General features: G+C 62.5%; 69 protein-coding genes and 2 tRNA genes (1 of these 71 cut by a window edge). 16 read left to right on the top strand and 55 right to left on the bottom strand.

What is annotated here, in order from left to right; genetic code table 11:
• Positions 1-8, bottom strand: the 5' portion of a protein-coding gene (locus tag BV071_RS06490) for a hypothetical protein (RefSeq protein ID WP_035603625.1). 409 nt of this gene lie to the left of the window's left edge; the window shows 8 of its 417 coding nt (coding positions 1-8); its start codon is at positions 6-8; the stop codon falls past the left edge of the window.
• A 159-nt stretch (positions 9-167) separates the two neighbouring features.
• On the opposite strand from BV071_RS06490, the gene BV071_RS06495 reads away from it, so the two are divergent.
• Both BV071_RS06495 and BV071_RS06500 read left to right on the top strand, forming a co-directional pair.
• On the top strand, positions 168-986 hold the full coding sequence (locus BV071_RS06495; protein WP_075090850.1) for a MotA/TolQ/ExbB proton channel family protein: 819 nt from the start codon (positions 168-170) through the stop codon (positions 984-986).
• An 18-nt stretch (positions 987-1,004) separates the two neighbouring features.
• Positions 1,005-1,421, top strand: a complete 417-nt coding sequence (locus BV071_RS06500) for a biopolymer transporter ExbD (RefSeq protein WP_052572977.1) — start codon at positions 1,005-1,007, stop codon at positions 1,419-1,421.
• A gap of 204 nt (positions 1,422-1,625) precedes the next feature.
• Here BV071_RS06500 and BV071_RS06505 read toward each other — a convergent pair whose 3' ends face one another.
• From BV071_RS06505 to BV071_RS06515, 3 genes are all read right to left on the bottom strand, one after another.
• A complete protein-coding gene (locus BV071_RS06505; RefSeq protein WP_035603630.1) occupies positions 1,626-3,998 on the bottom strand; it encodes a tetratricopeptide repeat protein in 2,373 nt (790 codons plus the stop codon).
• Between the two features lie 66 nt (positions 3,999-4,064).
• Positions 4,065-5,441, bottom strand: coding sequence for a nicotinate-nucleotide adenylyltransferase (locus BV071_RS06510; protein WP_035603632.1), 1,377 nt, complete (start codon positions 5,439-5,441; stop codon positions 4,065-4,067).
• A 12-nt stretch (positions 5,442-5,453) separates the two neighbouring features.
• Positions 5,454-6,512, bottom strand: a complete 1,059-nt coding sequence (locus BV071_RS06515; RefSeq protein WP_265594138.1) for a hypothetical protein — start codon at positions 6,510-6,512, stop codon at positions 5,454-5,456.
• A gap of 184 nt (positions 6,513-6,696) precedes the next feature.
• Here BV071_RS06515 and BV071_RS06520 point away from each other — a divergent pair, with 184 nt between their 5' ends.
• From BV071_RS06520 to BV071_RS06535, 4 genes are all read left to right on the top strand, one after another.
• A complete protein-coding gene (locus tag BV071_RS06520; RefSeq protein ID WP_035603637.1) occupies positions 6,697-8,757 on the top strand; it encodes a sodium-translocating pyrophosphatase in 2,061 nt (686 codons plus the stop codon).
• 144 nt (positions 8,758-8,901) lie between these two features.
• Entirely contained in the window at positions 8,902-9,336 is a 435-nt protein-coding gene (locus BV071_RS06525; protein WP_265594139.1) for a hypothetical protein, read from the top strand.
• Between the two features lie 135 nt (positions 9,337-9,471).
• The gene (locus BV071_RS06530) at positions 9,472-10,341 is read left to right on the top strand and encodes a phosphoenolpyruvate hydrolase family protein (RefSeq protein WP_035603642.1); all 870 of its coding nucleotides are present in this window, start codon (positions 9,472-9,474) and stop codon (positions 10,339-10,341) included.
• Between the two features lie 110 nt (positions 10,342-10,451).
• Positions 10,452-11,657 (top strand): Tm-1-like ATP-binding domain-containing protein, encoded by a 1,206-nt coding sequence (locus tag BV071_RS06535; RefSeq protein WP_035603644.1) that lies wholly within the window; start codon positions 10,452-10,454, stop codon positions 11,655-11,657.
• A 9-nt stretch (positions 11,658-11,666) separates the two neighbouring features.
• Here the strand turns inward: BV071_RS06535 and BV071_RS06540 are convergent, their stop codons facing one another.
• The 3 genes from BV071_RS06540 to BV071_RS06550 form a co-directional block, all read right to left on the bottom strand.
• Complete coding sequence (locus tag BV071_RS06540) at positions 11,667-12,143, bottom strand: hypothetical protein (RefSeq protein WP_052572979.1); 477 nt, start codon at positions 12,141-12,143, stop codon at positions 11,667-11,669.
• 136 nt (positions 12,144-12,279) lie between these two features.
• On the bottom strand, positions 12,280-12,486 hold the full coding sequence (locus BV071_RS06545; protein ID WP_035603649.1) for a hypothetical protein: 207 nt from the start codon (positions 12,484-12,486) through the stop codon (positions 12,280-12,282).
• A 21-nt stretch (positions 12,487-12,507) separates the two neighbouring features.
• Positions 12,508-12,589, bottom strand: a tRNA-Leu gene (locus BV071_RS06550).
• Between the two features lie 215 nt (positions 12,590-12,804).
• On the opposite strand from BV071_RS06550, the gene BV071_RS06555 reads away from it, so the two are divergent.
• Together BV071_RS06555 and BV071_RS06560 are read left to right on the top strand one after the other, a co-directional pair.
• Positions 12,805-13,134 carry a hypothetical protein gene (locus BV071_RS06555; RefSeq protein WP_035603653.1) on the top strand — a complete coding sequence of 110 codons (330 nt, stop codon included), beginning with the start codon at positions 12,805-12,807 and terminating at the stop codon, positions 13,132-13,134.
• 155 nt (positions 13,135-13,289) lie between these two features.
• A complete protein-coding gene (locus tag BV071_RS06560) occupies positions 13,290-13,634 on the top strand; it encodes a hypothetical protein (RefSeq protein WP_035603656.1) in 345 nt (114 codons plus the stop codon).
• Between the two features lie 22 nt (positions 13,635-13,656).
• On the opposite strand, the gene BV071_RS32580 is transcribed toward BV071_RS06560, so the two are convergent.
• Genes BV071_RS32580 through kaiC form a run of 4 tightly spaced genes read right to left on the bottom strand, consistent with a single transcriptional unit; the run spans position 13,657 to position 18,571 of the window.
• Entirely contained in the window at positions 13,657-16,131 is a 2,475-nt protein-coding gene (locus BV071_RS32580) for a PAS domain S-box protein (protein WP_052572980.1), read from the bottom strand.
• A 1-nt stretch (position 16,132) separates the two neighbouring features.
• Complete coding sequence (locus tag BV071_RS06570) at positions 16,133-16,495, bottom strand: circadian clock KaiB family protein (protein ID WP_265594140.1); 363 nt, start codon at positions 16,493-16,495, stop codon at positions 16,133-16,135.
• 10 nt (positions 16,496-16,505) lie between these two features.
• Positions 16,506-16,832: a circadian clock KaiB family protein gene (locus BV071_RS06575; RefSeq protein WP_035603661.1), complete on the bottom strand. Its 327-nt coding sequence runs from the start codon at positions 16,830-16,832 to the stop codon at positions 16,506-16,508.
• Positions 16,829-18,571 carry a circadian clock protein KaiC gene (gene kaiC / locus BV071_RS06580; RefSeq protein WP_035603663.1) on the bottom strand — a complete coding sequence of 581 codons (1,743 nt, stop codon included), beginning with the start codon at positions 18,569-18,571 and terminating at the stop codon, positions 16,829-16,831. The genes BV071_RS06575 and kaiC overlap by 4 nt, the downstream gene beginning before the upstream one ends.
• A gap of 294 nt (positions 18,572-18,865) precedes the next feature.
• Here kaiC and BV071_RS06585 point away from each other — a divergent pair, with 294 nt between their 5' ends.
• Positions 18,866-19,303 carry a DUF2383 domain-containing protein gene (locus BV071_RS06585; protein ID WP_035603665.1) on the top strand — a complete coding sequence of 146 codons (438 nt, stop codon included), beginning with the start codon at positions 18,866-18,868 and terminating at the stop codon, positions 19,301-19,303.
• Between the two features lie 35 nt (positions 19,304-19,338).
• Here BV071_RS06585 and BV071_RS06590 read toward each other — a convergent pair whose 3' ends face one another.
• The 20 genes from BV071_RS06590 to BV071_RS06685 form a co-directional block, all read right to left on the bottom strand.
• On the bottom strand, positions 19,339-20,481 hold the full coding sequence (locus BV071_RS06590) for a HAMP domain-containing sensor histidine kinase (RefSeq protein WP_035603666.1): 1,143 nt from the start codon (positions 20,479-20,481) through the stop codon (positions 19,339-19,341).
• Positions 20,482-20,665: 184 nt separating this feature from the next.
• Entirely contained in the window at positions 20,666-21,109 is a 444-nt protein-coding gene (locus BV071_RS06595) for a hypothetical protein (RefSeq protein WP_265594141.1), read from the bottom strand.
• 232 nt (positions 21,110-21,341) lie between these two features.
• Positions 21,342-22,361 carry a BatD family protein gene (locus tag BV071_RS06600; RefSeq protein ID WP_265594142.1) on the bottom strand — a complete coding sequence of 340 codons (1,020 nt, stop codon included), beginning with the start codon at positions 22,359-22,361 and terminating at the stop codon, positions 21,342-21,344.
• Positions 22,358-22,987, bottom strand: a complete 630-nt coding sequence (locus BV071_RS06605; RefSeq protein ID WP_052572981.1) for a hypothetical protein — start codon at positions 22,985-22,987, stop codon at positions 22,358-22,360. The genes BV071_RS06600 and BV071_RS06605 overlap by 4 nt, the downstream gene beginning before the upstream one ends.
• Positions 22,984-23,904 (bottom strand): VWA domain-containing protein, encoded by a 921-nt coding sequence (locus BV071_RS06610; RefSeq protein ID WP_035603672.1) that lies wholly within the window; start codon positions 23,902-23,904, stop codon positions 22,984-22,986. Before BV071_RS06610 ends, BV071_RS06605 begins: the two co-directional genes overlap by 4 nt.
• Positions 23,904-24,926, bottom strand: a complete 1,023-nt coding sequence (locus BV071_RS06615; RefSeq protein ID WP_035603673.1) for a VWA domain-containing protein — start codon at positions 24,924-24,926, stop codon at positions 23,904-23,906. Before BV071_RS06615 ends, BV071_RS06610 begins: the two co-directional genes overlap by 1 nt.
• The gene (locus tag BV071_RS06620; protein WP_035603677.1) at positions 24,920-25,378 is read right to left on the bottom strand and encodes a DUF4381 domain-containing protein; all 459 of its coding nucleotides are present in this window, start codon (positions 25,376-25,378) and stop codon (positions 24,920-24,922) included. The genes BV071_RS06615 and BV071_RS06620 overlap by 7 nt, the downstream gene beginning before the upstream one ends.
• Positions 25,375-26,343, bottom strand: coding sequence for a DUF58 domain-containing protein (locus BV071_RS06625; RefSeq protein ID WP_265594143.1), 969 nt, complete (start codon positions 26,341-26,343; stop codon positions 25,375-25,377). Before BV071_RS06625 ends, BV071_RS06620 begins: the two co-directional genes overlap by 4 nt.
• A gap of 12 nt (positions 26,344-26,355) precedes the next feature.
• On the bottom strand, positions 26,356-27,324 hold the full coding sequence (locus BV071_RS06630) for an AAA family ATPase (protein ID WP_035603680.1): 969 nt from the start codon (positions 27,322-27,324) through the stop codon (positions 26,356-26,358).
• A 19-nt stretch (positions 27,325-27,343) separates the two neighbouring features.
• Positions 27,344-28,936 (bottom strand): arylsulfatase, encoded by a 1,593-nt coding sequence (locus BV071_RS06635; protein ID WP_265594144.1) that lies wholly within the window; start codon positions 28,934-28,936, stop codon positions 27,344-27,346.
• Between the two features lie 22 nt (positions 28,937-28,958).
• Positions 28,959-29,897, bottom strand: a complete 939-nt coding sequence (locus tag BV071_RS06640) for a transporter (RefSeq protein WP_052572983.1) — start codon at positions 29,895-29,897, stop codon at positions 28,959-28,961.
• 48 nt (positions 29,898-29,945) lie between these two features.
• Entirely contained in the window at positions 29,946-30,962 is a 1,017-nt protein-coding gene (locus BV071_RS06645) for a DUF1254 domain-containing protein (protein ID WP_035603683.1), read from the bottom strand.
• Between the two features lie 17 nt (positions 30,963-30,979).
• Positions 30,980-32,389: a DUF1254 domain-containing protein gene (locus tag BV071_RS06650; protein WP_035603686.1), complete on the bottom strand. Its 1,410-nt coding sequence runs from the start codon at positions 32,387-32,389 to the stop codon at positions 30,980-30,982.
• Between the two features lie 12 nt (positions 32,390-32,401).
• Positions 32,402-33,394 (bottom strand): HAD family hydrolase, encoded by a 993-nt coding sequence (locus BV071_RS06655; protein WP_265594145.1) that lies wholly within the window; start codon positions 33,392-33,394, stop codon positions 32,402-32,404.
• A 69-nt stretch (positions 33,395-33,463) separates the two neighbouring features.
• Positions 33,464-35,071 (bottom strand): arylsulfatase, encoded by a 1,608-nt coding sequence (locus BV071_RS06660; RefSeq protein ID WP_265594146.1) that lies wholly within the window; start codon positions 35,069-35,071, stop codon positions 33,464-33,466.
• Between the two features lie 35 nt (positions 35,072-35,106).
• Positions 35,107-35,895, bottom strand: coding sequence for a DUF4239 domain-containing protein (locus BV071_RS06665; protein WP_052572984.1), 789 nt, complete (start codon positions 35,893-35,895; stop codon positions 35,107-35,109).
• A 38-nt stretch (positions 35,896-35,933) separates the two neighbouring features.
• Positions 35,934-36,350 carry a hypothetical protein gene (locus BV071_RS06670; RefSeq protein ID WP_035603689.1) on the bottom strand — a complete coding sequence of 139 codons (417 nt, stop codon included), beginning with the start codon at positions 36,348-36,350 and terminating at the stop codon, positions 35,934-35,936.
• A 41-nt stretch (positions 36,351-36,391) separates the two neighbouring features.
• Entirely contained in the window at positions 36,392-37,180 is a 789-nt protein-coding gene (locus BV071_RS06675) for a transporter (RefSeq protein ID WP_265594147.1), read from the bottom strand.
• 113 nt (positions 37,181-37,293) lie between these two features.
• Entirely contained in the window at positions 37,294-39,885 is a 2,592-nt protein-coding gene (locus BV071_RS06680; RefSeq protein ID WP_052572985.1) for a hypothetical protein, read from the bottom strand.
• A 649-nt stretch (positions 39,886-40,534) separates the two neighbouring features.
• Positions 40,535-40,607 (bottom strand) — tRNA-Ala (locus BV071_RS06685).
• Positions 40,608-40,780: 173 nt separating this feature from the next.
• Here BV071_RS06685 and BV071_RS32585 point away from each other — a divergent pair.
• A complete protein-coding gene (locus tag BV071_RS32585; RefSeq protein WP_052572986.1) occupies positions 40,781-41,410 on the top strand; it encodes a LysM peptidoglycan-binding domain-containing protein in 630 nt (209 codons plus the stop codon).
• A 188-nt stretch (positions 41,411-41,598) separates the two neighbouring features.
• Here BV071_RS32585 and lgt read toward each other — a convergent pair whose 3' ends face one another.
• A complete protein-coding gene (lgt, locus tag BV071_RS06695) occupies positions 41,599-42,645 on the bottom strand; it encodes a prolipoprotein diacylglyceryl transferase (RefSeq protein WP_035603693.1) in 1,047 nt (348 codons plus the stop codon).
• 132 nt (positions 42,646-42,777) lie between these two features.
• Between lgt and BV071_RS06700 the strand changes: the two genes are divergently transcribed.
• From BV071_RS06700 to BV071_RS06710, 3 genes are all read left to right on the top strand, one after another.
• The gene (locus BV071_RS06700) at positions 42,778-44,061 is read left to right on the top strand and encodes an argininosuccinate synthase (RefSeq protein ID WP_052572993.1); all 1,284 of its coding nucleotides are present in this window, start codon (positions 42,778-42,780) and stop codon (positions 44,059-44,061) included.
• 170 nt (positions 44,062-44,231) lie between these two features.
• The gene (locus BV071_RS06705) at positions 44,232-48,806 is read left to right on the top strand and encodes a hypothetical protein (RefSeq protein ID WP_265594148.1); all 4,575 of its coding nucleotides are present in this window, start codon (positions 44,232-44,234) and stop codon (positions 48,804-48,806) included.
• A gap of 82 nt (positions 48,807-48,888) precedes the next feature.
• A complete protein-coding gene (locus tag BV071_RS06710; RefSeq protein WP_035603701.1) occupies positions 48,889-49,137 on the top strand; it encodes a hypothetical protein in 249 nt (82 codons plus the stop codon).
• On the opposite strand, the gene BV071_RS06715 is transcribed toward BV071_RS06710, so the two are convergent.
• The 12 genes from BV071_RS06715 to BV071_RS06770 all read right to left on the bottom strand — a co-directional run bounded on the left by BV071_RS06715 (position 49,134) and on the right by BV071_RS06770 (position 62,576).
• The gene (locus tag BV071_RS06715) at positions 49,134-49,943 is read right to left on the bottom strand and encodes a hypothetical protein (RefSeq protein WP_265594149.1); all 810 of its coding nucleotides are present in this window, start codon (positions 49,941-49,943) and stop codon (positions 49,134-49,136) included. The genes BV071_RS06710 and BV071_RS06715 overlap by 4 nt on opposite strands.
• Before the next feature lie 178 nt (positions 49,944-50,121).
• Positions 50,122-52,065, bottom strand: a complete 1,944-nt coding sequence (locus BV071_RS06720; RefSeq protein ID WP_265594150.1) for a sialidase family protein — start codon at positions 52,063-52,065, stop codon at positions 50,122-50,124.
• The gene (locus BV071_RS06725; protein WP_265594151.1) at positions 52,062-54,053 is read right to left on the bottom strand and encodes a family 20 glycosylhydrolase; all 1,992 of its coding nucleotides are present in this window, start codon (positions 54,051-54,053) and stop codon (positions 52,062-52,064) included. The genes BV071_RS06720 and BV071_RS06725 overlap by 4 nt, the downstream gene beginning before the upstream one ends.
• A 69-nt stretch (positions 54,054-54,122) precedes the next feature.
• Positions 54,123-54,530 (bottom strand): hypothetical protein, encoded by a 408-nt coding sequence (locus BV071_RS06730; RefSeq protein WP_265594152.1) that lies wholly within the window; start codon positions 54,528-54,530, stop codon positions 54,123-54,125.
• 153 nt (positions 54,531-54,683) lie between these two features.
• Positions 54,684-56,117: a phosphatidylserine/phosphatidylglycerophosphate/cardiolipin synthase family protein gene (locus BV071_RS06735; RefSeq protein ID WP_081885839.1), complete on the bottom strand. Its 1,434-nt coding sequence runs from the start codon at positions 56,115-56,117 to the stop codon at positions 54,684-54,686.
• 200 nt (positions 56,118-56,317) lie between these two features.
• Positions 56,318-56,509, bottom strand: coding sequence for a hypothetical protein (locus BV071_RS06740; RefSeq protein ID WP_035603712.1), 192 nt, complete (start codon positions 56,507-56,509; stop codon positions 56,318-56,320).
• A 224-nt stretch (positions 56,510-56,733) separates the two neighbouring features.
• A complete protein-coding gene (locus BV071_RS06745; protein ID WP_035603715.1) occupies positions 56,734-57,255 on the bottom strand; it encodes a hypothetical protein in 522 nt (173 codons plus the stop codon).
• Complete coding sequence (locus tag BV071_RS06750; protein WP_035603719.1) at positions 57,252-57,734, bottom strand: hypothetical protein; 483 nt, start codon at positions 57,732-57,734, stop codon at positions 57,252-57,254. Before BV071_RS06750 ends, BV071_RS06745 begins: the two co-directional genes overlap by 4 nt.
• Positions 57,731-58,213: a hypothetical protein gene (locus tag BV071_RS06755; RefSeq protein ID WP_035603722.1), complete on the bottom strand. Its 483-nt coding sequence runs from the start codon at positions 58,211-58,213 to the stop codon at positions 57,731-57,733. Before BV071_RS06755 ends, BV071_RS06750 begins: the two co-directional genes overlap by 4 nt.
• Before the next feature lie 132 nt (positions 58,214-58,345).
• Positions 58,346-58,561 (bottom strand): hypothetical protein, encoded by a 216-nt coding sequence (locus BV071_RS06760; RefSeq protein ID WP_035603725.1) that lies wholly within the window; start codon positions 58,559-58,561, stop codon positions 58,346-58,348.
• Between the two features lie 199 nt (positions 58,562-58,760).
• The gene (locus BV071_RS06765) at positions 58,761-61,790 is read right to left on the bottom strand and encodes a hypothetical protein (protein ID WP_265594153.1); all 3,030 of its coding nucleotides are present in this window, start codon (positions 61,788-61,790) and stop codon (positions 58,761-58,763) included.
• 57 nt (positions 61,791-61,847) lie between these two features.
• Positions 61,848-62,576 (bottom strand): 16S rRNA (uracil(1498)-N(3))-methyltransferase, encoded by a 729-nt coding sequence (locus tag BV071_RS06770; RefSeq protein ID WP_052572988.1) that lies wholly within the window; start codon positions 62,574-62,576, stop codon positions 61,848-61,850.
• A gap of 200 nt (positions 62,577-62,776) precedes the next feature.
• On the opposite strand from BV071_RS06770, the gene BV071_RS06775 reads away from it, so the two are divergent.
• Positions 62,777-63,496, top strand: coding sequence for a hypothetical protein (locus tag BV071_RS06775; protein ID WP_265594154.1), 720 nt, complete (start codon positions 62,777-62,779; stop codon positions 63,494-63,496).
• Positions 63,497-63,570: 74 nt separating this feature from the next.
• Here BV071_RS06775 and dnaJ read toward each other — a convergent pair whose 3' ends face one another.
• The 7 genes from dnaJ to BV071_RS06810 form a co-directional block, all read right to left on the bottom strand.
• Entirely contained in the window at positions 63,571-64,704 is a 1,134-nt protein-coding gene (dnaJ, locus tag BV071_RS06780) for a molecular chaperone DnaJ (RefSeq protein WP_035603733.1), read from the bottom strand.
• Positions 64,705-64,709: 5 nt separating this feature from the next.
• A complete protein-coding gene (gene grpE / locus BV071_RS06785; RefSeq protein WP_035603736.1) occupies positions 64,710-65,258 on the bottom strand; it encodes a nucleotide exchange factor GrpE in 549 nt (182 codons plus the stop codon).
• 145 nt (positions 65,259-65,403) lie between these two features.
• Positions 65,404-66,516, bottom strand: coding sequence for a PAS domain-containing sensor histidine kinase (locus tag BV071_RS06790; RefSeq protein WP_035603738.1), 1,113 nt, complete (start codon positions 66,514-66,516; stop codon positions 65,404-65,406).
• Complete coding sequence (locus tag BV071_RS06795; protein ID WP_035603741.1) at positions 66,513-67,304, bottom strand: alpha/beta hydrolase; 792 nt, start codon at positions 67,302-67,304, stop codon at positions 66,513-66,515. Before BV071_RS06795 ends, BV071_RS06790 begins: the two co-directional genes overlap by 4 nt.
• A 162-nt stretch (positions 67,305-67,466) precedes the next feature.
• Complete coding sequence (locus tag BV071_RS32590; protein WP_052572989.1) at positions 67,467-68,900, bottom strand: GAF domain-containing SpoIIE family protein phosphatase; 1,434 nt, start codon at positions 68,898-68,900, stop codon at positions 67,467-67,469.
• Between the two features lie 15 nt (positions 68,901-68,915).
• Entirely contained in the window at positions 68,916-69,452 is a 537-nt protein-coding gene (locus tag BV071_RS06805) for an STAS domain-containing protein (protein ID WP_075090851.1), read from the bottom strand.
• 88 nt (positions 69,453-69,540) lie between these two features.
• Positions 69,541-70,002, bottom strand: coding sequence for a hypothetical protein (locus BV071_RS06810; protein ID WP_035603748.1), 462 nt, complete (start codon positions 70,000-70,002; stop codon positions 69,541-69,543).
• A 135-nt stretch (positions 70,003-70,137) separates the two neighbouring features.
• Between BV071_RS06810 and BV071_RS06815 the strand changes: the two genes are divergently transcribed.
• Together BV071_RS06815 and argH are read left to right on the top strand one after the other, a co-directional pair.
• Positions 70,138-70,641, top strand: a complete 504-nt coding sequence (locus BV071_RS06815) for a Fur family transcriptional regulator (protein WP_035603751.1) — start codon at positions 70,138-70,140, stop codon at positions 70,639-70,641.
• 215 nt (positions 70,642-70,856) lie between these two features.
• On the top strand, positions 70,857-72,209 hold the full coding sequence (gene argH / locus BV071_RS06820) for an argininosuccinate lyase (RefSeq protein ID WP_035603753.1): 1,353 nt from the start codon (positions 70,857-70,859) through the stop codon (positions 72,207-72,209).
• An 86-nt stretch (positions 72,210-72,295) separates the two neighbouring features.
• On the opposite strand, the gene BV071_RS06825 is transcribed toward argH, so the two are convergent.
• From BV071_RS06825 to BV071_RS06840, 4 genes are all read right to left on the bottom strand, one after another.
• A complete protein-coding gene (locus BV071_RS06825; protein ID WP_035603756.1) occupies positions 72,296-79,108 on the bottom strand; it encodes a hypothetical protein in 6,813 nt (2,270 codons plus the stop codon).
• A 208-nt stretch (positions 79,109-79,316) separates the two neighbouring features.
• Positions 79,317-84,329 (bottom strand): von Willebrand factor type A domain-containing protein, encoded by a 5,013-nt coding sequence (locus BV071_RS06830; RefSeq protein ID WP_035603759.1) that lies wholly within the window; start codon positions 84,327-84,329, stop codon positions 79,317-79,319.
• Positions 84,330-84,387: 58 nt separating this feature from the next.
• Complete coding sequence (locus tag BV071_RS06835) at positions 84,388-84,960, bottom strand: sigma-70 family RNA polymerase sigma factor (RefSeq protein WP_081885841.1); 573 nt, start codon at positions 84,958-84,960, stop codon at positions 84,388-84,390.
• Between the two features lie 273 nt (positions 84,961-85,233).
• Positions 85,234-85,867, bottom strand: a 634-nt coding sequence (locus BV071_RS06840) for a serine protease (RefSeq protein ID WP_265594156.1), incomplete at its 5' end; no start/stop codon positions are given.

Here is an 85,867-nt window from a genome sequence, read left to right on the forward strand (position 1 = left end):
GCTTTCATGGGATAGCTGGCATTTTTCCCAAGAAATACCCCGGAATGAAAGAATCGAATCGCTCGCCACGGCGGTTTTTCCAGCATTTCATGGCATCCCGGCGCTTGCCTTGGTGCTTGGGTCCGCTAGACTCCCGGCCTCTCATGATGTGGCGCACGATTTTACCGATGGCGGCAGTTTTCCTGCCGACCCTCGCAGCAGCAGCGGAAGCCGCGCCGGAACCGAAGCAGGAAGTCGACCTGCTTCACATCTATCACCAGGGCGGTTTCAGCATGCCCATCCTGGCGGTGATGTCGGTGCTGACTGTCGTGCTCATCCTGCTCTACCTGCTCCTGCTGCGCCGCAACGCGGTGGTGAGCGACCGCTTCATGAACAACGCGGAGGCCCTGATCCGCCGCAATGATTTCCTCGGCCTGATCGCCTACTGCAGCCGCCGCAATGAGTGCATGGCCCGCATCACCCAGCGCGCGCTGGAGTTCATGACCAAGAACAGCGGTGCCACCTTCTCCGAAGTGCGGGACGTGGCCGAGGCCGAGGGCTCACGCCAGTCCAGTCTGCTGACCACCCGCGTCTCCTATCTCGCCGATATTGGGGCCATCGCGCCGATGGTCGGCCTGCTCGGCACCGTGGTCGGCATGATCAAGTCCTTCTACCACGTTTCGGACGGTGGCTTCCAAGGCGCCCGCCAGATGGCCTTCGCCGGTGGCGTTTCAGAAGCGCTGATCGCAACCGCCGCTGGTCTCTCCATCGCCCTGCCGGCGCTGATTTTCTACGCCTACTTCCGTGGCAAGGTGCAGAAGCTGATCTCCGATCTTGAAGGTGCGGCCACGCACCTGATGGCAATCCTGCGCACTCAGGTGGATCGCCACGCGGCCGCCCAAGCTGCTGCAGCCGCGCCACGCCCTGCCGCGCGCCGCGAGGAATACGCCGCAGTTCCGATCCCGACGCACCTCACCGACGACCGCCCGGATCTCCACGGCATCTGATCGCCCGATTGCACGCCGATGAAATTCCGCAATCACAAGATGGCACCGGCCGAGTTGCAGCTCGCGCCGATGCTCGACGTGGTGTTCCAGCTCCTGATTTTCTTCATTGTCACCTTTGAGTTCCACCGCTCGGAGATGGATCTGAAGGTCTCCGTGCCGCGTGCCCAAGAGGGCGCCGATACCAAGCGCGCCCGCGGCGAGATCATCGTCAATGTCCGCGCCAACGGTGAGGTCGCCGTGGAAGGCCAGACCATGACCCAGGCGCAACTCGGCGAGAAGCTCTCCGCCATCGCCAAGCTGCACGGCACCGACCAACCGATCCGCCTGCGTGGCGATGAGAAGACCGACTTCCAGAAGATCGTGACCGTGGTGGACATCTGCCAGAAGGCCGGGATCTGGAATATCTCCTTCGCGACGCAGCGGCCTTCGCAGTAGTCTCGAAGCTTGCCACTTCGCGCGCAACTGGGGCCTTGAACCGTCCCCTGCGAAGTAGTCCCCACAGACCTCTGTGCGGACGAAGCAGTTCTGGCGGCGGGCTCCTCCCAAGGCCCCCGGGTGAATTCGGGCAATAAGGGTAGCTTCGTCCGCACAGAGGACTGTGCGGACTACTTTTGGCACGGCTCTGCTAGTGCCCCAAGCCTACTTCCCCTTCCACTCCGGATACTTCTCCCTCAGCTCCGTCCGGTACTTAACGGCATCGGCATTCTTGCCCGCGTTCTCGAGGGCCGTCGCCAGCTTCTCCAAGGCGAGCGGACGCAAGTCCCCGGCATTGAGGATCTCGACCACCGTAACGTAGGCGCCGATCGCCTTCTCGGAATCATTCTTCTTAGTATAGATGTCGCCAGTGAGCAGGCGGATCTCGGTATTGATCTGACCCTCGGGCCGCATGTCCTGGCATTCCCCGGCGATTAATAGCGCTTCATCGTCGCGCCCCAGTGCCACCAAGGCCTTGGCCTTGTCGAGCAGGCCCTCGGCTCTTACGCCCGGGTGCTCTTCACCGAGCAAGCCGCGGTTGATCGCCAGCAAGGCCTCCTGCGATTTGCCCACCGCGAGCAACGATTTGCCGAAGAGACGCCATGTTCCCCGTGGGATTTTCTCCGGCTCCTTTTCGTTCGCCACCAGCGGGAAGTAGCGCGCAGCACGGTCCGGCTGCTTCGCCTGCCATGCCTGCGTGCCAGCCCAAGTGATCAGATTCGGCGAAAGCTCCTTGGCGTAGCCCTCCTTGATCGCGACGTCCACCTCGTCGCCAGTCGCCTGGCTGTCCTGCAAGGTCCATTGGCAACCCGCGATCACCAGGCCAGCGGATTTGGCATAGGACTTCGGGTCGAGCTTGCGGGCTTGGTCCGCCGGAGCCAGTGCCTCCTTCGGCTGCTCGGCTTTGATCAGGCCTACAGCGATGGCATAGTTCGCCATCGCCCGGCGATCCTTCGCATCTTCCGGGAACTTGGTTAGATAGGCACGATAGCGCTTGATAGCCTCCGGCCATTTCTCCTGACCAGCGAGGATCCCCGCTGAAGCGAGATAGGAGGAGACCTTGAGGTCGTCCGGTGCCGCGGTATCCACCAGCGCATCATAGTCCGCCAGGGCACCCGCCTTCGAGCCATTCGCCTCGTGGGCCAGCGCGCGATTGTAGAAGGCACGGGCCAGGCGCGGGTCCTTGGGATAGGCAGCGATGAAGTCGCTGTACGCGGTGACGGCGGCCTTGGGGTTGCCAGACTCCTGCAAGCTGCGGGCGCGGTTGTAGAGCATGCCCGGACGGTTCTCCGCGGAGATCTGGTCGGCATTGATCGCCTGATAGGCCTTGGCCGCTTCAGCGGGTTTCTTGGCATCGAGCAAAGCCTCGGCCTGGATCAGCAGCGCGTTCTGGATCTTCGGATCCGCGGCGTGGTCCTTGCGATAGCGGTCGAGAAAGGAACTGACCAGATCGAGGTCGTGCTTGCCGCTGTCGCGGTAGCTTGCGAGCAGGCGCAGATAGGCCGCGTCGTAGGCCCACTCACCGGCATCCGGATGCTTGGCGATCTTCTGGAAAATTTCGTTGGCCGTCTTGTATTGCTTGACCTCGAAGGCGGCACGACCGGCCAGCATCAGACGGCGGGCATCCTGCTCGCCCTTCCCGGTGCCCGGGTCGGCGCGGTAGAGCTCAATCACCTTCTCGTATTCCTTGCGGTCGAACTGCGCCGCCATCAGCGCGAGTCGCGCACTCCCATGCGACTCTTCCATGCCGGGAGTTTTGAGCACCAGCTCGAGATACTTGGCGGCGAGGTCTTGCTTGCCGAGCTTCGCGGCGAGCGCTGCGGCTTGCAGGGCCGCCGGGCCACGCACTTCCGCGGCATTGCTGTCGGAGGCAGCCTGCTCGAAGAAGGGCAACGCCTCCGCGAACTTCTCCGCGGCCACCAGCGAATTCCCCAGCGCGAGCTGGCTGGCGGCACGGAAAGGATTCTCGCCTTCGATCGCGGCCACCTTGCGGTAATTCTCCGCCGCCTTGGCCGCGCCGTTCTTCATCTGCCCGTAGGCGACGGCGGCGAAGTAGAGCCCCTTCAAGCGGTTGTCCGGCGTGTCCGCGGCCTCCGCCATCTTCTCATATAGAGGGGCGGCTTCGGCGAAGTTCTTCGCCTTGTAGTACTCCACCGCCAGCTTGTTGGCGGCCACCATCACGAACTGCGACTTGCCGCCGCGCTTCACGATCGCGCGGTAGCAGCGCCGGGCTTCGTCCATCTTGCCGGTGGCGGCATAGCTTTCGCCCAAGTACCACTGCGCGGCCTCGGCATTCGCGTGCTTGTCGAACTGGGCGAGATAGCCGCTCAGCACCTCGATCGCCCGAGCGTAGATGTCCTTGCGCTGGGCGGCATCCTCGGTCGCCTTGGCGGAGTCGTAGAGATTCTTGCCACGCTCGTACCAATCCTGGCCCGGATCGCCCTGTAGCGCAGGCTGAACCGGCTCGGCCTTCGGCGGGGTTTCCTGGGCAAAGGTAACCCCGGCGGCGGCCAAGCAGAGAAGGTAGCGGAATTTCACAGCGGCGGGATGGTGCGCGGGAATCGTCCGCTCATCAATCTCCCAATCGCGCCGCCCTCTCCTCCGCTACACGTGCATGTGGACCGCCGCGCGGTGGGCCGCCTCCGGCACCAACTCTTTCCAAGCCTCGTCGCCGTGCCCGATCATTTCCCGGATATCGCGGCCGGTGTAGCGCATGAGCTCCTCATTTCCCGCCGGGACCTGTCGGACCCGCCCGGTCTCCAGGAAGTAGCGGTAGAGGCTGCGAGAGTCTTCCGGCGGGATGAAGCTCTTGGCATCCACCACTTCGCCCGTCCTGCGGTTGCGCCACGGATAAACGTAGAGCGTCACCTGATTCTTGAAAAGCCGGCCGAAGGACTCCAGCAGGCCACCCGCAAGGTTCTCCGCCCACTTCGCTTTGAAGAGCTCGTTCAGCAGGCCGATGCTCAGGATGATCCCAATCGGCCGCGCGGTGTAGCGGCTCAGGTAGGCGGCGATGCGGTGGAACTCCGGGTAGCGCGACACCAGCACCGTCTTGCCCAGCGCCTGTAGCGCATCACAGCGGTCGATGAAATCGACGTGGTCCACGGTCTTGCCACGCAGCAGGTTGGCCATGGTCATCTCGCAAAGCTCCATGGTCCGCTCTTGCTCGCCCACCTCCAGTGTTTCGCCGAAGACCCCACGCGCCTGCTCCATCATCTGGAGATGCAGGCGGCTCACCGGATCGAAGCTGCCGCGCAGAAGGAGGATAGGCCGCTTGTAGAGGGCCTCGGCGGCCTGCACAACCTCACCGTCTGGCAGGAACATCGCCGCCTCAGTGAGGCCCGCTTCCACCAGCGCCAGCGAGCACAGGCGGTTGTCGAAGAAACCGTAGCCGTGGCCATGGAACTTCAGCATGTCCACCTCCACGCGGTAGGGCCGCAGGCCCTCGACCAGCGAGGTCACAAACAAGCCGAGGTGACCGCGGTGGCGGAACGCGGAGTGGATCAGGTTCACCCCCACCATGCCGAGAGCCTCAGCCTGCTCGGCATTGGTCGCATCCAGCAGACGGATGTGGACGAAGATGTCGGATGGCGGATCGCCCGGCTTGAGCTGGAAGCGCAGGCCCAGCCAGCCATGGCACTCGCCGGTATCCTGGTAGCCGCGGGCGCGGACGGTATTACAGAAGGAGAAGAAAGTGGTGTTCTCGCCGCGCTGGGGCCCGAGCCGCTCCAGCAGGATGCTGAACTCGTGATCAAGCATCTGCAGCAGGCGCTCACGCGAGACATAGCGCGAGGTCTTGCCGTAAATGGCATCGCTCATCGTCATGTCATAGGCGGAGATCGTCTTGGCGACCATACCCGCAGAGCCGGAGGCACGGAAGAACCAGTTCGCGGTCTCTTGGCCAGCGCCAATCTCCGCAAAAGTCCCGTAGATCCCGGGATCAAGATTGAGTTCCTGGGCCTTGTCGAAAGTCGTGGGCATAGCTTGGCAAAATCAGGGCGGCGGCGCACCGGAAAGATCAACCCAGTTCTCGGAGACCAGATCGACGATCTCCACTTGGTTGTCGGCCGGCGCGGCAGGAGGAAACTTGACGTGCAGCACCATCGGCTTCTTCGCGGCCTTGTCCGTCAGGGAGGCGAGCCGCGCGTTCAGGGGATTGATCCGGCTTACATAGCCGTAGATGCTATGCTCCCCGTCGAGGGATTCCAGCCGGTAGGAACCCCAATCCTTATCTTTGAAACCGAAGTTGTAGTACTTCACCTCGGTAAGCACCGCGCGCACGAGCTTCGGCTCTGTGGGACGCTGCTTCCGCAACTCGGGCCAACTGAGTTCCGACCACGGTGCCCAGCTTTCCCAGTCCGCCAGCCAGCCCTCCTTTTCCCGGACCAGCATAAGCTCGCGCATCTGGTAATCCCCGGTGCGCACCCGCACGGAGACAAGCTCGCGCCCATCTTGCACCATGTATTGAAAATCGCCCACCATGGAGCGGAATCCCGGAGCCTTGTAGCCCTCCGCGGCGTACCATTCGCGCATCTTGGGGCCCACCTGCTCCGGAAGGCGCACCCATTTCATCACCTCATCCAGCGTCTTCGCTTCCAGGAAGCCTTTGCTCACCTTGTCGACAGTCACCGCGAGGTTTTCCGGGGCGACCGCAGGCCGCTTCTCCGCCTTCTCCTGCTCGGCGATCTTTTCCGCCTGCTCCCGCGCCACGGCCGCAGCCCGTTCGCGGTCCGCGGCCTTCGGCATCATCCACCACGCAAAACCCCCAAGCAGCAGCAGCCCCGGAACACTCACTGCCAGCAAGAGGCGCAGGGGATGATCCCCGGATGACTCTTGCACTTCCTCGGTCTCGTCTTCCTCCGGCAGCAACTCCTCCTCCGGGGCCATGACCAAGGGCCCGGGCGGGCAGTCCTCGGTGGGCAGGCGCAGCATCCCCCGGCAAGCCGGGCATACTACCCCCTTGCCGTCATGATCCCGCGCCACCCGGAACACGAAGCGGCAGGCAGGGCAGACGTAGCTATTCCAACGCCGGGCCGATGTCGCAGTCTCCACCACGCGGCGAGAGTGGCTGCGGGAAGCGGCACGCGCAAGGCTTCGATGCCCGCGCAGCCCATTCAAAATTTGTCCGACAAATTTCACCCTCTATCGCGGGTCAAACCTTTTTGTATCCTCCTTTCCGCTTGTCAGTTAGAGTGGATCATTCATGGTCCAAGCTAACGTAACCCAATCTCTTCCTGTGCAGCAGTTCTTGACCGATCATGGCATCGGAACCTCCCTCGCTCTCGGTGCCGTCGGACTCGGTGCCGCCGTCCTTCTGATCCGGTCCGTCCTGGCTTCACCCAGCGGCAACGAGCGCATGGCCCAGATCGCCGGCGCAGTGCAGGAAGGTGCGAAGGCTTATCTTCACCGCCAATTGGTCACGGTCCTGATTATCGCGACCATGTTGTTCGTGGCGATCTTCATGCTGCGCGACAAATGGACCGCGCTCGGTTTCGTTATCGGGGCCGTCTGCTCGCTGGCCGCCGGCTACATCGGCATGATGGTCGCGGTGCGCGCGAACGTCCGCACCGCCCAAGCCGCTTCCGTCGGCCATCACGCTGCGCTCCGGGTGGCCTTCAATGGTGGCGCGGTGACCGGCCTTCTGGTGGTCGCCCTCGGCCTGCTGTCAGTGGGTGCCTTCTATCTCGGAGTCTTGGAATGGAGCGGCAACCAGAAGATGGCGATCGACTCGCTGGTCGGCCTGGCACTGGGCAGCTCGCTGATCAGTGTTTTCGCACGCCTCGGCGGTGGCATTTATACCAAGGCGGCGGACGTCGGCGCTGACCTCGTCGGGAAGATTGAACAGAATCTCCAGGAAGACGATCCGCGCAATCCCGCGACGATCGCCGACAACGTGGGCGACAACGTCGGCGACTGTGCCGGGATGGCGGCCGACGTGTTCGAGACCTACGCGGTGAGCCTGATCGGCGCGGTGCTGGTCGGGTACCTGACGGCGGCCGGGCACGCGGATCAAGCGATCATCTTTCCTTTCGTGATCTGCGGCGTCTCGATCATCGGGGCGATTCTGGGCATTGGCTTCGTGAATTTGGCCCGGATCGAGGCCACGAAGGCCCTGATCGGTGGGGTGATCGTCAGCGGGCTCGTCTCCGCGGGCCTGTTGCACCCGGCGACCCATGCGATGTTCGAAGGCGGGCTCAATTTCATGGGCAAGCCCGTGAGCTCGGGGGCTCTCTACAACTGCGTGCTGATCGGGATCGCGATGACCTTCGCCGCGGTGGCCATCACCAACTATTTCACCTCCACCAAGCACGCCCCGGTGCGGCGCCTGGCGAAAGCCTGCGAAACCGGCCACGCCACGAACATCATTGCCGGCATCAGCACCGGTCACCACGCCACCGTCCTGCCAGTGCTTTGCATCGTCGGCTCGATCTGGTACTGCCACTCGGAGGCCGGGCTCTATGGCATCGCGATCGCGGTGGTCAGTATGCTGAGCTTGTCCGGCATCATCATCTCGCTGGATGCCTTTGGTCCGATTACCGACAATGCCGGCGGGATCGCCGTGATGAGCGGCCTGCCCGAAGAAGTGCGAAAAGTGACCGACGAGCTGGACGCCGTGGGCAACACCATGAAGGCCGTCACCAAGGGCTACGCCATCGCCTCCGCGGGTTTGGCCGCGATGGTCCTCTTCGGCTCCTACGTGGAAGAATTGAAAACGGTGATGAAACAGGACTACCGCTTCGACCTGATGGACCCGCGGGTGATCATCGGTCTCTTCATTGGCGGCTTGCTCCCCTTCTCCTTCACCGCCTTCGCCATGGATGCGGTGGGCAGCGCTGCGGGCGCGGTAGTCAAAGAAGTGCGCCGCCAGATCCAAGCCTTCCCGGGCATCCTCACCGGCACGGAGACACCCGACTACAAGACCTGCGTGGACATCGTGACCAAAGCAGCGCTGCGCAAGATGATCCTGCCCGCCCTGCTGCCGTTGGTTTTTGTGTGCGCGGTCGCTTGGATCCCGGCCCTCGGCCCGGTCGCCCTCGGCGGCGTGCTGGTCGGCACCATCGTTACCGGTCTCTTCATCGGCATCGCCATGACTTCCTCCGGCGGAGCCTGGGACAATGCCAAGAAATATGTCGAAGATGGCAATCACGGGGGCAAGGGCTCCGCCGCCCACCAGGCGGCCGTAACCGGCGACACCGTGGGCGATCCTTACAAGGACACCGCCGGACCAGCCGTGAATCCGATGATCAAGGTGGTGAACATTCTTGCTATTTTGATCATTCCCCTGCTCGCCCGCTGACAGATTTTCCCGCGCGGCAGGCACGCCGATTGCACTCCCTATGCCGCTGGTTTTCAACCGCTTCATAGGAGCATCCTGATCTTGTGATCAAAGCGCCTTGCAGAGGGGGTAAACTTGGCCTTAGTTCGCCCTCCCGAAAGAAAAATGCTGTTCCGTTCCTTGGCGACTGATCCCAACTCGCGCTCCCGCTCTGTACACGACAAGCGACCTTACAACGTCGCGGTAACGTTGACCCTGCTGCACTATCTCTGCGTAGTGGGATTCCTTACCTCGCTGGTTATCTTGTCGCTGAATCCCAAGGTCGATTCAGTGGAGCTTTTGATCGGCTTCGTGGTCGCCACCGGGGTGACGTGGCTGATTGCCTACTTGAAGCGCCGCTCGGCGCGCTGCCCGCTGTGCAAGGGCACGCCGCTGCTGGACACGGGGGCCTCGAAACACGCCAAGGCCTACCGGCTGAGGCCGCTGAACTACGGTAGCACGGCGGTGCTGGGTATCCTTTTCCTTCACCGCTTCCGCTGCATGTATTGCGGCACGCCCTATGATCTGCTGAAGAAGCCTTCGAGCCAGCGGTATCACTAAAGGACCGAAGTACGCCGCCCGCAGTATCTCCCGCCCGGAAAATCAAGGCTCCGCGGCCGCAGGTGCTTTGGCGATAAACGGATGTGGAACCCCGGGAGCTAGACGTTTGGCCCGGAATTCGTCATAGACTACGCCATGCCGAATCCTTGGACCGGAAAAGGAAATCCCTACACCCGCAGCGAAGTTCTCGAACGCCTGCACGATACCCTGTCGAAGGGCCTGCCCATCATCGCGGCGGGCGCAGGCACCGGGATCAGTGCCAAATTCATCGAAAAGGGCGGAGCCGACCTGATCATCATCTACAACTCGGGCCGCTTCCGCATGGCCGGCCACGGCTCAACCGCCGGGCTGATGGCCTACGGCGATGCCAACGCAGTCGCCATGGAAATCGGCGAATACGAGGTGCTGCCGATCGTGGAGGAAACGCCCGTGATCTGCGGCGTGCATGCCACCGACCCCCGCCGCCGGATGTGGCACTGGCTGGGCAAGGTGAAGGACATGGGCTTCAGCGGGGTGAACAACTTCCCCACCCACTGCATCATCGACGGTAAATTCCGCCAGATCCTGGAAGAAACAGGCATGAGCGTGAAGAAAGAGTTCGAGATGGTGGCCCTCGCCCGGAAGATGGACCTCTTCAGCATCGTGTATGTGGATGCGCCGGAAGAAGCGAAGGCGATGGCCGAGGCCGGTGCCGACGTGATCATCGCCCACGTGGGCACGACCGTCGGCGGCTCCGTGGGGGTGGTGGATGCCACCATGTCCCTGCCCGAGGCAGCAAAGCGCACCCAGCTCATCATCGATGCCGGGCGCAGCGTGCGCGAGGACATCATTTACCTGAGCCACGGCGGCCCGATCAACACACCGGAAGATGCCGCCTACATCAATGAGCACACCGACGCGGTGGGCTTCGTGGGTGCCTCCTCCCTGGAACGCATGGCGGTAGAGGAATCGCTCACAAACCTCACCCGCACTTTCAAGGCGATCCCGGTGAAGAGAAAGCACTAGGAAATTCAGAATAACGAATTCCGAATGAAGCGGGGTATGAATCTGTACCCTGCTTTCTTCGACACACTTCATTCGGCATTCGGAAATTCTGAATTCATCATTGGCTGTTTATGAAAACCATCGCGGTTCTCGGCACGCTCGACTCGAAAGGTGAAGAGCATGGCTTCGTGGCGGATCTGATCCGCAAGCGTGGCCATGCAGCACTACTAATCGATGTCGGCAGCGGCGGGCCGCCGCTGATTGTGCCGGACATCACCCGTGAAGACGTCGCGGCTGCCGCCGGGCTAGATCTGGCACCGCTGGTGGCCAAGAAAGACCGCGGCGAGTGCGTGGTGGCCATGTCGCAGGCCGCACCGGTGATGGTCGCAAAGCTGGCGGCGGAAGGGAAGATCGACGGGATCATCTCCCTCGGTGGCGGTGGTGGAACTGCCATCGGCACGGCTGCGATGCGGGCCCTGCCGCTCGGCTTTCCCAAGCTGATGGTGTCAACTCTGGCGAGCGGCAATACCGCCCACTACCTCGGCACGAAAGACATCGTGATGATGCCAAGCATCGCCGACGTGGCGGGACTCAACCGTTTGTCGCGAGTGATCTTCAGCCGCGCCGCGGGAGCCATCTGCGGAATGGTAGAGGCAGAGATCGAGACCGCTGCGGCCAAGCCGCTAGTGGTCGCAAGCATGTTTGGCAATACCACCGCCTGCGTCACCGAGGCGAAGCGGATCATTGAAGAGGCGGGCTACGAGGTCTTGGTCTTCGCTGCTACCGGTGCCGGTGGCCGCTCCATGGAAGCACTGATCGAAAGCGGGATGGTCGCCGGGGTGCTCGACATCACCACCACCGAGTGGGCAGATGAGCTTGCGGGCGGGGTGCTCGGCGCCGGCCCCGAACGCCTCAACGCCGCAGCGAAGGCGAAGGTTCCCGCGGTAATCGCACCCGGCTGCCTGGACATGGTGAACTTCGGCGAGCAGGTCTCCGTTCCCTCGCGCTATGCGGAGCGCCGTTTTTACATTCACAATCCCCAAGTCACGCTGATGCGGACCACTGCGGAGGAATGCGCGGAACTCGGGCGCATCCTCGCCGAGAAGACAAACGCCTATACGGCTCGGGCCGCGATCCTAATCCCCCGCAAGGCGATCAGCGTGATCAGCGCCGCAGGCCAGCCCTTCCATGATGCAGCCGCGGATGAGGCGTTGTTTGGTGCGATCAAAAAGCACTCGAAACTACCTCTGGAGGAGTTCGAACTGGAGATCAACGATCCCGCTTTTGCGCGAGCCTGCGCGGAGAGGCTACTCGCTTGCATGGCGGCGGAGAACTGAGCCCTCGCTTCAGCGAGGCTGGTCATTCTCCAAGCGCTCCCAAGCGGCGCGCGCAGCGTGGCGGGCTTCTTCCCAAGTCAGCCGGGAGCTACCCTTGTGGCGCTCCCATTCGGCAGCGAGTTCGGCTTCGTGAGCCTCATCCCACTTGCGGGATAGCGGCGGCCGCTCGGTGCCTAGGCGGAAAGCTCCCTGGTAGTCGTCGTAGTTGTATTCGGGCCTGTAGAAGGGCTGGCTGCGGTAGTTTTCGCGCCAGTAGTCCTCATTCGCAGCCCACCCGCCGGCGCCAACGACCTTGCCGATCATGCCACCGGCAGCGGCTCCAGCGAGGGCACCGGCAACAGTTCCCGCCGGCCCGGCAAGCGAGCCCGCTACCCCACCGAGGATTGCTCCTCCGGCAGCACCAAAGGCAATTCCCGCCCCATCCGCATCCCGATCCTTGGCCGGGCTCTTGGTGACATCTTCATCCGGTTTGATCACAGCTCTCATGGCTGCTTTGCAGCGCAAGCCGTGCCGGGAACTGGAAGCATGGGTGCGAACGGGTTAAGGGACTGGTCCCCCACCCCTCGCATGCAAATCCCGTTTGCGGAACGTGCATTTTGCCCGTCCCCCCGCGGATTCAGGGTTAATCGAACATGCCTTTGACCTTGTCCAGAATCCCGCCGCCGAGTGCGGAGAGATCGGGAGTCTGGCCGGCCATCAGCGAGTCCACCATGCCTTGGTATTCGGGCGGGAGCTTCGCCTTGACGAAGTCTGCCACGGTCTTGATCGCGCCGTCGACCTGATCGGCAGAGAGGCCGAGGGCGGTGAGTCGTTCTTTGAGTTCGTTCATGGCTGGATTGGGGTTGGGAAGTACCGGGAACAGGACTCGAACCTGCACACCTTGCGGCGCCTGAACCTAAATCAGGTGCGTCTACCAATTCCGCCATCCCGGCATCTCGCGGCGGCCTTTTTAGGCGAGAGAGGCCATGCTGGGAAAGGCATAAATTGATGAACCCGACTTCCCTTCAACTTCTTCGCGGCAGTCCCGCTGTGCGCGGAGGGAAACAAAGATTCAAGCCGCCCATATCCCCGGAAATTACGTAAGGGGCGAACACTTATAATGTAAAAGCCGCTTTCGTCCTCGAAAATGCGTGTTAGAAACCCTGCCATGGCAAGTCGCAAAAAGAACTCACCGAAGGCCCGGCGTTATACGCTCAAGGAGAAGGAGGATATTCTCCGCTATGTCGAGAGCGTGAATGCCAAGCAAGGCCGCGGCGGCCAAACGGCAGCAGTGAAGAAATATGGCATCTCAGCCCTCACCATCTCCACTTGGTTGCGGGGCAATGGCAACGGCGCGGTCGCCCACCTCAACGGCAATACCAAGGGCGTGGGCGGTGTGATCGCCAAGCTCGCCGCGCTGCACTCTGAGATCATCGCCAAGGAGAAGCAACTCGCGGCCATGCAGGCCGAGTTCGCGAAGTTGAAAGCTTCGATATAATATCGTGAATCGCGAGGACCGTGCAGCCCCCACTGCCGGTCCGATCCAGTAGATAGACGAGCGCTGCTGAAGTATCGGAACAAGCAGCCCTACCCAAATTGGGTCGCGGATTGACCGCGTTGCAGGAATCATCTATCGAGTAGCGAGGAGGTGAGATGAACTTCATCGATCAGTATCGCACTCAAACCGTCTTCTCTTTGCTACAGGCTGCCGTGATCATTGGCGGCTCGCTGATGGTCGGCACCATGTTGAAGGCGACCGGCAAGGCGGATCACTTTGAGAATTTGCCCTTCATCCTCCGCTTCGTGCGGAACTGGGGTTTTCTCCTCTGCGTTATCCCGTTCGCATGGGTCGGCGTGACCATCCGCTTGGAACGCCAAGGTCATTTCAACCACCGCTGGACCGTGGCCTCTGGCTTCGCGGTCCTGGGCGCGTTGGCATTTTACATGTGCGGGCTGATCATCCGCGCCGGGATCTCCCCGATTTCCTTGGCGGAGTAATTGCCGCTCCGAAAGATCGCCCTCAGCCGAGATCCTCCAACCAGCGGCGCAGTTGATTGAGGTCCGCAGGCTTCACCAGATGCTCGTTGAAGCCAGCGGCATGTGCGCGCTCGCGGTCTCCGTCGCTGCCGTAGCCGGTCAGGGCGACGAGGAAAGCCTTGGTGAGGGAAGGAATCTGGCGGAGCTGGCGCGCAACCTCGTAGCCATCCATGCCGGGCAGGCCGATGTCGAGTAGCACGACCTCCGGACGGAACTCAGTGGCAGCGACGATTGCATCGGGACCATTGTTTGCAACGCGCGTCTGGTGACCCGAGAGTTCCTGCAGGAGTGCCATGCTGTCGGCGGAGTCGTGGTTGTCATCCACGATCAACATCCGCAGTCCTTTGCGAGAGGCCCGCGGAGCGGTGGCGGATCGAGTCTCCGACACGGGGCAGTCGAAGACCGGCAGGCGAATCGTGAACACGCTGCCATGACCGAGACCGTCGCTGTACGCGCTGATGCTGCCCTGATGCATGGCAACCAGGCGCTGCACGATCGTCAGGCCGATCCCCAAGCCGCCATGCGCGCGATCAAGAGTGCGGCTGGACTGCACAAAGAGATCGAAGATTCGTGGCAAGAGTTCGGGATCGATCCCGGTTCCGTCATCCGCCACGCGGACCAGCACCTGCCGTCCATCGGCACTGAGTTCTGCGGCCAAGGAGATATGGCAGCCTGCGCCACCATATTTGGAGGCATTCCCCAACAGATTGCCGAAGACTTGCTCCAGACGGGTGGGATCGGCATGGAGATGAACCGGTTGAGGCGGCAGGGTCAGAGTCAGCTCCTGGCCCTGCGAGGCGCAGCCCGACCGCACCAGGGAGGCGGCAGAAACCAGCACGCTCTCTAACAAGACAGCCTGCTTGCGGAGCTCGATCTTGCCCTCGGTGATGCGCGAGACATCGAGAAGATCGTCAATCATCCGGCTCATGTTCTCGATCTGCCGACGGATCAGCCGCTGGGCGGTGGCGCGCTCGCGCGGCCCGGTATCATCGATCTGCAGGATCTCCGCGGCATTGCGCAGAGGAGCGAGCGGATTGCGGAGCTCGTGGGCCAGCATCGCGAGGAACTCGTCCTTGCGGCGGTCGGCCTCCTCAAGCGCCTTGGTTTGTGCCATCAAGGCATCCTCCAGCTTGCGCTGTTCAGTGACGTCCTTGAAGTAGCAGACCACCCCGTGTTTGCCGCCAGGCAGAGTGAGACGCTGAACTTCCCATTCGAAAGATTGCATTTCGCCGGTATCCACCCGCTGCTCGGTGAAGCGTGGCGAGATCCAGCGTTTGCCAGTCTCCAGGGTGCGGCGGAAGATCTCCGTCACTTCCGCACCAATCTCCGGCCCCCAGAGAATCTCCATGGTTTCGCAAAGCGGGCGGCCGATCAACGGCTCGGCGGCGGCGAAGATACCCCGCGCGCCGGCATTCACCTGCTGCGTGCGCAATTGGTCATCCACCACGTGCACGCCACCCGGTGCTTGGCGAATAATGTTCACGAAGAGCGCCTCGTTGCGCCGCAGCGCTTCTTCGGCTGCCTTACGGCGGGTGATATCGTTGAAGACGATGGCTACCAGCGGCTCGCCAAGCTCACCGATCTTCATGGCGCAGAGGTCATACCAACGGCCGATCGAAGGGGCTTCCCGCTCGAAGCGCGCGGAGCCGCCCTTGCGCGAGATCTCACCATAGATGCGGTACCATTCGTCTCCTTGTCCGGGAAACACCTCCCGAGAAGTCTTCCCAACAACATCAGACAGGCCGGTCTGGGTCACGAAGGAGGGATTCGTCTCGAGGTATCGATAGTCATACGCCTCGCCTGCTTCATTGAACATCACCTCGACGACGCAGAATCCCTCGTCGATCGAATTGAACAGGGTGCGATAGCGTTCCTCGGAAAGGCGCAGGGCCTCCTCCGCCTTGCGCCGCCCCGTGATGTCGCGGATCACCGCCAACAGGCCGCCCGGTTTGCCATCGCGGTCAACCATGCGGCTGACAGAGGACTCCACGTGGATGCGCGTGCCATCGCGGCGAATGTGGATGTTTTCCCCGCGCCAATGGCCGGTCTCCGAGATCTCCGCATTGGCGAGCGCTTCGTCCTCCGGGCGAATCCATTGGTATGCGTAGAGCTCGGTGAGAGGTCGGCCCAATGCCTCCGTCACCGGCACGCCGTACTGTTCCTCCGCGGCACCATTGAAATAAATAACGCGACCGGCATCGTCCAAGGCGACCACTGCCTCGCTGACTTTGGAAAGGATGTCGCTCCGGAAGCGGTTCGACTCCAGGTCCGAACTTTGCAGGACAAAAACCTGCGGGCCCGGGTCGCCTTCAACGATGAGGGCGTCCACCTCGCCTTGGCGGATCGCCCGAAGAGTATCTTCCGCTTCCTCCAGGCGCGCGCGCAGCTCGGCGTTCTCCGCGCGAAGTTCCTCCTCCGCCGGTGTGGTCAGCACTTCGATAGGGTCTTGCAAAGACATGCTAGCCTGACGCGGATGTGGTGGTTGCAGGAGCGACGCCGAGCCCGGAGAGAAGACGCGGGGTATTCGACATGTCGCCAATGAAACGTCGCAAAGGCAGTGGTAGCAGTTTCACCAAGGCGGGAATTGCGATGATCTCATCCTTTGCCGCCAGTTCCGGATGCATGAAGAGATCGATCACCTCAAGGTGGTGGCGACCGCTGAGATGCTCGTCACAAAGGCGCCGGATATTAGCGATCGCCCGCAACGATTGCTGGCTGGTGCCGGTGACATAGAGGCGCAGCACAATGGTTGCAGCCTCCTTGCGGATAGCTGCGGCTTCCATCTCCCGATGGCCCGGGTCGGCTGACGGGCCTTGTTTCATGAGCAGTCCATTAATCCCGGAGCGGCTGGACATCCAAGCCCACCAAAACCCGCTCTTCATTCGAAAGATCACCGATGATCTTTTTGATAGGCTCGGGAAGGCGACGAACCAAAGTGGGGACCGCCAGGATCTGGTCTCCGGCGGCCAGTTGCGGGGTTTTCAGCAAGTCGATCAACTCGATCTTGTACTGTCCCGCGAGGTGGGTTTCACAAATTCGCTTGAGATTACTGAAGGCGGTCAGCGACTTCTCGGTCTGGCCGGCCACGTAAAGCCTCAGTTGATAAGCTGGCACCGTAGCGCTGGCCGCGGACTTGGTGGGGACTTTGGATTCTTTCATCGCTTTCCTTTTTTGGCGGGTTGGGAAGGACTGGCGGAGCCGCCCCGCAGTGATGCCATGCTCTCCGTGCTTGAGCGTATAATCTCGTTCCGTGTTGCTTCTTCCGCAATCGAGAACTCCAGTTCCGCGGCTTCCGAATCCAATTCCGCCTTAAGCGCGGAAATCTGCGATTCGATGAGCTTCCTCTTGTTGGCGAGCTGGCGCAACTTGCGCGCATGATCCTGGCGCTGAAATTCGGCGGCAGCCCGCTGGCGGGCCTCCTGGGCAACACGCGAGGCTCCCGTTAGCACGCCATCTGAGCCGATGTAGGCATCCACCATGGTGATTCCTTCGTTGCCGAGGATGAATTCGCGGATCTGGTTCGAGTGGGACATCCCGCGCGCCTTGAGGACGAAAATCGTCCGGTTGCGCTCGCCATTCTGCTCGTGGTTGCGCAGCAGCAGCCAGACATCCATCAGCGAGGAGACGCCGACTTGGGATTCCTCGGCGGCAAATTGCTCGCCGCCGCTGGTCAAGCTGGTGAAAACTGCCGTGATCTGCTGCTGCTTGAGATTGTCGATGAGCCGCATCAGCGTCGGCTTCACTTCTTCCTCGTTGCGGCTGAGGGTGAGGTTGCTGATCGGATCGACCGCTACCACGCTGGGTTTGAAGCTGACGATCAGGTCGTGCATGGAGAGCAAGTGCTGTTCCAGTCCCTGCAAGGTCGGCCGCGAGGCATGAATCTGGAGCAAGCCCTTCTTCACCCACGGTGCGAGATCCAAGCCGATTGAGCGCATGTTCCGCACGATCTGGTCCGCCGATTCCTCGTAGGCGAAGAGAATCGCACGCTCACCGCGGCGGCATGCCGCATCGACGAAGCTCGCACCGACGCTGCTCTTGCCGGTGCCGGGTGCCCCCGAAACCAGCACGCTGGCGCCGCGGAAGACACCCTTGCCATCGAGCATCTGATCCAGTCCGGCGATGCCGGTCGGGACGTGCTCGACCGGCGCGCCATGATTGAGACGGAGCGAGGTGATTGGCAGGACCGAGATCCCGCGCTCACCAATCAAAAAAGGATACTCGTTCGTGCCGTGGGCAGAGCCGCGGTACTTCACGACGCGCAGTCGCCGGGTCGAGATCTGGCCGGTGACCCGGTGATCGAGGGCGATCACGCAGTCCGCCACGTATTCCTCCAAGCCGTATCGCGTGAGGGCCGTTTCGCCGGTCTCGCCGGTTACCATGGCGGTGATGCCACGCTCCTTCAGCCAGCGGAAGAGGCGGCGCAACTCGGCCCGCAGGATGGCATGGCTCGGCAAGCCGGCAAAAAGGGCTTCCAGGGTATCCAGCACCACGCGCTTCGCGCCGATGCTGTCGATGGCGTGTCCAAGGCGGATGAAGAGCCCCTCCAGGTCGTATTCGCCCGTTTCCTCAATCTCGCTGCGCTCGACCCGCACGTGGTCGAGGACCAGTTTCTTCTGGGTGACCAGTTTCTTCAGGTCGAAGCCGATCGAGCGGACGTTCGCGGTCAACTCCTCGGAGTTTTCCTCGAACATGATGAACACGCCGTTTTCACCGAATTCGGTGGCCCCACGGACCAGGAATTCGGTCGCTAGCATCGTCTTACCGGCACCGGCGCTGCCGGACACTAAGGTGGGGCGCCCCGCAGGCAGACCGCCGTCGGTGATTTCATCCAAACCGGAAATGCCGGTGGGGGCCTTGGGGATACCGATGGGTTGCAGGGGAGAAGCGTTCTTCGCCATAATCTAACGGAATCAACGTGTACCTGTTTGGAAGGATGCCAAGCACGGATTATAACGCCTTTTCGCGGAATGCGCAAAATTCAGGAAATGATCAGGTGGAACAGTTGGTGATGAAGAGTGGTTGATAATTTCGCCAATCCCCTACGGGCTAACTTTGCAATATGCCGGGTTTAGGGCGCAGCTTGCACACTCTCACGCGCCGGCCCCATGCCGCGGCGAGCCCAAGCAGGCGGTATTGGAATTGCTGGAAAGAAGCTTCCGGCAGATTGCCGGCCACAACCCACAGATAAGGTCATGAATGCTACCGATGAATGCATCGATGTCTGCAACAGACTCCTGCGTGGCGAACTCTCCGCCATCGAGACCTACAGCCAAGCCATTGCCAAATTCGAGAATGACCCGGAGCGCGCAGCGCTGGAGGGCATTCGTGAGGAGCATGAGCACATCGCCGCGCGGCTGCGTGAACACTTGGACGACATGGGTGCCCTACCCTCGGCAAGCTCAGGAGCTTGGGGCAGCTTCGCCAGGGCGGTCGAGGGCACTGCAAAGGCGCTCGGCAAATCCCTGGCGCTCGAAGCACTGCAACAGGGCGAAGAACACGGTATTGATGAATATGAGCGGGCGCTACGCAACCCCGACGTGATGATTGAGATCAAGACGGTCATTCGTGGCAATCTGCTGCCGGCGTGTTCCGAGCATGTCGCTGCCCTGATCCGCTTGCGCAATCAGTAGGCAGCAATCTGTCCCGCGATATCGCGGACGGTAGTTTAAGACGGAGAAATATCGAATAAGAGCTCGAAGCGAGCGCCGCCATCTTTCTGGCTGCGTGCTGCGATCTTGCCTCCATGCATGTCCATGATGCGTCGACAGAACGCGAGGCCGAGGCCGCTACCCGGCGTACTGCCGACATTGCCCCCGCGCACCCCGGACTGGAAGATCTGATCGACATCCGCTTCAGCGATACCACGGCCATTGTCGGTGACCTGCACCCCGACCCGGCCGTCCTGCTGATCCCCTGTGACAGAAATCAACGGTGCCTCCCCGTTGCGATACTTGATCGAGTTCTCGAAGAGGTTGATGAAGAGCTGCACCAGCATGGTGTGGTTGCCGCTCACTGCTGGCAGCGCGGGCACTCCCGTGACCTCGATGCGCGCCTGGGTCTGGCTGATCAGCGGCGCGAGGTGGAGTCGGGCAGCCTCAATCACGCCACCCAGATCAGTCCGCGCGAGTTCCCCGGGGTCCACCCGCACCATGGAGTCGGCGTGGAGTTCGCGGATCAGCGCTTCCATCTGCCGCAGTGAGTGCGTCGCCAGTTCCAAGCGCACGAGGACATCTTCCGGCTTTCCGGAGCTTGTGGCCTCGCGGGCCATCTCGGTGAGCATGAGCGCATTGTTGAGCGGGTTCCGCAGGTCATGGGTTACCAAACCGGTGAATGCGGCCAGATCGCGGTTGCTGCGGGCCAGTGCATCCTCCGCTTGGCGGGTCGCCGTATGCTGGCGCTGCAGCAGGTCATGGGCTCGATGCAGGCCGGGTAGCTCGAGCGCCTTCGGAGCGATCCGGAACAAGGCCACCACTGTGGCCCAAGACACGAGCGCCGTGATCACCTTCATGAGTGCCGAGAATCGGTAAACCGGCGAATAGAAGATCACCGCATCCGTTAGATGCGTGGCACCACAACTAAAGATAAATGCAGAAAACAACCAGAACAACTTCGGGAACACCAGCTCTGATCGCTTCAGCCACCAGTAGGTCGCCAAGGCCAGCGGGATCATCGAATAGGCGGCGGCGATGGCGATATCCGACACGATATGAAACCAGCCGTGCAGCGGGCTCCAGCGCCCGCAATTCCAACGTGCCGGGAAGTCCGAAGTATCGAAGAGATCGGACAGGGAGGCGAGGAAGAGGCTCATGGCGCATGTCTTATCAAGCTTCCTCGCCGGAACAAGACGAAGCCGTGACGCCTGATAATTTTCAGCTTTCCGCTCCACGCTCTGGCTCCCCCATCCCCGGCCCCAATCCAACTCCCCACCCGACGTGAAGATAGCTTATAGATACCGTAACTTTATCAAAATCAACGCTAGCACCACTCGAAATTCAGTGGATTCCCAGGGTCCTCACCGCCAGAAAGCCCACAAGGTGGACCCCGAAGATCAGAAGGGCTCCGAGAAGGGTTCCACGAATCCGGGCCCGCGTGAGGGCCGCCGGATAGGCCCGGGCCTGGAGGCAGATCGACGAAAGGCTGAGAAGAAGGATCCCCGCATAGATCGCCGGAAAGACGAAGGGCCCGCAATCGACCACCAGCTTGCCATAGATTTCGCCCGCCAAGACCCCGCAGAGAATCGCAAGCCCGGCGGTCATGCTGACTTCGGGCAGATAGACACGCCCCAGATCCTTCAGCGATCTAACGGTCCAAGGATCCCGCTCGGAGCGCACCTTGCTCGCATCGAAGGGCACCAGCGTGGGGAGAGCACGGGCGCGACGGGTCTGGTAGGAGCGCGGTGGCGGAATCCGATCATCCCGGCGTCGCCGGCTCGGCACCGCCGCCACAGGCTGTTGCGGGGGTAGCGGACTCGACGACGGGGACGAACTGGCGGGTAGGGAAGGAAGAGTAGGCATGGCAATGACGGAGGAGCGTCAACCGCCCGTCCGGCATTCCCCGTGCCAAGCCACTTTATGGTCCAAAGTCGTTAAGGATGTGGTGAAGCTTCAAAATGCGCAGCGCGCAATTTTTTCCACACCCTGCAAATGATGCAGTGTTAGAACGGGCAGCCTACTTCCTAACAGGCACTACCGATGGAGGATTCAAGGGCGCGAGATGACGCGGGCGAAGGCGCGCGAGGAAACGGACCAGTGCATCCCTGAAGCGATAAGCGAGCAACGCAAGAAGCACGGCGCCACCGAGAATTCCGATCGTGAGCATGCCATAAGCTCGCCACCCGCGGTGCAGTTTAGCCGTCCATGGCACCGGTGGCTCGGGCGGCATCGGGACATCGAACACCCTCGCCTCGAAGTCCTTGTGCTTCATTTCCTTTGCAGCCGGATCCCACCAATGGACCGTGAAGGGAGGAATCACGAAGTGCCCGCCGGTCTTACAGACGTAGGTGACCTTGTCCACGCGCTTGCCTTGGAGTTCGCCACGCTCGCTGCGGTCGTCGACCAAAGGATCTGCCGGGTAGATGCCGAGTCCCGGGATGCTGCCAGCCACGAAGGGCGGAAAAGCCATGCCGGGGATATCGGAGGCAGACCAAGAGATCGTGCGCACAAAAGCGTCGCCGGTCTTCGCCTTACTACCGGGAACCGGCTGCCAGGTCTCAATGACATCGAGGTCATCGGAACTCACCAGCGCCTGCCCGGCCTCCGCTCCGGGTGGCAGCACGGCCTTGAAGCTCACCTCCTGGGTCTTCACCGTTTGCGGGATCGAGTCGTGGTCAAGAGGCTGCCGCTTGAAGTTGATACGGACCTCGCTGGAGGGAATCACGATGGTTCCCGGCCGCTGCGCGAAAACCATCAGCTCATGGCGCTGGACGGTGTAGGCGGCGTCTCCAATCGTTTCGGTCGAGACCACGGGAGATCCCACGGGAGGGAATATCAAAACCCCGGGGACCTTCGGCAGGTCGAATGCCGCCGCACCATCGAAGTAGCCAGGGGCCAGAAGCTCTACAATCAGGGTGCTCTTCTGACCGACCCAGATGTCCCCGGATTCCTTCAGCCTCGTCCGCGCCAGGGCATCCTGACCGTGGGCAAGCTGACAAAAGGCCATGAGAACGGCCAGCCATCCAACAAGCTTCACGGCTGACCTCCTTTCGCAGCCTGCCATGCAAACTTCGCTTTCAGGAAGTCGGCCGGAGTCGTCTTGACCCGCCTTAGCCAGGTGGCCTGCAAGCTTGCATCATCGGCTGGTCCCTGGATCGGCGGCTTCTCCTTGCCGGGGTCACCCTTGCCCTTTTGGTCGAAGACGATCTCGTCCGGCTTGTAGGCCTCCGCGGACTCCTGCTCGCGTTCCTTGTCGGAAACGCCCATGCGATCGCGGCGCGTGATGGCAAGCTGCTTGTTGTCCAAGGCCTCCTGCCAACCGGGACGGAAGCCAAGCGCTTTGTCGTAGCCGGCAATAGCAGCATCATAGGCCCCATGCATGAGCCAAGAATTGGCCGCGTTGTAGGCCCCCGTTGCGCCAGGGACCCGGCCGAAGGTCTTGGCCGCAGCTTCAAACTGGCTGTCGCGATATTGGGCGATACCGATGCGCCACGGGTCGGCGTAGGTCTTGGCGGCATCCGCATAGCGCTTCTTGCGGAGCAGGGCATCACCACGCTGGTCGGGCGTGCTCCAGAAGTCGGGATCGCGGAGCGAGCCGGCTAACAGAAGCACCGCGAGAAGCACCCCAAATGCGAGCCAAGGATTGATTCGTTTCAGGTTCATGCCTTTGCGGCGGTTGGAGCCATCCAGCCCTTGCGGAAGAACGGCAGCATCAACAAGGCAAGCACAGGTGTGAGCCAGTAGCCATTGTCTTGCCAGCGATCCCCTTCCGCGGCTGACACGGGGGTGGCGAATTTCGCAGCGCGCTCGAGAGCCGAGATATCGGAATCATCGGGTGTCAGGCGGATCACATCGGCACCCGCCAGGTCCGCAGATTTTGTTAGAGAAGCCAACTCCGGTGAATCCGGCAAAGGCGCAAGGAGCTTCACCGGCGTTCCGGCTGACTTCCGCCACTGCGACAAGGCTGCATGCTGCTCCGGTGCAATGCCATCGCTGATCCACAGGATCGAGCCTCCACCCGCATCCTTGAGCGAGCGGTCGGCGAGTTTCAGCGCTTCCGCCGCGGCATCGCCCTCGGAGGGCATGATCTTCGGGTCGAGCGAGGCCGCAAAGCTATCGATGATCCCGGCATCGCTGGTCGCGGGCATCACGACATGAGCGCTGCCAGCATAGGCGATAAGTGCCGCCTTGGACGCTCCACGCCGCGCAAGCAGGTCATGGACCTTCTGCACTGAACGCGTGAGCCGATCCGGCGCGATGTCCTCAGTCTTCATTGAGGGTGAAATTTTCATCACCACCGCGAGCGCCGCCACATCATCCGCGAAGGGCGATGGCTCGCGCTTCCATGCCGGCCCTGCCAAGGCCACGCAAGAAACGATCCACCCTGCCAACATCCACAGCACCGGCCCGCTGCGACGCTTCCCCCTCGATCCGGTGACCAGATAGGGCACCAGGTGATCCGCGATGATACCGCGCCACTCCCGGGCGGGATCCGCATGGCGAAGCATGCCCCAAGCGAGCAGCAGAGCCGGGACCACGGCAAGCAGCCACCACGGACGCAGGAAATGAAAGTCACCCATCACGCCACTGCCTCCTTTCCAGGTTCCGCGACTGCCGGCACGACTTCGCGTCGAGTGGCCGCAGCCAGCAAGAGCAGCGCCTGATAGACGAGCGACGCGACCACACCGATGCCAAGCGGCCACTGGAAAACATCGCGTTTGGGACGATGGCTTACGGTCGCGGCCTTGCGTTGCTCAAGGGCATCCAGCTTGTTGTAGATCTCCTCAAGCTGTTTGCGGTCGGAGGCGGCGGAGTAGATGCCACCGGTCTCACTGGCCACCGCCTGGAGAGCAGGCACGTCCAGCGCCTGTTCGCCTGCCACCCGTGGATCGCCGACGGAAACGGTGTGAATCACGATCCCCTTCCCTTTCGCGATCTCGGCCGCCTTTGCCGGAGGAATCTGGCTGGCGGTGTCATTGCCGTCCGTCAAGGCGATCAGCACGCGCTCCTTCATATCGCTGCGGTCGAACATGGTGATGGCCAGACCGATGGCATCGCCGAAGGCCGTCTGGGGTCCTGCCATCTTCGTCTGAGCCTCGTCTAACAATTGGCGGCAAACCGGCAGATCCTCCGTAAAAGGGGCCTGCACGAAAGGCGCGCTGCCAAAGAAGATCAGACCGACGCGATCGCCCTGGCGCTTCGCGAGGAAATCATCGAGCACTTCCTTCACCGCGCTGAGCCGGTCCACCTGCTTGCCAGCCGCATCGGTAAAATCCTGGGTTTCCATCGACCCTGAGAGATCCACGGCCAGCAAGAGATCGCGCATCGGAACCGACTTCGAGACCGGAGGCCCGATCCACTGCGGTCGCGCCAGCGCCAGCACAATGCCGATCCATGCCAAAGGTAACACGACCCAGCGCCACCATACGCCATGCAACACGGAAGCACCTGGTCCCGGCTGCTGTCCGCTGGCCCGTGCCAGCCGCTCCATGAAGGGCACTTGGAGGCCCGGGCGCGGCTCGCGGTGCGGCTGCCACAGGGCTCTCACCACGAAGGGCAGCGCCAGCAGGAGCAAGAGCCAGGGATATGCGAGTGTCAGCATGAGGCACCTTCCTTCCTGTGTCTCATGATCCACTCCCGGGCAGCTTCACGTAGCGAACCCGCATCGTTCGCCCGTGCTCCACCAAAGGCCAATGCTTCCAGCTCCCGACCCGGACCTGCGACGAAGAGATCCATATCCGCGCTGCGGTCGAGAAATTCCAACCATGCCGGTCCTGTGAGCGACGCTACCTCTTCCCGGGGCCAGACGCTGACAGCCACCCGCTTGAGCAGCCCGGAAAGCTGATCAGGTGGAGTCTCCAGCAATAGCGCCAGCGCCTCCCGGCGATAGCGGTTCGCCTGCCAGCGCATGAAGGCCTTCAACAGAAGGGTGAGCAACACGAGTGCGAGCGCACCTAACAGGATATGCCATCCCGGTGTGGGGGGCCACCATGGCTGCGGTGCCGGGACTACGACATCGTGCAAGCGGTCGAGACTGGCGGGGTCGGGATTCATCGTCGTCTCGCTTGGCCCAGGAGGCGGCGCACCTGCTTCGCCACATCCTCATCGGTGCTGATCGGCATGATCGGCACCTCGCGTTGGATCAGGAAGTGCTTGGCCGCTTCCAGACGCTCTTGGAAGTCATCGTGGAAGGTCTCCCGCAGCGACTTCTTGCTGGTGTCCGCCTCCAATTGGAGATCTCCCGCCGCGAAGACCCGCGGACCTGCCTTGGGCAAGTCCATCTCCAGCGGATCGTGGATGAGCACCACCATCACGTCGTTGTGCGCTGCGATGCGGCTGAGAACCGCATTGGTCTCGCCATCGCCGCCGCTGCCATCACTGACCAGAATGACCAGCGTATCGTGCTTCGCCAATTGCTCGGCGCGGTGCAGCGCGACATTGAGCATCTCCGGCGCGGGCCTGATCCCGGCGCTGAAGGACAGCGCGCGGTTATATTCCACGATTTTTCCTAACAGGCGCATCACCGCCCCATTGCTACCACCGGCGGGCAAGGCCTCGAACCCGGCGTCGCCGAAGACGATGCCCGCCACCTCGTCCTTCATCCCTAGGATCGTCCACGCCGCGAGGGCAGCAGCCTCTGCAGCGGTCACCGACTTGAAGTTCGTCTTGCTGCCGAAGAACATGGAAAGCCGCTGATCCACTACCAGCAATGCCGTCCTCCCATGCTCTTCGGTATAGACGCGGGTATGCGGCACCCGGGTGCGGGCGGTGACCTTCCAGTCCATCTGGCGGATGTCATCGCCCGGCAGATAGCGGCGGATCTCCTCGAAGTTCAGCCCGCGACCCCGCAGGCGCGAGGCATGGCGCCCGGCCAGAATCGAGTGCAGCGGCTGCCGCGGCAGGAAGCTCAGGCCACTGCTCCGGTAGCGCAGGCGCATCAGCTCGCCGAGATCCGCATACACCCCCGGTGCCTCCGGAGGAGGCGTGGCGCGCATCGACGGTAGGATCGCCTCGTTCATGGCGGGATATCTTCAGGGAACGGCCACCAGCTTGAGCACCATGCCCATAAGGTCGTCATTGCTCTTGCCCTCCGCCCGGGCCTCGTAGCTTGGAATGATCCGGTGGCGCAGGCAATCGGCCGCGACTGACTGCACATCCGCAGCGGTGACCTGCTTGCGCCCCTGCAACCAGGCATACGCCCGCGAGGCAAGGTCGAGCGCCAAGGTGCCGCGCGGGCTGGCACCGACGTGCAGCCACTTCGCCAGATCCTTGTCATAGCGCCCGGGATTGCGGGTGGCCGAGACGAGATCTACGAAGTAGCGGTCGATGGCATCGCTCGTGGCGACCGCGGCAATCTCCTTGCGGGCATCGAAAACGACTGATTGCGGAATCGGCGTCGCATCAGCGGAAGGACCGCCGGACGACTCCTCACCGCGGCCCAGCCTGAGCACCTTCAGCTCATCCTCATCCCCCGGCTGCTGGATGAAGATGTGCATCAGGAAGCGGTCCATCTGCGCCTCCGGCAAGGGGTAGGTCCCCTCTTGCTCGATTGGGTTCTGCGTAGCCAGCACCATGAAGAGCTCTGGCAGCTTGTGGGTCGTCCCGGCCACCGTCACCTGCCGCTCCTCCATCGCCTCTAACAGTGCGGCCTGGACCTTTGCCGGCGAGCGGTTGATCTCATCCGCCAGCACCAGGTTCCCGAAGATCGGCCCCTCTTGGAACTTGAATTGCCCCTTGCCGCCCTCCTCGTAGTAAATCTCCGATCCCGTCACATCCGCGGGCAAGAGATCGGGTGTGAACTGGATGCGGCTGAACTTGCTTTCCAGGTGCCGCGCCAGCGTCTTGATCGCCCGTGTCTTGGCCAGACCAGGCAAGCCCTCCATCAGGATATTGCCATTCGTCAGCAGCGCGATGATCAAGCGCCCGATCACGGCATCCTGGCCGATGATCGAGGCGCTGATCCGCTGCTTCAGATCCTGGATCTGTTCGAGCGTTGTCATAGACTTGGCGGGTTGCCGCTCACTTACCCTTGCTCCCCGACTCCAGTTTCTCGATGACCTGGTCGATCGAGAAGGACGCCGGCTTCTGGCGCGGCGGGAAGTCCTTGTAGGTTTGCAGATAGGCAGAGACTTTCGCGACCGCAGGCAGAATCAGGAAGGCATGATCCATCAAATAGCCCTTGTAGTAGGCGGAGGCGTCGATGGAGTACTCATAGGGATCGCTCTTGAGGTCGATCATCTGCAGGGTGCGCAGGGTGACGAGTGGATCTACCCAGACTTGCACGCCGATCGCACGCTGCTCCATGAAGATGTATTTATAGCGATCGTCGCGGCAGGCCATCAGGTCGCCATCGTCACTGAAATAGAAGAACTCGTGGCGAGCGCCCTTCTCGGCTTTTCCTGTAAGGTAGTCGAGTTGGTTGTAACCGTCGATATGCACCTTGAAGGTCTTGCTCCCGGCTTGGACCCCCTTGGTCGCGCTCTCGCGCAAATTTGCATCCCCACCCGCGGCAGCAACGAAGGTAGGCAACCAGTCCTCCGCCGAGAAGAGTTCCATGAAATTCGTTCCCGGCTTGATATGCCCGGGCCAACGGATCAAGGCAGGCACCCGGAAGGCACCATCCCAATTGGTGTCCTTCTCGGAGCGGAAGGGTGAAGCGCCGCCATCCGGCCACATGCTCTTCATGGCTCCGTTATCCGAGGAATACACCACGATGGTGTTGTCGGCGATCTTGAGGTCATCGAGCAGCTTGAGCAACTCGCCCACCTGTCCATCGTGCTCCGTCATGCCGTCAGCCTGGATCCCCAGGCCGGTCTTTCCCTTGGATTCCGGCTTGAGGTGGGTAAAGACGTGCATGCGGGTCGAATTGAACCAACAGAAGAAGGGCTTGTTCGCCTTGTGGCTGCGCTCAATGAAGTCCTTCGCAGCCCCCATGAATTCCTCGTCCACGGTCTCCATGCGCTTCATGGTCAGCGGGCCGGTGTCCTCGATCTTGCCATCCGCGGTTGCCTTGAGCACCCCGCGCGGGCCCCATTGCTTCCGGAACGCCGGATCCTTCGGGTAGTCCTCGTTCTCGGGCTCCTGCTCCGCATTGAGGTGATAGAGGTTTCCGAAGAATTCATCGAAGCCGTGATTGGTCGGCAGGAACTCATCGCGGTCTCCCAGATGATTCTTGCCGAATTGCCCGGTCGCATAACCCAGAGGCTTCAAGAACTCCGCAATCGTCGGGTCTTCCTTCTGGATGCCTACCGCCGCCCCCGGCATCCCCACCTTCGTCAAGCCCGTGCGGAACGGACACTGCCCGAGGATGAAGGCCGCACGCCCTGCTGTGCAACTCTGCTGGCCATAGTAGTTCACGAACACCCCACCTTCATTCCCGATGCGGTCGATATTCGGCGTGGTGAAGCCCATCAACCCACGGCTGTAGGCGCTGATGTTCGATTGCCCGATGTCATCCCCGAAGATCACGAGGATATTCGGCTTCTCCTGAGCGTGGGAGACCGCAGTGAAGGCCGCTGCAAGCGCGACCGCGAGCACCGGCAGCCACCGGCGGGATTTGGAGCAGAGACCGTTCTGCGGCTCGTCCCGAAGCATTGTGTCTTTTGTCTTCATATTATGGTGTTCTATCCAAGAATCAAAATTTCAGGCTCAGGTTCAGCATCCCCACATCGCCTTCGAGCAGGTTCTCGTTGTCGAATTCGTGGACCCAGCGCGCATTTACGCTGAAGTCGGATTCACCCAGCTTCGTGGAGTACGCGATGATCGGCCCTACGCCGAAGGCCCTCCCGCTGAAGCCATTCAGGCGGTCCGCCGTCGGGCCGCTATCGTCGTTCAACTGGTCCATCCAGCTCCCCACCAAGCCGATGCCGAAGCCATTCTGGAAGCGCTTGATCGCGGTGAACTCAAGGTCCGAGACAACGCCGTCCTGATAGTCTGTCGCCGGATTCTCCGTGTAGAACTGGAGACTCCACTGCGCGGTGAGTTCGATATTCGGCCCCGGCAGGATCTTGGTGTAGGCGACCGTCGGAATGAAGGTCCAGGTATTCGTGCTCAGGTTCGCAAGCGCACCCTCTTCATATTCGCCGGTCGGTGCCCATACCGTTAGCCCGAGGGACATGTGGTCCGTCTTGCTGAAGTGGTAGCTGGCGATCAGCGGCGTGACCGCGATATCGAAAAGACCGAACTTGTCATCGCTGCGCTGCCCCAAAAAGGGCCCCGCCGTCACCGAGGCCTCGATATCCACATAGGCCAACGGCAAGGTGACCCCAGAGGCAAAATTCCAACACTCCGAGTGGGTATCCCAAATGTACATCAGGGTCAGCGGCGTGAAGGACAAGGTCCCCTCCACATCCAGCGCAAGATTCCCGTGAATCGGGATCGGCCGTGCCGCACCGATGTCCCCGTTGTAGAAGGTCTCCCCCACTCCGACCAACCAGCCCGGATCCGGTGGGATGAGCCCCTGATAGGGCATCACGGAGGCCCCCGAGACCGTGCGGGGCAAGGCGCCTTCCACGGCAAAGGACGAAGACGCTCCCGCGAGGAAGCACAGCAGGGTCAGATATGGGATCTTCATGGAATCTATCAGTTCAAAATGGGGACAGCCTTGGCCCGGACGACCTGTTCACTCCACCGCCACCGGCTCCGGGAACTTCCACTTGCCGTCCAGGATCTCCGCGCGCGGGCGGTACAGCCGCACCGTGTAGTTCCAACCCGGCGTGATCGGGATGTGATTCGAGGCCCCGTCCGGCTCGCCGCCGAACTGCACCTTCACCGATCCATCCTCCGCCTTCTTCGCCGTGATGTCGTTGATTGAGTAAGAGTTCTCCGAGTTCTTCTCGAAGTAGCCCTCCTTGTTGTAGACACTGATCGACCAGAAGGCATCCACCGGCACCTCCTTCACCACTAGCTTGTAGGCCGTCTTGCCATCGTTCTTCGCGGGGGTGAAATTGAGGTAAGTCGCATCCTTGTCGGGATTACCACCCCACCCCGCGGCAGTGCCGAGCAGATGCCGGATCGGATCGACCTCGCCCTTCTTGCCGAAGGCCTTGCTGAAGCCGATCTCCGTCGAAGACAGCACCAGCAGCGCATCACGTACCTTCTTCTGGCTCACCGCATCCCATTTCGGCACCTCGAAGCTCCCGGCGTCCTTCTGGCTCGCCTTGATCGCATCCTGCAGGGTGTGCACCTGCTTGATGTCCTCCGGATCCACTGGATCCACCAGCGTGCGGATCGCAGCCACCACATAGCGCGTGCCTGCGGCCTCGCGGGTGATTACATGCTCGCCGGCATCATAGACCACCGTCACCACATAGTGGTCCTGGTTAATCACTTGCATCGAGCGGAAGCGCTTCCCTGCATCCGGCAGCGTGATCGTCACCGGCCCTGCATCCAGATCGAAGACCGCTGACGAATACAGCGTGTCCCGGTTCAGCCGGATCACCGTCTGCTTGTCGATGTTCGCGGGCTCGCGGCGATGGCTGAATTTCCCGATTCCCCCGCTGTCCTTGATCAAACCCGCCATATAGAGGTCCGACTCGGCGCGGGCGAAATTGTCCACCGTCACAGGCACCATATCCTGCGCGAACACGCCGCCGGTGACGGCCAAGCACAGGGATAGAACTGCAATCTTCGTTTTCATGATTTGTTTTGTCGTTGTTATTCTCCGACCTTCTCCACATTCGGCAGTTTCCACTTCTTCTCGAAGAATTCGGGCTTCGGCCCGTAAACCCGGAACATCAGCTCAAAACCCCGCTCCGGGTCGGTCGGCACCCAGTTCGATTCCTTCCCTACCGGCGCCTTCGCACCGAAGTAGAGATCAGTCGAGCCGTCGCTATTCTTCTGGAGCTCCTTCACGTTCGAAGCCCGGCTCGCGTGGGGCATGCCCTTCATCAGCGCATGCGTCTCCGCATCGTAGACCGTGACCGACCAGTATTGGCTCGTCGGCGCATCCGCCGGGATCCGCAGCCGGTAGTTTCCCTTTCCCTCGAAGGGCTGGTCGCTGCCGTCATGGATCGCCAGCAGATAGAACTGCGCCGGCCCCAGGTGCTTCGGGCTGAAGTAAGCGATCGAATACATCGCCGCCCGTCCCGAGACCGGATAGCTGTCCGCATCGGCAAACATCGAGTTCATCCCCTCGATCGTCTCCTGCGAAATCGGCACCGCCCAGTGCGTGCCCGGATAGAAGGATGGATCGAAGCCGGACTCATAGGTCCGTGTCACTTCCGCGTGCGCCTGCTTCGCCGCCGCCTCAAGGACCTTCTTTGTCTCCCCATCCGGCTGGAAGGGCTTGCCCTTCTCGATCCCGATCGTCTTCAGCATCTCGATCATCACCTTGTCCCGCTCCAGCCACGGCTCGATCTGCACCATCCGGTCCAGTGACTCGAAGAAGCTCGCGTCATAGCGAATGGTCGAGTCGAAGTCCTTCCCATACACATCCACGAAGACCGTCGAATCGGGCGAGTCTCCCAGCGGGTAAAACTTGATCTTCTTCCCGTGCGCCACCGCCGTCGCGATGTCCTCCGGGCTGCGGCTCTTGAAGTTCGAGCGCAGGATCACGAAGCCCTGATAGGTATCCGAGGACAAAACGGTGTAGCCTTCCGGTGCCTTGTCCTTGTAGCCCGGTGGCGTGATCAGGAACTTGCCGCCCTTCCCTTCATCCGCGCCCGCAGGTCCCACATCGATCAAGGCATTCTGCCAGGCGACGTCCACACTGCCCACAATCACGCCATCACCTCCGGCAGGCGGGATCTCCAGCACCACCGGCCCCTTCCGCGTATCGTAGAAGGGATTGAGGTAAATCGTATCCGGATTCGGCGTCAGCGTCTGGTTCTTCGCATTGACCGGCTGGGACCAATATATCACCTGGTTAGCCGCGCCGCCATTCGCGATCGCGGCCTGCAGCATCCGGTCGTAGTTCACGATCGGCATGCCCCAGATCACCGCTTCCACGGCACGGCGCGCTACGGCACCGTTGTTGATGACGTCCCCGCCTTGGGCGCTTGCTTGCCCTGAAAGCGCCAAGCCAGCCACGGCCATGACGCATGAAATTCCTCTGATAGTCTTCATCGATTTCTGAGGCTATTTTTCTGGGAAAATCTTCGCCCAATCGTCCTTCATGCTGATCAGGACCCAGCCTTTCTCCTTCGCGGCATCGATGCCCTTGTCCAGCTTCCCGATGTGGGACTCGCGGTCGTAGGCCCACTCGCGCTCGGCATCCGTGTGATGGACGATCATCCCCAGCCGAGCGCCCTTGCCGCTGGTGGTCCACTCCAGCATCTGGAAGTCCCCGTCGGAGTTGCCGAAGGCAGCAATCGGCCGCCGCCCGATGTGCCGCTGGATGCCCACCGGCTTGCCGACATTGTCATCGTTCAGCACGATCTCCGGCGTCTTCACGATCACCGGTGTGCCGTCGCGCACTTCATACTTCAGCCCGCCGCTCGATCCCACCACCTGCTCGGGAGGGATCCCATAGGTCTTCTCCACCCATGGCCGCATGAATTCGATTCCGCCGCCGGAAACAATGAAAGTCTTGAAGCCATTCGCCCTCAAATAGGCCAGCAGCTCCAGCATCGGCTGGTAAACCATGCTCGTGAAGGGCTTGCCGGTTTTCGGATGCTTCGCCGTGGCGATCCACTCCGTCACGGACTTCTCGAACTCATCCGTCGTCATTCCCGAGTGCGTGGCCATGACCAGTGCCACCAGCGCCTTCTCCCCACCCGCCAGCGCGGTCTTCATGTCACCCTTCAGGATCGAGGCAAAAGGCTCCATCACGGTCCACTCGGGGTGCTGCGGTGCCATCTCCTTGATCTTGTCGAAGACATAGAAGGCCTGGAAATAAATCGGCTGTTCGGCCCATAGCGTGCCGTCATTGTCGAAGGTAGCGATCCGCTCCGGCACCGGCACGAAGTCCGGCCCGCCTTCCTTGGTCACCTTCCCGACGAACTCGACGATGGCCTTCTTGGGACCGGTATCCTTCCACGATGGCAGCGGATCTTCCGCCGCATCGAGTGGAATGACCAGGATCTGGAGCGCGCAAAAGAATGCCCGCGAATGCCGCACTAAGGTCTTCATGGCTTGATGATGAGGTGGGAAAGCGGGGCACCCCGGATGGGGTGACCCGCATGGGGTTGAATCGAATCCTTACTTGCCACCCATCGAAGCCTCGATCTGCTTCTGGACCTTCTCCAGATTGAAGGAACCCGGAGTCTGGCTCGGCGGGTAGTCCACCATGGTCTTCAGGAAGTTGCCCGCATACACCTGCATCGGCACCAAGAGGTAGACGCGGTCCAAAAACCAATCGTTGTAAATGTTCGCGCTGTGCTGCGCTTTCTCGAAGGGATCGCGCCGCAGGTTAAACAGCAGCGGCACGCGCAGCTCGGTGAAGGGCTCACGCCAAACCTCGAAGGCCATCCCGCGGTTTTCGAGGAAGACCGCCTTCCAAGCATCGTAGCGGATGGCCACGATCTGGCCGTCGTCGTTCACATACATGAACTCCCGACGCGGGTCCTTGTCGGTCTTGCCGGTGATGTAGTCGAGCTGGTTGTAGCCGTCGATGTAGTTGCGATACTTGCGCCCGTTCAGCTCCACGCCCTCCTTGAGCTTTTCCTTGATGTCGGGCGCTCCGGCGATGGCCGCAAAGGTCGGCAGCCAATCCTCATGCGAGACAACCCCATTCAGCACCGTTCCAGGCGGAATATGGCCGGGCCAGCGCACAAAGCACGGGACGCGATAGGCACCTTCCCAGTTCGAGTTCTTCTCACTGCGGAAGGGCACCATGCCACCGTCAGGCCAAGTGTTGAAGTGCGGAGCGTTGTCCGTCGAATACATCACGATGGTGTTGTCGGTGAGCTTGTTGTCATCGAGGAACTTGAGAATGTCTCCGACCATCGCATCGTGCTCGATCATCCCGTCGGTATACTCGTCGTTGCCCTTGTGGCGATGTTCTGCCAGCACATGGGTGCGGAAGTGCATCCGCGTCGTGTTATACCAGACGAAGAAGGGCTTATCCGCCTTGGTCTGCCGCTGGATGAAATCCTTGGCCGCCGCCAGCGTTTCCTGGTCCACGGTTTCCATCCGCTTCCTCGTCAGCGGACCGGTATCCTCGATCCTGCCATCGGCATACGAATGAATCACACCGCGCGGACCGAACTTCTGTTTGAAGGTCTTTCCATCGGCCATGATCATGTCGCCGGGGTAGTCCTCATGCTCCGGCTCCTCCTCGGCGTTGAGGTGATAGAGATTGCCCATGAACTCATCGAAGCCGTGCTGCGTCGGCAGATGTTCGTCGCGGTCGCCCTGGTGGTTCTTGCCGAATTGGCCGGTGGCATAGCCCTGCGACTTCAGCACGGTGGCCATCGTCACATCGCTCTTCTGCCAGCCTTCCTTGGCACCCGGCATCCCGACCTTGGTCATGCCGGTGCGCACCGGTACATTGCCGCCGATGAAGGCGGCCCGTCCCGCGGTGCAGCTCTGCTGGCCATAGTAGTCGGTGAAGGCCACGCCTTCCTTGGCGATTCGGTCGATGTTGGGCGTCTGGTATCCCATCATGCCGCGGCTCCAGAAGCTGGTGTTCCAAGTGCCAATATCATCTCCCCAGATGACGAGGATGTTGGGTTTCTTGTCCTGCGCTGCGGCGAGCCCGCTGAGGGCCGCCGCAAAGGCGATGGTAATCGCGGGCACCAAGTGCCGCGACCTCCGGAGATGGCCGCATCGCGGCCCGTCGCCATTTATCATATCGTTTGGTTTCATGGTCGTGGGGAATTCGTTGAATAGAACAGAGAGAATCATTTCATGGAGTTAAGGAGATCGACCAAGGGTTGCTGCGAGACCTCGATGAAGCTGGCCTGCGGGCGGTCCAGCGAAGCGATCAGCGCGATCACCAGGCTGAAGGAGACCGCCAGGATCGGCTGCACCAGCGAGCGCTTCGACCCGGCAATCCCCATCTGATAGCCCACGGCGAGCATCCCCAGGAAAGTCAGGGCCGCGAGCGAGTCCCAGATCCCGGCGGGGATCCTCGCCTGCAGGGACACCGCCACCCGCATCGCGTGGAGATCGATCGTGCTGTTCAGCGAATCGATATAGAGGGCCGCCACGTCCGAGTTCATGTCCTTCCGTGCATTGGCCACCGCCAGATCCCACAGCCGCTTGTGGGTTTCGCCCGCCCTGGCCAAGGCCCCTGACATCTCCTCGCCGCTTATCTGCCCGCTCCGCAAGCGGTCGGCGAAGGCAACCCGCTCAGCCACGTAGTTCTTGAGCAGTGTCTTGGACTCACTGCTGTCCGGCTCCGGCATGAAGTCCGTCCGCAGGTAGGTGGTGCCGATGCTGTTCGCCTCTTCCCGCACCAGCGCCTTCCGTGACTCATAACGCTCGGAAACGATCCCGAAGGTGAAGGCCATGATGAAGGCCACCAGCCCCAGCACCGAGCCCGCGATCGCCGAAACCGGAGACTCCTTCTCATCCTCCGACTTGCGCCGCGAGCGGTGCCCGAGACGATAGCCTAGCTCCAGCGACAGCATCACCAGCAGGATGGACCCCACCAGGATCAACCACACGGGTATCGAGTCGATGTTCATGAGCAAGGGTCAAGGGGAGACTGCTTTGCAACGCGCAATCACCAGTACGGGCGGTGGTAGCCGTAGTAAGGCCCGTAAGCGCCGTACCAGCCGTAGGCGAAGTCGCGGTTCATCTGGGCGGCCTGGTAATTCTCCTGCGCGATCCGGCGCTCCACGGCGAGCTTCTGGTAGCGCTGGTAGGCCGCCTCATCGCCCACGTAGGCGACGCCCTTCGCCTCGTCCTTGTAGGCATACATCACCTTGCCCTTGTATTCGCCGCGCTGGAGCTTATAGGGTGCCAGTTGGGTGTAGAGCTCCTGCTGCTTCGTGTTCTGCGGCGTGCGGCTCGTGAAGCCCGCCGCCGAGAGCAGCGGCTCGGTGCTGGAAGCTCCGGTGCTGGCGCAGCTGCCCAGGAACAGCGGGCCGCAGCACAGAGCCACGAGCGCCAGGATCAGGGATGGAATGTTGTGTTTCATGGTTTCAGTCGATTGCGGTTTCTGTTAGACTAGATTCGTCTCTAGCCCTTCGGAAAAAGAAAGGTCACCCCGAAGCGCAGGCCCCACTCCGCCCCGCTGTCCGGCCGTTCGAGGTAGTAGCGCGCCCCGCCGAAGAACTGCACCGGGTGCCCGCCGATCTTCATCAGTTGGCTCACCACGAAGTTTGCCGGCACGTTCCACTGCTCCCGCTGCCAGTCGTAGGTGGACTCCAGGTTCAGCGTGAAGGTGGTGGCTTGCGGCGTCGTGTACGAGACGAAGGGCTGGATGAAGGTCGCATTCACCGACGCGCGGTCATCATCCCCGGCGAAGTCCCAGAGGTGGTTCGCCAGCGCGCCGTAGGTCCAGCCGTGCTGCTGCTTCAGGATCACCACCGTCGGCCCCACGCCCCACTTCTCCAGACCCAGGCTCGAGTCGGTCGCGGTCGGGATCAGGAAGGCCGGCCCGATGCCCCAGATGAAGGGCTCGCCCTTCTTCGGCGAGAAGAAGAAGCTCTGCGTGATGTCCCCGAGGCCGAACTCATCGTCCACGCCACCATAAGAGATCCCCTCCTGGTCGATCACCGGCAGGATCGTGCGCGAGATCACGTTCCAGTCCTCGTTCAAGGAGATCGGGATCACCGGCTGGATATTCAGCGTGAACTTCGTGCCGCCTCCCGGCCCGAGGCCGAAGTCGAGGTTCCCCTGTAAGGGCACGCTGATCAGGTCCGCCACCGGGTTGCTGAGCTTCTTCGCCAGGTCCGCATCTTCCGCGCGGAGCGGCAACACGGAAGCGAGCGCAAGCAGGGAGCACTGGATCGTAGTTCTATTCATGATCATGATTCTGGAATTCATTCGGCTGGGCTTTCTTGCTAGAGAGGCAGGGCAGCAAGGCGATGCAGAGGGGGACGGCGGATCCCCTCCCCGGGATCCGCCGCCCGTGGAGCTCACCGCCGGTGGAATCCGCCGCCTCCGCGACTGAAGCCACCGCCACCACCTCCAAAGCCACCGCCGCCGCGGTTGAATCCGCCCCCACCGCGGTTGAAACCACCGCCACCCTGGTTGAAGGACCGCTGCTGGTTGAACTGCTGGGTCCGAGCCTCGCCGCGGTCACGGGCATAAGCGTCCCGGTTCAGGCGATTCTGCACCTCACCCGGGTCCGTCACATGCCGCGCGGGAAGATTCGGATTCCGTGTTCCACTGCCGCCGGCACCGGGCCGGTTGTCCAAGGCCGGGTTCCGCTCACCACTGCCACCCGCTCCAGGCCGGTTTTCGAAGGCCGGATTCCGCTCACCACTGCCACCCGCTCCCGGGCGATTCTCGAAGGCCGGATTCCGCTCACCCGCGCCTCCCTGTCCCGGCCTCACACCACCCGAATATCCAGGCAGGTTCTTCCGCGTTTGCCCTGAGATGAAGCCATTGCGGTCCGGTCCCGGATTCGGCCGGTAGCCATCCGCATTGTGCCCCGCCGGCTGCCAGCCGCCGTTCTCCCACTTGCTCCACTGGCCGTCATCCTTGCGATACACGTTGCCATCGTGCCCCGCGTAAAAGTCACCGTTGTGCACGGCCATGCCGCCGTGCCCCTCGTCGCTCCAGTGGAAGGTCCCGGCCCCATTCGAGCCACGCCAGGCCGCCGCTCCGCCATTGGGGCCCGCCACATGCGCGGATTCCACCCAGCGGTTGCCGCGATGCGCGGCGGATGCGCCCCACTGCGCGTAGCCGTTGTTACCCTGGTGAGTGACCCAGCCGGTGCCGGTCCGCGGATTGTAGGCACCCGCCACCGTGCGCCCGCCATAGGGCCCCTCCACATGCGCCGCTCGCCCATAGCGTCCGGTCGCAGGATTGTACCAAGCCGCACGCCCCGCCGAGGCATAGGGCCCGTAGACCCTCTCCCCCACCGCATAACCACCGGTCCAGCGGTTGTAGGCCGCTGCGCAGCCGTAGCTGTAGTGATAGGGATAGTATGCCGGATAGTGGCCCCACCAACCAACATAGGGCGGGTAGTAGTAGCCCGTCCCCCACATCAGGCATTCGCCCAAGGCCAGCCCCGCGACAAAGGTCCCGAAGTAGCCCGCGGTATAGCTGCAGGTCACTTCATCGTCGTTGTCGTCGTTGTCATCTTCCACGTTCACATAGGTGACGCGATACACCGGGGATGATGGCGGAATGCTGTAGATCTCATCCGGCACATCCTTGCAGATCGCCCACGGCCCGGTCGCCGAGGTCGAGATGAACCACACCGCATCCTGGCACAGGTAGTACTTGTCGTGGTACTCGATCACATCCGACGAAGTATTCGCCGCATACTGCATCTGCGTGCCCTCGATCGGTTTGAACTCGGGTGCACCTTGGTAGCTCGCCTTCGCCTTGGCCTCCGCCTCCTTGATGTGCACCACCGCTTCCACCGGCACCGAGGCCAAGATCACCGCATCCTCCGCTTCTTCGGTTCCCGGCACCGAGGCCAACACATCGCCGCATGGCCCATCTTCCGGGATCTTGCTGAAATCCTCGGGCAGATTGTTCCCCGCATAGGTCCATGGTTCATCGATTTTCGTCGTCTTGAACCACCGACCGCTGACCAGATAGTAGATGCTGCCGTCCGCCTCATTCTGGAAGACATCGCTCTCCGTGTTGTTCGCGAAAGACAGCTTTGTTCCCTCGATCTTCTCCCACACCGGATCGCCCTTGAACGAGATCAGCTCCGCCGGCTTGTCCGAATAGAACACCTTTGGCAGGATCATTCCCTTCGCCACTTTCCACGGCACTTCGTGCTTCACGTGCTGCCAGGTATCGTCATCCGGCAGCTTGGCGAATTCCGCCGGGATCGAATCGGCGAGCGTCCACGGCCCCGCCACTTCCTTCGCGGTCAACCATTCATCACCGGACAACAGGTAGTAGCTCGACGATGCCTCGTCGAAGAGCAGGTCCCAATTCGTGTTAACCACGAACTTCAAAGTCGTATTGTCGATTGGTGCCAGCACCGGCTTGCCCTCGATCATCAGGATCATCGCCGGCGTCGTGCTGATGAAGATCGGCGGCGGATCCATCTTCACCTCCACCGGATGCGACGACTCCTTCGATAGCTTCACGTTGGCCAGCACCCGGTCGAGCGAGACCGTCGTCGGAGCCACCGGAAAGCTGTCCTTCAAAAGCGCCACCAGCCTTGTCTCGTCTTCCGGCTTCACCGAGCTGAAGTGCGCGTCATCCACCCGGATATTCCGGATCAGCACGCTGCGCTCCTCCTTGTCCACCGTGGTCTCGCCTGTGATCTCCGCCACGCCCAGCACCGGGGCCTCGCCCGCGGGCTTCAGGGAAACTGCCAGCCGCGCATGCAACAGGCGGTAACCTTCCCATTCGTCGATCTGCGGCTGGTAGAGGGTCATCTGCGCCTTCGCCGCCGTCACGTCGCGCGGCCAGCCCGTATCTTGCGGAACCGCCGCCTCAGGAGCCTCGATCGCCAGGCACGGGGTGCTTGCCAGCAGGAGTGTCAGCCACGGCATGCCACTGCGCACATGTTTGAAATTGCGTTTCGCTTTCATCGATTCGGAACAGGAAGAGTTGGTCTGGAATCCTTTTGGGCGGGGCTCAGGCTCCACCGGAACTGCGGCCGCGGGGTGTCGGCCTGCCACGGAGCCCTCCGCTACGGAGCCTCGCCCGTCTGGCCGGCGGCAGCCCGGATTTGCTGCCACCGGCATCCTCACCGCTGGCAATGATTCTTCGCTGCTCTCCGACCATGACAGCCACCATGCAGCATGTCCTTGATCACGGAAATTGGCACTTGGGGCAGATAAGTCTGCCCTTTGGTGCAATGTTCAGACGAACCACCATTTGACTTAACTATTCCCAACCCCAAACCAAGGCTCTAACCCGCTGCACCCCTCCCCCAACTCCATAGAGCCGCAATGCAAAATGCGCCCCTCGAGCTACCCCGCAGACCACCCCATTGCACAACTTCCCCGCCGAATCCAATCGGCCAACTGACATGATCGCCATGTTTCCAGAGCGAGACGAAGCCCCCGGTCCCTAACAACAAATCGGGGACCATACGACCCCGCCACAGACCGTAGTAATTACTACGATAGCCCCAGTAACAAGGCCATGGCCTCAAGCCTCAGCGCCGTCGTCCCGCGGCACAAGCCCGGCCGACTCCGCCACTCATCCCCAAGCTCCTGACTGGAGAAGGGAAAGTGGAGCATAGGAGATTCGAACTCCTGACCTCTTCATTGCGAACGAAGCGCTCTACCAACTGAGCTAATGCCCCTTACTCGGCGGGCTCACGGCTTACAGGACATCCGGCCGGAATCAAGGGCAAATCGCCGGATTCGCGCCGCCCCCGGACCGGCCAATCAAGGCAACCTCTTGGCCAGCGCCCCAAATGGCCCGTCCGGACATTCAAGCTTTGCCAAGCGCCGCCGGTTTTCCATAATCCCCCGCATGCAGTTGCGTTGGTTTTACCTCCCCGCCGCCCTCGTGTCCGTGATTCTGTGCTCCTGCAAAAGCACTGGCGGCGGCGGTGGCGGAAGCACCCCCGGCTCGACCGGGGTAGGCCCCTTCGATGCCCGCGGCAACTACGTGGAAGCATGGGCCGACAGCCCCTCCAAATGGCGCAAGGGATCCACGCAAGTCGTCGACGCCCAGCCGGACCGCGAAGCGGCCAATGTGCCGGTCGTCCCGGAGCCCGTTCCCCCGCCAACCTTGGCTGCCAACGAGCGGCCCAAGCCGGTCTCCACGACCACCACTCGCGTTTACAAGAATCCCGACGGCACCGTCTCCAAGACCAAGCCCAAGGCCACCGCTTCCTCAGGTTCCGCTTCCAGCAAGAGCAAGTCCAAGCCGGTGGTCGTGAAGCCGAAGACCACTCCGAACAAGGAAGTGGCGTCGAAGTCCAAGACCAAGGCCAAGCCGAAGTCCTCGTCCTCGCGCTACACGGTGAAGTCGGGCGACAATCTCAACTCGATCGCCAAGCGCTACGGCACCACCGCCAGCGCCGTGCAAAAGGCCAACGGCCTCAAGAGCACGAATTCGATCATCCGTCCCGGCCAGTCCCTGACGATTCCAAAGTAGCCGCAGCGCTTATCGCCGCGGCTTGACCTACCTCAGGTCGCCGCGGCACAGCCGTCGTCTTTTCTTCCGTAGCGGAATGGCTGCGCCATTCCGGCTGGGCGAATCATCTCAAACCAGAGGGTTGCCCCTTTCCGGGGAGCTTTCCGCTCCCCTCACACTCCATTCGTCATTCGGGAATTCGACATCCCTCATCTTCCCTCCGCCGCACCCAGCGTCGCCGGATACTTCCCCTTCACCCACCGTGAGGAGGTCAGGAACACCAGCCCCGCGACGATCATAAACAGCGAGAGGAACTGCCCACGCGTCAGCGGGCCCAGCATCGCCGCATCCGGCTCCCGGAACTGCTCCGCGAAGATCCGGAATAGCGCGTAGAAGATGAAAAACAGGCCCGTCAGCACGCCCTGCGGAGCCTTCGGATAGCGCACCCGCACGAACCACAGGATCGCGAAAAGCGCCAAGCCCTCCAGCGCTCCCTCATACAATTGCGAGGGATGCCGCGGTTCCAAAAACGGCTCGATCGCCCTTGAGATCGCCGGATCGTGCCGCTGGAACACCAGCATCTGGTCAAACAATTGTTGCTCCGTCGGTCCCTCCGGCCCCGCGGCCACGGCCGCCGAATAGATTTTCTCGAAGGCCGGCGAAGCATTCGCCGCCGCCTCCAGAGCGTCCGGCAGGCGGTGCCACTCCGGCTGCTTGTCGTCCACCAGCGCCAGAGGGAACTTCATCGCCCACGCCACCCCCTGCGTCGTCCGGCCGTAAAGCTCGCCGTTGATGAAATTCGCCATTCGCCCGAAGAATAGGCCCAGCGGCGAAACCACGCACAGCCCGTCCCCAAGCCCGCGCCAAGAAACCTTTTTCCGCCGCGCATACACCCAGGTGAAGATCACCAGCCCCAAGATCCCGCCGTGGCTAGCCATGCCGCCCTCCCAGACTTTGAAAATCACCAGCGGATCCTCCAGCAGCGCCCCCCAGCCGTGCTTGGGATTCGGCAGGTAATAAAACAGAATATACCCCAGCCGCCCCCCCAGAAAGACTCCGAAAATCCCCGCCGCGAAGATGAAATCCCCCGCCGCTCCCGCCGGCAGCACCCACAGCTTCCGCTTCGCCAGGATGTTCAGCAGCCAGGCCCCGACCACGAAGGCAGCCAGATAGGCGAGCCCATACCAGCGGAGCTGGATCGCGTCCGTGAACCGGATCAACACCGGACTCAAATCATGCACGTAGGTGGCGAACACGGCGGCACTAGAAGGGACGCATTCGCAGGTAGCAAGCGGGATTGAGGACCAAGCTTCCCGACCGGATTTCGAATTCGGAAATTCGTCATTCGTCATTGCCCCGCCGGGGCCCCCATGCTGTCCTCCCGCGCCATGAAAATCGTCGTTGCCTACTCCGGGGGCTTGGATACCTCCGTGCTACTTCTCTGGCTCAAGGAGAAGTACAATGCTGAAATCATCGCCTACTGCGCGGATGTCGGTCAGGGCGACGAATTGGACGGCCTTGAGGCCAAGGCGCTGAGCACTGGCGCTTCCAAGTGCTACATCGGTGACCTGAAGGAAGACTTCGCCGCCAACTTCATCTTCCCGATGATCCAGGCCGGCGCGATCTACGAGGGCCGCTACCTGCTCGGCACCTCCATCGCCCGCCCCTGCATCGCGAAAGGCATGCTCGAAGTCGCCCTCAAGGAAGGTGCCGACGCCATCGCCCACGGTGCCACCGGCAAGGGCAACGATCAAGTCCGCTTCGAACTCTCCGCCGCCACCCTCGCGCCGAATGTGAAGTGCATCGCCCCTTGGCGCGACGCCTCCTTCCGCGAGCAATTCCCCGGCCGCACCGAGATGATCGCCTACGCGGATGCCCATAATATCCCGATCAAGGCTTCCATGAAGAAGCCCTACTCGATGGACCGCAATCTCCTGCACATCTCCTTCGAGGCCGGCATGCTCGAAGATCCTTGGTATGACGCCACCACCGAGGCCGACCGCGAGATGTATGTCCTCTCCGTGGCCCCGGAAGACGCCCCGGACAAGCCGGAGTATGTGGAGATCCTTTTCGACAAGGGCGATGCCATCGGCCTCAAGCACGAGGGCCTCGCCGCCCTCATCACCGAGCTCGGCGACGTGAAGGTCACCGGCCAGAAGGACGGTTATACCCTCCTTACTCCCTACGGCATCATGCGCGTGCTCAATCTCCTCGGCGGACGCAATGGCGTCGGCCGGGTGGACATCGTTGAGAACCGCTTCGTCGGTATGAAGTCCCGCGGCGTCTATGAGACCCCGGGTGGCACCATCCTCCTCGCTGCCCACCGCGACCTCGAAGCGCTCACCGTCGACCGCGAGGCCATGTTCATCCGCGACGGCCTGATCCCGAAATACGCCCAGCTCGTCTACAACGGCTTCTGGTTCGCCCCGGAGCGTGAGGCCATCCAGGCCCTCGTCACCCAGACCCAGCAGACCGTCTCCGGCGAAGTCCGCGTGAAACTCTACAAGGGCAACGTCATGAACGCCGGCCGCAAGAGCCCGCACAGCCTCTACTCCGAAGCCGTCGCCACCATGGAAGGCGGCCAGGAAGCGGCCTACAACCAGGACGACGCCACCGGCTTCATCGCCCTCAACGCCCTGCGCCTCAAGGCCAGCGCACGGCAGAAGAAGTAAGCCATCCCGCCATTCGCGAATTTTGGGGGCCGCAGCATCCGCTGCGGCCTCTTTGTTTTCAGGCACCGCGGCCGGAGGGGGCTAGGTCTAAAGTCGGAGGCGTTCCGACTCGCGCGAAGTTGTAAACGGTTAGGAAGTGTTTTAAATAGTCGTGCTTCCCTTCCAGCACCATGAACGCACGACCACGGTTCTCTCCTCCTTGGTATCTTGTCGCCCTTCCCTTCCCGGCCTTCCTCGCCATGCCCTGCGCCGCTCAGGTGGTCGCCAGCGAGTGGAATCACTTCAGCGGAAATTGGAACGTCGCCGCCAACTGGAACCCGGCCGATGTCCCGGACAATGGTGGCGGCTTCACCTATGACGTGCAGATCGGCAACCTACCGGTCGCCACCAATGCCCAAATCACCTTCGTCCCGGAAGACGGCGCGACCGATACCATCACCTCGCTGTCCTTGTCCTCCGGAGTGGACTTCTTCACGAATGGCAACCAGCTCAGCATGACCGGCCTCACGACGGTCTCCGGAGCCAACACCACACTGCGATTGGAACCACACGCGACGCCATCGGTGGACGCCCTCACCTCGCTTAATCTAAATCTCGTCAGCGGCGGCTTCCTGGTCGCCCAGGGTGGTAGCGCCAGCATCACCAGCCAGCTCCAGATCCTCAGCGGCTCCAATCTGTTGGGCTACGGCACGATCAACCTGGGCGATAGCGATGCGGTGGTCGAACAGGCCTTCGACAATAGCGCGCTGATCCAGGTGCAGGGCACCACCCAGATTCCCGCCACCCTCACCCTCCACACCAATGGTGTGGATACCATCGATCTCGACGGCGACAACGAGCTCGGCGTGGTCGACGTCTCGAATGCTTCCTCCGACCTCGAGTTTGATACCCTGCACCTGATCGTGGATGGCCCCTTGGCCGATCCCTTCGGATCCACCGCCCCCGGCGCTGAGCTACAAATCGGTCAGCGCGATACGATCACCTTCAACGACGACTTCGCGATCGCTGCGAACGCCAAGGTCATCATGGACGGTGGTACCGATGTCGCCACGATCAACGGTCCGGCCGCCATCACCGATATCCAGGGTGCGGCCTTCACCATCGCCGGTGCCGCGGAGATCGACAACAACATGAGCTTCACCGGCACGGCGAACACGATCACCCTGGCTGCCGCCGGATCACTCCGACTGAATGGCAATGTCGACATCGCGGATGCCTCTGCCATCTCCCTGACCAGCACCTCGGAACTTATCGTCGGCGGCGATGTCGTCATCTCCGAGGCCGCGGGCGACTTCAACTGGGACGGTCCCGGGATCGCCACCACCACCATCGATGGCAGCGGCCAACTCTCCTTCTTCGTCAATCGCATCGATACCAGCGACGACATCTATGGCGGCAATCTCAACCTCCAGGCGAATGGCGACCTACTGGTGGATAACGTCGCCAACTTCTGGACTATGGCCGGTGTGCTCACCAAGAGCGGCTTCGGCACCTCCCTGGTGGCGGGCGATGCAATGAGCGTCACCGGCACCATCAACGTGAATGCAGGCCTGCTGGATCTCCCCACCGCTACCCTGACGAGCGCGGCTCACGTCACCACCAATGCCGAGCTCCGCCTCGGTCCGGCATCGGTCCTTGCCGGACCGAATACCCTCACCGGTACCGGCCTGCTGCGGATGGAGGGCACATCCACCATCTCTGCCAACACTACGCTCAATGTCGCCAACTTCGATTGGGACGGCCTTGGCTCCGGCACGACTCAGACGATCAATGACGGTGTCGCCTTCACCATCAACTCCACGCTTTGGGATCCCGATGACGCCGGTGACGTGGATGACAACATCAACCTCGGCGGCAATGGTGCTCAGCTCATCGTGAACGGCATCCCAACCTGGACCATGGCCCGCACGATCAATGCGAATACGGCCGCGCTCGGCACCGCCACCATCGGCGGCAGCGCCGTGTTACTTCTGGAAGGCCCTTCCGCGGCCATGAACGTGGATGGCAATACCAACGTAACCGGACCCATCACCTTCGGCACGACATCATTCACCAGCATTGATGCCGGGATGATTCTCGATCTTGGGTCCACTGCGACCTTCAAAGGCGGCACCATCACGGGAGCCGGCAACTTCAAGCCCGCCAATTCCAATCTCGTCACCGCCAGCAGCAGCATCAACTCGACGAACTTCGATTTCGATTCCGGCAACTGGACGATCCAGGACGGATCCCTGCTCACGGTCAATGTAGGCGACTACGACCCGGATGTTCCGGACAACGCCTTCAACGGGATCATCAACCTCAACAACAGCGACATCAGCGTGAACACAGGCGATGCGGAGTTCATCATGGACCGCATCCTCAGCATGAGTTCCACCGAAGTGGGAGAGGTCACCCAGTGGAGCGGTGAACCACTGGATATCGGCAATGACGCCAATACGCTCAGTGCCGCGCTCAATGTCACCGGCACCCAGATCAGCCGCATCAGCTCACAGGTTGATTTCAACTCGGATGCTGATGTGGACATCGCCGCCGGAGCCACACTCGACCTCACCGGCACCGTCAACTTCGATACCGTGAACGGCTTGGACAAAGCCGAGTTCACCGGTGGGGGCACTCTCGACTTCAGCGGCGCGGTCAATGTCAACGAGGCCACGACCATCAACATGGCCGGCGGCGGCATCGTGGACTTCGACGGTATCGATGTCGTCGGCGACACGATCAACGTCGATGCTCCGCTCACCATCAATGCCGCGACCATGAGTTCCTTCGGCAAGAACAACGCGTCCGGCACCAATGTCCTGGAAATCGACAATGCCGTGGGCACCGGCAAGCTCACCGTTACCCTCGATAGCGCGACCCGGGAATGGACAATCAATCCCGCGGGCACCCTGGCCCTGATCAACGACAACACCAGCGCCGTCCTCTTGACCGGCAACGATGTCAATCTCAACGGCAGCACCAACGTCACCGGCGAAGTCGAAGTCACCGCCCGCGTAGACATCGGCGGCACGGTCAATCTCAACACTGCCGCCGAACCCCTACACCTCTCCGGCGGCCTGCTTGATACCGATCCGAACATGATCCTCGGCGGCACCATCAATGGCCCGGGCGTGCTCAACGCCCCGACCAATCGCGAGCTGCGCGGTTTCGGCACCATCAATGCCGCGATCGATTTCGACGGCCTCGCGTCCCTTCGCGCGGACGACGGCATGCTGACGATCAACGGCAGCATCGATGATGTGAGCACCATCGGCACGGCCAATGCCAGCGGCTTCCTGAACGTGGTGAATGCCTGGAACAGCAGCGTGGCCACCGGCGTGGTCCTGGCCGGCGGCGAGTTGAAGGGCGGTGCCATCACCGTGGCCAACGCCGGCGGCATCCGCGGCCTCGGCTTGGTCTCCTCGCGGGTGTTCAACAACACCCGCCTGCAAGGAGACGTCGGCACCTTGGTGGTCAAGACCGCCGCCAACGACAACGATTGGGACGGCACGGGAAACACCGGACAGCTCACCGCCTCGAATGGCGGCACGCTCGAGGTGAATGACAATGCCACCTTCAACTTCGGCGGCACGGTTATCGCCGATCATGGCCGTGTATACGCCAAGGGCTTCGGCATGAACTTCGGCGCGACTTCGACCGTGAGCCTGCTCGCGGGCACCTTCGAAGCTGACGAATCGACGGCTTTCAATGGAGCCATCGCCGCCGGTGCCGGCGGCCCCTCCACACTCAAGGTGCAGGTCAACCGCTTCATGACTCTGGCCGCCACCAGCCACACCACGCTGGCCAGCGACCTGAAGCTGCAAAGCAACAACATCGAGCTAAAAGCCGGCGCCACCATCACCGGGCCAGGGGCCGTGATCGTGGACACCGGTTCGCACATGGTGACGGACAACCTGGCGCAAATCGACACGCTGCTAGATCTCCGTGGCGATCTCAGCCCCGGCGGTTTCGAGATCATCGGTCGCTTGAACGTTCAGGACTTCCAGCAGGGACCGGACTCCACCCTTCACATCGAACTCACCGGAACCAGCCTGAACCAATTCGACCGCGTGGTGGTGAACGGCGCGGCGATTCTCGCCGGTCGCTTGGAGATCGATATCGATGGCGGCTTCGTCCCGGTGGCGGGCCAAACCTTCGACATTCTCTCAGCGCCCGCCGGCATCAGCGGTCAATTCAATGGCGTGGAGCTTTCAGGATTACCCGCCGATCTCGTGCCGGTCGTCAGCTATCCCCCCGGTGTGGCGCGGATCACCATGGTTTCCGGCACCCTCTATGACCTCTGGATCCAATCCTTCGCTGCGTTGACGAATCCCGCCGACCGACTGAAGACCGCCGATCCGGATCATGATGGCTTCGACAACCTCACCGAGTTCGCGCTCAACGGGAATCCGACCCAAGCCAAGGGCATCGACAAGCAGTATCCCAAGATCGCCCCCGTCGGTGCCGAGAATGCTTTCACCCTCACCGTGCCAATCCGCATCCAAGCAGGACCAGTCGACTACACCCCCGGTGTCGATCTTCTCGACGACAGCGCCACTTTCCGCTACGCGATCGTGGCCTCTGATGACCTGCAGTCATTCCCACTCACCGTGACCGAGGTCACGGGTGCAAATGCGGACGCGATCCAAGCCGGCCTGCCTCTGCCTGACCCGGGCTGGGAGTTGCGCACCTTCCGCAGCCCCGGCCCCGTCGAAGGAGATCCCAAGGAGTTCATGCGCGTTCTCGTGGTTCCCTTCCCTTGAACTCGGCCGCGGCCATCATTCCAAACTCGCCGCTCCATTCCCATGGTGGGCAAGACATCTTCGGGTCTAAAATCGCCGCCGCATGAGCTGGCCGCCTGCACCCGACCGCTTCGAAAAGCGCATCCGCTTCGGCTGCGGCTCCATCACCGGCTTCCTCCTTCTCGGCCTGATCCTGCTCTTCTTCATCGAGACACCTGAGATGCCGGGCTGGTATCTCCCTGCGGTCGCGGGAGGCGCTCTCATTGCCGGCCTTCTAGCTCTCCGCTTCGGAGACAAATTCTACCACGGCCTCCTCACCGTCCTCTCTTGGATTACAGGGGTCGGCTTCTAGCGAAGCCCCGCCAGATCCAACTCCGGGTCAATGCTACCGCCACCTTCCAGCCACGCATTCAATCTCGCCGCCACTCCCGGCGCGTAAAGGGATCCCTTCGATCCCAGTCCGTTGAACACCACACGAGCATCATCCAACTGACCGATCACCGGCTGACTCTTCCGCACGATCGGCCTGATCCCCGCCTCATGCACGATCACTTCGAACTGATCGTCTCCACCCAACAGCCGCAAAATCCCTTCGATCCTCTCGCGCCCCGCGACAGTCGGCAGCGCATCCAGAGGCTCCCAAACATAGGTCGAGCCCGCCTTGAACATTCCCTCGCCCAAGGGCACCAGCCAGCCCCCGCCCCCAATCGAAATCCGCTCCTGCGACCATGCCGGTGCCCGCACCGTCAGGATCTCTCCCTTCGCGCAGCGATGCTTTCCCAAACGCCCCGCGATCAATCCCGCCGCCCCCTCGCACATTACTTCGTCCTCCCCCTCAGCAAGATCCCGTCGAGCCGCTTCAAAAAAACGCTGCGTCCCCTCACAGAACTCCCGCGTCGCGACTCGTCCCCCACCCCTCAGCACCACCACCGCCCGCCATCCCGGCAGCGCATCTTCAGTCACGCTCTCAATCCACGGCGACGCCGCCTCCAGCTTCCCGGAAACCTTCGCCCACTCCTTCTCGCCCACCAAGCGCCACACCGGCAGTGGATGCCAGATCCGCCTTCCTAACAGCTCCGCCACCCGCCCATAAAACTCACACGCCTCCGGCAGAAACTCCCCAAGCCGCCACGATGGGCTGAAGTTCTGTCCCGTCACGGGATTGATCAATCCGGCCGCCACCCGCGAAGAAGCCCTGGCAAACCCAGCATCCTCCCACGAGAAGGCCTGCCCGCGGAAATGCCGCTGCCAGGCAAGGCAACAGCCCGCCAAACCCATGCCTGTGATGTGGACTGCGCGTTCGATGGATGAGTCTCAGCGAGCACCCACGCGGCAGTCAATCGCCCGTCGGGAGTCGCAGGAAATACAGCCCCCCGCTGCCCTCATAGATCACCCCCAAATGCTTCTCATCCACTGGCGCAAGACAGGAATACCCGAAGCAATCCCGCGAATCGTAGAGCCACTGCGTCTTCTCCGGCCAGGTCATCCCCTGATCCGGCGATCGCTTCAGCGTCATCATTTTCCGTCCCTTCACACTGTCCGGATTCGAGAACCACTGCGCTCCCTTCCAAGCCAGAAGGCTGCCCATACACACAGGCTCACGCAGCGCCTTGCGGTCCGTTGCATGCAGCTCCCAGCTCGCACCGAGATCCTTCGTCACCGCAACCGTCCGCGCGCCGCCGCGGTTGTCCCGGCAATTGATCATGATCGAGCCATCGTCCAACTGCGCGATCTGCGCCTCCGTGGTATCGCTCTTTACCCCGCTGCCCACCTGCCAGGTCGTGCCGCCGTCCTTGGAGGCAATCATCGTCGACCACGGCTTGCCGTCCGCAGCCCGATACTGCGCGGCGAAGGCCAAAGTCCCATCCTTGAGCACGATCCCCGCTCCCGGCCCGTTGAAGAACAGCTTCCACTCGGGCTTCTTCATCTGGGATGTTAGATTGACGGGCTTCGACCAGCTCTTGCCGTCATCATCGCTATGGGCCAGCACCAGTTGCCCGGTTTCCTCCGGCGTCATCCCCGGACCGGAGCCATTCCAGGCGCGATTGCCATGGCTCCACAACGCGGCGATCCAAAGCCGCCCGGTGTTCAGGTCGGCCAGGATCGCGGGATCGCCCACTCCATCGTGACCGTGCTTCGGGTCATCGCCCATGTCGACCGCCACCCGCATCGGCTCCCAAGTCTGCCCACCATCGGTCGACCGCGAAACACCCACGTCGATGTTCGCCGGCAAGTCGCCGCTGTGGTCGTAGCGGATGTCATAGGCAGCCACCAAGGTCCCCGCCTTGCTGCGCACCAAGCCCGGAATGCGATAGCTCTTCGAACGATCATCCCCCGGCAAGCGCAACGCATACCCGATCCGTTGTCCCCCCGGTGGCGAAACTACAGCGGGCTCCAAAGTTCCGCCGGACGTCTCCACACGCACCAAGCCCGCATCGATCAGCCCATCCAGTGAAGCGCTCTCCTTCAAGAGCGCGGAAACCCAGAACCAATGCTCCCCTGAAGCCATACGATACTTGCCATCCAGCGACACCCGCTTCACGGCCTTCGCCTTCTCCGCGACCAACTCCCTCGGCCCCTCCGCCGGATTGGCACTGCCGGTCCACAGCTCCAGCTTCGCGATCTCCTCCAACACCGTGGTCCCCTCAAGACTCAGCTCGATGGAATTCAAATCCACAGCCCCTTCGCTGCCGTCCACCGTGATCTTGAAGCCTAGCACCGGATTGAACTTCGCGCGGATCAAGGCCGGACATACCGGCTGCACCGTCTCCACACCCACCAACTTCGCGGGACCTGGCTTCAGCACGCTCAGATCATCCAGCATCACCCCGGCATCTGCAGGTGCCGTCGCACGAAAGCGCAGCTCGCGCGTCCCTTGGGGAATATCCACCCTGACTTCAGCCAGGAAGCCTCCCGCCTGGATCTCCTTGCTCGCATCCCGGATCTCCCGCCAAGCATCCGTACCGCGCGCATCAATGCGGAACCCAAAGGGATCACGCTTCGTCCAGCGCTCCGCATGAAAGGCCAGCACCGCGCCCCTATCAGCTGTCGACGCCAGAGCCAGCAGCACCGTGGATTCACCCTCCCCCGCCAGCCGCAGCGATTGCTTCCCGCTTTTAGCATGCCCGTCCTCGATCCGCGCGTGCACCCCATCCGCTGTGAAGGTGCCCACCGTGGTTTTGAACTCCTTCAGAGCCCCGGCGGGTGCCGACTCAAACGACTCCGCCGCAACCAGAGGCAGGCTCGGCAACAGCAACAAAAGTGACGCGGCTAACTTCATTCGGGCTTCAGGTCGGAGGAATAGCACATCCCGGTGGTATCGCCCACCGGAATGAAGGTGAACATCCATTTCCAGTCGCTCTTGCGATGCGGGATCTTGAGCAACACCTCGTTCCACCCTTGCTTGAGCGGTACGACCGAGGGCTCCCGGAAAAAGTAATCCTCATTGGTGAAGGGCGTTTCATCATTCTTCACCATCGGCGCGGCATTCTGCCAGACCGGCGGATCGATGAAGCGGCCGTTCACCCGGATCCACGGCTTCTTGGCGTGCCACTCACCCTGCTTGAAGCTCGCCGCCCCGCGCCGGTCGGATCGCGAGCTTCCATGAAAGCCCATCCACGCGGGCATCTGCTGCGCCTTGGGAGACCACACCTGCATCAGCGCGTAGCAGGTCCCCTCCGCCTCCTTCACCGGTGCCCCGAAGCCGAAGAAATGCTTCAGATACACGGTCGCCGCCCCGAAGCCGCGGTCCATCCAGCGGTAGGTCTTGCCATCTACCTTGTAGGTGTCCCGTAGCTCGCCCTCCACCGGAAAGCTCTTCTCCACATCGCCACCATGCGGGAAGGGCCCGATGACCCGCCAGCGCAACTCGGTCTGCTTGAAGTAGGGGAATTCCTTGTCGTGGAAGAAGCGCGCTTTGTGGTCGAGCAAACGGCCCTCGAACTCCACGAAGCGCGCATACTCTGGCGTGCCCGGCGGCGGCAGATTCGCCCAATACTGTTCATGGTCATCCCACTCGACACCCCGCCAGAGGGATTCCGCGAAGGTGAGCATGGCGGGGTAGATCGGGTTCTGGCGTAGTTGGTCGCGCTCGTTCTCGATGCGGATATCCGGCCAGGAACACAGGATTCCACCCAGCGCCCGCGCATCGCCATGCGGCTGCCGGCAGGGTTGCTGGAACAAGAAGGTGGAAACCACCTCAAAGGGATCGATGTGATTCAGGTAGGTTGAGCGGCTATCGATGAAGGGATTCTCCGGCAGCGGATTGGCGCGCGCCCAGAGCTGCGTGATCCGCCGCTTGTCCGCGGGGTCCTCGATCCCCGCCCGCCAGCCGATGACCTCGCGACCGAGACTGCGGACATGCGCTGCCATCTCCGGCAGGAAGCTCGCATCGACCTGCTCCTCCTTGCCCCGCACCTCATCGGTGCCCAGATGAATATAGGGCATCTCCTCCGGAGTCGCGAGCGAGGCCAGCTCCGTCAGCAGGTCCTTGAGGATCTGCCGGCTCTCCGGCGCATTCATGGACTTGATCCCCAGCGCCTGGCGCAGCGCGCGGCTGTGCCCGGGCATGTCCATCTCCGGAATCAGGGTGATCCCTCGCTCCCGGCAGTAGCGCAGTAGCTCGCGGAATTCACGATGAGTGTAGTACTTCCCCGGCTGCCGCGTCATCGCTGAGGCGGCGGTGACCTCCGGGTGCACCTTGCTCTCCAATCGCCAGCCCGGGTTGTCCGTGAAGTGGAAATGGAAGACGTTGAGCTTGTAGCGCGCCATCACCTCGATCTGCTCCTTGAGCAATTCCGGCGACTGGTAGTTGCGACCGCTATCCAGCATGAAGCCACGCACCGGAAATGCCGGCCAATCCGCAATGCCAACACAAGGCAGTGCCACCCTGCCCTCCTCACTGCGGAGCAGTTGCCGCATCGTCTCTGCGGCATGGATCATCCCACTGCCATCCGCGCTCGTTACGGTGATCGCTTGGGAACTCACCTCTAATCGATAGGCCCCCTCGAAACCGTGGGGGTTCTTCACCTCTCCACGGCGGAGTTCGATATCCGCCCCATGATCCACCCGCAGGGCCTTCAATCCACATTCCTTCAGCACCGCTATCAACCGCGCCGCATCATTGGGCTCAGCTGTTAGAATCTTCACCTCCCGCCCCAGTAGCTTCTTTCCCTGACCTTCCGTGATCTCGCAGGGCATAGGAATCAGTGACGGCATCGCGCCCAAGGGCGAAACCAGCACAAGTAGGAAGAGGAGTCTCCACGGCACGCGGGAGAGCATGCCAGCCCCCCGGTCGCGGCGGGAGAGGCGGACTCTGGTCTGCCCGGCAGACCAGTTCTAGCAGCCTCCGCTGTCGTCTCCCGCTTTCCCGGGCAGGGTGATGACCTTGTTGCGGACACTGCGCCCCAACTCGGCGTCACAGACATGAATAACCCACTCTTCCAAAGTCAGTTGAAGATCCAGCGCCGCCCGCGAGTAGTCACGGAAAGTGCCTAGGTCGACTTCCACGCTGAAGATCTGCTGCTGCGGCAGGTCGCGGCGCTTGCGGCGCTCGATTTCCTCCTCCCGGTCGTCCTCCATCAGGCGCCGGATCAGTGTCAGCGTCGCGAAGGGGATCTCTTTGGGGCTAGAGAGCCAGTTGTCGATGGTGCGCTTGCTGACGCTTCCGCATTGATCCGCAAGCCATTGGCGAGCCCGGCCGGTGGTCTTTAACCACACTTTAATGTCTTCTTTGCTTGGATTCATTGGCACGAATTACACCAATCAGTGCATACAATCCACGGATATTTTCATTCAACGGTGCATATCTGTTAGAACACACTGCACCCGCAAACGAAAATATGGTGCATTTTCCACAACACCACTGCACCGCACAAAACCCAGGAAACCACCTGCTCGCTAGAGCTGATTCGCGATTGCCTGCACAAGCGGCGCGCTGGTGGACGGCGGGTCCCTGTGGGGCGAGGAGACCGCAAAGTCGGGGCGGAAGACTTGCGCGATCAGGGAGTCGACGGCCCCCCGGTGGGTGAATGCGATGTTGAGCTCGCGATTGATGCGCATGCTCAGCGTATCGAGATTGGCGGAGCCGACGCAGGCCCAGCCATCACAGATCAGCACCTTCATGTGGGACATGCGCGGGTAGGCATAGGCGCGGCCACCCGCCTTCACGAGCTTGGTGGCGAAGGCGCGGTTGGCGATGTCCATGATCTTGGAATCATTGCGCGCGGGATAGATCAGCCGCACGTCCACGCCCCTGCGGGCAGCAGCTTCCAAGGCCTCGGTGACATCGTCATTCGAGACATAGGGATCCTCGATCCAGATTCGCTTCCGCGCGGCGCGAATGGCGAGGACCATGCTCTTCTGGATTTCACGGCGCCCGGCGGCGGGATCGGTGCGGAAGATTCGGATCGGAAAGCTGCCGGGAATCGATGGCGGCGCGGGGTGCTGCATCGCGCCTCCGCGGAAAGCTCCGAAGGGACCGGCAGGATCCGCCCTGCGCCAAGTACGATCGTAGTCCTCTTGCAAAGAAGCGACGACGGGGCCTTCCATGCGGAACATGAGGTCGTGCCACTCGCTGTAGTACTCCCGGCCAATATTCGAACAGCCCGTGACAGCCACCTTGCCATCGAAGACATGGAGCTTGGTGTGATCGCAGATCAGCCAAGGGTTCGGCATCGAACGAACCTTCACCCTGCTTCCATCCTTCAGATATCGGTTCATGTTGGCTGGCGGCTCGAAACCGGCGGGATATGGCGTCTCCGGCTCATCCCCCCATGAGTTGGCGCTGCCGAGTTCATCGAAGGTCACGCGCACCTCAAGCTCCTGCGAGCGGCGCTTGAGCAGGTCCGCATATCCCACCGCGATATCGTCGTTGTCGAAGATGTATGCCTGGCTATCGATGCTCTGTCGCGCGGCCTTGGCTTGCTTGGCGAGCTCTGGAAAGAAGCGCTTGCCGTCGACAAGCCAAGTGATTTTGCCCTCGGTGGGAGCGGGCAGATGCTTGCGGTCGAGCAAGGCCTCGAACTCCGGAGTTCCGGGGACCTCGGGAGGCTGCGGCAAGACTTTGCCGCCATCGGGTAACATCCCCGTGATCAACTGGAGTGGCCTTTGCCAAAGGACCACGCCACCGAGACGAGCCGTGATCAAAGGTTGCCGCGTCGCGCTAGTAAAGGTGCCACCGGCGACCTTGCCGACGAATGCGGTCTTCGACATGCGATGCTTCGAGGGCTCACTCCGCAATCCCGACTGATAGCGGTAGTTCCGGACCAAGCCGGAACAGGATGCGAGAAGCGGCAGGAGACCGCCGGTCAGAAGAAGTCGGGGGAAAGCCATCCTAACTGATTGGCGGCGTCCGACAACTTGTCAACGGAGCGCTAATAGATCGCGCAAGCTGCAAAGCACCCTAGAATTATCGTGCAGAATACCTTCTCCGATAAGATGGGCGCGCCACTACCCGCTCGCGCTGCGCATACTGCTTGGAGCGCTGCGGCACGCTCGTATAGCCCGGCGCGCGCAGCTGACCAAATAGAGACCTAACCTTTCCCGGGAATCGGAAAGGGATTGGGCAATCCGCTTGAAGTGGGAAGTTCGCGACGCACGTCGATATGAAGAATGTCGCCTTTGGCCAAGGGATAGCGGAGGTACACCGATTGCTTGGATTCTTCGAGAAGTACTTCGAGCGCTTTCTCGATGAGATCGCGGCGGGTATGGCTGGAATCTGGCATGGGAGAGGAGGAGTGAAGACAGCTCCTCAATTTGCTTCGATTGAAGCGCAAGGCAACTTGCAAATTGTTAAGAGAAGCGCCGGGACCCCTTTGCAAAATGCATCACCTAACAGACCGCACCACAATTCCCGCGAGCGGCTAGGTTAGCGATGAGGAGTGTCAAGCTACCGCCAAGACTTCGCAATTTTCCGCCAATTCAAATCTCCATTGGGGCAGGCATCCTGTTAGATTGGCCCGGTTGCAAGCTCGACTTCGGAGCATGTCTTGCGCCTGCGCCGCACACGCCAGAGCAGCAAGCCTATCCATAGCGTCGCAAAGGCAAGCAGCAGCAGCCAATGCGGGATGAGCAGGACCGAACCACCGGTGAAAGAGAAGGCCAGCACAAGCAGGGCATAACGGACGGAACTCAGGTCACCCGGATCTCCCCGAACCACTGCATTCTTATTCCATTCCCAAGACAGGGCTGGACCGGGAGGTGTTGGATTGAAGCGGATGTAGATCGGCGAGCCGAGCTTGATTGGCAGGCGACCGCTGGCTGTCGCGGAATGGAAGAGGGAGGAGACCAAGACGGGCGATCCCGTGTCCGCCTTCCCCATAGCGATGCAGGAGTCGAGATTGCCGAAACTCCAGCCTTGGTAGGACCAAGTATAAATCGTGCCGGTCGATTGCCGCCAGGACCACAGGATGAAGATCATCACGAGGATACCGGACCAGAAGGTGATGGAGCGGTGGAGGGCGAGCTTCATGCCTGCGAGGTGATGTGCTGCCGCCTACGGGTGCGCCAGAAGAGAAGACCCAGCCACGGAATCGCGAAGCCTGCGAGGATCAGCCAGTAGGGAACACAGACCAGCCAGTCGCGGTCCGTGCGGTAAACCATGTCCATCGCGTTCGATTCCCGCAGCGTCTTCAGGGGATCATACTTCGTCTCGTAGGTTTCCCGTGTTTTGGTATCGGCGTGATCGGGGCCTCCCCGGATGAAATGCGGAGGCGGGAAGCGGGAGAAGCCTGGTTCGCCGTAGTCAAGATTCCGGAACAATTCCCAACCCGGACGGCGCCCCGAGGGACGGTAGGTGAAGGTCAGCGCGCTGGTGTGGCTCTCTAGCATGCAGGCCTCCCACATGGGTTCGGTCTGATTGTTTATCGAGTCCAGCCACGCCCACACAGTGAAGACCATCACCAGAATACCGGACCAGAAGGTGATGGAGCGGTGGAGGCCGTGCTTCATGCCGGGGGATGAATACGCCGCCGACGGCGGGCGCGCCAAGCAAGGAGCGCGAGCCATGGGATGGCCACGACGAGGAGGACGAGCCAGTATGGGATGAAACAAAGCCAGCCGGCCCCAGCGCTGGTCCAGCCCCACATGGCATAGATCTTATACTCCCTCAGCGCTGGATCACCCGGCTCTCCGCCACTTGAATCCAATGGCAGCCCAAACCGCTTCCAGTGCAAGATCCCGGGCTGAGCCAGGCGCATCGACGGGTCCGCCGAACAGCTCATCTCAGCCCACGTCATCCCGATCGGCTTGGTGCGCTCCATTCCGGGATGATGGACGAGCGCTATTCCAGAGGTGCGGCTCACCAGTTCGTTGTCCCTTGTAATCACAGCGACCCTGCTGAACTCCGACTCCCACCAAGCCCACACGATGAAGGTCATCACGAGGATGCCGGACCAGAAGATGAGTGAGCGGTGCAGGGCGGGCTTCATGGACGCGACGGGCGAGGCAAGGGTCTCAACGAATGAGGCTAGCGTTCGCCGCGCCGTGGCTGGTGCAAGAAAAGGAAGGAAGCGGTAACTCGCTCAGCGCCACAGCAGGGATGAGATCATGCCATGATTCGGTTAGCTCTCGCGCAGCCAGACGAGCTTGGCGTCTGCAGATTCCATCGCGGAAGCCAAGCTGCCACGGACGAAGACCCAGAAGGCGGCGAGATTGTCGGGGGCGGGAACCAGAAAATGTCGACGCTCGCGGAAGTCCCAATGCGGCACGTCCGAAGCGAGGAGCCAATCAAAGACGCGGCAGTCGCCGGGTGCGCGGCATTGGACGGGGGATTGCACGACCGGGTATTGTGGGATTCGGGGAGGCGGCCTCAAGTCGAATCTTGGGGGAGACTTTTCTCCGTGGTGGGGGCGCGGGGTCGGCTCAGTTGGAGGTCTTATCAAGAAGGGAGGATCAACTCCTCGCTCACGGCAGCAAGCTGCCTGCCGGAAGGCGGCGGCAAGCCGCAGCACTCCAAGTGGCTTGCGCGACGGGGAATCACTTCTGCGTGATCTTCCAGCGCATGTAGCGACCCTTGGCCCCAAGAGGGGCGCTGGCGTGGATCTTGCCGTTCTCAATGAGGATCTCGACGTCCGCGCTCGACCAGTTGGCGAGGTCATCGCTCCACTCCGCGCTGTAGTTGATGCCGTCGCGCTGTTGGGCGAGGTCGCGGGAGATCTCGATGCGGCCGGCATCGACCTTGAGGGCATCGGCCATCGGATCCGGCGCGCCGGGATTGCGGGAGAAGGCATACTCCACGCCATCGGCCTGGCCATCGGAGTCGTAGTCACCCTCGAAGCTGAGGTTGAACACGGGATACTCGTTCTGGGCCCAGCTGCTGAAACCGGGAACCACAATCGGATCGGGCGTGGACGAGGACGGGCTGACCACGAGGGCCGGGCCCCAGACGCCGGGAGTCGCGCCATGCAAGGGCCGCATGCGCAAGCGGATGCTCGCGCCATTTTGCAAACTCTGCCCGGCGGTCGAGGCGTCGAGGCGGACATGTCCTGCATTCGAGGCGACGTTGCTTTCCTTCAGCGAAAGGACGCTCGCGGCATTGGTCACGGCAATGTCGTCGATCCACACGCCGGAGGTCTTCGCATTCCACTTCAGATTAGTGCCGCCGGCATCCTTGCGGACCGCGAAGCGAACGTAGATCGGACGGTCCGCATAGGCCGCGAGCGAAATACTCTTCTTCGCCAGCGCCTTGTCAGCCTTCAGCAAACCGGGAAGATTCCAGACCGAGGTCCAAGTGGCACCGCTGTCGGTGGAGACTTCCGCGTGCAGACGGTTGGTCTTGCTCATCGCGCCGCGGCGCACCCAGAAGTCGAGGGTGCTGCTCGCAGCCGGCAGGATCTGGCGCTGAATCACAAAGCTGTCCTCATTGTCCGCCGCAGTGGAAAGACCGAGACGGAAGGACTGGGCGCCAGTCTTGAAGTAGCCCTTCAAATTACTATAAACGGAGTAGTTCGAGACATCTGCCGTCACCTGCGGGGCGGGCGACTTCTCCGCGCCTTCCAGCCAATTCGAAGGGCCGAGATTCGCCACCTCCAGCTTGTAGCCGGTCGCTGTGGTGTCCGGGACGAAGCTATAGTCGGCACCGCTCAGCGGCGGCAAGGCCGGGCCATTGAGCAGCAGCGGTCCCGAAATGGTCACCACCTTGGCAGGCCCCCAGGGGAAGGCCTTGCCGCCCAGCACAGCACGCGAGCGCACCCACCACTCCTGCCCGCTGGCGAGTGTCACGCCAGCCGTAGCGGAGTTGAAATTGAAGGAAGCAAGACCCGCTCCGGTGACCTGGCCGCTGCGCTCTAGCCAGGTGCAGTCGGTGACGCCGATGTCATCGATGAAGATACCGGTAGGCTGCGATGGATAGTCCAGATGCGAGTAGATCGCACTGGTAGGATCCGTGAGACGGTAACGGAAGCGCACGCGCACCGGCCCGGAGGGCAAGGCGATCGCCGCATCTTGGAAGGCCGCGTCACCCTTGCTGCCAAGTCCGGCAATGGGGTTTCCCACCGGCGTCCAGGTGAAGCCGCTATCCGTGGAGGTCTCCACCGTCAGCACGGAGGCACCGGTCATCAGGCCGCGCCGATAGGCAAAGGTGAGCTTGCCGCTAGGCCCGGGAACAAGATCGCGTCCCAGCTCGAAGATCTGCTCAGGCACACCATTGACAAAGACATCGTAGCGCGTCGGGAAGGTCAGGCGGAAGGCCTTGGCCCCGCTCTTCACGTAGTCTGCGTTGGTAGCATGGATGGGATAGCTACCACCGGTGCGATCGACTACGCGGGTAATCGCGCCATCCTCCGCAGTCTCCACCCAAGTGGCCGGCTTGCGCAGGTAGAAGCCAGCGCGCATTTCGTCCGCCCCGGGCACCGGTGTCATGCTATAGCTCGCTCCCGAGACAGAGGGCGTGGACGCCCCGGACACCGTGGGTGTCTGATGGATCTTCGCGATATCGATCAGAGTGACGCCCCACGAGTATTCCGTAGGCACTCCACTGCCGCGGATGTTTGAGATCTTGACCGTGAACGTGGTGTCCGCCGTGACCGCCTTGACCGCGGCAAGTGTCGGTACCTGCCAGACGATCGCGTTGTCTCCGTAGCCGATGCGACGCGAGACGACCGGAGTGCTCAGGGTATTGCCGGAGCCATCCTTCATCGTCACCGTAGCCGCGCTGAAATCCGCGTCCGGATAGGAGAGCGACCAGAAGGGCGTGTTCAGCTTGGCCGGAAAGAAGCCCTTCGCCGGATAGCTGACGAAAGCGGGGCCCGCGCTTTTGTCGAGCTCGCTGCCGTTCTTGGGCACCACGTAGAAGGAGTTCGAGGGCGGGCGGATCGTGTTCGTACCGGGGACGAAGTCACCGGGGGTATCACCCGTGGCGAAATCCGTGGAGCCTTGGTACATCAGCCAGCGGCGGTGACCGGCATCCAGGTTCCAGTTGGAGGTGCCCATCACGTCCTCCTTGGCATAGGCATCGATCGCGCCGGGACCGAAGTAGCCGAGGGAAAGATTGCCATAGCGGTTGGCATTCCACGCCGCGGGGGTCCATGCCTTGCAGGACTGCGCGGGACTGTGGGCGAGGCCGCCGCTGTCCGGATAAGTGCGCACGATCATCAGCGCGGAGCGCTGTGCGGCCGCCATCTTGGTCGTGTTCGCAGAGGGCTGGAAGGCATCTTCCGATGCCAGCCGCACGGTCGCGCCGGTATTGACCCGCATGTTTGCGGGAAGCCCGCACATCGCTCGAAAGTAGTTCAGGCGCCGTTCGACGTCACCGGCGAATTCCCCGGAGACCGTTCCTTCGGCTCCAGCGGTGAGGGAGCTGTAATTCCCGGTCCAGGCAATACGGTCCTGATATCCTTCCGATGCCATGTAGGTGGCATGGTAGAATGCGACGACTTCATTCCGGTCCGAGGTGTCCACCACGAAGCCACGCGTCGGCGCTGTGGCTCCAGAGCCACTAACGCAAAACAGGCTGGTTAGGACGATGCAAGGGACCGGTCGAAGGAAATTCGACCGTTGGGACAGCACGCGCGGAAGATATTACGGAAAACGCGACAATCAAAGGACAATTTTTATCCGTTAGACCTACGTAAATGCGTATCTGAGGGCCGAAATTCCAAAAAATGCAGCGGTCTCCGCACGCAAGACAATGGGGCCCAAAGTGGCCGCCTGATAGCCGGCCGCAATGACAGCAGCGACCTCTTCCGGGGTGAAGTCTCCCTCCGGGCCGATCAGCAGGGTCACCCGCTCGGGCATCCCGGCAGCGCCAAGGATCTCCCGCAGGGGCCGGGCACCCGGGTAAAGCGAGGCGACGATTCCCAGGCCACCCTTTGCCTCGGGAAGCCATTCTTGGAAGCTTTTCGCTGGCTCCACCCGGGGAATCAGGTCTTGGCCGCACTGCTTGCAGGCCTCCAGAGCGACCCGCTGCCACTTGGCGGATTTGCGATCGGCGTCGTCCTCACCCACTTGAACCACGGTGCGGCGGGTGATCAGCGGCTGGATCGCGGCAACACCGAGCTCAACCGCCTTTTGAACGATGAGATCCATGTTTTTTCCCTTCGGGACCGCTTGGGCCAGAATGATTTCTGGTTTCAGCAGAGGGATCTGCTTGGGCTCGCCCAACTGAAGCTCGATCTGATGTTTTGAAACCGCCTCGACCGTGGCCGCGGCGGAGCGGCCGAGGCCGTCAAATACCGTGATGCTATCCCCTGCCCTCAGGCGCATGACTTGGGCGGCGTGTTTGGCCTCCTCTCCGGTGAGGACAGCTCGCGGGGCGGCGGACCAAGACTCGGGCGGCAGGTGGAAGCGGGGCACGCGAGGAGCAGAAGACCCCAGGGAGGAAGTTCCAAGTTCCAAAGTGGCTCGAGCAGCAGGAGCCCAGCGGCTTGCGCAAGCCGTTGAAGGTCAGGATTTGAAAATTTTTCACATTTCCAGCCTAGGCACAATTCCGGCCAAGTGTTATGCAATTGAGGTCGCCGGACTCATCACCCACCTATCTAGCCGCCACCCAGGCCATGTCCGACATCACCCGTTACCGATTGCACCGGTCCTGCATATTTTGGGCCGGGATTGCGCTGCTGCTGTGTCTGGGCGGAGCGTGGTGCTACTCGTGGCGGCAGGTGGTTGCGCTGCGCCACGGTTCCACGACGGTCATGCACGCCAGTGGTGGCTTCACGGTGACCCACAATCCCTTTGAGGAGAAATCCTGGGAGTTCTACCGCTCGGCCCCAGCGGAGCGGGTGCAGAGCATCCACTGGTCGCTTTTCCAGAAGCCCTATTCGCTGGCAGGCCAGGGTCTTGCCGCAAGCGGGCTCAAGCTGCAGCCCCGGACGCTAGAGCAGTGGCACCGCAGCTGGATCGCGACCTATCCCGCGGGGGTCTCGCTGACTTTCGTACCGGATTGGTTGATCGCGGTTTCGCTGCTTCTGCCGTGGGCCGGGATGATCGCCTGGCGGCTGCGCCGCGTGGAGCAAGCCGAGCCGATGGCGTGGATGGCCAGGGCCGAGCGGTTCGCGGAAGCGGCAGCGGCCAAGGCCCCCACCGTCAGGTCGGCACCCACGATTGAGCCGCCGCCGGTCCCAACGCGTGCCGCCTTGGAAGCGCGCGAGCGGAAGAAAAGCATCTGGGCAAACATCGTGCCCCGCGGTATCGCGATGGCTCCGGGATCGCCTTGGAATTACGCCGGAGTGCCGCCGCTGACGGACACCCCGATGCCAGTCCAGCGGGAGAGCTGAGCGGCCGGGCGGCAGGACCACCCAGCTACTAGAAAGATCGTAGATGGCAGTCTCCTGCCCTCCCGCGGCCCGCCCTACAGGTCGAAAAAGCGCCGGGCCTTCTGGAAGAAGGATTCCTGCATCGGGGAGTTGTGCTCGCCAATGGACTCGGAGAAGGAGCGGAGCTTGTCCTGCTGCTCGGAGTTGAGCTTGGTCGGGACCTCGACTTGGACGCGCACGTGAAGGTCGCCCTTCCGGTGGGTGTTCAGGGCGGGAACGCCGCGCTCGCGCAGGCGGAAGAGCGTGCCACCCTGAGTGCCCGCGGGGATCTTGATCGAGGCCTTGCCGTCGAGGGTCGGAACCTCGAGCTCACCGCCGAGGGTGGCGGTGCTGAAGGGCATCGGCACTTCGCAGAAGAGGTCGTTGCCCTCGCGCTCGAAGACGTCGTGCTCCTTGACGTGGAGGAAGACGTAGAGGTCGCCTGCCGCGCCTCCGCGCACGCCAGCATCGCCGTTGCCGGTCGAGCGCAGGCGGGTACCATCCTCGACCCCTCCGGGAATGCGGATCTTGATGCGGCTGGTCTTGTGCTTGCGGCCGTCGCCGCCGCAATTGCCGCAGGGATCGGTCACGGTCTCACCCGCGCCCCGGCATTCCGGGCAGGTGGTCTGTTGGATGAAGATGCCGGCTTGGCGCGCGACTACACCGCGACCGCCGCAGCTGGTGCAGGGCTTGGTGCCGCCGCCGCTTTTGGAACCGCTGGCACCGCAATTTCCGCAGGGACCGAAGTGTTCGATCTCGAGCTCCTTCTCCGCACCGCGGGCTGCTTCTTCCAACGAGATTTCCAGGTCGTAGCGCAGGTCACTGCCGCGCTGCTTGCCGGAACCCTTGCGCCGGCCGCCACCGAAGAATTCCTCGAAGCCACCACCGAAGGCGCTGCCGAAGATCTGCGAGAAAACGTCCATCGGATCGTGGAAGCCGCCGCCACCACCACCGCCACCACCTTGGAAGGCGGCGTGGCCGTAGCGGTCGTAGGCCGCACGCTTGTCCGGATCGGCCAAGGCCTCATAGGCCTCGCCGAGTTCCTTGAACTTGTCCTCGGCCTCGTGGTCCCCCGGGTTCTTGTCCGGGTGGAACTTTACCGCAAGCTTGCGGTAGGCCTTCTTGATCTCCTCCGCACTGGCTTCGCGGTTGACACCCAGGATCTCGTAGTAGTCGCGCTTCGATGCCATGGGGATCAGTCTTCGCTAGGGGCCTTGGCCACCACCACGGTGGCCGGACGCAGCAGGCGGTCGCGCAGCATGAAGCCGCGGCGGTGGACCCGCAGGACCGTGCCATCCGCGACGCCTTCCGCCACTTCCTGCGACACCGCCTCGTGAATGTTCGGGTCGAAGGGCTTGCCCTCGGCCGGGATCTCGGTGACGCCGTTGTTGGAGAGGAAATCGTTCAACTGGCGGCGGACCATATCCATGCCGATGTAGATCATCGACGACTTGTCCTGCGCCGCGGCGAGCATCCCCATCTCGAAGTTGTCGATCACCGGCAGGAGATCTTCGAGCAGGCCTTGGTTGGCATAGCGGATCGCGTCCTCGCGCTCGCGGGCGGAGCGCTTGCGGAAATTGTCCAGATCGGCGGCGGTACGCACCGCCAGCTCGCGCCACTTCATCACGTCCGCCTCCAGCTCCGCGTAGGGATCGCCCTCAAGGTTCTCACCTTGGGCTTGGGCTGCCTCGGCGGCGTTGGGGTCCAGCGTGTCCGTGATGTCGGGCTCGTCCTCGGGAGTCATGCGCGGCGTTCCTGCCACTGGTAAGGGCTGGCGTCAACCCCGCGAAACCCGGTTTTCCGCCTGCAAAGGTTTGGAGGGCGGGAAGAAAAGCCGCGCCCCGATCCGGGTAGTGCTGGCCTAGGAGGCTGGATCTCGCCCCCTGCGGCTATCTCAAAGGCATGCGGAAGGTGAAGCAGGTCTCCGCCCCCGTGGACGAGGCTTCCAAAGTCCCCTCATGGGCCTTCGCCACTTCCGCGGCAATGTAGAGTCCTAAGCCCAGTCCGTTTTGGCTGGATCTCACTTCTTCGCGCGTGAAGGGCTGGAAGAGGACCTTCAGGGTTTCCGGGGAGATGGGCTTGCCCTGATTACACACGCACAATTCGAAGTAACCATCTGACAAGGATGAGTGGATTTTCACCGACTGGTCCTGCGCCCCGTGGACCAAGGCATTGGCCACCAGATTCGAGGCGATCTGAGCGACGCGGGCGGGATCGCAATCGACCTGCAGCGGTCCGGCGATCTCCACCTCAATCGTTTTCTTGGGATGGGCGGTCCCGAGTTCATCGATGACGTGCCGCAGAACCGGCTCCAGATCGACCAAGGTCCGGTCCAGCACCATGCCGCCACCCAAACGGGCCCGCGCGAAATCCATCAGGTTTTCGATCAGCTCGGACATGCGCTTGGCACTGCGGTCCATTGTTGCCAGCAGCTTTTGCTGGCGTTCGCTCAGGGTGGCATTGGCCAGGATGACAACTCCCATCGTGATGGCGCCAAGCGGATTGCGTAGATCATGGCCAAGGGCGGCGATGAACTGCTCGCGCAGGACGGCGGTGTCGCGTTCGCTCAGCAGGCTGTTCTCGGCGAGGTTTTTGGAAGCGAGGAGGTTCCGTTCATAGCTCCGTCTTTCGCTTGCCCGGTAAGCCGTCAGCCGGGTGAAAAGCAGCTCGCCTGCTGCGTTGCGGCGCTCGACGGCATTGACCAAAACCGGCAGGCGGGAGCCGTTCTGGCCTACCAGTTCCAAAGCCACCTCATCGAAATGACCCTGCATCCGCAACAGCGGGGCCAGATGCGTCTCCAGGAAGATCTTCCCGCCGATCGTGAGGAGTGACGAAAACCGCAGTCCCTTGAGGTCATCTGCTGCCATTCCGAGCCAGCCCGCCAAGCGCGAGTTGGCTCTCAGGATTTGGCCGTCGGCGGCAATGGTCGCGTAGCCGCAAAGCGCGTTCTCAAAGAAGTCTTCGAAATCCTCCACCAGGCCCCCTGACTCCTCCTGACTCATAGAAAGGACCGGATCGCGGCAATGGTTTCCTCCGGGGCGCTCAAGTTCGGACAATGGCCAGTGGCCTTCATCACGACCAAGGTGCTATTCGGCAGCCGGGCATGGACGTAGTCACCCACGCATAACGGCGCGATCACATCGTCCGAGCACTGGAGAATCAGGGCAGGGAGATCCACTTCTCCCAAGATTTCACGGGTATCCGAGAGGAAGGTGGCGCGGGCGAACTGTTTCGCAATCTCGGGATCGGTCCGGCAAAAGCTCTGGGCGAGTTCGTCCCCCAGTTCCGGGCGCTCCGGATTGCCCATGATCACCGGGGCCATCTCCATGGACCATCCCATGTGATTGCTCTCCAGCGATTCAAGCAGCTCGCCGATCTGATCGCGCGTGAAGCCCCCGGTGTATCCGTCCTCATCGATGTAGCAGGGCGAAGGCCCTACCAATACCAAGGCGCGGAACATTCCCGGAGCCTGGATCGACGCCATGATGCCGATCATGGCGCTGACCGAGTGCCCGACGAAGACCGCGTCCTTGAGGCCCAATTCCCTGCCGATTTCGACAAGATCGCCGGCGTAGCCTTCGAGACTCCCGTATTTGGCTTTGAGGTAGGCTCTCAAGTCGGAGCGCCCGGCACCAACGTGATCAAACAAGACCGTCCGGTATTGGTCCTCGAAGGCCGGTGCCACCAAGCGCCACATGTTTTGGTCGCAGCCGTAGCCGTGTGAAAAAACAATCGCCGGGGCATCCTTCTTCCCTTGGAGAACGACGTGGTTGCGTTCAAGCACGCTCAATTCTCCCGCCCTTCTACTGCATGGATACGGACAGACACACCGTCTTATCCGCCGTTTTCCACGCCCGCGCAAGAGCCGGGTCAGCGCAGTATCAGGAGTTTTTGTTAGGGTCGGTTTATAGATAGCCGTGAGCACGCCAAGCGGTCCGACACCCCACAGCCTTCACCGCTTCTCCATCGCCACCAAGGTAATATCGTCCGCCTGCTTCGCCTCACCCACGAACTTGGCCAACTCCTTCTCGACACTCTTGATCGCCGCCTCAGCCCCGAGCGGAGCATTCTCGCGAAAAGCATCCCGCAGGCGGTCCATCCCGAATTCCTCCCCCGCGGCATTGGTCGCTTCCTTCACGCCATCGGTGTGGAAGAGCAGGCAATCGCCCGGATTCATGTGGATCCGGTGGGCCTTGGTGACCCGCTCGAAGACATCGCCGCCATCGATTCCCAGCGCGAGGCCGGGCGGCTTGATCAGCACCACGCTCTTCTCCAGCGCCCGATAGAGCAGCGCGGGGTCATGGCCGGCGCGGGCAAGGTCCACGTCGCCGCTCTCGCCGTCGATGATGGCGTAGAAGAGGCTGATGAACATGTCCTCCTTGATGTCCGGGAAGATCTGGCGATTGACCCGGCCGAGGGCCTCCGCCGGGTTATCGTGGGCCCCGGCGAGCGAACGCAAAACGCTGCGGCACATGGCCATGATCAGGCCCGCGGCGACCCCCTTGCCGGAAACGTCGGCAATCACCACGCCGTGGCGGCCATTCCCGAGCTCCAAGTGGTCGTAATAGTCACCGCTGATGATCCGGGCGGGAACGTTCGTGCCGCTGACGCGGTAACCGGGGACCACTGGATCACCGGGCGGGAGAAGGACGCGCTGGACTTCGCGGGCATTGCGCAGTTCGCCTTCGATTTGGCGTTTCTCGCTGGCCTCGCGATGGACGAGGGCGTTGCCGATCGCGAAGGCCGATTGCTCGGCAACGGTCCGGAAAACCGCGAAATCGTTCTGGGTGAAGGGCGGGTCGTCCTTCGGGCGGGTCACGGCGAGAATGCCGAGGTCCTTCCCGCCATGGCGCAGCGGCGCGATCATCACGGTCACCTCGCAGCCAGGGAGGCCCGCACCGCGGAAAGCCTCATGGGCGGTCAGGTCGCGGATGTGCAGGGCCTCGCCCGCGGTGAGAACAGCCCCGAAAACTCCTTCATCCGCAGGCACTAGGGCAAGCCGGAGGTGACTGTCCAAGGCCCGGCGGTCGGTCGCCGCCTTTTTGCGGATCTCCTCCGGCAGGCTGACCAGCGGCGGGCAATCGGCGGAAAGGTAGCGTGGCTTGAGGTGCTGGCGGGCATCGTCCAGCAGGTAGAGCGCCCCGCCACGGGCCGCGACCACCTTGATCACCCCGTCCACGATCAGCCGGTAGAGGCCGGTCATGGTGGTATCACTGCCGATCGCCGAGCCGAGGTCGTGAAGAAAGGCGAACATCCGCTCTTCCTCGCCCACGACGGCCTTAATCTCCTCGTTCTTGGACCACAGCTGACCCTTCAGCCTACGGAAAACCACCATCAGGCCGATCAAAGCGATCGCCAGCAGGAGGTAGGGAATGAAGGGCGGCATCTCGACGCGGCCCCTTTATTCGGCCTTTCTTTCGCCTTCGGCGACCTCTTTTTCGAGGATTCCGACAACGCCCGCGAACTTGCGGGCGTTTTCCGCATTCGCGGCGGAGAGGATTTTATGGGATTCCAGCACGTGCTTGGCCCGGTCCTGGTTTCCAATCGGGTGGCCCAGCTGGTAGGGCTCCAAGTGGGCCCGCACCTCATCCGCATGGCCGCGCCAGAGGGCTGCCGGCGGATCGATCTCAAGCAAACAGTCCAGTCCGAGGTCTTCGAGCGAGGTGCGGTTGCGCTCCCCTGCTCCGGCCACCTGGACCCCGCCGCTAGCGCCGAGCTTCGACAGGCGGGCCGAGAAACTGGCAAGCTGCCCCATGAAGGTGGAGTCCATGCCGGTGCAAGCTTCAAGGTCGATGACCAGACATCGTTCTCCCTCGGCGATGCGACTTTCGGCGCACTCCTTCATCACCGGACTGGTCACGAAGGAGCCTTTCCCCTCGCAGCGAATCCAGGTGAAGCCGTCGAAAATTCCGACTAAAATAGCGTTTTCTAAACTCACGGAGAGGGACCGAACCTACTTGAGACCGGGTTACATTAAATTCCGCCTAGGCATGCGGTCAACCGTGCATCGCGGGTAAAAGGAGCTTTTATCGCCACAAATACGACTGGCGGGAGGCAACCTCGCGGCCTTCGCGGTAAAGTTTGCAGCGCCAAGCCAAGATCTTCCCCCCTTTCTGGTAGTCTTGGCCGATGATGGCGAACTCGGCCCGTCCCTTGCTTTGGCCCGCGGGGATGTCGTGGGTCATCTTCTTGACCCGGCTGCCGGTGAGGCCCTGTTGGAACTCGAAGACGATCTTGCCGGGGCCGCTGCCGGATTTGTCGTTGTAGAACACGGTGTAATAGTAGCCGAGGCGCTCGCCTTGCTCCTTCACGCCGATCGCGCCGTGCATGCGGCGCTGGTATTCACCATGGATCATCGGGTCGTCTCCCTCGTCGGAGCTGCCGATCTCGCGGATGTGCAGCGGGCGGATGTCCAGGACCCGCGGGGCGCCGCAGGACAGGAGGGCAAGTGCCGGTAGCATCACCGCGAGGGGTTTCCAGAGCTTCATCTGCCGCATTCAAGCAAGCCCCCGCGCCTTGCCAACCCGGAAGTGCCGGTCTCCAACAATCCGCCCGCGACGACGCCGTCACTTGGCGCGCTTCATTCTTTCCCGCGGCGGGGAAGTCCCCTTAAGCTCGCCCTTGTGGAACAGGCCATCCTCGACCGACTCGACATCTTCATCCGCAAGAAAGGGCTGCGGCGCACCCCGCAGCGCGACGCAATCGTGCGCACCGCCTTCGCCAGCGATGAACATTTCACCTCCGAGGAGCTCTTCGACCGCTCACGCAAGGCCAATGCCGGGGTCTCCCGCGCCACCGTCTACCGAACCATCTCCCTGCTGGTGGAGGCCGGGCTGCTGCACGAAATCGACCTCGGCGGCGACCTGAAGACCTACGACCCGAATTTCGTCGAGAAGCCGGCTCACAATCACCTCGTCTGCATCGATTGCGGCAAGGTGGTGGAGTTTGCCGACTCCCATCTGGAGCTGCTGAACGACTGCCTGACTCGCCGCATGGGCTTCCGCCCGGTGCGGCAGTCGATCAAGATCGAGGCCTGCTGCGAGCAACTCCGGACCAAGGGTGTCTGCCCGAACCTGATCAAGGCCCGGGTGACCGGGAAGCGGCTGCCTACGCAGAAGCGGGGCTGAAAGTGGCGCGGCCTCTCCAGAGCCGCGACCGGGTGGGTGTGCGCTTTGCCGGGAAGCTGGCGAAGCAGTGGCGTGTCGGCGACTAGAGAAGGCACACCTCCGAGCTTAGCTGTCGTTTTCTCGTCTCGTGGATCGCACGGTCGCGACTCTGGAGAGGCCGCGCCACTTCATTTTCCCTTGCCTCCTCCCCGCCCCTGCCCGCTACTTCCGCCGCCATGTGGAAAGGCCGTTTTGCCAAGGATACCTCCTCGCTCGTCCAGGAATTCGGGGAATCGATCAGCTATGACTGGCGGCTTTACCCGCACGACATCGCCGGCTCGATCGCCCATGCCCGCGCGCAGAAAACCGCCGGGCTGCTGACTCCGGAGGAATTTTCCCAGATCGAGGCCGGCTTGCTGGCGATCAGGGACGACATCGAGGCCGGCAAGTTCGAGTTCAAGGCCTCGCTGGAGGACATCCACATGAACGTGGAGTCGGAGCTGACCAAGCGGATCGGCGCGGCGGGAGCCAAGCTCCACACCGCTCGCTCGCGCAATGACCAGGTCGCGACCGACACCCGGCTCTATACCCGCACCGAAATCGAGCTGCTGCTGGAAGCCCTCAGCGGGCTGCAGGATGCTCTGTTAGACCGTGCCGAAAAGTATGCCGGCACGGTGATCCCGGGCTACACCCACCTGCAACGCGGCCAACCGGTGACGGTGGGCCACCACCTGCTGGCCTACGTGGAAATGCTAGAGCGCGATAAGGGCCGCCTGAGCGACGCCCGCAAGCGCCTGAATATCTCACCGCTGGGCTCGGGTGCCTTGGCCGGCTCGACGATCAATCTCGACCGCCGCGCGATCGCCGCGGAGCTGGGCTTCGATGGCGTGACCACCAACTCGATGGATGCCATCGCCGACCGCGACTACATCGCGGAGACCCTTTTCGCGATCGGCCTCTGCGGCGTGCACCTCTCGCGCCTGAGCGAGGACCTGATCCTGTGGTGCACCGCGGAGTTCGGCTTCGTGGTCTTCTCCGATGCGCACACCACCGGCTCCTCGCTGATGCCGCAGAAGAAGAACCCGGACGTCTGCGAGCTGACCCGCGGCAAGAGCGGCCGCCTCGTCGGCAACCTGATGAACATCCTCGTCGCCGTGAAGGGCCTGCCCCTCACCTACAACCGCGACCTCCAGGAAGACAAACCGCCGCTCTTCGATTCGATCGACACGCTCAAGCTGATCCTCGCGGTGAACACCGAGATGATCGCCGCGATGGAGATCCGCGAGCAGCGCTGCCTAGCCGCCGCCAGCGACCCAATGCTGCTCGCCACCGATCTGGCCGACTGGCTGGTGAAGCAAGGCGTGCCCTTCCGCCACGCCCACGAACTCGTCGGCAAGGCCGTGGCTGAATCCGTGCAGAGCGGAGTTCCGCTGGACCAGCTCGACCTCACCAAGATCGATCCCGTTTACACCGAAGACGCGAAGTCAGTCTTCGACTTGCAGCGCGCCCTCGCCGCGCGGACGAATCCGGGAGCACCCTCGGTCGAAAACGTGAAGTCCGAAGTGGCACGCTGGAAGGCGAAAGCGTAGTCATCATCCTTACCAGTCCCGCTTGGGACGAAAAACGCCCTTCCACGCGCAATTGGCATGGAAGGGCGTCGATGGAATGACCGGCGTTATTTGGTGGAGCGCTTCATCACAAACCGCGGTGCCAGGATGAAGCCCACCAGCACGCACACGATCAGCGCGTAGAACCATCCGCTCGTCTGATCCGGCTCGATGTCGAGCTTGAGGACCATCGCGTCGAGGCCGTTCACCTGCACGCTGCGCTTGAAGTCGAGGATCGTGCCGCTCGCCCCCAAGGTCACATCGAGCGCAGCCGGTGCCGGATCAGCAGCGAGCCGCTCGGCCAGACGGTTGCCCATTGCCTTCATCGCCGTGTTTTCATCAAGGCTGTTGCCTTCCAACAAGCGGTCGAACTGCTTCGGATCATAGTTCACATTGCCTTGCAGCAGCGGGTTCTCCAAGGCAGCGCGTTCAAGCTGCTTGTTGCCGGCAGCGACCTCCGAGCGGTTGTCGAGATACATGCGCTGGCGGCGGGTGTTCAGGGCCAGGGTCGCCTGCTGGGCCTTCAGATTGCCGAGCTGCACGCGGGCGTCCTCGTTGGATGCCTGGTCGAGCAAGCCATTGCTGGCAGCCTTGCTCAGCGCCTCGCCGGCCTTGTCCTGCTCGCCTTGGCGCAGCCACTCGTTGGCTTGTTCCAGCAAGGCCACGGCATCCTTCTTCCCGGCGGCACGCTTGCGGGCAATGAACTTGCCGTAATCTTCGATCCCCGGCGCTGCCTTCTGGTCCTTCAAGTCGAAATCGCCTTCGCTGTCCTTGAGGTGCCAGCCCTTCGGCAGAATCACCCGCCAGGAGAGATCCTCCAAGGGCACATCAAGACGCGGCCCGATCAAGGTAAGCCTGCCCGGCGGCGTGGAATAGACGAAGCGCACCGAAGCCGGGCGATCACCTTCCGGCGCGGGATAGACGTGGAACTTCCACTTGTCGCCATCGCGGACCAGCGGCACACCGCCTTCGTTCACCATCACGCTGAAGAGCTTCGCGTCATCCGGCAGAGTCAGGCTCAAGGTCCCCTTCTCCGCGACCTGCACGGCGAGGTCCACCGCAGTCAGCGCGGTGCCCTTCGGCGAGACCAAGGTGGTCAGCGAGCCCTGCTGCACGCGCAGCTTGAGGGCTTCGGCGATCTCATGGCGCTTCAGCGTCAGGGCCAGCGGCCCTTCCGGCTCGGCAACGCGATAAACCTCCACCGGCGCAGAGCTAGCCTCGCGCAAGGCCTCCGTCACCTCCGACCACTCGCGGCGTGTCCAGCCGCGCGGCGTGTTGCGGTTCACGATCTCCAGGCGCCCGCCGGTACGGATCGCCACGAAATACGAGAGTTGCCGTACTTCCGCCAGCTCCAGCGGAGCAATCTCCACACTCTCCCCGGAAGTCTGGCGCTGGAACTCGATGTCCACCGTCGCCGCACCCGTGATTCCACGCTGGAAGCGGATCTCCCAGAGATTCTCCTCACCCGCGACCGGCACGAAGTCACCCACCGCCGGACCACTGGCGCGCACCGTCGCCGCAGCGCTGGCATCGAGCCCGGGGATGCGCACCCGCAGCGACTTCATCGCCGCGTTCTCGATCTTGTAGATCAGGCGGGCGCGGGACAATGTCTGGCCTTCACGCAGCGTCACCTCATGCAGCACCTGAGCGGTCACCCAGGGATCTAGCTTGGCGATCGCCAGGGACAGCGCCCAATCGGACTGCAGCAAGCGGAAGGCCAAGGCATTCGGACGGCTCGCTCCAGACTCCCGGGTATCGAGCACCGAGACCTTGTCGCGATTCACAGCACGCACCTGGAAGCCGCGGTCGGGCACGATCGTGAGCGTGCCGGTCTGGCGGGAAGCCTCGCGCAACAGCACCCGCGGAACCGACCAATTCGCCTGAGCCCCGGGAGACGGAGCCACCAGCGCGATGGCAAAGGCCTGCTCGCCGATCGTGCGGCCATTCAAGTGCAGATTGAGCACCCGCGCCTTGTCCTCCTGCGAGTCCGTCCAGTCCGCCAGCGATGGACCGGTGACCGACTCGATCTCGAAGCCCGCCGGAATCTCCAGCGCCAGCTTGAAGACACCGGCCCGGGTGATCGATGCCGCAAGCTCCACTCCCAGCACCATGCGATCCTCGCCCAGCGACAGCGTTTGCGTGGTAGTAGCGCGGATCTCCGGCGCCACCGGCGTGACCTTCAAGGTAAGGCTCGCCTCCCCGCCGGCATGGCGGAAGGAACGATGCACCACCGCCAGCGGCTTGCCCTCGCGATCGCGCGGCAGCAGCGTGGCATTGAAATCATCCAGGTTCACATCGTTCATGCCCTTGGCCACCACCGACTCGGCCTGCGCCTCATCGCCGAAGGCTAGGCCCACCAAGCCAACCGAGCCCGCCGCGCCCTTCACCTGCAGTGGCGACAAGGCCAGGTCCACCGGCAAGGCCGCAGTGCCGCGCTGCGTCGCCACCGAGACCGTGAAGGGCTGATCCTGCGCCGGCTCAATCGCGATCTTCAGCTCGCGGGTCTCGGGATTGAAGCGCCAGCTCCCCGCCGGACCACCCGCAACCTCGCCCACCGTGAAGCCCTCAGGAATCACCGCCACCAGCTCACGCACCACGCCACGCGAGGGACGCACCGCGATCAAATGCCGGCCATTCACCACACCCGGACCGGGCAGATAGAGATCGGAGATCTCGACATAGAATTGCGTCTGCTCGCTGGCGGCATCGCGCTGCTTCGGGCGGGCGCGCAGCACCGTATTCTCCGCGGGTCGCAGCACCAGCTCGGCACCACTCTCACCTTTGGCATCCAGCGGCACCACCTTCGCGGCTTGTGGCGATTCAAAATCCCAGCCCTCCTGGTTCCAGTGCACTGCCACACGCTGTACGGCGGCAGGTCCTGATGGCAGCGCCCATCCGCCCTGCGGATTCGGCAGCGGCATTTCGAAGGTGGCCTTGCCGGTCTTCTTGCCCTCGATGGTACTAATCAAATAGTAGGCCTCTTGCTCGCCGTAGGGAGCCTTCACCACCCGCCAACCATCGCCGGTGAAAGCCGTCAATACCGCCGGGGGCTTGAGCAGCAGGAAGCGTTCGTCGGCCTTGCCGCGAGCTTCCACCGTGATCTCGCCGCTGAGGCGACCGGAGACGATCCGCCAGTTGTGGGTCATCGATTCCGCCGCAGTTGCAGACTCTATTGGAGCCGGCACCGGTGCCTGGGCGCGGAGATCACCCAGCATGCAGGCGAAGGCTATCAGGGCAGTGGCAGCCACTACCGGCGGCTTGCGCCGGACAAAGGTCGCAAGTCCCGGCAGCACCTTCACCAACAGCAGCACCACACCGAAGCCCACGAAGAAAGGCACCGCGCCCATCCGCTGGGCCAGCACGCCAAAGGCGATCAGGGCCAAGCCACCGGGCACCGAGTAGGCCGCATGGCGCGAACGCATGAAGGCAAAAACCAGCAGCGCGATCCCGGCGAGGATGAAGAAGATCCCCCAGCCATTGATCAACGCGACCCAAGGCGCGACATTCCGCAACTCGATCGACAAGGGCTCGGAGGTCGGCACCGCCGGCATCGCGAACTCAAGCGTGCCGAGGTTCACGCGCCGTTCATGGAAGGCACGCATCGCCAGACCAAAGGAGCCGACCACCGCCACCACGAAGACCAACACCGCCAGCGGCTGCAGCTTCGCGAAACGCTGCAAGAAGAGGCCCAGCGCCGCCGCCAGCAGCACCAGCGCGGCCGGCGTGCGAGCCTTCGCAAAGATCCACTCACTGCCGCTCTCGGTAAGTACTGGCAGCACCGGCTTGATCCCGCTGCCGCGCGGCACCAGGCGGCGGTTTTCATCACCGCTCACCTTCCATTCGCCGAAGACCAGCGGTGCTCCCAGAGTAGGTGCAGCCAGCACCGGACGGGTGGCGCTGTTGCTGGCCATGCCATAGCGGATCACCACATCCACGGGATCATTCGGGTCCGCCTTCGCGGGCAGCGGCACCACGGTTTCGTTCCCGTCCTCGCGGGCATTCACGGTCACGCCATCCACGCTGGCTTCCCACAGCTTCGAGTTCTCCGGCAGGGTGACACGCAGGGCGGAGCGGCCGCGCGACTTCACATAGAAGCGCGCATCGGTCACCGCCTGGCCATCGCGCGAGACGCGGCTGGAGAGCTTGGCATGGTCCACCAGCAGGGATTCGGTCTCACCCTGCGGATACCAGGTCACATTCATCGCCAGCACCACGTCCCCGGCCGTGTATTGCCAGGCCGCGATCGTCGGGGAGCTGCTCAGCACCCGGTATTCCGCGGGAAGCTCAGAGGGATCCAGTTTCAGCACCGCGCCTTCGCTGCGGGTCACCGTGGCATTCACCTGCAGCGGGCTGACCACCTGGACGAAGCCACGCTCGGACTGCACATCGAGCGGGCGGATATCCGCCAGCGAGATGTCACCGCCACGCGCACTCATCGGCTGTTCAAAGGTGATCAGCAAGGTCCCGGAGCCGAGCAGAGGCTTGGTCAGGGGAATTACCTTGGTGTCCCCTTCATCACGCTGGTCCTGGCCGACGTTCTGGCCGGTGATCTCGACATTGCCCAAGATCTTCGGAATCCGGAGGCGCCACTGGGTGGCCGGCGCGCCGACCACGAAGTAGTTGATCGCCACGCTGCCGGAGACAACCCCTTCCTTCAGCGAGTAGAGGTGGAAGACGTCCGCCTGGATGCTCTGGCCGAGTGCTTCCACGCGCATCGTCGCGCTCCACGCGCCTTCACGGATGCGGAAGGCCTGTTGCAGTCCAGGCTGCTTCTTGGGGAAATAGTCCGGCGGTGTTTCCGCCAGGCCGGTGGTAGTCGCGGGCACCACGCGGAAGCCAGCGGTGGCCACCACCCCGAGGTAACCGCGCGAGGACTTCGCGCCGGGATAAGTTAGCACCGGCAGCACCCACTCACCGGCCTGTGCGGCCAAGCCCTTCTCAAGGCGCAGGCTGATGAGTTGACGGCCGATCAGGGCCTGGTTGAAAAGGATCTTCAAATCGAAGCGGCCGTCCTTCGCCTCGCTGGCGAGCGAGTAGTCGGCCACCGCAGCACCTGTTAGACCGGCCACCACGAAGTCGGAAGGGATCTGCAGCGTCCACTCGCGCAGGGGGGCCTCGCGGATATCCAGCTCGATATCGGCCAGGATCCGGCGGTCAGTCTCGGCCAGCTCATGAATGGTCACCTCGGTCACCGAAACCTCCGGCAGCACCTGCGAGGCCCGGATCTCATAGCCGTAGTCCGGCGAGGGGAAGCGGTAAACGAAAGCCTGACGGAAGGCTTCATCCGGCTTCGCCCAGGGGAACTGCGCGGGCGAGAGTTGCATCAGCCCTTTGGCCGCGGCGATCTCCAGGCGGACCGCGCCGTCGTTGGCCACGCGCACGAAGCCTCGGTGGCTGAGCGCGCCCTGCGGCGTGAAACGCAGCGGTTGCAAGGTAACCGGAAAGGCGCCGATCGCGGCCTGCGCTTCGATATTGATCTCGCCCTCGACTTCGATGGGGCGGCTGAGGCGCACATCCAGCATGCGGGCGCCGCCTTCCTCGGCGACACTCCACGCCAGCACCTGCGCGCCCTGCACGGCGAGGATCTCACCGGGCCCATCGACGCGGACCTTGATCCCCTCCAGCTTGCCCTGCAGCACGCGGAAGGAGAGCTTCGAGTAGCGCCGCGCAAGACCGGCACCCACGCGGGTATCGGAGACTTCATTGCTGGTGAAGAAGAGCGCGCCATCACCCTCCTGCCGACCGCTCTTCCAGGCGAAGGCAGCACTGCCAGCGGCGGGCAGGAAGCCGGTCCACACATCATTGCGCCGCTCCGGCACCACTGGCATCGAGGGATCGAAGGAGACACCGGCAGGCAGGCCCAGGATCTTCACCGGCACCACCGCGCCGCCGTGAAGCTTGAAATCGACACCACGCCAGTCACCGCGGCGAATGAGCGGAGCTTCGAAGGCGAGTTCGATCGGAAACTTGCCTTCCTTCTCGCCGACAATCTCGTGGACGAAGACTTCGCCCTCCTTCTTCAATCGGGTGTACCAGCCTTCACCGGAGGAGGCTCCGGAAAGTGCCGCATTCTCTAACAGGGTTGTCGCCTCCCCGGCACGACTGACTTGCAACTCACCCCGCAGGATGAAGGAGATGCCGGTGAGATCGGCGGAAGGCGTTCCTTCAAGCGAAACATTCGTGAACTCCACCGGCCGGGCAGCGGAACTCTTCAGGCCAACCGTGACGCGCAGCTTGCCGCTGCCCGTGAAAAAGCGGTCCGGCATCCCTTGCAAGGGTTGCAGGCCCGTAGCCTCGATCACCCGCGCAAGGGCTTCGCCGTCATTCCGGACTTCGATCGTGGAGCTGAATCCAACCGCGGCACCGGCGGATGGATGCAGCAGCTCGAAGGGTTGATTGGCCTTCTCCGCGGAGATTTCGTGGCTCGCGGTGATCGTGAAGGTGAATTCCCTCGGAGTTGTGAGGTCGATCGCCGGAGTGGCGGCTGAATCCAAGGTAATCCCACCCACGCCTGACAGCGGCAGCACCGGCTTGATATCGATGAAACGTCGCCCATCGGATTCCTGGCGGATCGTCCAGGACTGCAGGCCGTCCCCGGTGACTGCGGTGATCTCGCCCTCGCCATTCAGACCGAGCGACAGGACCTCCGGCCGTCCCTGCACCACGCGCAGCTTGGCCGTGATGATGTGGTCGGTCTTGTTAGGGAGGACATTGACCACCGTGGTCGTCTCCGCGGAGAAGAACAGTGGTGCCGGTTTCTCGGCAATCTTGGAGGGGATCAGCACCATCGCCTCGTCCTGGTTGACCTGCGCGGTCGCGGGAGCGACTGGCAGTATCAGGAGAGCCGTAAAGAGCGACAGGAGTCTGCGCGGGGTGGACATGGCGTGAATGGGTGAACGGTTCGGTTCAGGGAGGATATGCCGCCGGGCCGGCGAGCTGTGGTAAATGGAACGTAAAGACTGAATCTGTTAGGATCTAGGCGCGGGCTTCCCGCACTGCATGGATGACCCGCGGAAGTCTTGGCGGTCGCGGTCTTCGCCTAACCCCAACCTGCTTCCGTGTGTTCCGTGGATTCCGTGGTTTGTTAGCTCACTTCAGCTTCTCGATCATCGCACCGAGATCGCTGACGTGCTGGCTGTCCGGATACTTCGCCTTCACCCCCGGGAAGACTTTTCCCAGTTGCTTGAAGTCGAGCGCATCGGAGAGCGGGGCCTTGCGGAGTTTCTCGGCGGCGAAGGCAGCCATGCCGGCGAGCTGGATCGAAGGCGGTGCTTGGTCGAAGGCAGAAGCTTGCGGCTCGTAAGGCATGGTCCAGGTCCGCTCGACCATCTGGCCGCTGGCGGCATCGCGGAAGCGCACGCTGACCTCGCCGAGTTCCCCTTCCCCGCCGGGCAGCGGTTCGATCTGATACAGCGCCACGCCCGCTTCCTCCGCGGCCATCTCGGCGGCATCCACGGCATCGTTGCGGAAGTCTTCCTTGTTCAGGCGGTGCTCCTCGAAGCCGATCAGCTTGTAGCGCGCGACCCGTGCAGGATTGAAGCGGACCTGCACCTTCACATTCTCCGCGGCAGGGCGGAAGGCACCGGCCAGCTGCTTGGCAAAGCCAGTTCCCGCGTCTTCCGCGCGGTCGACGATGTAGTAGCGGCCGTTGCCATTGCGGGTCAGCTGTTCCAGCAGGCGGTCGTTCAGGCCATCGGCACCGAAGCCCGCGGCATCGAAGGCGATGCCTTGCTGGCGCAATTGCTCGACACGGGCCTTGAGCGCTTCCGGGCGGGCATCGCCGAGGTTCGCCGCGCCATCGGTGAAGAGCACGATGCGGTTCTGCGCCGCGGGGTTGAACTGGCGTTTGGCCAACTCTTCCGCAAGCTTGATGCCTTCTTCCAGATTGGTCCCACCTTCCGACGGCGTCCTAGCGATGATCCCATTCAGCTCCTGGGCGCGGGCACCCGGCAGGCGGTCGGCCAGCAAGCGTGGCTGCCGCGCGAAACCGGCGACCGTGATGGTGTCGCCCTCCTTGAGCAGACCCGCCAATTGTGCCACCGCCTTGGTCATTGCTGCCTGGCGGTCTTGGCGCTCCATCGAGCCGGAGTTATCCAACAGCAGCGTCAGGTTGAGCGGCGTCGAGCTGCCACGGCCGGCCGCCGCGGTGCGCACCGCGATCCGCATCAGGTTGCGCTGCGGGATCGCCGGGTGCGCACATTGCTCGGTCACACAGACCACCGGCTCGCCATTGGCAGGCGCAGGGTCGCCGTAGTCGAAGGCATTGTAGAATTCCTCCGGCCGGATGCTCTCCGCAGCCGGTTGCTCGCCGCGATCCAGCGCGGCCTTCGCCAGCTTGAAAGAGGCATCGCTCACATGGAGCGAGAAGGTGGAGAAGGGCTCGGTCGCAGTGGGCACTTCAGCCATCTTGTCGACGATCTGTTCAGCCTGCTTACCCTTCGTACGAGGGCCGGCTTTGAGCGTCAGGAATTGTCCCTTGGTCTCCAGGTCCAGGCCGGTGGTCTCAGTAATCTTCTCGAGCACCTCCGACACCGAGGCATTCTTCAGATCCATCGGGGGCACTTGCAGCCCCTCCACATCGAGGCCGTCCTTGTCCTTGCGGATCGCCAGGCTCAGCCCTTTCTGGGCCGCGGGAGCTGCGGCGTCGGACTCCACGGCTTTGCGGCGCAGGGTATCCAGCACATCGCCAAGATTCGCCTGCTCCACCTTGAATTCAGGAATGACAATCTCCTTGGCCTTGGCAGCCGCATCTCGGGCAAGGGCCTGTTCGCCTTCAGCCAATTGAACGGCCTTGGCTCGCGTTTCTTCGCCATCTGCAACTCCTGCCTTGGACTCCTGGAGTTCCTTGTCCACCGGCGCGGCAGCCGGCGGAACCGAGAGTTCCCAGGACTTGTCGACCTGCGCGAGCAGCTCGGCACGCGTTTGGTCATAAGCGGCGCGGTAGTAGTCAGCGCGGGCCTGCGCCACGCGCTCCAAACCACGACGGGCGGCCTTGTTGTAAGGATCCGTTCGGATCACATCCTCGTAGTGACGGTTCGCATCATCGAACTTGCCGAGATTGTAGGCACCCTCGCCCATGTAGAGACCACGACGCACCTTGTCGACGTTCTCCGTGTGAGCATCGGCAACGGCGGGATTCGTGCGGATCGGATCATCGAGCCATTCCTTCACCTTCGTGGCATCGACGTTATCTGCATCAGCAGCTAGGACATCGTCGGCGATTTGGCGAGCCTCAGGGTATTTACCATGGCGGCGATAAGCATCCGCCAAAGCGGTGCCAGCATCGCCCAAGTGCTGGGTAATGACCCTGCGGCGATCTGCAGTCGCCGGAGCCTCAGGCAGCGACTGTGCCGCCTCCTTGAATTTCCCGAAGGCCTCTTCGTATTTTTGATGCGCATACGCTTCACGACCTTCCTGTAGAAGGCGGTCGGCCTCAGCCACTGTGCTCTGACGGCGGATCATCTCCTTCGAGGCCAAGCTGGAATAGCCACCGTTGTCCCCCTGTTCGGCCTGCTCCGCGGGAAGTCCCGGCGTAGCGGGCGCTGCCGCTCCTTCCGGCTGCACGAGTCGGCCGAACATCGTTTCGTTCGCCGATGCGCCGGCCGGAGTATCGCCATCAAACCAAGCCGTCGTTCCGCTAATCGGCTTGCCCGTCGCAGCCCCACCCATCGACCAAGCAAAGCGATCGCCCGCAGGGGCTCCGGAGCCAAGTTCCGAATAGTAGCCGGGAGTGGCGTAATAGTTGGGAGTGGCATCTCTGCGCTTCCCATCCGCCTCAAGGGCAGCCAGCGAATCCAGCGAGAACTTGTGCGCATCCAGCCCACCGCGCTCCGCGCCAAGGCGCAGGCCGGAATCGTAGTGCAACTCACCTCCCAATTGAGTCTGCCCCAAGCCTTGGAGATCGGAAAGAGAGCCCGCCCTCGAAAGAAACGCGTCTTCGTTGAGGGTGACCGAACCATTCATCTGAATGGTCCGCCCGTCTAACAAGCCAAAGTGCGCCGTGGAGTAGTCACGATCCTGGTCCGTCGGCATCCCGCCCTCCGGGCGTAGCCGGGGATCCTCGATCGGCGGCGTCATGTAGCCATTGGCACTGCTGCCATCAAACAAAGAGCTGTTGTCTTGGAAAGCGAATCCACGCTGCGGACTCAAGGTCGAGAGATCGCCCATCAGATCACCTCGAGCCGCGCCAGGCAGCGCAGGTTCGCCCATCGGCGTCGCCAGCCCGGGCTTCATTCCCTTCTCCCCCGACTTGCCCCCATCGGCGGCGGCGCCGAAATCATCGCTGAACGAAAGACTGCCCGCAGCCGCCTGCGACTTCTTCGTCGCGGCCGCGGCCTCGGCCACCTCCTTGGCGGGTACCACTCCGCGGCCACGATCCGGAAGCCTGCCCTGGGTGCCGTCAGCCGTATCCGGATCGCTCCAAGCCAAATCCTCGTCCTTATATCGCGCATCCGTGTCGACCTTTGCCTCGGGCTGAGGCTGCGCAGTCTCGCGGAAGAAGTAATCCTTCTTGCCCTCCGCGGCCGGCGACTTCGCCAAGCTCGCGGCATCCAATGGCTTGTCCTCCGCCGTGGACAACTTGACATCGCCCTTCGCGCCCGGTTCCGCAGGATTGGAGCCCCAAGACTTCCACGCACCGGTGATGGCCGGTCTGTTAGGATTCTCGAGGATCGCGTCGATGTTGTTGCGGGTGACCACGCCATCTCCGCTGCGCAGGCCTCCCGTCACAATATCGTCCACCGCCGCCAACTTGTTCGCCGCATCCGCAGCCGGCTGGCCAGCCATCGCCGGTCCACCAGGAGGCGCCGGCACCGCTCCCGGCACCGGATTGTTCAGCTCGGCATCCGCAGCGTCGATCTTGTAGCGGACGATTTCCTTGGGCTGCCCGCCGGGGCCTGCCGGGCCACCGCCAGCAGCACCGGAAATAAAGTCGCCATTGTTCGGACTCTGTGCCGCTTCGCCACGAGCGCCCTTCCGTTCGATCGCCGCAATGCTGCTCTTCGCATCCTTGGCCGCATCCGCCGGAGCCCCGATGCTCGCATCAGCTCCGCCGCCACCAAAGCCACCCGCCGTGCGGGCCCCTAAACCACCAGCAGCCCCGCCGCTAGCAACCGAGCTTCCCAGTGAAGGCAGCTCCGCTTCCGCCTTGGCTGTGGCCGTGCTGACAGCCGGTGCCGTCATTACCGCGGGCGGCGGAGTCGCAGGTGCCGCCGGAGCATTCTCCGCCAAGCCCAATCGCTCGCCGACCACCGGCTGGTTCTGCGCCACAGCCGTCTCTTCATCCCGCAACTCGCCCAGTTGCTTCCTCAGCTTCTCCTGCTCCGGAGAAGCCGCGAGCGCCGCGGCCGGACGACTCGCAGGCTTGGCGGGCGATGCACCAGCGCCATGCTGGCCATTGCCCGCTCCTCCTGCCCGTCCACCAAGGCCATCGCTCAAACCATCCTCCGCCGCCAGCTCGGGCAGCGGCGCGGAATCCGGAATCGCATAACTGGACGTCGCGCCTTCCGCGGCCATGCGCCGTAGATTGCCATCAGCCAACGAGCGCCTGCGCGCCTGGCGCTCCGAAAAACCATCCGCTGAACCAACACCACCACCGCCACCCGAAGACGGCGTGAAGTCCACGCTATCCTCAGATGCCTGCTCGCTGTAGACCACCCGCTTCAGCTTCGCGGGCGACGCCGCCGACGGTGCCGGTGCCTTGCTCTCCATCCGGCTCATGAAGACCGGGAACGTGACTATCGACAGGGCCAAACATGCCGCCGCCGCCAGCAGGATCCGCCGCGAGAAATAGCGGTTCACCTTCTCGCTCGAGTAAGCCGTATGGATCACCGGCACATCCGCGCCTAACAGATCCGTGATCTTCCCGCGCTTCTCCGGCGGCAATTGCCAGCTCGGATGCAGGCCCGGCTTGGCATCCGCCGCCAGCAGCTCGTGCAGATCGCGGGTGCGGCGCTCGAAGTCCCGGAGGCGGGGGTTCTCCGCGCAGAGCTTTTCCAGCTCCGCGGCCTCGAAGGGCGAGGCTTCCCCAAGCACCCAGGCCACGATCCGCGCCTGCAGCGCGTCATCGCCAGCAGGCGGCAGGGAATTGGAGTGATCGTTCATGTGATGAGTGATTTGAAATCTGAGATTTGAAATTTGAAATTGCTCCGCAGGAGCCGCGCTACTCGGGGGAGTCGATGCCGAGGCGTCTCAGCCCATCGCCGAGTGATTTGAGCAGATGGTGGAGTTTGTAGCCCACGTTCCCGATGGAGAGTCCGGTGCGCTGGCTGATCTGGTCGTATTTGAGATTCTGGTGGTACTTCAGCTGGATCAGCTCGCGGTCTTCGTCCTTGAGCTCGGCGAGGAGGAGGCGGACGGCCCCCGCGGCCTCGAGACGGGCCAGATGGCCGTCGGGGCCGCGGGCGTCGTCCGCCGCGTCAGGCGCTTCATCGGACGATTCCCGCTTGTGATCGCGGAGATGATTGAGGGCGAGATTGCGGATCGAGCGGTAGAGCCACGCCTTCGGATGGCTCACCTCTTCCCAGTGGGCATGGAGCCTCAGGAAGGCCTCTTGGACGAGGTCTTCTGCGACTTCCCGGCGACCGGTCAGGCCGTGGGCGAAGCGGAGCAAGGGCCCCTCCTCCGCCTCGAAGATCTCCCGCAGGCTTGGCTTGTCCTCTGCGGTCATCGTCGGGGCGGCAGGCACGGGCTCCGGCGGCGCTTCAAGCACGGCTGGAGCGGCGGCGAGGTCCATGCGGGTGGGAACGTGGTCTCATGGCTTTCATGGAGAAGACCCGAAACTGATAGGTTTCTTGGAGAATTTCTCAGAAATTCTCCAAACCTCGGAACAAGAAGGCGATAAATGACTAATTACCAATCACTAATTACCAACCCAGAGTGTGAGTAAGAAAGGCAGGAAGCACTCAGCGCCCGATGAAAGCGCCACCCGCCCCCAAACCCGTCCCCGCCATTCCAGCCAAGCCCTCCTTCCGAAACACACTCCCGTTTAAAAATTAGTGCTTAGTCATTAGTGCTTCGCCTTCCTGTCTTCCACAATGAGGGATCGCAGCCACTCCGGCTCCGGCGCCACCGCCTCCCCCACATATCCCGGCAGCGGTCGCTCCGGCGATCCCGCCATCCCCCACTTCGTCCCCAGCAGGCCCCGCGGACCCACCTCCACCCGCGCATTGATCCCCAGGCAGCGCCCGTCCGGCGTGAACAGCGGCCCGCCACTATCCCCCGAGTTCAGCGGCACATCGTGCCGGATGACCCGCCACCGCGCCCCCGTGCGGTCCTGCTTCAGCCCGGAAATCGATAGCACCCGCCCCGCCGCCGTCCCGCCATTCGGCGTCCCTGCGGAAAGCCCCGACCACCCCGTGATCGCCACCTCATCCCCCGGCGAGAGCTGGGTCACATCCGCCGGATAAAAGGGCAGCAGCGGATCCAGATCGGCATGGATCAGCGCCAGATCCGGCCCCCGCTCATCCGGATCCCCCCGCCACACCACCCGCACCGGCCGCTTCGTCATCTTCCGGTCCCGCGTCGCCAGCACCAGGGTCATCCGCGACTTCTCCACGCAGTGGCTTGCCGTCAGGAAATACCCGTCCCGCGTCAGCGGCACCGCAGAGGAGATGCTCCCCTGCTTCCCCTTCATGCTCACC

Origin of the sequence: Haloferula sp. BvORR071 (genome assembly GCF_000739615.1) — a bacterium.
Classification (GTDB): domain Bacteria; phylum Verrucomicrobiota; class Verrucomicrobiia; order Verrucomicrobiales; family Akkermansiaceae; genus Haloferula.

Coding starts and splice junctions, on each gene's coding strand:
- BV071_RS06500 (WP_052572977.1), top strand. CDS start 1,005: ATGAAATTCCGCAATCACAAGATGGCACCGGCCGAGTTGCAGCTCGCG.
- BV071_RS06495 (WP_075090850.1), top strand. CDS start 168: ATGGCGGCAGTTTTCCTGCCGACCCTCGCAGCAGCAGCGGAAGCCGCG.
- BV071_RS06660 (WP_265594146.1), bottom strand. CDS start 35,071: ATGAAACCAAACGATATGATAAATGGCGACGGGCCGCGATGCGGCCAT.
- kaiC (WP_035603663.1), bottom strand. CDS start 18,571: ATGGCGAAGAACGCTTCTCCCCTGCAACCCATCGGTATCCCCAAGGCC.
- BV071_RS06645 (WP_035603683.1), bottom strand. CDS start 30,962: ATGAAAACGAAGATTGCAGTTCTATCCCTGTGCTTGGCCGTCACCGGC.
- BV071_RS06610 (WP_035603672.1), bottom strand. CDS start 23,904: ATGGGTGACTTTCATTTCCTGCGTCCGTGGTGGCTGCTTGCCGTGGTC.
- argH (WP_035603753.1), top strand. CDS start 70,857: ATGTGGAAAGGCCGTTTTGCCAAGGATACCTCCTCGCTCGTCCAGGAA.
- BV071_RS06635 (WP_265594144.1), bottom strand. CDS start 28,936: ATGAAGACAAAAGACACAATGCTTCGGGACGAGCCGCAGAACGGTCTC.
- BV071_RS06830 (WP_035603759.1), bottom strand. CDS start 84,329: ATGAACGATCACTCCAATTCCCTGCCGCCTGCTGGCGATGACGCGCTG.
- BV071_RS06570 (WP_265594140.1), bottom strand. CDS start 16,495: ATGAAACAAGGCCCGTCAGCCGACCCGGGCCATCGGGAGATGGAAGCC.
- grpE (WP_035603736.1), bottom strand. CDS start 65,258: ATGACTCCCGAGGACGAGCCCGACATCACGGACACGCTGGACCCCAAC.
- BV071_RS06585 (WP_035603665.1), top strand. CDS start 18,866: ATGAATGCTACCGATGAATGCATCGATGTCTGCAACAGACTCCTGCGT.
- BV071_RS06720 (WP_265594150.1), bottom strand. CDS start 52,065: ATGAAGTTAGCCGCGTCACTTTTGTTGCTGTTGCCGAGCCTGCCTCTG.
- BV071_RS06560 (WP_035603656.1), top strand. CDS start 13,290: ATGAACTTCATCGATCAGTATCGCACTCAAACCGTCTTCTCTTTGCTA.
- BV071_RS32580 (WP_052572980.1), bottom strand. CDS start 16,131: ATGTCTTTGCAAGACCCTATCGAAGTGCTGACCACACCGGCGGAGGAG.
- BV071_RS06535 (WP_035603644.1), top strand. CDS start 10,452: ATGAAAACCATCGCGGTTCTCGGCACGCTCGACTCGAAAGGTGAAGAG.
- dnaJ (WP_035603733.1), bottom strand. CDS start 64,704: ATGGCATCGAAGCGCGACTACTACGAGATCCTGGGTGTCAACCGCGAA.
- BV071_RS06790 (WP_035603738.1), bottom strand. CDS start 66,516: ATGAGTCAGGAGGAGTCAGGGGGCCTGGTGGAGGATTTCGAAGACTTC.
- BV071_RS06540 (WP_052572979.1), bottom strand. CDS start 12,143: ATGAGAGCTGTGATCAAACCGGATGAAGATGTCACCAAGAGCCCGGCC.
- BV071_RS06745 (WP_035603715.1), bottom strand. CDS start 57,255: ATGAAGCTCGCCCTCCACCGCTCCATCACCTTCTGGTCCGGTATCCTC.
- BV071_RS06665 (WP_052572984.1), bottom strand. CDS start 35,895: ATGAACATCGACTCGATACCCGTGTGGTTGATCCTGGTGGGGTCCATC.
- BV071_RS06575 (WP_035603661.1), bottom strand. CDS start 16,832: ATGAAAGAATCCAAAGTCCCCACCAAGTCCGCGGCCAGCGCTACGGTG.
- BV071_RS06700 (WP_052572993.1), top strand. CDS start 42,778: ATGAAAATCGTCGTTGCCTACTCCGGGGGCTTGGATACCTCCGTGCTA.
- BV071_RS06625 (WP_265594143.1), bottom strand. CDS start 26,343: ATGAACGAGGCGATCCTACCGTCGATGCGCGCCACGCCTCCTCCGGAG.
- BV071_RS06775 (WP_265594154.1), top strand. CDS start 62,777: ATGTCCGACATCACCCGTTACCGATTGCACCGGTCCTGCATATTTTGG.
- BV071_RS06750 (WP_035603719.1), bottom strand. CDS start 57,734: ATGAAGCACGGCCTCCACCGCTCCATCACCTTCTGGTCCGGTATTCTG.
- BV071_RS06620 (WP_035603677.1), bottom strand. CDS start 25,378: ATGAATCCCGACCCCGCCAGTCTCGACCGCTTGCACGATGTCGTAGTC.
- BV071_RS06735 (WP_081885839.1), bottom strand. CDS start 56,117: ATGGCTTTCCCCCGACTTCTTCTGACCGGCGGTCTCCTGCCGCTTCTC.
- BV071_RS06740 (WP_035603712.1), bottom strand. CDS start 56,509: ATGCCAGATTCCAGCCATACCCGCCGCGATCTCATCGAGAAAGCGCTC.
- BV071_RS06810 (WP_035603748.1), bottom strand. CDS start 70,002: ATGAAGCTCTGGAAACCCCTCGCGGTGATGCTACCGGCACTTGCCCTC.
- BV071_RS06825 (WP_035603756.1), bottom strand. CDS start 79,108: ATGTCCACCCCGCGCAGACTCCTGTCGCTCTTTACGGCTCTCCTGATA.
- BV071_RS06630 (WP_035603680.1), bottom strand. CDS start 27,324: ATGACAACGCTCGAACAGATCCAGGATCTGAAGCAGCGGATCAGCGCC.
- BV071_RS06510 (WP_035603632.1), bottom strand. CDS start 5,441: ATGCCCACGACTTTCGACAAGGCCCAGGAACTCAATCTTGATCCCGGG.
- BV071_RS32590 (WP_052572989.1), bottom strand. CDS start 68,900: ATGCCGCCCTTCATTCCCTACCTCCTGCTGGCGATCGCTTTGATCGGC.
- BV071_RS06615 (WP_035603673.1), bottom strand. CDS start 24,926: ATGCTGACACTCGCATATCCCTGGCTCTTGCTCCTGCTGGCGCTGCCC.
- BV071_RS06680 (WP_052572985.1), bottom strand. CDS start 39,885: ATGAAAGCGAAACGCAATTTCAAACATGTGCGCAGTGGCATGCCGTGG.
- BV071_RS32585 (WP_052572986.1), top strand. CDS start 40,781: ATGCAGTTGCGTTGGTTTTACCTCCCCGCCGCCCTCGTGTCCGTGATT.
- BV071_RS06670 (WP_035603689.1), bottom strand. CDS start 36,350: ATGAAACACAACATTCCATCCCTGATCCTGGCGCTCGTGGCTCTGTGC.
- BV071_RS06730 (WP_265594152.1), bottom strand. CDS start 54,530: ATGAATCCAAGCAAAGAAGACATTAAAGTGTGGTTAAAGACCACCGGC.
- BV071_RS06640 (WP_052572983.1), bottom strand. CDS start 29,897: ATGAAGATCCCATATCTGACCCTGCTGTGCTTCCTCGCGGGAGCGTCT.
- BV071_RS06835 (WP_081885841.1), bottom strand. CDS start 84,960: ATGGACCTCGCCGCCGCTCCAGCCGTGCTTGAAGCGCCGCCGGAGCCC.
- BV071_RS06525 (WP_265594139.1), top strand. CDS start 8,902: ATGCTGTTCCGTTCCTTGGCGACTGATCCCAACTCGCGCTCCCGCTCT.
- BV071_RS06545 (WP_035603649.1), bottom strand. CDS start 12,486: ATGAACGAACTCAAAGAACGACTCACCGCCCTCGGCCTCTCTGCCGAT.
- BV071_RS06555 (WP_035603653.1), top strand. CDS start 12,805: ATGGCAAGTCGCAAAAAGAACTCACCGAAGGCCCGGCGTTATACGCTC.
- BV071_RS06655 (WP_265594145.1), bottom strand. CDS start 33,394: ATGAAGACCTTAGTGCGGCATTCGCGGGCATTCTTTTGCGCGCTCCAG.
- BV071_RS06705 (WP_265594148.1), top strand. CDS start 44,232: ATGAACGCACGACCACGGTTCTCTCCTCCTTGGTATCTTGTCGCCCTT.
- BV071_RS06675 (WP_265594147.1), bottom strand. CDS start 37,180: ATGAATAGAACTACGATCCAGTGCTCCCTGCTTGCGCTCGCTTCCGTG.
- BV071_RS06590 (WP_035603666.1), bottom strand. CDS start 20,481: ATGAGCCTCTTCCTCGCCTCCCTGTCCGATCTCTTCGATACTTCGGAC.
- BV071_RS06650 (WP_035603686.1), bottom strand. CDS start 32,389: ATGAAGACTATCAGAGGAATTTCATGCGTCATGGCCGTGGCTGGCTTG.
- BV071_RS06710 (WP_035603701.1), top strand. CDS start 48,889: ATGAGCTGGCCGCCTGCACCCGACCGCTTCGAAAAGCGCATCCGCTTC.
- BV071_RS06605 (WP_052572981.1), bottom strand. CDS start 22,987: ATGAACCTGAAACGAATCAATCCTTGGCTCGCATTTGGGGTGCTTCTC.
- BV071_RS06755 (WP_035603722.1), bottom strand. CDS start 58,213: ATGAAGCCCGCCCTGCACCGCTCACTCATCTTCTGGTCCGGCATCCTC.
- BV071_RS06530 (WP_035603642.1), top strand. CDS start 9,472: ATGCCGAATCCTTGGACCGGAAAAGGAAATCCCTACACCCGCAGCGAA.